This window comes from Arthrobacter sp. 2RAF6, from assembly GCF_052115205.1.
Lineage (GTDB): Bacteria > Actinomycetota > Actinomycetes > Actinomycetales > Micrococcaceae > Arthrobacter.
Genome location: NZ_JBFRGF010000021.1, coordinates 1 through 83,265 on the forward strand (window position 1 = coordinate 1; position 83,265 = coordinate 83,265).

General features: G+C 64.1%; 82 protein-coding genes and 3 tRNA genes. 29 read left to right on the forward strand and 56 right to left on the reverse strand.

The genetic code is table 11. The features are described from left to right. Positions 1-304 precede the first annotated feature (304 nt). The gene (locus tag AB4Z38_RS15215) at positions 305-598 is read right to left on the reverse strand and encodes a DUF503 domain-containing protein (RefSeq protein WP_441430473.1); all 294 of its coding nucleotides are present in this window, start codon (positions 596-598) and stop codon (positions 305-307) included. Positions 599-679: 81 nt separating this feature from the next. On the opposite strand from AB4Z38_RS15215, the gene AB4Z38_RS15220 reads away from it, so the two are divergent. After that, entirely contained in the window at positions 680-1,537 is an 858-nt protein-coding gene (locus AB4Z38_RS15220) for a DUF1206 domain-containing protein (protein ID WP_441430474.1), read from the forward strand. Positions 1,538-1,594: 57 nt separating this feature from the next. Here AB4Z38_RS15220 and AB4Z38_RS15225 read toward each other — a convergent pair whose 3' ends face one another. The 12 genes from AB4Z38_RS15225 to AB4Z38_RS15280 form a co-directional block, all read right to left on the reverse strand. Then, positions 1,595-2,488 carry a carbohydrate ABC transporter permease gene (locus tag AB4Z38_RS15225; protein ID WP_441430475.1) on the reverse strand — a complete coding sequence of 298 codons (894 nt, stop codon included), beginning with the start codon at positions 2,486-2,488 and terminating at the stop codon, positions 1,595-1,597. Then, positions 2,488-3,501: a carbohydrate ABC transporter permease gene (locus AB4Z38_RS15230; protein ID WP_441430476.1), complete on the reverse strand. Its 1,014-nt coding sequence runs from the start codon at positions 3,499-3,501 to the stop codon at positions 2,488-2,490. The genes AB4Z38_RS15225 and AB4Z38_RS15230 overlap by 1 nt, the downstream gene beginning before the upstream one ends. Before the next feature lie 5 nt (positions 3,502-3,506). Beyond that, a complete protein-coding gene (gene ngcE / locus AB4Z38_RS15235) occupies positions 3,507-4,916 on the reverse strand; it encodes an N-acetylglucosamine/diacetylchitobiose ABC transporter substrate-binding protein (RefSeq protein ID WP_441430477.1) in 1,410 nt (469 codons plus the stop codon). 210 nt (positions 4,917-5,126) lie between these two features. After that, positions 5,127-5,756, reverse strand: coding sequence for a hypothetical protein (locus AB4Z38_RS15240; protein WP_441430478.1), 630 nt, complete (start codon positions 5,754-5,756; stop codon positions 5,127-5,129). A gap of 81 nt (positions 5,757-5,837) precedes the next feature. Further along, complete coding sequence (locus tag AB4Z38_RS15245; RefSeq protein WP_441430479.1) at positions 5,838-6,239, reverse strand: MmcQ/YjbR family DNA-binding protein; 402 nt, start codon at positions 6,237-6,239, stop codon at positions 5,838-5,840. Between the two features lie 43 nt (positions 6,240-6,282). Further along, on the reverse strand, positions 6,283-7,125 hold the full coding sequence (locus AB4Z38_RS15250) for a polysaccharide deacetylase family protein (RefSeq protein ID WP_441430480.1): 843 nt from the start codon (positions 7,123-7,125) through the stop codon (positions 6,283-6,285). A gap of 70 nt (positions 7,126-7,195) precedes the next feature. Beyond that, positions 7,196-7,621, reverse strand: coding sequence for a CoA-binding protein (locus tag AB4Z38_RS15255; RefSeq protein WP_441430481.1), 426 nt, complete (start codon positions 7,619-7,621; stop codon positions 7,196-7,198). Between the two features lie 12 nt (positions 7,622-7,633). Continuing rightward, positions 7,634-8,431: a hypothetical protein gene (locus AB4Z38_RS15260; RefSeq protein ID WP_441430482.1), complete on the reverse strand. Its 798-nt coding sequence runs from the start codon at positions 8,429-8,431 to the stop codon at positions 7,634-7,636. Beyond that, positions 8,428-8,982, reverse strand: coding sequence for an RNA polymerase sigma factor (locus AB4Z38_RS15265; RefSeq protein ID WP_441430483.1), 555 nt, complete (start codon positions 8,980-8,982; stop codon positions 8,428-8,430). Before AB4Z38_RS15265 ends, AB4Z38_RS15260 begins: the two co-directional genes overlap by 4 nt. 459 nt (positions 8,983-9,441) lie before the next feature. Beyond that, a complete protein-coding gene (locus tag AB4Z38_RS15270) occupies positions 9,442-9,888 on the reverse strand; it encodes a hypothetical protein (protein ID WP_441430484.1) in 447 nt (148 codons plus the stop codon). Further along, positions 9,878-10,423 (reverse strand): hypothetical protein, encoded by a 546-nt coding sequence (locus AB4Z38_RS15275; protein WP_441430485.1) that lies wholly within the window; start codon positions 10,421-10,423, stop codon positions 9,878-9,880. The genes AB4Z38_RS15270 and AB4Z38_RS15275 overlap by 11 nt, the downstream gene beginning before the upstream one ends. A gap of 103 nt (positions 10,424-10,526) precedes the next feature. Next, entirely contained in the window at positions 10,527-11,816 is a 1,290-nt protein-coding gene (locus tag AB4Z38_RS15280) for an adenylosuccinate synthase (protein ID WP_441430486.1), read from the reverse strand. A gap of 368 nt (positions 11,817-12,184) precedes the next feature. Between AB4Z38_RS15280 and AB4Z38_RS15285 the strand changes: the two genes are divergently transcribed. Together AB4Z38_RS15285 and AB4Z38_RS15290 are read left to right on the forward strand one after the other, a co-directional pair. Beyond that, positions 12,185-13,876: a phospholipase C gene (locus AB4Z38_RS15285; protein ID WP_441430487.1), complete on the forward strand. Its 1,692-nt coding sequence runs from the start codon at positions 12,185-12,187 to the stop codon at positions 13,874-13,876. A 254-nt stretch (positions 13,877-14,130) separates the two neighbouring features. After that, on the forward strand, positions 14,131-14,763 hold the full coding sequence (locus tag AB4Z38_RS15290) for a uracil-DNA glycosylase (protein ID WP_441430488.1): 633 nt from the start codon (positions 14,131-14,133) through the stop codon (positions 14,761-14,763). Between the two features lie 202 nt (positions 14,764-14,965). Here the strand turns inward: AB4Z38_RS15290 and AB4Z38_RS15295 are convergent, their stop codons facing one another. The 4 genes from AB4Z38_RS15295 to AB4Z38_RS15310 form a co-directional block, all read right to left on the reverse strand. Next, positions 14,966-15,385, reverse strand: coding sequence for a DUF3151 domain-containing protein (locus tag AB4Z38_RS15295; protein WP_059388503.1), 420 nt, complete (start codon positions 15,383-15,385; stop codon positions 14,966-14,968). Continuing rightward, on the reverse strand, positions 15,385-16,476 hold the full coding sequence (gene fbaA / locus AB4Z38_RS15300; RefSeq protein ID WP_441430489.1) for a class II fructose-bisphosphate aldolase: 1,092 nt from the start codon (positions 16,474-16,476) through the stop codon (positions 15,385-15,387). Before fbaA ends, AB4Z38_RS15295 begins: the two co-directional genes overlap by 1 nt. Positions 16,477-16,589: 113 nt before the next feature. Further along, positions 16,590-17,099, reverse strand: a complete 510-nt coding sequence (locus tag AB4Z38_RS15305; protein ID WP_441430490.1) for a TspO/MBR family protein — start codon at positions 17,097-17,099, stop codon at positions 16,590-16,592. A 143-nt stretch (positions 17,100-17,242) separates the two neighbouring features. Continuing rightward, positions 17,243-17,932: a TrmH family RNA methyltransferase gene (locus tag AB4Z38_RS15310; RefSeq protein WP_441430491.1), complete on the reverse strand. Its 690-nt coding sequence runs from the start codon at positions 17,930-17,932 to the stop codon at positions 17,243-17,245. A 133-nt stretch (positions 17,933-18,065) separates the two neighbouring features. Here AB4Z38_RS15310 and AB4Z38_RS15315 point away from each other — a divergent pair, with 133 nt between their 5' ends. Continuing rightward, a complete protein-coding gene (locus AB4Z38_RS15315) occupies positions 18,066-18,896 on the forward strand; it encodes an HAD-IIA family hydrolase (RefSeq protein ID WP_441430492.1) in 831 nt (276 codons plus the stop codon). Positions 18,897-18,913: 17 nt separating this feature from the next. Then, positions 18,914-19,606 carry a tyrosine-protein phosphatase gene (locus tag AB4Z38_RS15320; RefSeq protein WP_441430493.1) on the forward strand — a complete coding sequence of 231 codons (693 nt, stop codon included), beginning with the start codon at positions 18,914-18,916 and terminating at the stop codon, positions 19,604-19,606. A gap of 18 nt (positions 19,607-19,624) precedes the next feature. Here the strand turns inward: AB4Z38_RS15320 and AB4Z38_RS15325 are convergent, their stop codons facing one another. Then, positions 19,625-20,677 (reverse strand): thioesterase domain-containing protein, encoded by a 1,053-nt coding sequence (locus AB4Z38_RS15325; RefSeq protein ID WP_441430494.1) that lies wholly within the window; start codon positions 20,675-20,677, stop codon positions 19,625-19,627. Positions 20,678-20,745: 68 nt separating this feature from the next. Next, positions 20,746-21,330 (reverse strand): orotate phosphoribosyltransferase, encoded by a 585-nt coding sequence (gene pyrE / locus AB4Z38_RS15330; protein ID WP_441430495.1) that lies wholly within the window; start codon positions 21,328-21,330, stop codon positions 20,746-20,748. A gap of 127 nt (positions 21,331-21,457) precedes the next feature. Here pyrE and AB4Z38_RS15335 point away from each other — a divergent pair, with 127 nt between their 5' ends. Then, positions 21,458-22,099, forward strand: a complete 642-nt coding sequence (locus AB4Z38_RS15335; protein WP_441430496.1) for an NADPH-dependent F420 reductase — start codon at positions 21,458-21,460, stop codon at positions 22,097-22,099. Positions 22,100-22,172: 73 nt separating this feature from the next. Here the strand turns inward: AB4Z38_RS15335 and AB4Z38_RS15340 are convergent, their stop codons facing one another. The 6 genes from AB4Z38_RS15340 to AB4Z38_RS15365 all read right to left on the reverse strand — a co-directional run bounded on the left by AB4Z38_RS15340 (position 22,173) and on the right by AB4Z38_RS15365 (position 28,438). Continuing rightward, positions 22,173-23,084 carry a sugar phosphate isomerase/epimerase family protein gene (locus tag AB4Z38_RS15340; protein ID WP_441430497.1) on the reverse strand — a complete coding sequence of 304 codons (912 nt, stop codon included), beginning with the start codon at positions 23,082-23,084 and terminating at the stop codon, positions 22,173-22,175. After that, positions 23,081-24,313 carry a Gfo/Idh/MocA family protein gene (locus AB4Z38_RS15345; RefSeq protein ID WP_441430498.1) on the reverse strand — a complete coding sequence of 411 codons (1,233 nt, stop codon included), beginning with the start codon at positions 24,311-24,313 and terminating at the stop codon, positions 23,081-23,083. Before AB4Z38_RS15345 ends, AB4Z38_RS15340 begins: the two co-directional genes overlap by 4 nt. Beyond that, positions 24,310-25,155: a sugar phosphate isomerase/epimerase family protein gene (locus tag AB4Z38_RS15350; protein ID WP_441430499.1), complete on the reverse strand. Its 846-nt coding sequence runs from the start codon at positions 25,153-25,155 to the stop codon at positions 24,310-24,312. Before AB4Z38_RS15350 ends, AB4Z38_RS15345 begins: the two co-directional genes overlap by 4 nt. Positions 25,156-25,157: 2 nt before the next feature. After that, entirely contained in the window at positions 25,158-25,979 is an 822-nt protein-coding gene (locus AB4Z38_RS15355) for a carbohydrate ABC transporter permease (RefSeq protein ID WP_441430548.1), read from the reverse strand. Between the two features lie 95 nt (positions 25,980-26,074). After that, positions 26,075-27,070 (reverse strand): carbohydrate ABC transporter permease, encoded by a 996-nt coding sequence (locus AB4Z38_RS15360; RefSeq protein ID WP_441430500.1) that lies wholly within the window; start codon positions 27,068-27,070, stop codon positions 26,075-26,077. Positions 27,071-27,082: 12 nt separating this feature from the next. After that, positions 27,083-28,438, reverse strand: coding sequence for an ABC transporter substrate-binding protein (locus AB4Z38_RS15365; RefSeq protein WP_441430501.1), 1,356 nt, complete (start codon positions 28,436-28,438; stop codon positions 27,083-27,085). 183 nt (positions 28,439-28,621) lie between these two features. Between AB4Z38_RS15365 and AB4Z38_RS15370 the strand changes: the two genes are divergently transcribed. From AB4Z38_RS15370 to AB4Z38_RS15400, 7 genes are all read left to right on the forward strand, one after another. Continuing rightward, the gene (locus tag AB4Z38_RS15370) at positions 28,622-29,644 is read left to right on the forward strand and encodes a LacI family DNA-binding transcriptional regulator (RefSeq protein ID WP_441430502.1); all 1,023 of its coding nucleotides are present in this window, start codon (positions 28,622-28,624) and stop codon (positions 29,642-29,644) included. A 217-nt stretch (positions 29,645-29,861) separates the two neighbouring features. Beyond that, entirely contained in the window at positions 29,862-30,683 is an 822-nt protein-coding gene (gene nadE, locus AB4Z38_RS15375; RefSeq protein WP_441430503.1) for an ammonia-dependent NAD(+) synthetase, read from the forward strand. 186 nt (positions 30,684-30,869) lie between these two features. Further along, a complete protein-coding gene (locus AB4Z38_RS15380) occupies positions 30,870-32,618 on the forward strand; it encodes an AMP-binding protein (protein ID WP_441430504.1) in 1,749 nt (582 codons plus the stop codon). Positions 32,619-32,644: 26 nt separating this feature from the next. Continuing rightward, on the forward strand, positions 32,645-33,154 hold the full coding sequence (locus tag AB4Z38_RS15385) for a MarR family winged helix-turn-helix transcriptional regulator (RefSeq protein ID WP_441430505.1): 510 nt from the start codon (positions 32,645-32,647) through the stop codon (positions 33,152-33,154). A gap of 257 nt (positions 33,155-33,411) precedes the next feature. Then, the gene (locus AB4Z38_RS15390) at positions 33,412-34,086 is read left to right on the forward strand and encodes a TenA family protein (protein ID WP_441430506.1); all 675 of its coding nucleotides are present in this window, start codon (positions 33,412-33,414) and stop codon (positions 34,084-34,086) included. A 152-nt stretch (positions 34,087-34,238) separates the two neighbouring features. Beyond that, the gene (locus AB4Z38_RS15395) at positions 34,239-34,385 is read left to right on the forward strand and encodes a hypothetical protein (RefSeq protein ID WP_441430507.1); all 147 of its coding nucleotides are present in this window, start codon (positions 34,239-34,241) and stop codon (positions 34,383-34,385) included. Positions 34,386-34,471: 86 nt separating this feature from the next. Continuing rightward, the gene (locus AB4Z38_RS15400; RefSeq protein WP_441430508.1) at positions 34,472-35,320 is read left to right on the forward strand and encodes a sulfurtransferase; all 849 of its coding nucleotides are present in this window, start codon (positions 34,472-34,474) and stop codon (positions 35,318-35,320) included. Between the two features lie 101 nt (positions 35,321-35,421). Here the strand turns inward: AB4Z38_RS15400 and AB4Z38_RS15405 are convergent, their stop codons facing one another. From AB4Z38_RS15405 to AB4Z38_RS15435, 7 genes are all read right to left on the reverse strand, one after another. Then, positions 35,422-36,201: an enoyl-CoA hydratase gene (locus AB4Z38_RS15405; protein ID WP_441430509.1), complete on the reverse strand. Its 780-nt coding sequence runs from the start codon at positions 36,199-36,201 to the stop codon at positions 35,422-35,424. Positions 36,202-36,251: 50 nt separating this feature from the next. Further along, the gene (mmsB, locus tag AB4Z38_RS15410) at positions 36,252-37,172 is read right to left on the reverse strand and encodes a 3-hydroxyisobutyrate dehydrogenase (RefSeq protein WP_284981895.1); all 921 of its coding nucleotides are present in this window, start codon (positions 37,170-37,172) and stop codon (positions 36,252-36,254) included. After that, positions 37,165-38,211, reverse strand: coding sequence for an enoyl-CoA hydratase/isomerase family protein (locus AB4Z38_RS15415; protein WP_441430510.1), 1,047 nt, complete (start codon positions 38,209-38,211; stop codon positions 37,165-37,167). The genes mmsB and AB4Z38_RS15415 overlap by 8 nt, the downstream gene beginning before the upstream one ends. Then, entirely contained in the window at positions 38,211-39,710 is a 1,500-nt protein-coding gene (locus AB4Z38_RS15420) for a CoA-acylating methylmalonate-semialdehyde dehydrogenase (protein WP_441430511.1), read from the reverse strand. The genes AB4Z38_RS15415 and AB4Z38_RS15420 overlap by 1 nt, the downstream gene beginning before the upstream one ends. A gap of 146 nt (positions 39,711-39,856) precedes the next feature. Further along, the gene (locus tag AB4Z38_RS15425) at positions 39,857-41,251 is read right to left on the reverse strand and encodes a cryptochrome/photolyase family protein (RefSeq protein WP_441430512.1); all 1,395 of its coding nucleotides are present in this window, start codon (positions 41,249-41,251) and stop codon (positions 39,857-39,859) included. Between the two features lie 82 nt (positions 41,252-41,333). Further along, positions 41,334-42,005 carry a fasciclin domain-containing protein gene (locus AB4Z38_RS15430; protein WP_441430513.1) on the reverse strand — a complete coding sequence of 224 codons (672 nt, stop codon included), beginning with the start codon at positions 42,003-42,005 and terminating at the stop codon, positions 41,334-41,336. 214 nt (positions 42,006-42,219) lie between these two features. Further along, positions 42,220-43,011 carry an IclR family transcriptional regulator gene (locus tag AB4Z38_RS15435; protein ID WP_441430514.1) on the reverse strand — a complete coding sequence of 264 codons (792 nt, stop codon included), beginning with the start codon at positions 43,009-43,011 and terminating at the stop codon, positions 42,220-42,222. A 209-nt stretch (positions 43,012-43,220) separates the two neighbouring features. Here AB4Z38_RS15435 and AB4Z38_RS15440 point away from each other — a divergent pair, with 209 nt between their 5' ends. Genes AB4Z38_RS15440 through AB4Z38_RS15450 form a run of 3 tightly spaced genes read left to right on the forward strand, consistent with a single transcriptional unit; the run spans position 43,221 to position 45,886 of the window. Next, positions 43,221-43,937 carry a CoA transferase subunit A gene (locus AB4Z38_RS15440; protein WP_441430515.1) on the forward strand — a complete coding sequence of 239 codons (717 nt, stop codon included), beginning with the start codon at positions 43,221-43,223 and terminating at the stop codon, positions 43,935-43,937. A gap of 27 nt (positions 43,938-43,964) precedes the next feature. Further along, positions 43,965-44,657 carry a CoA transferase subunit B gene (locus tag AB4Z38_RS15445; RefSeq protein WP_441430516.1) on the forward strand — a complete coding sequence of 231 codons (693 nt, stop codon included), beginning with the start codon at positions 43,965-43,967 and terminating at the stop codon, positions 44,655-44,657. Then, entirely contained in the window at positions 44,654-45,886 is a 1,233-nt protein-coding gene (locus AB4Z38_RS15450; protein ID WP_441430517.1) for an acetyl-CoA acetyltransferase, read from the forward strand. The genes AB4Z38_RS15445 and AB4Z38_RS15450 overlap by 4 nt, the downstream gene beginning before the upstream one ends. Positions 45,887-46,014: 128 nt before the next feature. Here the strand turns inward: AB4Z38_RS15450 and AB4Z38_RS15455 are convergent, their stop codons facing one another. Further along, entirely contained in the window at positions 46,015-46,716 is a 702-nt protein-coding gene (locus AB4Z38_RS15455; RefSeq protein ID WP_441412867.1) for a FadR/GntR family transcriptional regulator, read from the reverse strand. Positions 46,717-46,906: 190 nt separating this feature from the next. Between AB4Z38_RS15455 and AB4Z38_RS15460 the strand changes: the two genes are divergently transcribed. The 6 genes from AB4Z38_RS15460 (at position 46,907) to AB4Z38_RS15485 (ending at position 52,704) form a co-directional block, all read left to right on the forward strand. Then, positions 46,907-48,226 carry an MFS transporter gene (locus AB4Z38_RS15460; protein WP_441430518.1) on the forward strand — a complete coding sequence of 440 codons (1,320 nt, stop codon included), beginning with the start codon at positions 46,907-46,909 and terminating at the stop codon, positions 48,224-48,226. Further along, complete coding sequence (locus tag AB4Z38_RS15465; protein ID WP_441430519.1) at positions 48,223-49,518, forward strand: CaiB/BaiF CoA transferase family protein; 1,296 nt, start codon at positions 48,223-48,225, stop codon at positions 49,516-49,518. The genes AB4Z38_RS15460 and AB4Z38_RS15465 overlap by 4 nt, the downstream gene beginning before the upstream one ends. After that, positions 49,515-50,306: an enoyl-CoA hydratase/isomerase family protein gene (locus AB4Z38_RS15470; protein WP_441430520.1), complete on the forward strand. Its 792-nt coding sequence runs from the start codon at positions 49,515-49,517 to the stop codon at positions 50,304-50,306. The genes AB4Z38_RS15465 and AB4Z38_RS15470 overlap by 4 nt, the downstream gene beginning before the upstream one ends. Positions 50,307-50,363: 57 nt before the next feature. Continuing rightward, positions 50,364-50,930, forward strand: coding sequence for an HdeD family acid-resistance protein (locus AB4Z38_RS15475; protein WP_441430521.1), 567 nt, complete (start codon positions 50,364-50,366; stop codon positions 50,928-50,930). A 64-nt stretch (positions 50,931-50,994) separates the two neighbouring features. Beyond that, positions 50,995-51,801, forward strand: coding sequence for an exodeoxyribonuclease III (locus tag AB4Z38_RS15480; protein ID WP_441430522.1), 807 nt, complete (start codon positions 50,995-50,997; stop codon positions 51,799-51,801). A gap of 33 nt (positions 51,802-51,834) precedes the next feature. Continuing rightward, the gene (locus AB4Z38_RS15485) at positions 51,835-52,704 is read left to right on the forward strand and encodes a hypothetical protein (RefSeq protein ID WP_441430523.1); all 870 of its coding nucleotides are present in this window, start codon (positions 51,835-51,837) and stop codon (positions 52,702-52,704) included. A gap of 29 nt (positions 52,705-52,733) precedes the next feature. Here the strand turns inward: AB4Z38_RS15485 and AB4Z38_RS15490 are convergent, their stop codons facing one another. From AB4Z38_RS15490 to AB4Z38_RS15510, 5 genes are all read right to left on the reverse strand, one after another. Continuing rightward, positions 52,734-53,792 carry a LacI family DNA-binding transcriptional regulator gene (locus AB4Z38_RS15490; RefSeq protein WP_441430524.1) on the reverse strand — a complete coding sequence of 353 codons (1,059 nt, stop codon included), beginning with the start codon at positions 53,790-53,792 and terminating at the stop codon, positions 52,734-52,736. A 119-nt stretch (positions 53,793-53,911) separates the two neighbouring features. Then, positions 53,912-54,184, reverse strand: a complete 273-nt coding sequence (locus AB4Z38_RS15495) for a hypothetical protein (RefSeq protein WP_441430525.1) — start codon at positions 54,182-54,184, stop codon at positions 53,912-53,914. After that, positions 54,181-55,056: a carbohydrate ABC transporter permease gene (locus AB4Z38_RS15500; protein ID WP_441430526.1), complete on the reverse strand. Its 876-nt coding sequence runs from the start codon at positions 55,054-55,056 to the stop codon at positions 54,181-54,183. The genes AB4Z38_RS15495 and AB4Z38_RS15500 overlap by 4 nt, the downstream gene beginning before the upstream one ends. After that, positions 55,053-56,075, reverse strand: a complete 1,023-nt coding sequence (locus AB4Z38_RS15505; protein WP_234752745.1) for a carbohydrate ABC transporter permease — start codon at positions 56,073-56,075, stop codon at positions 55,053-55,055. Before AB4Z38_RS15505 ends, AB4Z38_RS15500 begins: the two co-directional genes overlap by 4 nt. 87 nt (positions 56,076-56,162) lie before the next feature. Beyond that, the gene (locus AB4Z38_RS15510; protein WP_441430527.1) at positions 56,163-57,443 is read right to left on the reverse strand and encodes an ABC transporter substrate-binding protein; all 1,281 of its coding nucleotides are present in this window, start codon (positions 57,441-57,443) and stop codon (positions 56,163-56,165) included. Between the two features lie 128 nt (positions 57,444-57,571). Here AB4Z38_RS15510 and AB4Z38_RS15515 point away from each other — a divergent pair, with 128 nt between their 5' ends. Further along, positions 57,572-59,455, forward strand: a complete 1,884-nt coding sequence (locus tag AB4Z38_RS15515) for an alpha-amylase family glycosyl hydrolase (RefSeq protein WP_441430528.1) — start codon at positions 57,572-57,574, stop codon at positions 59,453-59,455. Between the two features lie 117 nt (positions 59,456-59,572). On the opposite strand, the gene AB4Z38_RS15520 is transcribed toward AB4Z38_RS15515, so the two are convergent. The 9 genes from AB4Z38_RS15520 to AB4Z38_RS15560 form a co-directional block, all read right to left on the reverse strand. Then, a complete protein-coding gene (locus tag AB4Z38_RS15520) occupies positions 59,573-59,866 on the reverse strand; it encodes a hypothetical protein (RefSeq protein WP_441430529.1) in 294 nt (97 codons plus the stop codon). Between the two features lie 197 nt (positions 59,867-60,063). After that, a complete protein-coding gene (locus AB4Z38_RS15525; protein ID WP_441430530.1) occupies positions 60,064-60,675 on the reverse strand; it encodes a hypothetical protein in 612 nt (203 codons plus the stop codon). After that, positions 60,672-61,367 carry a DUF6286 domain-containing protein gene (locus AB4Z38_RS15530; protein WP_441430531.1) on the reverse strand — a complete coding sequence of 232 codons (696 nt, stop codon included), beginning with the start codon at positions 61,365-61,367 and terminating at the stop codon, positions 60,672-60,674. Before AB4Z38_RS15530 ends, AB4Z38_RS15525 begins: the two co-directional genes overlap by 4 nt. Beyond that, positions 61,364-61,747, reverse strand: coding sequence for a hypothetical protein (locus AB4Z38_RS15535; protein WP_441430532.1), 384 nt, complete (start codon positions 61,745-61,747; stop codon positions 61,364-61,366). Before AB4Z38_RS15535 ends, AB4Z38_RS15530 begins: the two co-directional genes overlap by 4 nt. Continuing rightward, on the reverse strand, positions 61,744-61,935 hold the full coding sequence (locus AB4Z38_RS15540; RefSeq protein ID WP_059388473.1) for a DUF2273 domain-containing protein: 192 nt from the start codon (positions 61,933-61,935) through the stop codon (positions 61,744-61,746). Before AB4Z38_RS15540 ends, AB4Z38_RS15535 begins: the two co-directional genes overlap by 4 nt. Then, the gene (locus AB4Z38_RS15545) at positions 61,932-62,405 is read right to left on the reverse strand and encodes an Asp23/Gls24 family envelope stress response protein (RefSeq protein WP_441430533.1); all 474 of its coding nucleotides are present in this window, start codon (positions 62,403-62,405) and stop codon (positions 61,932-61,934) included. Before AB4Z38_RS15545 ends, AB4Z38_RS15540 begins: the two co-directional genes overlap by 4 nt. Positions 62,406-62,707: 302 nt before the next feature. Next, positions 62,708-62,783: transfer RNA gene (locus tag AB4Z38_RS15550), tRNA-Phe, on the reverse strand. 50 nt (positions 62,784-62,833) lie between these two features. Continuing rightward, a tRNA-Asp gene (locus tag AB4Z38_RS15555) sits at positions 62,834-62,907 on the reverse strand. 100 nt (positions 62,908-63,007) lie between these two features. Further along, a tRNA-Glu gene (locus AB4Z38_RS15560) sits at positions 63,008-63,080 on the reverse strand. A gap of 263 nt (positions 63,081-63,343) precedes the next feature. On the opposite strand from AB4Z38_RS15560, the gene AB4Z38_RS15565 reads away from it, so the two are divergent. After that, positions 63,344-64,252, forward strand: coding sequence for a DMT family transporter (locus AB4Z38_RS15565; RefSeq protein WP_441430534.1), 909 nt, complete (start codon positions 63,344-63,346; stop codon positions 64,250-64,252). A gap of 27 nt (positions 64,253-64,279) precedes the next feature. On the opposite strand, the gene AB4Z38_RS15570 is transcribed toward AB4Z38_RS15565, so the two are convergent. After that, positions 64,280-65,200 (reverse strand): carbohydrate kinase family protein, encoded by a 921-nt coding sequence (locus tag AB4Z38_RS15570; RefSeq protein ID WP_441430535.1) that lies wholly within the window; start codon positions 65,198-65,200, stop codon positions 64,280-64,282. A gap of 32 nt (positions 65,201-65,232) precedes the next feature. After that, entirely contained in the window at positions 65,233-66,285 is a 1,053-nt protein-coding gene (locus tag AB4Z38_RS15575) for a LacI family DNA-binding transcriptional regulator (protein ID WP_441430536.1), read from the reverse strand. A 161-nt stretch (positions 66,286-66,446) separates the two neighbouring features. On the opposite strand from AB4Z38_RS15575, the gene AB4Z38_RS15580 reads away from it, so the two are divergent. Next, positions 66,447-66,929, forward strand: coding sequence for a metallopeptidase family protein (locus AB4Z38_RS15580; RefSeq protein WP_441430537.1), 483 nt, complete (start codon positions 66,447-66,449; stop codon positions 66,927-66,929). Between the two features lie 10 nt (positions 66,930-66,939). Continuing rightward, positions 66,940-67,860: a cation diffusion facilitator family transporter gene (locus tag AB4Z38_RS15585; RefSeq protein WP_441430538.1), complete on the forward strand. Its 921-nt coding sequence runs from the start codon at positions 66,940-66,942 to the stop codon at positions 67,858-67,860. 74 nt (positions 67,861-67,934) lie between these two features. Here the strand turns inward: AB4Z38_RS15585 and AB4Z38_RS15590 are convergent, their stop codons facing one another. Both AB4Z38_RS15590 and AB4Z38_RS15595 read right to left on the reverse strand, forming a co-directional pair. After that, positions 67,935-70,691, reverse strand: a complete 2,757-nt coding sequence (locus AB4Z38_RS15590; protein ID WP_441430539.1) for a PEP/pyruvate-binding domain-containing protein — start codon at positions 70,689-70,691, stop codon at positions 67,935-67,937. A 39-nt stretch (positions 70,692-70,730) separates the two neighbouring features. Then, positions 70,731-71,780, reverse strand: coding sequence for a universal stress protein (locus AB4Z38_RS15595; protein WP_441430540.1), 1,050 nt, complete (start codon positions 71,778-71,780; stop codon positions 70,731-70,733). A 398-nt stretch (positions 71,781-72,178) separates the two neighbouring features. Here AB4Z38_RS15595 and AB4Z38_RS15600 point away from each other — a divergent pair, with 398 nt between their 5' ends. Next, the gene (locus tag AB4Z38_RS15600) at positions 72,179-72,907 is read left to right on the forward strand and encodes an FAD-binding protein (RefSeq protein WP_441430549.1); all 729 of its coding nucleotides are present in this window, start codon (positions 72,179-72,181) and stop codon (positions 72,905-72,907) included. 16 nt (positions 72,908-72,923) lie between these two features. Here the strand turns inward: AB4Z38_RS15600 and AB4Z38_RS15605 are convergent, their stop codons facing one another. Next, positions 72,924-73,580 (reverse strand): copper resistance CopC family protein, encoded by a 657-nt coding sequence (locus tag AB4Z38_RS15605; protein WP_441430541.1) that lies wholly within the window; start codon positions 73,578-73,580, stop codon positions 72,924-72,926. A 114-nt stretch (positions 73,581-73,694) separates the two neighbouring features. Here AB4Z38_RS15605 and AB4Z38_RS15610 point away from each other — a divergent pair, with 114 nt between their 5' ends. Then, a complete protein-coding gene (locus AB4Z38_RS15610; protein WP_441430542.1) occupies positions 73,695-75,137 on the forward strand; it encodes an NCS2 family permease in 1,443 nt (480 codons plus the stop codon). 74 nt (positions 75,138-75,211) lie between these two features. After that, positions 75,212-76,189 carry a formimidoylglutamase gene (gene hutG, locus AB4Z38_RS15615; protein WP_441430543.1) on the forward strand — a complete coding sequence of 326 codons (978 nt, stop codon included), beginning with the start codon at positions 75,212-75,214 and terminating at the stop codon, positions 76,187-76,189. Positions 76,190-76,325: 136 nt separating this feature from the next. Here hutG and AB4Z38_RS15620 read toward each other — a convergent pair whose 3' ends face one another. From AB4Z38_RS15620 to AB4Z38_RS15635, 4 genes are all read right to left on the reverse strand, one after another. Further along, positions 76,326-78,098: a DUF5605 domain-containing protein gene (locus AB4Z38_RS15620; protein ID WP_441430544.1), complete on the reverse strand. Its 1,773-nt coding sequence runs from the start codon at positions 78,096-78,098 to the stop codon at positions 76,326-76,328. Continuing rightward, positions 78,095-81,013, reverse strand: coding sequence for a family 78 glycoside hydrolase catalytic domain (locus AB4Z38_RS15625; RefSeq protein ID WP_441430545.1), 2,919 nt, complete (start codon positions 81,011-81,013; stop codon positions 78,095-78,097). The genes AB4Z38_RS15620 and AB4Z38_RS15625 overlap by 4 nt, the downstream gene beginning before the upstream one ends. Before the next feature lie 45 nt (positions 81,014-81,058). Continuing rightward, complete coding sequence (locus AB4Z38_RS15630) at positions 81,059-82,588, reverse strand: family 43 glycosylhydrolase (protein ID WP_441430546.1); 1,530 nt, start codon at positions 82,586-82,588, stop codon at positions 81,059-81,061. Continuing rightward, the coding region (locus AB4Z38_RS15635) for a glycoside hydrolase family 3 C-terminal domain-containing protein (RefSeq protein WP_441430547.1) at positions 82,585-83,265 on the reverse strand (681 nt) is incomplete at its 5' end. The genes AB4Z38_RS15630 and AB4Z38_RS15635, both read right to left, overlap by 4 nt.

The window sequence follows — 83,265 nt, forward strand, 5'->3', positions numbered from 1 at the left end:
GGGCGCACGCGGACGCACAAGGGGAGCTCCGCCGTCGGGCTTTCCGAGCGAATCCCCCTGCCGAGTCTCTTCAGAGAGCCGTGCCGGAGACGCCCAGGACTGACGCCCTCCCGGGCCGCTTCGGAGATAGTGAACGGCCGGCTCTCCAGGCTCAACGGAAGGCGACGCGGAGTTTTCATGGCCCCATCAGAACAGAAAACAGCGCACCCTCGCAGAAGTTATCCACAGCCCCCATCCATTGCTCCAGAATTGTCGTTTTGGGCCTTCAAAACGACGTCTGCTCAGCAATCGATGCGAAAAGGGGTCAGTCTTCGCTGTGGAGGTCCCGGCGTCGGGCGCTCAGGAGCTCCAGTTCGGGGCGCGCGGCAACGAAGCGTTCGACGGCGTCGAGCACCTCCACGAGATGCGCACGGTCTGCTGCCACTGCGCCCGCGCCGATGAGGGCACGGCGATGCTGGACCAAGTGCCCGGTCTCGGCGGCAGAGACCTCGAAGCGCCGTTTCAATTCGGCGAGCAGCGGGCGCACGAGGGAGCGTTTCTCCTTCAGGCTGTGCACCTCGCCGAGGAGGATGTCGAATTCGATCCACGCGATCCACATGCGCCCATCGTATCCAGTAGTGGCACGCCCTCCCCCTTCGGAGCCCGCGGTGGCAAGATGAGGACAGACCGAAGGAGCTCCATGGGCGCGGACGATCATACAAACAAGGCCGGCAACGCAGTTTCCCGGGGCGCCGACTCGGTGGAAGACGCCGTAGACGACGCCAAGGATTCACGGACCGTCCGGGTGGTGGCGCGGGCCGGCTTCGTGGCCTTAGGGCTGATACACCTCCTGATCGGGATCATCGCCCTGGGGATTGCGCTGGGCGCATCCGGCCAAGCCGACCAAAGCGGTGCGGTCGGCCAGATGGCTGCCACGCCTGGCGGCGTCGTCCTTTTGTGGGCGGGGCTGATCGCCTGCGGTGTCCTCGCGCTCTACATGGCAAGCGACGCCGTGATGGGGTGGAGCGGGGGTGGGAGCTCGAAGCCTTGGATGAACCGGCTCAAGGCAGCCGGACAGGCGATTGTCTTCGCTGTGGCCGCGGTGACCTTCGGCAGTTTTGCGCTCAGCCGTCCAAGCAGCAGCAGCGAGAAATCCCGTACGACCAGTGCAGACCTCATGTCCAGCACTCCCGGCACCGTCCTCCTGGTGATCATCGGGGTGGCGCTGCTGGCAGCCGCAGGCACGTACATTTTCCTGGGGATCACTCGCAAGTACGAAAAGAACCTGAGGGGAAAACCGTCCGGACTCCTGGGAGATGCGTTCACGGTGCTGGGCGTGGTGGGCTATTGCGCAAAAGGAGTGGCGCTCGGCGCCGTCGGCTTGCTCATCCTGATTGCCACAGCGGCGCACGACCCTTCCCAACAAGGCGGCCTCGACTCGGCACTCAAGGCCTTCCTGAAACAACCCTTTGGCGGATGGGTGCTGGGGTTCGTCAGCCTCGGACTCATGGCCTACGGTATCTACTCCTTGTTCCGATCCCGCTACCAGCGGCTCTGACGGCGGCCCGCACCAAAGGTGAGAACCGCCGTCGGGCGCTTATTTAGCTGGGCCGTGCTACTTGGATGTGCCTTGCGACACGGATCCTTGAAGCTGGCGCTGGAAGATGATGTAGACGATCAGCACCGGAACCACGGTGACCGTGACGGCAGCGAAGAGAGCACCGAAGTCCACGGCATAGCCCATCTGACCAGCGAAGGCGGCGAGCCCCTGGGAGAGTACGCGGGGCCCTGCCGCGTTGATCGCCACCGGAATCAGGAACTGGTTCCACAGGCCCAGGAAGTTGAAGATGGCCACGGAGGCGAGTCCCGGCTTGGCCATCGGCAACATGACCTGGAAGAACGTCCGCCACTCGCCTGCTCCGTCCAAGGCAGCCGCCTCCGTGATTTCGTGGGGGAGCGACTTGAAGAAGGAGAAAAGGAAGAACACGGTGAACGGAAGCGCGAAGCCGACGTACACCAGGATGAGGCCCGGCAAGGTATTGAGTAAGCCGATGTTCCGCATGACGAAGAACAACGGCACCATGGCGAGGAAGATCGGGAAGGTGAGCCCGGCAAGCATGAGGTAGTAGATCGCTTTGCTGCCGAAGAAGACATAACGCCCCAGGACATAGGCACACATGGCGCCGAGCACCATGACAATCACCAAAGCGGATCCGACGACGATCACCGAGTTGAGGAAGTAGCTCCCGATTCCAGCCTCGGTCCACGCCCGGACGTAGTTGTCGAAACGCCACTGCGAGGGCAAGGCGAACGGCGAGGCGAAGATCTCGCTCGATGTCTTGAAGGAGGACATGAAAGTCCACAGCAGTGGCAGGATCACGATGAGAGACCAGATACTGAGGGCCGTATGCGAAACGGCGCCCACCAGTCTGTCTCCCTTGGTCATGGCCGGCTTGCGGGGGTTGAAGTGCAGGGACTTCATTTCCTGGCTGGCAATTTTTGTAGTCATCAGAGGGACACATCCTTGTCGCCACCACTGAGCCTGTTAACCAGGAACACGAGGCCGGAGAAGATCAGGGTGGCTACGGCGAGCACAACGCCCATGGCGCTGGCCAGGCCGAACTGGCCCTTGGTGAAAGCGGTGAAGAAGAGCTGCTGGGACATCACCAAAGTGGAGTTGTCCGGGCCACCGCCGGAGTTCAGGGCGGCCATGTAGACGAAGGCGTCCAGCGCCAGGATTCCCATATAGATGTAGGCAGTCTGGATGTTGTCCCGGATCAGCGGAATAGTGATGGACACGGCAGTGCGGAAACGCCCGGCCCCGTCAATCCTGGCCGCCTCAAACAGCTCGGCAGGGATCCCCTTGATGCCCGCGACGAACAGCACCATGTAGAAGCCGATGAAGCCCCACACGATCACGAACATCGTTGCGATCATGGCGGTGTTCTTGTCGCCGAGCCAGGCGTAGGACTTGAACTGGTCCATGCCCAAGGATGTGAGGATGCCGTTCAGCAGGCCTCCGGAAGGATCGTAGATCTGGCCCCACATGATGCCGATGGCAATTGCGGGAATCGTGTAGGGGAAGAAGGAGACAACCCGGTAGAAGCTGGAGTTGCGCAAGCCCTTGATCTGGCCTTTGCTGCTGCCCCCCACGGTTACCAAGGTGGCCAGTACAAGGCTGAGGACGATGGTAATGATGGGCAGGAAGATGACCAACAGGATGTTGTTCCCCATGGCCTTCATGAAGATGTCATCCGTAAAGAGCTTCTGGTAGTTCTGAAGGCCAATGAAGTTTTGCTTGGGTGAGAACCCCGACCAGTCGGTCAGGGAGTAGCCGAAGGCCTGGATGAATGGCCAGATCACAAACAGGAGGTAGATGGCCAGCGGTACGCCAAGGAAGACCACAAAGAAGCTGATCTTGTCGAACGTCAGGGGCTTGCGCCGCCGCTTGACCACCGGTGGAGCACTCTCCGGAACGACGGCAGTGAGGCCGCCGTCGTTCCGGCTCGTTCGGGTTTTCATTAGTGTCACTTCACTTCAATCTTCGTGACCGAGCTGTCGTTGCGGACCTTGTCGGTAATCTTCTGCAGGTCCGACGTCAGCGTAGCGACATCGGACTTTCCATCGAGGAACGTGTTCCACACAACCAGCTGGTCCTTGTTCATCCCGTAGAGGTCAACAAAGTTCCACGTGAAGATGTTCGATCCAGCATCGCTGAGCAGCTTGGTCTGGGAAACCAGGGCGGTGGAACCGAAGCCATCGGCGGGAACGGTGTCCTTGACGATGGTGGGGGCCAGCTTGGTCTTGGCGAAGTTGGTGGCAGCATCCTTGGACAGCATGACACGCAGCAATTCCTTGCCGCCAGCAACGTTTTTGCCCTGGGAGGGAACAACGAAGGGCTCGCCGGAAGCGCTGTGCATGGCCTCGTAAGGAAGTTTGGATCCCGAGGTCACGGTAGGAACAGGAACGCCGGTCATCTTGAATCCGGACTTGGTCTGGTCCTTCATCTCGTTTTCGATCCACGATCCGGACGGGTAGAACACGGCTTCCTGGGCGTTGCTCCACTGCGCCTGGGCTGCGGTGAACTGCGTACCCGAGCCACCTGGCTTGAAGTGGCCCGCCTTGACGATCTTGTCCAAGGCGGTGAAGACGCTCTGGATGGCCGGGTGGGACCACGCGTCCGCCTTCAGGTTTTCGAGGCCAAGGCGAACGTCGTTGCCGCCTTCCTTGATGGCGGAGGCGATAGCCATTTCCTGGTAGTAGGTGGCTGCTTCCTTGCCCCAGACGAACAGGTACTTGCCTTTGGCCTTGGCCTGCTCGCCAAGGGTGTACATGTCATCCCAGGTCTTCGGCACGGTCCAGCCGTTGTCCTTGAGGAATGAATCCGAGTACCACATGGCGTAAACAGTCAGCACGTAGTTCAGGGCCGCCAGCTTGCCATTGAAAGTACCCGGGGCGAGCACTCCAGCGTAGAGGGTGTCCTTGATGACCTTGCCTTCGAGGTTCTTGGCCTCGACCACACTGGTGAGGTCTTCGAGCTGGGCCAGGATCGTGCTGAAGCCGATTGCCTTGGCGCCAGAGTTGTCGATCAGGTCCGGCGGGTTGCCTCCGACGAATCGCGGCTGGAGTTCCTGCGCGATGTCCGTGGACGGTGAAATCTTGGCAGTGGAACCTGAATGTGCGCTTTCAAAGCCCTTCCCCGCGAAGTCAACGTAGTCGATTCCATACCCGCCCTTGAAAATCACGGCGTCAACGGTGGACTTGTCCGCCATACCGAACGGATTGGTATCTGAAACGGTCCCTGTAGGACCGGTGGTTCCTCCGCCGCCACCGGCTGCGCAGGAGGCCATCGAGCCGGCCAACGGCACAAGCACTGCCGCGGCAAGCGCGCCGCGGAGGAACCCGCGCCGTGCAAAGGACTGCTGCTGAACGTTCATCCTAAAACCCTCCAGAGACTCGTAGTACCGAACCCTGACGGCTCCTCGGCCGGCAGTCGATCGGTCCGGGCACCGCCGCTGCGACGCGCCCTTCGTGTGACATACTTCACCACGAGTGATTGAAAAGCAATATTTGGGGGCAGTTTCAATCAACTTTTGTCAAAATGTGATCTGACAATCCTTCCGTTCCAGAGTGGTCATTTGGGTGTTTTAGCCCCGTAAATTCAGGGATTTTGCGCACTGAGCGATGGCCTCGCGCGCCCATTGCTGCTGTTGCTCGGTTCCTACCCGCTCAGCCCACTGTTCGGCGAGCTGGAACTCGACCATCGCCTCGGTGCGCCGCCCGTCGTCGTACATCGCCCAACCGATGTTGTTGTGAAGTGAAACCATCCATCGTTTGGTGCGCGAATCCTCGACGGCGGAGGCGTATTCAAGCGCGCTCCGCGTCCATGATTCCTTGTGACCGGAGTCCGCGATGGCCAGCATATGAAGTGCGTCCACGGCAAGGAAATCTTCGCCCAGAAGGTCTCCCATCTCGGCGGCCTGCTCAAACAGCGGAACAGCCATGGCAGGGTGGCCGGCGGAGTTGAGCAGGCGGCCGCGCTCCAGGAGGATCCGCACCGCAACGGTCGGTTCCTCTTCGGCGTCGATCCCGTCCAGGAGCGCATCCGCTTCCTCGAAGCGGCCCTGCAGGCCGATGGCCCGGCCCAATTGGGTGGCGAGCTCGGCCCTCTCAAAGGGATCGTAGGCGGGATCGGTCATGGCTTCGCGGAAGCGGGCTTCCGACAACGCGGGGTCCTCAAAATTCCACAGCTCATCGAGGGTCTTTTGTTCCAGCATCTGTCTCCTCCTGATTGCTTCGAGGCTTGGAAGGTGCGGTCCACTCACAATCTAGCGGAAGCTGCAGACGGGGTCCGCGTGTCAGTCCTTGGCGAGCCGGGCCCAGCCCAGTTGCTCCTGCTGCTTGCGGGTCAACGAGGAAACCACCAGGTCATAGGAGTCCTCCACCATGTCCCGGACCATGGAGTCAGGGAGGGCGCCGTCCAGGCGCACGCCGTTCCAGTGCGTCTTGTTCATGTGCCAGGCGCCGGTGATTTCCGGATGGGCCGAGCGAAGTTGCACGGCCAAGGAGGGATCGCATTTGAGGCTTACTGCCAGGTTGTGGTCGTCCATGGCAGAGGCGGCGAACATCTTGGCTTCCTGCTTGGATCCACCGGACACGGCGGACCGGACTTTGAAAACCGAAGTTTCCGGGCCGAACGGGAAGTCTTCATAGGTCCCGGGGAAGCCAAGGCAGATTTGGCGGAGTGTGGCAGCGTCCATGTAGCGAGACTAGCGGAGTGCGACGATCAGCGGACCGACTGCCTCACGCAACGTCCAGGAAGTCCTCGAGGAGCACCACTTCCAGGCCGGCAGCCACTTGCGCCGAGCGGAATGCCTCGAAGTCCGCCGCGAATTCGGTGCGGAAGTGCATCAGGACGATGTCGCCCGGCCGGAGGGAATTGCCGTACTGGTAATCCATGCGCCCGGCATTGGCCTTGGCCTCCCACGTGATGATGGCTTTCAACCCGGCGGCGGCCACGGCTTGCCGCATTGCGGTCGAATAGGCACCTCCAGGTGGCCTGAAAAGGGTGGGCTTGCGGCCGTATTGCTGGACGGCGAAATCCTGCATGCCTGCGATGTCGTCGAGCTGCCGCTGGTAGCCCCATTGCGTGGTCATGTTGACATTGTGGCTGACCGTATGGTTCTCAACCAGACTCCCCTGCTCCATGAACGTCTTGAAGAATGCAGGGTTGTCGCGGACCGTGTTCCTCGTCAGGAACAGTGTGGCCGGGTAGCCGTTCTCCGCGAGGAGCCGCACGCTTTCCGGGGACTTGACCAGTCCATCGTCGATCGTGAGGAACACCACGGGATGTTTGGTGGGGATCTTGGTGATCACGGGAGCTAGTCCACCTTGGATGGGCGGCAGCGTGAAGTCCGGGACGAAGGGGTTCCGCAGCCGACCGGGTCCCGCAGGGCTTGGTGTGGGACTCACCGCGGTGCTTGCGGAGAACGACGGCGAGGGGCCCGCCGTGCGGGGAGCCGCCGTCGGGCTTTCCGCGGACGGGTTTCCCGGGAGCGCGCATGCCCCCAACCCGGCCACGAGGGAAGCCCCGAGGAAACCAAGCGCGGTACGTCGGCTGGCGGTGGAGGGGTGGTCGTCACACATGGGAATTCCCTGGTCTCGAAAAGGTGATTTCCCCCGAAACATACCAGCGGACGGTTAACAGAAAACGACGCTAGATGCCGCTCCGCCAGCCCACCTGTGCCGGACAAGCGTTCATCACGACGTCCAGGCCGGCTGCTTTGGCCCGCTCCGCTGCATCCTCGTCAATTACTCCAAGCTGGAGCCACACGGCTTTCGCTCCCACGGCAATCGCTTCGTCCACTACCCCGCCGACGCGCGAGGAGTTCACAAAGCAGTCGACGACGTCGATGGGCTGCTTCTCGAAGGGCACGTCGGCAAGGAACTTGTAGCCGGTTTCGCCGTGAACGTCTTCGCCCTTTTGATTGATCGGGATGATCTCCATGCCCATGGTGTCGCGAACGTAGAGAGCTACCTCGAACGCCGAGCGCCACTCATTCGTGCTGAGTCCCACGATTGCCCAGCGGCCCTTTGTTCGCATAAGCCGGTCGATGACCACCGGATCGTTGACGTGTGTCATAGCTCCAGCCTACTAGCGGGACAGCAGTCCAAGCAGCCAGCGCAGCGACGTCCCGGCCGGCTTCAGGGAAACGTCGTCCGGAGCGTTCTCGACTGCTTGCTGCACCTCGTTTTGGAGGTCCTTCGCAGTCGGAGTGGATGGGATATTGGACGGCGGGAGGATTCCCTGCGTGTCGGTCTTAGGCTCGGCGTGCACTGCCTTCGGCGCTTCGGGCAGTCCGTCGCTCGGCTGGCGTGCCGGGGCGGGAACGGCCGCTGGCGCCAAGGGCTCGTGCGCCGCCTCGCCGGTGCTGACCTGGGCGGGGTCCGTCGAAGGGCCTGCCGCTGGGGGTGCCGACGGCGGCAGATCGTCGGGAGCCGGGTGGGTCGTGACTTTCGGGGAGTCCTGGGCGGAGGCCGGAGGAACCAGCGACGGCGGAGCAGTGGTCCAAGCGGGCGCCCAGCCGGAGATCAGGAGCTGCATGAATTCCGGGGTTCCCTTGCTGAATCCGCCACTCGCGGCCGCGACGCCACCAACGCCCAGGCCCATGGCGGTGAGGACGGCGGCACCAATGACGACGGGGCGATGCTTGCTCAACTGACGCCGCTTGCCGAGTTCGTCGAGGGGAAGGTTGTCTGTCGAGTCACCCGCCGCCGAGCCGGCGAGCATCGCCGCGAGTGCGGGCCCCGGGACCGGCGCCGGCATGGACGCAAACGATTCCAATGCTTTCAACGAATCCGTGAGTTCGGGGTCGCCCGTGAGGCCAGCCTCAAGCATGAGCTCGAGGCTGATCGCGTCGCGGTCAATGTCCTTGCAATCCCAACGCATCATGGGGCCACATATTCCTTTACTACCGAGTGCTCGCGGAGTGCATTCAACGCCCGGCGCTGCAGTTGCTTGACCGCGCCTTGGCTTTTCCCCATGATTTCGGCTGCTTGGTCCACAGTCAGACCGGCAACGATACGCAGCGTCAGGACTTCCCGCTGATCTTCCCGAAGGAGATCCAGCAGCGCCATGACTTCGCCTGGCGCCACACGGTCCATAGCTTCGGCTTCCGCCGAACTCGATTGGCGCGTGTCACGCTCAGGTTCAAACTCGTGGTGCTCGGGCGCCCTGCTTTGCCGACGGTGGTCATCGACCATCCGGGCGTGGGCCACCGAGAATACGAAGGTCCGCAGACCGCTGACGCCGCCCGTGATCGTCTCAACGCGCGGCAGGACGGCCAGGAAAACGTCCTGCGTGACAGCTTCGGGATCCGAAACACCTTTTGCTGTCAGGTAGCCGAGCACCTGGCCGGCAAAGGCCTGATATACGGTGCTGAACAGTTCGGCATCCCGGCCGCGAAGGGCCAGCAATGCTGCATCGGTCAAGACGTCGGTCACTGAAGCGTGGCTTTCGTTGGGGAGCGAATGGCCGGATCCAAGCGAGATCCTCGGTGCCGCCCAAACGCCGCAGGGCCGGGCAACCTCACCTAGCTTAACCGCTGCTCCCGCTAAGCCCAAGGACCAGCCTTCGGTTCCGGAGGCTTGCCTTTCCCGGACTTTCTGCACATCCACGAAACCCCTTCAGACATGAAAAGGGCCGAGCTGAAACCTGATGGGGGACAAATTTCAGCTCGGCCTTTCAAAGAGGTAATCGTCGAGGCACCCCAAAGGGTTACGCGGATTCCAAAAGTTTTTTCGAAGGCGTTCGCGGTGCTTGGCGGCACGTAGGTGAAAGCAGAGACCGCGAACGCGCCCCGGTTCAAGATTGGGATTTGCTCCGAACCCAGGAGAGCGCGCGGTCCCTGCGAATGTCGTCGTTCGAGACAGTCAGGAGCCGTTCGGCAATGAGTTCGTAGCTCACCAAGTCATGCTCCAGCAATGCTCCGACAAACAGGCGGTCCTTCTCCCTGCCAGCGATGAGCTTGGCGACGCAAAGGTCATGGGGCTCCAGGCACAACCCGGTCCGGTCGCGAGAGTGTTGGCGTTGCTGACTTTGACCAGGCGGCTTGTCCATCCGGCTGGGAGCACCGCTGTGACCTGACCGACGCCTTGGACGTAGAAGCCGTGGGTCTCATGGAAGTACGACATCTCGCCGATGGCGGCATCCAACTCCGTAGCAAGCGATTGAGTGTCGTCGTCATTCATTGGTGCGATGTCTACTTCGTCAGACATCGTGGTCTCAACAGGAAGTTCTTCCTCCGTGAAAGAGGCGAGGATGGCCTGGCTGCCGATGATAATAACGGCATCCTGCCGGATGATCTCGGTGGCCGCGCGGATGGCGTGTTCGAGTTCGCTACGCCGCACGGGATGCCTTGTGGATAGCGATCAGTCGCTCCTCCTGGGTCAGTACGCCGGTAAATGGTGTCATCTGCCGGAGGTCGATGCCTCGTTCGTCCGGACGCAGCATGATGTCGACGAGTTGGTTGACGTCGCCGCCGTCGATCAGTTTCTTCCATTCAGCAACCAAGCCGTGTATATGCGAATCACGGGCGCGCAAAGCCATCGTTTGCAGGTTTGTTCGAGCCTTCATGAGTGCAGGCTCGGGATCCTTGATCAGCTTCTCGGCAACGACCCGGTGCAGTTCGTAGGACACCCGCTCCTCGCGGCGGGTCAGCCGTGGACGGCTTCCTTTGGCTTTCTCCAGCAGGCGCTGGCTCACTGAGGGACTCACGCCGGTGACCTCTGCGATCTTACGGACCGACATGCCCTCAGCCCAGAGCGCGAAGACCGCCTCAGCTCGCCGCGCAGAGGCCTCCAGCATCTCCAGACGAAAACTTTCAGCAGCCTCTGCAGCACTTCTTGCCGCGCGGATTAGCACATCTGTCAAGGTAGTTGACATGCGTGTATCCTACCTCCCTACACCATAAACGTGGAAGGCCCACGACGACGGCGGGCCACCCCTGAAAGGGCGACCCGCCGTCGTTGTAATTCGGCTTTGGTGACTAGTCCTCGATGAGGTCGTGCACCACGATCGTCTGGTCCCGGTCCGGGCCGACGCCGATCGCGGAGAAGCGCGTGCCGGAGAGCTTCTCGAGGGCCAGCACGTATCTGCGGGCGTTCTCGGGGAGGTCTTCGAGCGTCGTGGCGCCGGTGATGTCCTCGGTCCAGCCGTCGAAGTACTCAAAGATCGGCACTGCGTGGTGGAACTCGGTCTGGGTCATGGGCATTTCATCGTGGCGAACGCCGTCGACGTCGTAGGCCACGCAGACCGGGATCTGCTCGATGCCCGTCAGAACGTCCAGCTTGGTGACGAAGTAGTCCGTGAAGCCGTTGACGCGGGATGCGTGGCGGGCCAGGACGGCGTCGTACCAACCGCAGCGGCGGGGGCGGCCGGTGTTGACGCCGAACTCGCCGCCGGTCTTCTGTAGGTACATGCCCATCTCGTCGAAGAGCTCCGTGGGGAACGGACCTGCGCCGACACGGGTGGTGTAGGCCTTGATGATACCGATGGACCGCGAGATCCGGGTGGGTCCGATGCCCGAACCAACAGACGCGCCGCCCGCGGTCGGGTTGGAAGATGTCACGAACGGGTAGGTGCCGTGGTCGACGTCCAGGAACGTCGCCTGGCCGCCTTCCATGAGGACCACCTTGCCCTCGTCCAGTGCGTTGTTGAGGACCAGGGTGCTGTCAATGACCAGCGGCCGCAGGCGTTCGGCGTAGGACAGGAAATACTCCACGATCTCGTCCACCACCACATTGCGGCGGTTGTAGACCTTGACCAGGAGCTCGTTCTTCTGGCGCAACGAGCCTTCCACCTTCTGGCGGAGGATCGATTCGTCGAAGACATCCTGGACGCGGATACCCAGGCGGGCCACCTTGTCCATGTAGGCCGGGCCGATGCCCCGACCTGTGGTGCCAATGGCGCGGCTGCCGAGGAAGCGCTCCGTGACCTTGTCCAGCACCTGGTGGTACGGCGCTACGAGGTGGGCATTGGCCGAGACGCGCAAACGGGATGTGTCAGCGCCCCGTGCTTCCAGGCCGTCGATCTCCTGGAACAGCGCTTCAAGGTTCACCACGCAGCCGTTGCCGATGATCGGAATCGCGTTCGGGCTCAGAATGCCTGCAGGAAGGAGCTTGAGCTCATACTTCTCACCGCCCACCACAACGGTGTGCCCGGCGTTGTTTCCGCCGTTGGGCTTGACCACGTAGTCAACGCGGCCACCGAGCAGGTCGGTTGCTTTGCCTTTGCCTTCGTCGCCCCATTGGGCTCCGACGATCACGATAGCTGGCATGGGATCCTCCCCCATTCTTTCGGGCCGGTCCTGGCGGGATCACCAAGGCTCAGCGCCGTACATGAGAACGCCCCGAATCTTTCGGCCCTGCCCGCAGACTTTCGCAAAAGTTCACCGGCGGGATCTGCAAGAGTTCCGGGGCTCTTACCAGCCAAGTTTAGCCGATGCGGCTCTTGGACCTGTTGTCACACGGCCGGAGGGCGACATGAAAACAGGGATGGAGCACCCGAGGTTCCCTGTGAGCAGAATGTGAACTCTTCCCAAACAGTCCGCATTGAGCCGCCAAATCGACCGCCGGGCCCCAGTCGAGCGGCTACATTCTTTGTGAATCCTTACCCCCACCTGCCCGTGAATCTGAAGGGAAATCCATGAATTTTCGCAACAAGCGTCTCTTGTCAACGGCAGGAGTGAGCGCACTCGCGGCATCCACGATCGCTGCCGGCATGATCGGGTTCGGCATGACGCCGGCCTCGGCCAAGGGCCAGGACGACGGGACAAGCACGCCCATCAAGCACGTCGTCGTGATTTTCGGCGAGAACGTCTCCTTCGACCACTACTTCGCGACGTATCCGCAGGCAGCCAACACGGCCGGCGAAACCCAGCAAGGCAGCGGCGCAGCGGCTCCCGCGTTCACGGCGGCCAAGAACACCCCGAAGAACATCGGCACCCTCGCCAACGACAAGCTTTTGGCACCTAACAATCCCAACTCGGTCCAGCCCCAGCGGCTGACGCCCGGCCAGGCAATTACTTGCGACCAGGACCACGAATACACCGCGGAGCAGAAGGCCTACAACGGTGGCCTAATGAACAAGTTCGTCGAGAACACGAGCATGGACACCTGTTCGGGTGGCCAGTTTGGCCGTCCAGGTCTCACCATGGACTACTACGACGGCAATACCGTGACCGGGATCTGGAACTACGCCCAGAACTTCGCCATGAGCGACTCACACTTCAGCACCGTGTTCGGCCCGTCGAGCCCTGGCGCGCTCAACCTTGTCTCCGGCCAGACCCACGGCGTCACGGAGTTCACCGCCGCCGGACAGCCGGTCAAGCCAGCAAGCAGCGACTACACGGTCAAGTTCCCTGACGCCAACGGCGTCGGAACCATGACGGAAGACCCGGATCCGGTCTACGACGACTGCTCCAACAAGAGCCACGCGAGCAAGAACAACCTTGCCGGAATGCAGGGCAAGAACATCGGCGACCTGCTCAACGACAAGGGCGTCAGCTGGGGCTGGTTCCAGGGCGGCTTCGCCCCGACGACGCCGGCCACGGACACCACCCCGGCAGCCTGCATGACCACCCACACCAACATTGCGGGTGCCGCGGTGACGGACTACAACCCGCACCACCAGCCGTTCCAGTACTACAAGTCAACGTCCAACCCGCACCACCTTGCTCCCGCGAGCGTGGACGAGATCGGCCACAACGGCCAGGCCAACCACCAGTACGACACCACGGACTTCGCCAAAGTGGTCAACTCGGACAACATGCCCGCCGTGTCCTTCCTGAAGGCGGGAAACTACCAGGACGGCCACGCCGGCTACTCCGATCCCCTGGATGAGCAGAAGTTCATCACGCAGCAAGTGAACGCCATCCAGAACTCGAAGAACTGGGAGAGCACCGCCGTCGTCCTCGCCTACGACGACTCGGACGGCTGGTACGACCACGTCGCTGCCGGTGTGAAGAACTCCTCGAACACCACTGACGACGCCGCATGGTGCCTCAACGCCTACAACAAGGGTGTGCCGATGGCCGGAGGCTATGCCGACCGCTGCGGCCCCGGCCCCCGCCAGCCGCTCGTGGTGATCTCGCCCTTCGCGAAGAAGAACTTCGTGGACCACACCCAGACGGACCAGTCATCCATCCTTCGCTTCATCGAGGACAACTGGCACACCGGCCAGATCGGTGACTCCTCGGCAGACGCCAAGGCCGGCTCCATCAACGCGATGTTCAACTTTGACAACGGGCGGGACGTGAAGCTCATCCTCAACGAATCGAACGGCACCGTGGTTTCCCGGACCAAGGAAAGCGACGACCAGAACGAGAACAAGCAGTAGCAGGCGCTTCCGAAACGGCACCGTCCCGAATCCATCGGGACGGTGCCGTTTCCGTTAGCGCACGGCCGCTTCATGCCGGAATCCGGCTCCCGCCGTCGAGAGACCCAACACAGAAGTCCCGATTCACCCCACAGCTCACCGCCGTTCCGGTAGAGTTAACCAGCCCCCAACACTGCACCCAATCCGACCGGTCGCGGCAAACCGCTCCCGGCCGGATAAGTGCGCCTCGCTACACGTAGGAGACCCAAGCCCATATGCAAGACCTGGCGACTGAAACACTCGAAGTGCAGCTCTGGAACCGACGTTTCGAACCCCACATCGCCGAGGTCACGGGGCTTTGCGATTCCCTCAAAGAACAGAAGCCTGGTAGCGAAGTCCTCTACGTAGACCCCGCCCACAGCGTTGACGAGTGCCGCATCATCAGCCTTTTCTCCAACACCCGCGCCACTGAGGGCTCGGGCTTCATCGTCCCGGGCGACGCGGACGCCACAGCCCGCATGGTGGGCATGCAGTGGCAGTTGGGCCTGCGTCCGGAACTCATGATGCCGTGGAACGTTTACCCGTGGATCGAGCCCGACGGCGAGCCCGGCAAGCTGACTCCCGCCAACATCACCGAAGGCCTCAAGCCGCTCCTGCGCCTTCTGGCGATCGTGCCGCGCACCTCCGTGCTGGTAGCCCACGGCAATGAAGCCCATCGTTTGGCAGACCAGCTCATGAAGGCCGCGCCGCAGAGCATCCACCGCCGCGGCTTCAAGACGTTCAAGGTCCGCTCGCTGGGTGGACGCTCGTTCGCCGGCTCCCCCACGCGCCAGCAGGAGTACCTGGACCTCATCCATGGCGCCTACGCCGAGGCCATGGCCCGGACCGGCCTCACCCCCGTCTCCTAGGACCCGCCCGACCCAACTGACTCGCATTTGTTGTCGTTATGACGCCTCATAACGACATTAACTGCGAGTCAGTTGGGCGGGGAAAGCGCGACGGCGGCCGCCCACCTGAGTGGGCCCACGCGAGCCGGGTTCCCTGACCGAGCTTGCGAGGTCAGGGTGCTCGTGGGGAGGACGGCCGCCGTCGGCGTTTAACCCAGCAGTCCTAGCCTTCGATCGCTGCCTTCGCGGCGGGATCGGAGTCGTTCAGGAACTTCTCGATCCGTTCCGGTTCCTCAGCTTCGCCGATGGCGGCGGATGCCCGGCCGAGAGAGTACAGAGCGCGCAGGAATCCCCGGTTGGGCTCGTGCTCCCACGGGATGGGCCCGACACCGCGCCAACCATTGCGGCGCAGCGAATCCAGTCCTCGGTGGTAACCAACCCGGGAATACGCGTAGGAGTCGATGGTCCGGCCGTCAGCCCAGGCTTCCTCGGCCAGGATCGCCCACAGCAACGAAGACGTGGGGTACTTGGCTACGAGGTCCAGGGCTTCCTGTCCCAAGGCAAGGTGCTGGTACACCTCGGTCTCGGCAGGCAGGAGCGTGGGCTCCGGGCCCATGAGGTTCTTGCGGAATTCGTCGGACATTAGAAGGTCTTGCCTACCGAACCGAGCTGCTTTGCGGCTTCCACGATGCGGGCAGCCATGCCGGCCTCGGCGGAGGCGCCCCAGACTCGGGGGTCGTACGTCTTCTTGTTGCCCATTTCGCCGTCGACCTTCAGGACGCCGTCGTAGTTGGCGAACATGTGCCCGGCAACCGGGCGGGTGAACGCGTACTGGGTGTCGGTGTCGATGTTCATCTTGATGACGCCGTAGGAAACGGCATCCGCGATTTCCTGCTCGGTGGAGCCGGAGCCGCCGTGGAAGACGAGGTCGAACGGGTTGGTCTTGCCGATCTTGGCGCCGACCTCGGCCTGGATCTGCTTGAGCAGTTCGGGGCGGAGCTTGACGTTGCCCGGCTTGTACACGCCGTGGACGTTGCCGAAGGTCAGTGCGGTCAGGTAGCGGCCGTTCTCGCCGGCGCCGAGCGCCTCGATCGTGGCAAGGGCGTCTTCGGTGGTGGTGTACAGCTTCTCGTTGATCTCGTTCTCGACGCCGTCTTCCTCGCCGCCGACCGTGCCGATTTCAACCTCGAGGATGATCTTGGCCGCAGCTGCGCGTTCCAGGAGTTCCCGGCCGATCCGCAGGTTCTCGGACAGGGTCTCGTGCGAGCCGTCCCACATGTGCGAGTTGAAGATCGGGTCCTTGCCGGCCTTGACGGCTTCCTCGGAAGCAGCCAGCAGCGGGAGGACGAAATCAGCCAGCTTGTCCTGCGGGCAGTGGTCCGTGTGCAGGGCGATGTTCACGTTGTAGTTCTTGGCTACCTCGCGGGCGAAAGCCGCGAAGCCCAGGGAGCCGGCAACCATGTCCTTGACGGATGCCCCGGACCAATACGCCGCACCACCGGTGGAGACCTGGATGATGCCGTCCGACTCGGCCTCGGCAAAGCCGCGGATCGCCGCGTTCAGGGTCTGCGACGAGGTGACGTTCACTGCCGGGAACGCGTATCCACCGGCCTTCGCGCGGTCGATCATCTCGGAGTAAATCTCTGGGGTTGCGATGGGCATGCTGACTCCTATGCTGATTTTCGTCTGTGGGTTTTGTTGACCCTGGAGTAGACCTATACGGCTAAGCACCATCCTAGCGACTTCGAATCCGGCACCGTGTTTCCGGTCACGGAGACGGGTAACACTTGCGGACCTTTAGCTCAGAAGGGATTCGGCGCTACGTCTTTGGAACTTCAGGTGCCGGATCAGCCCATGTTTTTTTCGTGGTTGAGTTTTGCAATTGCGGTCGATAAGGCCGTGGCGAATCCGCACCAGAGTGCGTAAGGGGCAAGAGTCACACCGGCGCTGCGGTTCAGCTTGTACGTTCGCCGCACCAAGTCGGCGCTGCTCGCTGTCAGCACGGCACACTCCGCTGCAGCCAGCCAGGGCCGTCGGGCACGCCAGAAGAGCCAACTCCAGGAGGCATTGAGGACGAGGTTCACCGCAAAGGCCCCTCGGTAGGCGGTTAACTCCTGGCGCCGGGCTTTGCTGCCCGGGGCGCCGGGCAGGTCGCCGCTGGCCAACGCCACTGCTGAACTCACTGCGAGATCGGCGTAGAGCGCCGTCCACACCAAAGGAAAGGCGATGGCCGGGGGCTGCCAGGTTGGTTTGTGCAACTGCTGGTACCAGCTGCCTTCCGGATCGGCCGCCACCGAGCCGGCCGCGGCCGTGGCTACAGTCGATGCAGCCGTCAACGCCAGTGGGATGAGTTTCATCAAGGCTCCTTTGGCTCTGCTGAAGTCCCTGCCGTACGCGAGCAGTCACCCGTATGCCCGATTGTACGGCGAAGCGCTGCCAACGGCTCGGGCTACCGAGCGGCAGGCAGGACCCTGCCGATCCGAAAAGAAGGAACCCGGCGTCAGGAAACGCGCTGGCCGAAGTTGTGCCGGCGGATCCAGGCGTGCATCGCGATGGCCGCAGCCGAGGCCGCATTCATGGACCGGGTGGAACCGTACTGCTCGATCGACAAGGTGGCGACGGCGGCGTCGTGCACCTCGGGGGTCAAGCCAGGGCCCTCCTGCCCGAACACGAGCACGCAGTTGCGCGGAAGTTCGTACGTTTCGAGCGGCACGGAATCGGGGAAGATGTCGATACCGATGATGGCAAGCCCTTCCGCCTCCGCCCACTCGACGAAATCCTCCACAGTGGGGTGGTGGCGGACGTGCTGGTAGCGGTCGGTGACCATGGCCCCGCGACGGTTCCACCGACGTCGTCCGATGATGTGGACCTCCTTGGCGAGGAACGCATTGGCGGTTCGAACCACAGTGCCGATGTTCAGGTCGTGCTGCCAGTTCTCAATGGCAATGTGGAAATCGTGCCGGTGCGCGTCCAGGTCCGCGACGATCGCTTCGTGCTTCCAGTACCGGAACTTGTCCACGACGTTGCGGCGGTCGCCATCCGCCAGCAGGTCCGGGTCCCAATGCTCGCCTTCCGGCCAGTCGCCTTCCCAAGGCCCGACGCCGACCTCCGGTTTCGCTTCGGACTCCCCCTCGGTAGAGGAGACAGCAGTGGCATCGATAGGTGCAGGGTTCTGGGGCCGGTCAGTCACTCTTCAACACTAGCCCGGGCAGTACCGCCTGCGGCGCCGAAACCCATTGCCGTAACGCAGGACACCCGGGTGTCTCGGAGACCGAAAGATGAAAGACTTGGGACGAGAAACAGCCAATACGCGGAGGAAAAGCATGGAGAACGCAACCGAGGCCCCGAAGAGCTCAGCCCTTTACCGCAATGGACACGAAATCGAATGCTGGCTCACGGATATGGACGGTGTCCTGGTCCACGAAAACCAGGCGGTTCCCGGAGCGGCTGAACTGATCCAGCGCTGGGTGGACACCTCCAAGCGTTTCCTTGTCCTCACCAATAACTCCATCTTCACCCCTCGGGACTTGGCGGCCCGGCTGAGCTCTTCCGGCCTGGAAATTCCGGAGGAGAACATCTGGACATCAGCCCTGGCCACGGCACAATTCCTCAAGGACCAGGTGCAGGGCTCGGAGTCCGGGAACCGCGCCTACACCATCGGTGAGGCAGGGCTCACGACGGCGCTCCACGAGGCCGGCTTCATCCTCACCGACCAGAACCCGGACTTCGTGGTGCTCGGCGAAACCCGTACCTACTCCTTCGAGGCGATCACCATGGCAATCCGGCTGATCCTCGCCGGGGCGCGCTTCATCGCGACCAACCCGGATGCCACCGGCCCCTCGAAGGACGGCCCGATGCCCGCCACCGGCGCCATCGCCGCGCTCATCTCCAAGGCGACCGGCCGCGAGCCATACATCGTGGGCAAACCGAACCCCATGATGTTCCGTTCCGCGATGAACCAGATCGACGCCCACTCGGAGACCACGGCAATGATCGGTGACCGTATGGACACCGACATCATCGCGGGCATGGAAGCCGGGCTGCACACCGTCCTGGTGCTCAGCGGCATCACCCAGCGCGAGGACATCGCGGCCTTCCCGTTCCGGCCGAACCAGATCCTGAACTCGGTAGCGGACCTCAAGAATCAAATCTAAGAAGAAGGGGCTGGGCCATGGCTGTGCTGAACCTCCGGTCCCTGGCCGGTGGCCGCATCCTGAGGGGCAGCCAGCCGTTTGGCATGGACATCGCGGCGACGGCCGCCTTCCTGGAACTTCATGGCATCCAGGCGGTTGTGGATCTCCGAAGCGAGTACGAACGCGCCATTGTGCCCTGGCAACTGGCCAACGGCTCGATGTCCAAGGCTCCAGTGGAGCTCGTGGAGAACCCCCTCGATCCGCGTACCGCTTCCGAGGGGCTCCAATCGATCCACACGGCTGAAGACCTTGGCGAGCTCTACCTTGGCTGGGTGCGCGCCCGCCCGGATTGGGTGGCCGAATCGCTGCGTCCCGCGGCCCAAGGCAAGCGGACTCTCATCCATTGCTCGCTCGGAAAGGACCGCACCGGCGTCGTATCCGCTCTGGCGCTCCTCGCGACGGGCACTGACCACGCAGCCGTTGTGGCGGACTACGCCGCAAGCACCGCTGCCCTCCCCACGATGCTGGAAACCATGTCGGCGGCCTGGCGGCTGGCTGTCCCCGAGGTTCCGGAGGAGGCATTCAGTCCCTCGCTCATGCTGCTGCAATCCCCCGAAGCTGCGATGGAATACTTCCTCGACCGTTTCGGGCACGAGTTCGGCAGCGCGGCGGATTACCTGCGCCACGCCGGCCTCAGTGGTTCCGAGCTGGATGGACTGCGGCACGCCTAGGGGGGCGGCGGGGACCGGTCAGTAGAACACCACCCGCGAGCCGGCGCGGGGCAGCGGAAAGAGCTCGTTCTCCAGGTCCTCGATGATCGGATTGTAGATAAAGGGATTCCACTGGGGGCTCGCGTGGGCGGGACGGGCGCCGTCGGTCCTGCGGCCCGTGGACGCGATGTTGAGGGGAAATGTCTTGGCCCACGCTGCCCGGGCCGTTCCGTAGTTCACCGTGTCATCGTTGGGGTTTCCGATGAAGGCCATGCGGGTGTCCCCCAGCCTGTCGACAAACCGCGTGCCGTCGAAGTGGTAGATGTAGTCCGATTCGCTTTGGATCAACACGCTCGACGGCGCGATTGGCGACAGCTGCTCCAGCGTCTGGTCCCAGATCTGCCCCCACGTGCGTTCGTGCTTGTTCACCACGCGCTCGCCCAGCTCGTAACCGCCGCGGAGGACCGAGGGAACCTGGAAACCGCTCTCGTACAAGAAGACCACGCCGTCGAACCAGCTTTGGTCGAGGATGTCGTACTTACTGAACGGCGAAGAATCCAACAGGATCAGCTTGACGCTGACGCCGTTCCTTTCACGCAGGAGCGCGGCCACTTCGGTGGCCAACATCCCGCCGAAACTGTGGCCGTAGAAATAGAGGGTGTTCAGCTTCCGCTCGTTGATGTAGGCGAGCACGGCGTCCACCACCTCGGTGACTTCCATGCCCAAGTTGGAGTACCCGACGGCGGCCATCTGGCCCCGTTGCCGTAGCGAACCGCGTATCGAGTTGAGGATCCATTGGGCCTCTTCCCAGCTGGTCTTGTAACCGGGGAAGAGAATCCAACTCGAGTTGGGGTAGTAGGACTCTGCGAAATCGTCCCCCACGGGGAGGATCTTGGTGATGCGACGTTCCGCCTGGACCTGGCGGGTGAACAGCATGTCCGCTGCGAGGGCCGTGGAAGCACCCGCTCCAATCAGGAAGGAGCGACGGGAAAAACTCTTCAGATCTGCGGCTTGCCGGAGGACCCGGGCAAGGGAGCCCGGGTCCTGCCAGCGCTGCTGCTTCCGGGGAAATTTCCCCTCCCGATAGTTCACGCAGCCAGCTTAGGCTTTTCGGCCGCCGGGCACACGGCCCCCTTAAAACCCGCTCAGGCTTGGGAGAATTAGTCGAGTCCCAGCTCGTCCTTGCCGAAGGCGAAGAGATAGGGCACGCCGGTTTCGGCCTCGATCTTTTCCTTGGCGCCAGTGTTGCGGTCCACGATGACGGCCACGGCCACCACGTTGCCACCGGCCTTGCGGACGCCTTCGACGGCGGTCAGTGCCGAGCCGCCGGTGGTGGAGGTGTCCTCGAGAACCACGACGTTGCGGCCCTCCACCGAGGGACCTTCCACTTGCCGGCCCATGCCGTAGGACTTCTGGGCTTTGCGTACGACGAAGGCGTCCACGGCGCGGCCGGCATCGGCGGCGGCGTGCATCACGGCGGTACCGACCGGGTCCGCACCCATGGTCAGGCCGCCGGCGCACTCAACGGCGATTCCGGCGTCGTCGATCATGGAGAGCATGACTTGGCCGACCAGCTTCGAAGCCTCGTGGTGGAGGGTGATGCGCCGCAGGTCGATGTAGTAGTCCGCCTCGGCACCGCTGGAAAGGATCACCTTGCCGCGGACGACCGCCAGTTCTTTGATCAATTCAAGGAGGCGGGCACGGGTAGCGGCAGTGGCGGTGGCAGCATCAGAGGCGACAGTCATGGTGCCCATTCTACGTAACGCCGTTGGACGCAAGAGAATGGCGAGCGTCATGCAGTGTCCACGACGCCGGCACGTCACTCGCCGTAACCTGTGAAATATCTGCGAGGGAGACGGTGTTCCCGCACACATGACAACAATCGGAATCATCGGTGCAGGACACATTGGCAGCCAAGTCGCTCGCAAAGCAGTTGAGCTTGGCTATGACGTAGTGATCAGCAACTCGCGGGGACCGGAGACCCTGGCGGAACTGGTGGCGGAGCTTGGCACACGTGCCCGGGCAGCAACCCCGGCCGAGGCAGCGGCTGCGGGCGACTTCGCCGTCGTCACCGTTCCCCTCAGGAGCTACCAGGACATCCCTGTGGAACCGCTCGCGGGCAAGATTGTGATCGACACGAACAACTACTACTGGGAACGGGACGGCCGCATCCAGGAGCTGGACAAGGGCGAGGCCACCACGTCGGGCCTGCTGCAGAAGCACCTGCCCACGTCCAAGGTCGCCAAGGGCTTCAACCACATCATGGCGAAGGAGATCGGCACCGACGGCACCCCGGCGGGCTCCGAGAACCGCCGCGCACTGGCCACCGCCAGCGACTACCCCGAGGCCGCCGAACTCGTGGCGAAGCTCTACGACGAGTTCGGCTTCGATACTGTCAACATCGGGCCGCTCGATGAGAGCTGGCGCGTGGAGCGTGACCGCCCGGCCTACGTGATCCGGCAGAACGCCGCCGAACTCAAGGACAACCTGACGAAAGCACCGCGCACCATCTAGACCTCACAGCACAGCAGCCGCTTGCCTCAGAAAGGCAAGCGGCTGCTGTGTTTAAGCGGCGACGTCGAACCCGTCAGGATGCCGGGGCTGAAGCGGCGACGTCGAACCCCGCCAACGCGGCTGCCTTGCGGACGTACGCTAGGTTCGACGCGGTCCGTTCCTCCAGCGGAAGCTCGGTGGAAAAGTCCTCCAGCGTGACCCAGGAGTCGTAGCCAACCTCTGCGAGCGCCCGGAAGTAGGCCAGGACGCTTCCCTGTCCCTCGGCCAGGGGTGCCCATTCGTTGACCCACATGGCCGCACCCGATTCGTCCTTCGCCTCGGTGCGGACCCAGCGGGCGTTCTTCACGTGGACATGTGCCAAGTAGGGGCCGAGGAGCTGGAGTGCAGGCAACGGCGATTCCCAGCCCTCAATCAGCAGGTTGCCGAGGTCGTGGATAACGCCAACGTGCTTGGGATCCAGCCCTTCCAGCAATCGCCGGGCCGAAGAGGCCGACGCCGTCACGGTTCCATGGTGCAGTTCCACGAGGGCTTTGACGCCGTGGTGTGCCGCGCGGGAAGCGACCCACTCGTAGTGTTCCCGGGTGGCGGCAAAGAGTTCCGGGTAGGACAGGCCGGTTGGTTCCTGGCCGCCCATGTTCGAGTTGCCCAGCGGCAACACGTTCACTCGGACCTGCTGGGCACCCAAGGCTGCGGTCGCGGCGAGGACCCGATCGACGTCGTCGTGGTTGTCGCAGCGGGCGTAACCGCCGAGGCCGGAGAACTCCAGGCCTGCTTCAGCGGTGAGGCGCGCAATCTCCGGGATCAAGCCCTCCAAGCCCGTCATGGGCCAGGTGGCACGGTTACCTGCCCAGAAGCCTGGTTCTGCTGCCTCCGCCTGGTCCGTGACGCGCCATTCGATGCCGTCCCAGCCCTGGGCGGCAAGCTTGGTGGCGGCTTCCCGCGGCGACCATTCGGGCGTGGATGCGGTGAAGACGGAGAACTTCATGCCGATACCTCTTCGCGGGGCGAGCCAGTGGGGGCTCCCGGGTGGGAAGGGGCCCCGCCGGTGCGGACCTCCACGTTGTTGTACTTGCCGGCTATGACGTCTGCAATCAGCACGGGCTGGCCCAAGGTGGCCGAGACATACAGGGCACGCACTGTAGCCAGAGCGGTCACGGCATCCCGGACGGTAACACCCGCGGGGCGTCCTGCACGGATCGCCGCGATGATGTCGCGGTACTGCCGGACATGTCCAGCCGGATACACCGTGGGGTCCAGTGCTTCGACGGTGTCGTCCGGGTATCTGGCGAGCTCGACGGCGGCCTGGTTCCCGCCGCCGAGGATGCCCATGGCGCTGCTTTCCGAAGGATCTGCGGCGTCGGAGGCGTGGAAGTACGCGAGGTCGTCGTTGTCGATCACTGCGGAACCCTTGCTGCCCATCACCTGGAGGCGCACCGTCAAGCCTGGGTACGCCGCCGTCGTCGCGTGCAACACGGCAAGGGCGCCTGACTCGAAGGTGACAGTAGCTACGGCGGTGTCTTCCACCTCAACGCCTTGGTGGGCAAGGAGCGCGGTTTTGGCGCTGATCTCGAGGGGCCGGCCGAGGAACCACAAAAGCAGATCGACGGTGTGGACGCCCTGGTTCATGATGGCGCCACCGCCGTCCATGGCCCAGGTTCCGCGCCACGCGCCCGAATCGTAGTAGCCCTGGCTCCGCCACCAGCTGACCGAGGCGACGGCGGAGGTCAGCGTGCCGAAGCGTCCGGCTCGGCGTGCCTCGTCCACCACCCGGCTGGCCGGATCGAAGCGGTGCTGGCTGATCACTGTGGCCACCAGGCCCTTGGCCTCGGCAGCCTTGGCCGCAGCCAGGATTTCGTCCGCCTTGCCCAAGTCAACGTCAAGGGGCTTTTCAATCACGACGTGCTTGCCGGCGTCGAGCGCTTCCAGCGCTTGCTGGATATGCAGCCCGCTGGGCGTCGCGATGATGACCAGATCCACGGGTGCGGCGGCGAGCGCCTCAGCCAGCGTCGGGAAGACTGCCGGCTTCGGGTCGCCCTGGGCTTCGATCTTCGAAGCAAGCGCCTCGGAGGCCTCGGCAACCACGTCCACAAGCGCCGTGATGACCACTTCCGGGAATTCGCGGACCGCCGCCGAGTGGGTGCGGCCGATGACCCCGCACCCTACGATCGCGGCCCGGATCTCCGAAGCGCCCGGAGCATTTGAGACCTGGCTCACTTCGTCCCCACTCCTGCTTCATGGAGGACTTTCGCGAACGCCCTTGCTGCAATGCCGAACGCCGTCGGGCCGGAGAAACCGCCCAGTCCATGGGCACCGGCCAAGTGTGGCTCGAGGCTCGCGAAGCCGGTGTACCCGTCGGCCTTCAGGGCCTCAACCGTGCGGAGGACATCGCCGTCGCCCTCGCCCGCCGGGACGACGGCGGCGTTCGAGAACAAGGCGTCCTTCACCTGCAGGTATTCAAGGTGCGGGCGGAGCTTGGCGTAGCCGTCGTCGAAAGGCTTGACGCCCACCTGGACGAAATTGGCCGCGTCCCAAGCCACTTTGAGCGCGGGAGACGCCACCGTTTCGACAATGTCCAGGACCCGTTCGGGGATATCCCCGTAGATGTCCTTCTCGTTTTCGTGCAGAAGCACGACGCCGGTCTCTTCCGCCACGTCCGCGAGCGCACGCATGCGTTCGATGACCGCCTCCCGGATGCTCTCCACCGCGACATCCTCGCCGTAGTAGAAGGAGAAGATCCGGATGTAGCGGGATCCCAGGACCTGCGCGGCGTTGACTGCCCGGCGAAGCCGCTCGACCTCGTGCTCCACGGGAAGGGAAACGTCCACTTTCCCGATCGGCGAGGCGATCGCGGAAACCTTCATCTCCGCGGCATCCAGCAAGGACTTCAGTTCACGAAGCTGCGCATCATCCAGATCCACGATGTTGGTGCCCCAGGCGCTGCGGACCTCAATGTGGTTGGCTCCCAATGCCTGCATCACGGCAATCTGGATCTTGGGGTCGTCGTCGATCTCGTCGCCGAAGCCCGAGAGCTCCCATTCAACAGCTGGCGTGCTCATAGTTACTTGACTCCTCCGGCGGTCAGGCCGCCCACTAGGTAACGCTGGAAAATCAGGTACAGGATGACCACCGGGGCGGCACACACAAGTGAAGCCGCCATCATTTGGCCGTAGTAGGGAATCGCGCCGCCTTCTTGCGAGGCGCCGAAGACCTGGAGCGCGACGGCGGCCGTCTGGCTTTCGGGCCGCGTCATGACCGAGGCGAACAGGACATCGTTCCAGCCGAGCAGGAAGGCGAAGATACCGGAAACGACGACGCCGGGCCAGCTCAGCGGGAGGATGATCCGCACCAGCACGCCCAGGTTGCTGGCGCCGTCGATCCTTGCCGCCTCTTCGAGTTCCCTCGGCAGGCCGCGCAGGTAGGTGACCATCACCCAGGTGGAAAACGGCATCGCGAACGTCAGGTACGTCACGAACAAACCCCACTGCGTGCCGATGATCTGGATGCCCAAGTAGCTGGCGGACGAGGAGAACAGCACGAAGACCGGAAGCACCATGAGGGTACCGGGAACCGATTGCAGTCCGAGGAGCCCGCGAAGGATCGTCAAGCGGCCACGGAATTGGTAGCGGACCAGGACGTAGGCGGTGGCGATCGACATCAGTGCGGAGACCACGGCGGTGGAACCGGCCACGAGCACGCTGTTGGCCAGGCCCGTGGCTAGTCCAACACTCGACCAGATGGTGGAGTAGTTCTCAAAGGAGAAGCTGGACGGGAAGAACTCGCCCCGGGCCACGCCGATGTCCGAGTTCACGGACGCCAGGAAGATGTACGCCACCGGAATGAGCACCAGGGCACACAACACCGTCAGGATGATGGCGAGCATGGGCCCTGGCAAGAGTTTGGTGACTTCGTGCTGGCGTTTGGAGCCCGGGCGGAAGTCATCGCTCGATTTGCGTCCGACGGCGGTAGTTGCGGTGCTCACTTTTTGCCTCCGGGAGTTTCGGCGTCGTCGAGTTTGACGGCCCGCAGATAGACGAACAGGGGAATCGCGATCAGGATCAGCGAAATGAAGGCCATGGCCGCGCTGAGCCCGAACCTGAAGCTCTGGAAGCTCGTGACGTAGGTGAGGATCGGGAGCAGCTCCACGTCGGACGGAGCGGGTACCCCGAACAGGACGAACGGCAAGGTGAAGTTGTTGATGTGGTGCAGCATGCCGATCAGGAACGCCAAGGAGAGCGGACCCTTGAGATAAGGGAAGACCACGTAGCGGAGCTTGTTCCACCACAGCGCACCGTCAAGGGCCGAGGCCTCGTGGACCTCATGGTCCACGGACTGGAGCCCGGACAATGCCAGCAGGTAGACGAACGGCCACGATGCCCAGATCTGGACCAGGATCAGCGTCCAATAAGACTGGGGACCGTTGAGCCACAGGCCGGGGTCGATGCCTACCGAATGCAGCGCCGAATCGATCACGCTGCCCGGCTGGAACATCGTCCGCCACACCGTGGCCACCACGAAGGAGGGAAGGACGTAGGGGACCAGGAAGATGGAACGGATCACGGCCCGGCCCTTGAACGCGTTCTGGGTCGCGACGGCGCCGGCGATGCCGAGCGGGATAGTGACAACCATGGCGAGCAAGGAGTAGCTGACGCTGAGCCAGATGGCGTGGAGCAAAGGCGATGCGGTCAACGCTTCGACGAAGTTCTGGACTCCGATGAACGGAGCGCTGACCCACTGGCGCAGCGAATACTGGTCCAGGTCCAGCCCCGACATGAAGATGCCGAGGAGGAGCGGCACCACGATGATGATCACCATCAGCAGGCCGCCTGGAATCAGCATCCACAAGGGGCGGTTGCGTTCGCTCAGCCCCTTGCGGCGCCGGGGCGTGTTGTCCGGCGACTGCGGGTCCGGCTTTGCAGCGCGGGACGATTTGCGGCGCGTGGACTTTCCCGCAGTCAATGAATCGGTGGACATGTCAGTTCCTACTTACTTCGATGCCCGGTCAAGTGAGGCCTGGCCCTTGGATTGTGCGTCCTTGAGGCGCGCCTGGAGGCTGGAGTCGTCCACGGAACCCCTGGAGAGATCGGGGATCGACTGGACCACCACGTTGAGGAGAGCGAGCTGGATGTCGCCCCAAGCTCCCGTGAACGGCGTGGCCTTGGACTTCGCCGCGGTGTCGGCAACCGGTTGGAGGACAGGGTTGTTCAAAGCCTTCAGGGCTTCGGCGTTGGCCGGCAGGTCTCCGAAGATCTTCTGGTAGTTCAACTGCTCATCTTTGGACGTGATCAGGTTGATGTAAGCGAAGGCAAGGTCCTTCTGCTTCGAGTAGTCGGCAACAACCACGTTGTCACCGGACAGGATGCTGGCCGCATTCGCGCCATCGCCCTGCGGAGACGACTGGCCCGGGGCCGTCGTCGGCATGGCTGTGTAGGCGTACTTTCCCGCGACAGCCGACTTGTCGAGAGTCGGAAGGGAACTCGACGTCGTCATCATGAGGTATCCGGCCTTGCCCGAGGCAAAGGCGGCAACGGCATTGCTGTTGCTCCACCCGATGGAAGCCGGATCGACTACCTTGTCCTTGGTAAGCCATCCGAAGTAGGTTTCGTAGGCTTTCTTGACGGCCGGGTCATCAAGCTTGAGCGTTTTGCCGTCCACGAGCGGGTTTCCTGCCTGGACGGACATGGCCCAGATGAACTTCCAGGGGTCAAAGCTGTCCTTGTACCCGGTGGCCAGACCGAAGGTGCCCGTGGACGGATCAGTCATCTTCTTGGCCTGGGCTGCAAGCTCGTCCCAGCTGGTGGCGGGCTTGTCGATCCCGGCTGCTTTCAGGATGTCCTTGTTGTAGGCCATCACGAACGGCCGGCTGACAAAGGGAATGCCCGCTTGGTGCTGGGCGTCCGGGCCGGAAATTCCCAGGGCAGCCTGGTTGAACTTGTCTTTCCCGCCTACCTTCTTCCAGTCGTCGTCGGACAACGTGACGAAGGCCTTGGTTGCATACGCGGTGGGGGTGAAGGTGGTACCGAGGCTGTAGACGTCAGGTCCCTGTCCGGAGACGACGGACGTCTGGATGCGGGTCAGTTCATCGTTGGCCGAAGCGAAGGTTTCGAATTGGACGTCGGCACCGGTCTGCGCCTTGAACTTGGCCGCAATGTCGGTGAACCATTGCTTCTGCTGGGCGGGATAGGCGGCGCTGGAGTTGACCAGGACGCTCAGCTTCTTGCCCTTCCCATCGACGGGCCCGGCGCTCCCTCCGGAGCTGGTGCTGCCGCCTCCACAGGCGGTCAAAGCTAGGGCGGCTGTTACAGCAACAGCGGCAAATTTGGCGGACGATGCAAACTTCATTGTTTTCCTCCCTGGAGCCCGATGGCCTCATTGGCGTGGTGCTCGTCACATCGGGTGATTTCTCCGAGTCTAGGCATGCGCAACAAGGATGACAAGCGATTGCCAAAAATTGTCATCGGTGCTGCAATTGTGGGACAAGTCACTCATTGTTGAGCGGCTGCGGCAGATGAGGAAACCTAGACGATGGCAGAACTCCAGCTCCAGGCACCGGGCAAACAGCCCACGATCCGCGACGTCGCGGAGCTCGCGGGAGTGGCGACGTCAACAGTCTCGAGAGCCCTGAGCAATCCCGGGAGGGTGAACCATGTGACGCGCGAGCGGATCGAAGAAGCAGCCGCGCAATTGAATTACATTCCAAGCTCCCAGGCCCGAGGGCTCAGCTCCGGACGCACCCAGACCGTTGCCGTACTGGTTCCGGACATCACCAATCCGTTCTACTTCGACATCATCCGCGGGGCGCAGCACCAGTTGAAGGCCGCAGGCTACACGCAACTGCTCGTAGACACCGAGGAATCAGCCGAGATGGAGGCAGATGCCCTGCAGAAAATGCGCCGTTCGGCAGACGGATTCATCCTTGCCGCGTCCCGCCTGACGGATGCACAGCTGGCCGAAGCGGCGGCACAGCAGCCCCTGGTCACCATCAACCGGGCCCCGGCAATTGCACCCACCGTGGTGATCGATACGCCGTCGGCCATCATCCAGGCGCTGGAGCACCTGGTCTCGCTGGGGCACACACGGATTTGCTTCGTCGGAGGCCCGGCCACCTCCTGGTCCAACGCCAAGCGGTGGCAAGCCTTCCAGGAAGAAACCACGGAACGGAAGCTGACCACATTCAGCGTGGGACCGTTCGCACCCAAGACCACATCCGGAGCGGCTGCAGCGGACGCTGCGGTGCACACGGGGGCCACGGCGTGCATCGTCTTCAATGACCTGCTGGCCATCGGGATGCTGCAGCGGCTGCGCGAACGCGGTATCCGGGTGCCCGACGACATGAGCATCGTCGGTTGCGACGACATCTTCGGAGCCGATTTCTGCAACCCTCCCCTCACCACCATGGCGTCTCCCATTGAACAAGCCGGGCGCGTGGCAGTCTCCATGCTCCTGTCCCGGCTGAATCCCCAGTACGGCGGCACCAGCCGGCGCTTGGCAGTCATGCCCACCCACCTCACAGTCCGGGCATCGACGGGCGCCGCGCCGGTGCGCTGAATGGGCCGCGTGCGCCCAACTAATCCCCACCGCCACCCTCACCTCGCAAGCTCGGCCAGGGAACCCTGGCGGCGTGGGCCCACGCAGTAGGTGTCGTTTTGGAGCCTCTAAACGACACCTACTGCGAGCTAGTTGGGCCGGGTTCGCCCATCCTGCGGTACGACACCCTGGGTGACACAGTTGAGTGTTTCAAGTGCTGGTTACTAGTGTTGGGGACATGCGCACACTCCAGGCCACGATCATTGCGGAAATGGGCGTCCAGCCCCGGATCGACCCTGCCGAGGAGGTCCGTAAACGCGTCAAGTTCCTGAAGGAATATCTCAAGGCCACGCACACCAAGGGTTTTGTCCTGGGCATTTCCGGCGGACTGGATTCTTCCCTCGCCGGGCGGCTCGCCCAGCTGGCAGTCGAAGAGCTTGCAGCCGAGGACGTGGAGGCCAATTTCGTGGCGGTCCGGCTCCCCTACGGCGCCCAGCACGATGAGGACGACGCCCAGGCCGCACTGGACTTCATCCAGGCCAAGACCGAATGGACATTCAACATCTCCCGGGCAGTTGACGGCTTCGAGGACGAGTTCGAAAAGACCACGGGCGCACGCATCTCGGACTTCCACAAGGGCAACACGAAGGCACGGGCCCGCATGACCGCCCAGTACGCCCTCGCCGGCGAACACAATTACCTGGTGATCGGCACGGACCACGGAGCCGAATCCGTCACCGGGTTCTTCACCAAGTTCGGCGACGGTGGCGCGGACATCCTGCCGCTCTTCGGCCTCAACAAGCGGCAGAACCGCGCACTCCTCGCGGAACTCGGCGCCCCGTCCCGGGTCTGGGAGAAGATTCCGACGGCGGACCTGCTGGACGGCACGCCCGGACGCACCGACGAGGATGAACTCGGTGTCAGCTACGACCAGATCGACGACTACCTTGAGGGCCGCGAGATCCCCGAGGCCGCCGCGATGCTGATCGAGCAGAAGTACCTGCGTACACGGCACAAGCGCACTGTTCCGGTCACGATTTTTGACACGTGGTGGAAGTAGCCGTCGCCTGAACCGGCGCCGCCGTCGTCATCCCGCAAAAGTCTGCCCGGCGCGACAGGACGCATCCGCGCCACACTGCCCCTTCCAAACCCTTGGATGTCCTAGTATATTGCAGGTGAGGCGGATCACACGGCCAGCTCGCACCGGGTCCGCGCTTACCCATCCACGCAGGGCGAAAGGCAGACAATGACAGTCACCGACGACTTCCGTGCAGCCCGCGACCGGCTCCTTGAGCTGCGCACCGACTACTCCAAAGCACACAGCGAATTCCAGTGGCCCCGCTTCAGCGAGTTCAACTTCGCACTCGACTGGTTCGACCAGATCGCGGCAAACCCTGCCACAGCCAACAACCCTGCCTTGGTCATCGTCGAGCAGGACGGCAGCTCCACCCGCCGAAGCTTCGCCGAGCTCTCCGCACGGTCCTCGCAGCTCGCCAACTGGCTCCGCGGCAAGGGCGTCCGCCGCGGCGACCGCATGATCATCATGCTTGGCAACCAAGTGGAACTGTGGGAACTCATGCTCGCCGGGATCAAACTCGGCGTGGTCCTGATCCCCACCACCACACTCATGGGTCCGCGCGACATCACGGATCGCGTGGAGCGCGGCGGCGCCCGCTGGGCCGCCGTTGGGAGCGCCAACATTGCCAAGTTCGCCGAGGTGCCGGGCGACTACACCCTCATTGAAGTGGGCGACGGCGGCCCGGCCGTCCCCCAAAACCCGGCCGCCGGCCAGACCGCCACCGCCCTCCAATATGCCGAAGCGGATTCCGCGGAGACCGGGTTCGTCCCCGACGCCCCCACCGCCGCCGACGAAACCATGCTCCTCTACTTCACTTCGGGCACCACGTCGCGGGCGAAGCTGGTGGAGCACACCCACACGTCGTACCCCGTGGGGCACCTCTCAACCATGTACTGGATCGGCCTGGAACCCGGAGACGTCCACCTCAATGTGGCTTCCCCCGGTTGGGCCAAGCACGCGTGGTCCAACGTTTTCACGCCGTGGATCGCCGAGGCCTGCGTCTTCGTCTACAACTACGATCGCTTCGATGCCAAGGCCCTCATGGAACAGATGGGGCGCGAAGGCGTCACGAGCTTCTGCGCCCCGCCCACCGTTTGGCGCATGCTCATCCAGGCTGACCTCACCCTGCTCAAAACCCCGCCCACCAAGGTGGTTTCGGCGGGCGAACCGCTCAACGCCGAGGTGATCGGTCAAGTGGAGAGGGCCTGGGGCCAGACCATCCGCGACGGTTTTGGCCAGACGGAGTCAACAGTCCAGGTCGCCAACACCCCGGGCCAGCCGGTCAAGACCGGCTCGATGGGACGGCCGTTGCCGGGCTACGACGTCGTACTTGTTGACCCTGCCACGGGCGAAGAGGCCGACGACGGCGAGCTGTGCTTGCGCTTGGACCCCCGCCCCGTGGGGCTCATGAAGTCCTACTTCGGCGACCCGGAAAAGACGGCCGAGGCTTTCCGTGACGGTTATTACCACACGGGCGACATGGCCAGCCGGGACGAGAACGGCGTCATTACCTACGTGGGCCGCGGCGACGACGTCTTCAAGTCATCGGACTACCGACTGTCCCCTTTCGAACTCGAGAGCGTCCTGATCGAACACCCCGCAGTGGCGGAGGCCGCCGTCGTGCCCTCTCCGGATCCGGTCAAGCTTTCGGTGCCTAAAGCTTTCGTGGTGCTCGCCGCCGGCTACGAGCCCGGTCCGGTCGTGGCGGAGGACATCCTCAGGTACTGCCGGCAGCATCTGGCGCCGTTCAAGCGCATCCGTCGGCTCGAATTCGGCGAGTTGCCCAAGACGATTTCCGGCAAGATCCGGCGTGTCGAACTTCGAGGCACGGAGGTGGCCCGCCACGGCGACGGCCCGCTGCCCGCCGGCCTGGGCGTCGAGTACACAGAGGACGAGTTCCCGAGTCTGAAAGAATAGGCAGCCAAACAATGTCAGGAGGCACCGTGGGCAGCCCGCTCCCCCGCGACCCCATCGCCGACGCCCAGCGAAACTGGGAACGCCACGGCTGGGGCGAAGTCGCCGCGCCCATGGCGGCCATCACCGCGATCATGCGCACGCAGCAGATCCTGCTGGCGCGGATCGAGGGCGTGCTGAAGCCGTTCGGGCTGACCTTCGCCCGTTACGAACTCCTGGCCCTGCTGAGTTTCGCCCGCAGCGGCGCGCTGCCCATGAACAAAGCCAGTGCGCTGCTCCAGGTGCATCCGACGTCGGTGACGAACGCCGTCGACCGCCTCGAAAAGGCAGCCCTCGTGGTCCGCTCGCCGCACCCCACCGACGGGCGCACCACGCTGATCGAGCTCACCGCGGAGGGCCGCACCCTCGCGAAGCGCGCGACGACGGCACTCAACAACGAGGTATTCGGCCAGTCCGGTTTCGGGGACGAAGACGTCGAGCACCTGATTCGCGTGCTCGGAGACTTCCGCAAGGCCGCGGGCGACTTTACGGACGGCTAACGCGTTGTCTATGTCGCGTGACGCCTGTGTCGTCCGGCGGGGCAACACAGCCCATCGCTTCCCACGCAAGCACGGCGCCCGGCAGTTCAGCTGGACCCGCCTACCAATCCGGTCAGCGGATCGTCGATCATGTGAGTTTGGTGTTGGGCCGGAATAGGCAAGAGATTTCAAAGAGGATTGAGGTTGGCTGGCGATTGACGTTCTGCGTCATCGCGCCGGCTGCTAGGCTGCGGTTCTGAACTTCCAGGAGGAACACCGTGGGCTTTGCCGAACTACTAAGGAGCAACTGCGCCGCAGATTGGGACGCAGCCGTCAACCATCCGTTCGTGGATCAGCTCTTCGACGGGAGCCTTCCCGATGACGACCTGCGCCGCTACCTCGTGCAGGATTACCAGTTCTGCGATGCGTTCACAGCGCTCCTAGGCCAGGCAGTTGCCTCAGCACCGTCGCTTCCTTCGCGACTCGTGTTCGCGCGGGTGCTCGGGGCTTTCGCCTCGGACGAGAACACATACTTCCAGGATTGCTTTGAGGAGTTATCCGTACCTGAGGCCGACCGGATAGCGCCTTCACTGGGTCCTGCGACCCGCGACTTCGATGCGCTCATGCGGAGCGCTATCGCCACGCGCTCCTACCCGGACGTGTTGGCTGTAGTACTGGTGGCGGAATGGCTGTACGGCGACTGGGCGTCCCGGGCCGGCGACCCCGCTCTATGGCCGTCAGCAGCAAAGCATTCGGAGTGGATCCGCCTGCACAACAACCCCGAGTACAACACGTGGGTTGAGTGGTTGCGGGCGGAGTTCGACGCCGTCGAGCCCGTCTCCGCCGAAGACCGTGCCCGCGTGGGCGGGACGTTCGCCGAGGCGGTCCGGCTGGAACGCACGTTCTTCGACGCAGCGCTGGTCCCGGCGGACAGCAATGCTGAAGCCCGTTAGCCCCACTTGCACACGGTGTATTCGAGTTCGATCAACCCTTGGTCGTACGTCTTCGCTCCCGCCAAGCTCAGCAGCGTCGGGTCCTGGCCTCAGGAAAATCGCCTCAGAGAGCTTCCTTCAGTTGGCGTGAGAACACGTAGCGGCGGAGGCCGTTGAGCGCTGGTGCGATGATCTCTCCGGCCGATGCCGGCGTCAGCCGGAACCCGGCGAACATCCGGTACGTCGGCGGCGAAACCGTCCGCCGTTACGAACTCCTGGACAACCAGCTGGACTCTACGCCGGACCAAGGATGTCCATAAGCCCTCGGCTGTGTGACAAGCCCATCGCGTGACCATATTGTGAGATTCGTATATCAAATAATGAGACTCCCATATAGCATTGAGCCATGCAGAGTACAGCAGTGGAACCTTTTGTCGATCTCGAATGGTTATCTCAAAACCGTCGCCGCGTGGTTCTGGCCGATGTGCGCTGGTACCTCGACGGGCGCTCGGGCCGGGAGGCGTACGACGGCGGGCACATCCCCGGCGCCGTTTTTGTCGATCTCGATCGCTGGCTATCGGCCGAGGGATCGCCACTCGAAGGAAGGAACCCGCTGCCCGCGGCGAGTGATTTTGCCTTTGGGATGCGGGAATCGGGAATCAGCGACGACGACATCGTTGTGGCGTACGACGACGCCGGCGGGGTCATCGCTGCACGCTTGGTCTGGATGCTGCGCGCCACGGGCCACAGCTCGGCCATTTTGGATGGCGGGATGGCCAGCTATGAAGGGTCCTTGGAAACCGAACATCCTTCGAGGCCCGCAGGTAACTTCACCGCAGAACCGTGGCCCGGCGATCGTCTGACGGAGATCCACGAGCTCTCGATCGAAGCGAACCTCGTAGTCGACGCACGCAATCGCGACCGCTTCGAAGGCAGGCAGGACCCCATCGATCCAAGGCCCGGGCACGTACCCGGCGCGAGGAACGTCCCGTGCAGGGAGAACCTGGACCCCGACGGGAAACTGCGCGGCAAGGCCGAGTTGCTGCGCATCTTCGCCGCGGCAGGCATCTCGTCGGCCGAGAACGTGATCAGCTATTGCGGTTCCGGAATAACGGCTTGCCACAATCTTTTGGCCCTTGAGCACGCTGGCCTTGGACACGGCAGACTCTTCACGGGCGGTTGGTCCCAATACGGCCACGCGCTCGAATTCCCGGTCGAGCTCGGTCCCGCGACTGGGCCATCCACTGCTGAGTAAGTGCCGTTTTGGGCCCCCAAAACGACGCTGGGCCCACGCCGGCAGGGTTCCCTGGCCGAGCTTGCGAGGTTAGGGCGCCGGTGGGGAGCAATCGATGTGAATCAAAGGTGCTTGAACTCCGGCTGGCGCTTCTCGGTGAACGCCGCCATGCCTTCCTTCTGGTCCTCGGTGGCGAACAATGAGTGGAAGATCCGGCGCTCAAACAAAACACCCTGGGACAGGCCGGTTTCGAAGGCTGCGTTGACGGCTTCCTTGGCCACCATGGCTACCGGTTTGGACTTCGACGCGATCACTTCGGCGGCCTTCAAGGCCTCCTCCACCACGGAATCGGCCGGCACGACGCGGGAAACAAGTCCTGCCCGCTCGGCTTCCTCGGCGTCCATGAACCGCCCCGTGAGGATCATGTCCATCGCTTTGGCCTTGCCCACGGCACGGGTCAGCCGCTGCGAGCCACCCATGCCCGGAATGACACCGAGGTTGATTTCCGGTTGACCGAACTTGGCGTTGTCCCCGGCAATGATGAAATCGCACATCATGGCAAGTTCACAGCCCCCGCCGAGGGCAAAGCCGGACACCGCGGCAATCACGGGAATGCGCAGGCGCGTGAGGTTTTCCCAGGCGCGGAACCAGTCGGCGGCATACATTTCCATGTACCCCTTGGATGCCATCTCCTTGATGTCGGCGCCGGCCGCGAAGGCCTTCTCCGAGCCGGTGATCACCACGGCTCCCACCCCGGGATCCGAATCCATGTCCGACACGGCCGCCACGATCTCATTCATGGTGGCCTGGTTCAACGCATTGAGTGCCTTCGGCCGGTTCAGGGTCACCAAGCCCACCCGTCCACGGAGTTCCACCAGGATGTTTTCGTACTGCTGCGCCAAGCCGTGCCCCTTTTGTCTGTTGCTCAGGAAGAATAACGTACCCGCCAAGGCTACTTGGCGGACTTGTCCCGGATGTCGGTGATGATGCCGGAGAAATCGCGCCCGGCTCCGCCTTCGGCCGCGAAAGCATCGTAGATCTGCGACGCCAAGTGCCCCATTTGCCCGTCCACTCCGGTGCTCTCAAGCGCGTTGACCGCGAGCCGGAGGTCCTTCGCCATGAGCGCGCCGGCGAACCCGGGCTGGTAGTCGCGGTTGGCCGGGCTCGTGGGAACCGGTCCGGGAACCGGGCAATTGGTGGTCAGCGCCCAGCACTGCCCCGAGGCGTTGGAAGCGACATCGAACAACGCTTGGTGCGTCAGGCCCAGCTTCTCGCCCAGGACGAATGCCTCACTGACGGCAATCATGGAAACGCCCAGGATCATGTTGTTGCAGACCTTGGCGGCTTGCCCGGCTCCGTGGTCACCGCAGTGCACGATCCTCCGGCCCATGAGTTCCAGGATCGGCTTCACTGTTTCGAAGTCCTCGGGCAACGCCCCCACCATGAAGGTCAGGGTTCCTGCTTCGGCGCCCACCACACCTCCGGAAACAGGCGCGTCCACGGAGCGGTGGCCGGCCTCCAGGGCAATGGCGGCGGCCTCGCGGGCCTCGTCAACGTTGATGGTGGAGCAGTCCAGGAACAGTGTATTCGGCGCAGCTACCGAGAGCAGGCCCGGCGCTCCGTCCACTCCCCGGTAAGCGTCCAGGACGTGCTTGCCGCTGGGCAGCATGGTCAGGACAACGGAGGCGCCGGCAACGGCCTCCGGAGCGGAATCCACCGTCGCAATGCCGTGTTCACGGGCTGCTTCAAGCGCTGCCGGTACGGGATCGTACGCGACTACTTGATGCCCTGCCTTGACAAGGTTCACGGCCATGGGACCGCCCATGTGGCCAAGGCCAAGGAAAGCGATGGTGCCGGAAACTGCGTCAGACATGGTCGGACTCCTTTGAATGAAGTTTGAGTTCACGGTCGCCTAGCGAGGCGAAGAAGCCTTCGACGGCGGCCGGCGACACCTCCGCCAGGGAAGCTGGCTTCCATTGTGGGTTGCGGTCCTTGTCCACCACTTGGGCGCGGATGCCCTCCCGGAAATCCGGCCCGGCCAGGCACCGCACGCCAACACGGTATTCCTGCTCCAAGGCCTCCTCGAGCGAGAGTTCCCGGACGCGCCGCAACGATTCCAGGGTGACTTTCACGGCTGTAGGCGACTTCGCCTCGATCGTATCCGCGGCCGCAGCGGCGTCCCCGCCAGCGGCACGGAGCCTGGCGACGATTTCCTCGGCGTCGTCGGAAGCGTAGGCATCATCGATCCACTCGCGCTGGCCAGACAGTGCCGAGGCCGGCGGTTCCCGAACAAAGCTCCCGACGGCGGCCTCCGCCGTCGAGCTTTCCAACGCTTCCGCGAGCGCGGGCAGGCTTTCGGACGGGACGAAGTGGTCCGCGAGCCCCAGGAACAGGGCATCGGCCCCGCTCAAGTGGGCGCCCGTGAGGGCTGCGTGGGTACCAGACTCGCCCGGTGAGCGGGACAGCAGAAGGGTCCCGCCGACGTCGGGCACAAAACCAATCGTGGTTTCCGGCATGCCGGTACGGGTCCGCTCGGTGACCACACGGACCGAACCGTGGGCGGAGATCCCGACGCCGCCGCCGAGGACCAGCCCGTCCATGAAGGCCACATAGGGCTTCGGGTACCGGGCAATGAGCGAGTTCAAGCGGTACTCCGCGGCCCAGAAGTCCGCGGTCTGGTCTCCGCGGCGCAGGATATCGTCGTAGATCGCCACGATGTCTCCACCCGCGCACAGTCCCCGGTCCCCGGCGCCGTGCACCAAAACCGTCTTGACGGCGTCGTCGTCCGCCCAGGCGGTGAGCTGATCCAGCATGGCGTGCACCATCCCGGCGGTGAGGGCGTTGACGGCCTTGGGTCGGTTCAGCGTGATGACGCCGAGGTGGCCGCGCTTCTCGAACAGGACCTCGGCCATTAGCTGCCGGCCGGCATCACGAAGCTGGCGCCCTGGCGGATGCCGGAGGGCCAACGGGTGGTGACCGTCTTGGTCTTGGTGTAGAAGCGGAAGGCGTCCGCACCATGCTGGTTGAGGTCGCCAAAGCCCGAGGCCTTCCAGCCGCCGAAGGTGTAGTAGGCAATCGGGACTGGAATGGGAACGTTGATGCCCACCATGCCCACTTCGACGCGGCTCGCGAAGTCGCGGGCAGCGTCGCCGTCGCGGGTGAAGATCGCGACGCCGTTGCCGAACTCGTGCTCGGAACAGAGCCGCAGTGCTTCTTCGTAGTCGGCTGCGCGGAGGACGCTCAGGACCGGGCCGAAGATCTCCTCCTTGTAGATGGACATGTCCTTCGTGACGTTGTCGAAAAGGGTCGGGCCAACCCAGAAGCCTCCGGCGTAGCCGTCCACCTTCAGGTCGCGTCCATCGGTGACGAGCGTGGCGCCTTGGTCGACGCCCGCTTGGATGTACCCCTCGATACGATGTTTCGCCGAGGCGGCCACTACAGGACCGAAGTCCGAATCCGCGGCCAGGCTGGGTCCCACCTTCAAGCCCTTGATGCGGGCCTGCAGCTTGGAGACGAGCTGGTCCGCTGTCTTCTGGCCAACAGGGACAGCCACCGAAATCGCCATGCAACGCTCCCCGGCGGAGCCGAACCCGGCACCGATAAGGGCATCCGCGGCCATGTCGAGATCGGCGTCGGGCATGATCACCATGTGGTTCTTGGCGCCGCCAAAGCACTGGGCGCGCTTCCCATGGGCCGCGGCCGTGGCGTAAATGTACTGGGCAATCGGCGTGGACCCGACGAAGCCGATGGCCTTCACCCGTGGATCCTCAAGGAGGGTATCCACGGCTTCTTTGTCGCCGTTGATGACGTTGAAGACGCCGTCCGGCAATCCCGCCTCGGTGAAAAGTTCTGCCAGACGCAGCGGCACGGACGGGTCGCGCTCCGAAGGCTTGAGGATGAAGGCATTGCCGGCAGCCAGGGCGGGGCCGGACTTCCAGAGTGGAATCATGGCCGGGAAGTTGAAAGGCGTAATGCCCGCGACCACCCCAAGGGGCTGGCGCAGTGAGTGGACGTCGATGCCCGTGCCGGCGTTGTCCGAGAATTCACCCTTGAGCAGGTGCGGGGCACCGGCGGCGAACTCCACCACCTCGATGCCACGCTGGATGTCACCTTTGGCATCGGGGAAGGTTTTGCCGTGCTCGGAGGAAAGGAGCGTAGCGAGTTCGTCCATGTGTTCGTTGACCAGGTCCACGAACTTCAGCAGGATCCTGCCGCGGCGCTGCGGGTTCATGGCGCCCCATTCGAGCTGGCCTTTCTCCGCGCTCGCAATGGCGTTCCTGACCTCGTCGGCACTGGCCAGGGGAAGCCGTGCCTGAACCTCGCCCGTGCAGGGATTGTAGACGTCGCTGAATCGCGGGGAGGTCCCGTCGACTCTTTGGCCGTCGATGTAGTGGGAAAGTTCGCGCACCATGGAATGCTCCTTTGCATAGGGGGAATGCCCGCCATCGGCCTCGAAAGCACATGTCCAACTGCACTCCGGGACGTCTTTGATCCCGAATATACTCGGACTTCCTACTAATTTCTAGAGGACTTCAGTTGCTGCCCAGGTGGCCCGGCTCAACGCGGCAGCGAGGCGTAGGCCTCCAGCGCCTCCCGACGCGAGGCCTTAAGGTCCACCACCGGCTCCGGATAGTCGGCCGTGGTCAGTTCCGGGATCCATTGGCCAGCGTAGCTGCCGTGGGGATCGAATTTCGCTGCCTGGGTCTCCGGATTGAAGATCCTGAAGAAGGGCGAGGCGTCCGCGCCGGAACCGGCTACCCACTGCCAGTTCGCGGGATTGGACGCAGGATCTGCATCCACCAGGGTGTCCCAGAACCATTGCTCGCCCACTTGCCAATGGATGCCGAGGTTCTTGACGAGAAGGCTGGCGGAAACCATGCGGACCCGGTTGTGCATCCATCCTGTATGCCACAATTGCCGCTGGCCGGCGTCCACCAAGGGGAAGCCGGTGCGGCCCTCCTGCCATGCCCGAAGGAGGGTGGCGGCCTGCTGGGAGTCGGTTTCCTGGGCGGCGCTATCCTCACCACCCGGCCAAGCCCACGGATAGTGGTCGAACCTGGGCCGCAAATTGGCCGTTGCCAGGTCCGGGTGATGGAAGTATTGGTGCCAGCAGAATTCACGCCACCCGAGTTCCGAGGCGAAGACAGCCGCGCCGTCGCCCAGTTCCCGCGGCCGGCCCTGCTGGGCATGCCACACCTCGAACGGGCTAAGTTGCCCCCAGCGCAGGAAGGGCGACAACCGGCTACTGCCCGACAGGTCCGGACGATCCCGGTTCACCGAATAGTCCGCCAGCCCGTGCTCCACGAAGTCGTCAAGAAGCTCATGCGCCTGGGCCGAACCCGGCTCCCAGCTCTCGGACAATCCGGCAGACCAATCGGGGTCCCGCGGCAACAGTCCCCACGTGTCCAAACCCTCGGACCCGGGGAGCCGGCCGGAGAATCCCCGGCCCGGTTCCGGAGCTTCCAGCGGTTCACGGAAATCCAACCCGGACACGGTCCGCCAAAAAGGCGTGAAGACCTTGAAGGGTCCGCCTTGCTTCGTGGTGACGGCCCACGGTTCGTGCAGCAAGGAGGCCCGGAAACTCTCCGCGTGCATCCCGGACTCGCGCGCCCAGACCTTGATGCCGGCGTCGAGCGTTCGCTCTGCCTCGCCGTAACGGCGGTTCCAGTACAGCGATCCGGAACCCATCGCCGTCGCGGTTTCCCGGACAATCTCCGTCGCCGGTCCACGGCGCAGCACGAGCGGTACGCCCAAGGCGGCGAGGTCCTCGCGAAGGGTGAGCAGGGAATGATGCAGCCACCAGCGGGAAGCGCCGCCGAGCGGCCTGATTCCCGGCGATTCCTCGTCGAAGACATAAAGCGCGACGGCGGCCCCTTCGTCGGCCGCCGCCCGCAGCGCCGGGTTGTCCGTGGCCCGGAGGTCGTCCCGGAACCACACGATTGACGGCTTCACTCATCCCCCTCGGGTTTACTGCACAGGTCATGCCCCTAAGACGAATCCTAAGGGGCATGACCTGTGCCTAATCTCCTGAGATCTATTTCGGCATCAGGACGCTGTCAACCAGGTACACCGTCGCGTTGGCCGTGTGGACGCCACCGCAGATCACGGCGGAGCCTCCGTCAACTTTCAGTGCATCTTTGGTTCCCGTAACGGTCACCGAGTCGCCTTCAACCGTCTTGTGGGTGCCCACGATCTGGTCCGGGGTCAGCTGGCCGGGGATGACGTGGTAGGTGAGGATCTTGCTCAGGAGAGCGTCGTCGGTCTTGAGGCTGTCGATGGTGGCAGCGGGGATCTTTGCGAAGGCGCTGTCCACAGGAGCGAAGACGGTGAACTGGCTGCTGTTCAGCGTGTCCACCAGATTCACCTTGGGGTTCAGCTTGCCGGACACAGCGGCCGTGAGGGTCTTGAGCAACGGATTGTTGGAAGCGGCCACGGCTACGGGGTCGAGAGCCATGCCGGCAACAGAACCTGCACCGCTGGGAACCTGGGAGGCGTAACCTGCGCAGCCCGGGCCGACGAGGTCTTTAGTCGGGTCCATCGCGGCGCTTGCCGAGGCGGAGGGGGCCGCCGCCATCGTGGACGACGAGCCCGGAGCCGCCGACGACGGTGTAGCCGTTGAGGCGGAGCCGCCACAAGCCGTGAGGCCCAGCAGTGCGGAAGCGGCGAGGCCGGCGATCGCAAAAGACGTGCGCTTTGTAGAAAGCATGACATTTCTCCTTCAAACGGACTGACATTCGGTGCCAGTTGATTCCGGCGTGAAAGCACTTCACCCTTGCGGGCTGAGTCCTTATGCCAGCTATTCGGAGGTGCGGGCTGCAGGGATGGGTGAATTTCAAAACTTAATGTGGATACCCCTCAAGGACTGACCACTTTTGGGAGCCTCCGACGCCGGATGGCGGCATTCGTTCCGACGTTGCGGCTCAAAGGTGGTCGGTTCTTGCGGAGCTCATGCGGTGGGCTTCTTCCATGAGCAACTTGCCGAGGAATTCCTGGCGTTCAGGACGGAATCGCGGCTCGATGCCCGTGAGGGATAAAGCGCCGACTGGCCGGCCCAGTTGGTCGAAGACGGCAGCCGCCATCCCCCAGCTGCCTTCGAGGACCAGACCGGGATTCACCGAGTACCCGGTCATTCGGGTCTGCACAAGGTTCCGGCGCACCACGCTCTCCGTGTGGCCAGTTGCGAAGTCCCCCGCATGCCGTTCCCAGCCGGACAGGATCACTTCTTGTTCTTCATCCGGCAGGAACGCCATGATTGCCGTGCCGGCCGACGCCACTCCGAGCGGGAACCTGACGCCCTCGTGCAAGACGAAGGAGCGCACGGGGAAGCTGCCTTCTTCGCGGAGCACGCACACGGTTTCGTGGCCACGACGAATGGAATAGAAGGCACTTTCCCCGCTCTCCTCGGCCAGGCGGCGCAGGCTGGGCCGGGCCAGGTCCTCAAACGGGAACCGCGCCGCCGCCACCGACCCCAACAGGAAAATCTCGGGCCCCAGGATCCAGTTGCCGGTCCGCTGGTCGTGGTCCAGCAGGCCCTCGGCGGCGAGGGACGCGAGCAAGCGGTGCACCGTCGGGCGGGTCAGTCCGGACTCGCGGACCAGGCCGGCGATGGACATGCCCTCCGGTTTGCGTCCCACGAGCCGGAGGAGTGCGGCGACCCGAGCCACGACTTGGGCGCCTTGGACCGGCTTGATTTGCGGTTGCTGCGTCGGCAATCCGATCTCCTCTCAAAGATATCCTCCACAATGTGGACACTTCCAAGACTAGCGTCCACACTGTGCGAGTTCTGCGCTAGTGGTCATGCCACGCCATTGACCCTCCGCACCGGGCCACCTTAAGCTCCTTTTCAGACCGTTAGCTCAGTCCCGTGTCCACAAAGTGGATAGCCGCTGAGCGACCCTACTCAAAGACGAGGACAAAAGCCATGGCCAAAATCCAGCCCAGCGCAGCCGTCGCACTACAGGACGTCCTGCGCGACGGCCAGACCCTCGCCGTCGGAGGTTTCGGGCTCAGCGGCATCCCCGCCGACCTGATCGACGCCGTCCGCGATTCGGGCGTCAAGGACCTGACCGTGGTCTCCAACAACATGGGCATTGACGGCAAGGGCCTTGGCGTCCTCATCGAAACGGGCCAGGTCCGCAAGGTTATCGCTTCCTACGTCGGAGAAAATAGACTCTTCGCTGAGCAGTACCTCTCCGGCCGGCTCGAGGTCGAATTCGCTCCCCAGGGCACCCTGGCCGAGCGCCTCCGCGCCGGGGGTGCCGGCATCCCCGCCTTCTACACGCGGACCGGTGTCGGAACCCTGGTTGCCGCGGGCAAGCCGCTCGAAGAGTTCGACGGCGTCACGTACGTCCGCGAGCGCGGGATCGTCGCCGACGTCGCGCTGGTCCACGCGCACACCGCGGACACGGACGGCAACCTGATCTACCGCTATACGGCCCGGAACTTCAACCCCGTGGTGGCGACGGCGGGAATCGTGACCATCGCGGAGGCCGAAGTGATCGTGGAGCCCGGCGAATTGGACCCCAACCACATCGTGACACCCGGGGTCTACGTCCAACGGCTGGTCCAGGCAAGCGGCCGGACCAAGGACATTGAGCAGCGCACAGTCCGGCCCCGCGCTGAAGCCCTGACCGTCTAAGCACCCACCAGCGAAGGAGCACCACCCATGGCATGGACCCGCGACGAAATGGCCGCCATTGCGGCCCAGGAACTCAACGACGGCGATTACGTCAACCTCGGCATCGGCATTCCCACCCTTGTTGCCAACCACCTGCCCGACGGCGTACGGGTTGTCCTGCAGAGCGAGAACGGACTGCTCGGCATGGGGCCCTTCCCTCATGAAGGGGAGGAAGACGCCGACCTGATCAACGCCGGCAAGCAGACCGTCACGGTCCTGCCCGGCGGCAGCATCTTCGACTCCGCGACGTCTTTCGGCATGATCCGCGGCGGACACGTCAAGGTTGCCATCCTCGGCGCCATGCAGGTTTCCGGCAACGGCGACCTCGCCAACTGGACCATTCCGGGAAAGATGGTCAAGGGCATGGGCGGCGCCATGGACCTGGTCGCCGGCACCCCGCGCGTCGTGGTCCTCACTGAGCACAATGCCAAGGACGGGAGCGCCAAGATCGTCCGGGAATGCACACTGCCGCTGACAGGCCTCAGCTGCGTGGACCGCATTGTCAGCGACCTCGCGGTGTTCGATCTTGTGCGGAACGTACAAGAAACAGACGGCGGGCGGCAGCTCACGCTGACCCGCCTCGCCCCCGGGGTCACCGTGGAGGAGCTCCGCGAGAAGACCGAGGCAGCATTCGACGTCGCATTGGAAACCACCCCTGCATTGGAAGGAACACTGGCATGAGCCTGAAAGACCAGTTCGGCAAAGATGTCCTCCTCACCGGATGGGGACACAGCAAGTTCGGCAAACTCACGGACGAGACGCTGGAGTCCTTGATCGTCCAGGTGTCCACGGAGGCCGTCCGGAACTCGGGCCTCGAGCCACGGGACATCGACGAGATCTACCTCGGCCAGTTCAACTCAGGCATGCAGCCCCTGGGATTCACGTCCTCGCTGGCCCTCCAGCTGTCTGAGGATCTTGCCAATGTGCCCGCAACGAGAACCGAAAACGCCTGCGCTTCCGGTTCCGCAGCATTCCAACAGGGTGTGAAGGCCGTCTTGGCCGGCACTGCCCGCAACGTCCTGGTGATCGGGGCCGAAAAGATGACCGACGCGGGAGCCGACGTCGTAGGAGCGGCCCTGCTCGGGGCCTCCTACGAAATGGCGGGCAAGGCCTCCACTACCGGTTTCACGGGGCTGTTCGCCGAGGTGGCCAAGCACTACGAAAAGCGCTACGGAACTGGCATTCCTGGTTCTGGCATCGAAGGCTCTGGTTTAGCCGGCGGCCTGGGCGACATCCTCGGTTCCATCGCCGCCAAGAACCACCACAACGGCATGGACAACCCCTACGCGCAGATGCACAGGGACTTCGGCGAGGAGTTCTGCCGGACGGTTTCCGAGAAAAATCCCATGGTTGCCGAACCGCTGCGCCGCACCGACTGCTCCCCCGTGTCCGACGGCGCCGCCGCCGTCGTGCTCTCCCTCGGCCCGGCGTCGGGCGCTGCTACGGACCCGGTACGGTTTGCGGGATTCGGGCATGCGAACGACTTCCTCCCGGCAGAGCGCCGCGACCCCACGGAGTTCGCCGCCACGCGGGTCTCCTGGGAGCGCGCGCTGGGGATGGCCGGCGTCGGGATCGAGCGCCTGGACTTCGCTGAGGTGCACGATTGCTTCACGATCGCCGAACTGATCATGTACGAGGCCATGGGACTGACGCCGCGCGGCGAGGGATCCCGGGCGGTGCAGGAAGGCTGGGTCTACAAGGACGGGAAGCTGCCGATCAATGTGTCGGGCGGACTCAAGGCCAAGGGCCACCCCGTGGGCGCAACAGGCGTATCGCAGCACGTCATCGCGGCCATGCAGCTCACGGGCACCGCGGGAGCCATGCAACTGCCCAACGCCCGCCGCGGAGCCGTGCAGAACATGGGCGGAGTTGGCATCGCGAACTACGTGAGCGTGCTGGAGGCCATTTAGAGGCCCCGCCGTTCCTGACCTTCCTTGAATCGCAACAGGGGGCGACACGCCGAATGATAGGCGCGTCGCCCCCTGTTTTTGTGGCCAAAGAAGGTCGGGGAAGGTGGATGCCTGCTGTCAGCCGAATGTCACTTCAGTAGTTCGACGTCGGAGACAAGCTCGATGTGCGTCAGCATGGCTTCCGCTGCTGCTTCCGGGTCCTGGGCCCGGATCGCGTCTGCTATCTTGCGGTGGGACGCGAGCGATTGCTCGGGCCGTCCCGGCTGTCCCAGGGATTCCAGGCGTGTTTCGAGGATCATTTCCGCGATGAAGGTCATGAGCTGCGCCATGACTGATGAATGTGCCGCAGCCGTGACCGCCTGGTGGAAGAGTTCGTCGCCGTGCAGGCCTTTGCCTCCGTCGGCAATCTCATCGGCCATCACCTGCAGCGCAGAGTCGATCGCCTCCATTTCGGCCTCGGTGCGCCTGACCGCGGCGAGGCCGGCGAGTTTCACTTCGAGGGTGCTTCGGGCCTCGACGATCTCGGGAAGCCTGTTTCTGTGTTCCCTGAGGCTTTTGATCACCGTGGCAATGCTGGGCCGGTATACGAGGACGGCGCCGGTGCCATGTTGCACGTCGATGACGCCCAGAACCTCCAGTGCCACGAGTGCCTGGACCAGTGTGGCCCTGGATACTCCGAGCCGCTCTGCCAGATCGCGTTCGGCCGGCAACAGATCACCCGGCCCCAGCTGGGCGGACTCGATGTAACCAAGGAGTTGCGTCACGAGCTGTTCGTACAGGCGGGGCCTGGAAACACGCGCCAATGGGTCAGATGGTGCAGTCTCGCGCACGTATGCCTCCTCACATCGTTCTCTGGGTTATAAGAATACACGGAGGAGTATTGACAAGGTCACTCACTGTACTAGAGGCTAGTCCAGTGATCCTTTCATCGACATCACATCAGATTCTTAGGCGCCTGGCCGCAACCGCAAATACCCCGACCGGACACGACGTCCGGAACATCAGACCAATGGAGTGATGATGACTTTTCAACAAGTAACCCGGGAGCAGGCCGTACGGCGTGCCACCGTGGCCAGCGTGGTTGGAACAACAATCGAGTGGTACGACTTTTTCCTTTACGGAACTGCGGCTGCCCTGGTTTTTCCGCAGTTGTTCTTTCCGGGCCAGTCCGCCTTTGCGGGTATTCTGGCGGCCTTCGGCACCCAGTTTGTCGGCTTCGTGGCCCGTCCGGTCGGGGCTGCGATCTTCGGCCACTTCGGTGACCGTATCGGCCGTAAGACCACCCTGATGGCAACGCTGTTCCTGATGGCCTTCGGCACGGTACTGATCGGCATCCTTCCCACGTATCAGGGCATCGGTGTCGCCGCTCCCGTCCTGCTGGTTCTGCTGCGGATCATCCAGGGCATCGGCGTCGGCGGGGAATGGGGCGGATCCGTCCTGCTCAGCATGGAATGGGGAAGCCAGCAGAAACGGGGCCTGTCCGCGTCCTGGCCGCAGATCGGGGTGCCGCTCGGCCTTGTTCTGTCCACGGGAGTTGTGCGTCTCACCTCGGCAGTCACGGGCACAGAAGGATTTGCCGCTTTCGGTTGGCGGATTCCCTTCATTCTGAGCATTGTGCTGATCGGCGTCGGCCTCTTTGTCCGGCTGCGCGTTGTTGAGAGCCCGGAATTCGAGGCTGTCCGCCTGTCCAAGAAGGTTCTCAAGAACCCGGTATTGGAAGCCATCAGGCGTCAGCCGAAGCAGATCCTGCTCTCGGCCCTGCTGCGGACGTCCGAGCAGGCGCCGTTCTACCTGTTCATCACCTTCGTGCTCACCTACGCCACGAAGCAGTTGAAATTGAACAGCAACTCCATTTTGGACGACACCCTGATCGCGGCCGCACTGGGACTGATCAGCATTCCCGTGTTCGGGCGGCTCTCGGACCGCTTCGGCCGCCGCCGGGTGTACGGGACCGGCATTGTCCTGACCGCGCTGTTCGCTTTCCCGTACTTCGGGCTGCTCAACACCGGCAACGCGCTTCTGGTCGGGGTGGCCGTGATCGTGAGCCTGCTCCTGCACGATATCCAGTACGGGCCACAGGCAGCACTGATTGCGGAGAGTTTCGATCCAGACATCCGCTACACGGGTGCGGGCATGGGCTACCAGCTCGCCAGCGTCGTTGCCGGCGGCCCGGCACCCCTGATTGCCGCCGCCCTTCTGGAGCACTACGGGAACTCCACAGCCATCTCCATCTACATCATCATCTGCACCGTCATCAGCATGGCCGCCCTGATCCTGCTGCCCAAGGCCGCGCACGCCCTGGCCGCCACAACCCCGAAAGCCGTAGGAAAAACCGTATGAGCATCCAAAAAGAAAGCATGCAGGATACGACTGCCCGCAGTGCCGGTCCTCGGGAACCAGCCGCGGACCTGCTCCCCCTCACGGCACCCTCCGAGGAGGTGTCCGGCGGAGCCCTGCAGGATCTGTTGGTGCTGGACCTGACCCGGATACTCTCTGGACCCTTCGCCACCATGACCCTGGCGGACCTCGGCGCTGACGTGATCAAAATCGAACAGCCCGGCCAGGGCGATGACACCCGCCAGTGGGGCCCGCCCTTCCAAGGCGAAGAAGCGGCCTACTTCCTCTCCGTCAACCGCAACAAGCGCAGTCTTGCCGTTGACCTGAAATCAGCCGAAGGCCTGGCCGCCGTACGCCAACTGGCTCTGAAAGCGGATGTGCTGGTGGAGAATTTCCGCCCCGGCACGGCGGCCCGCCTGGGCCTGGGCTACGAAGAACTGTCCGCGCAGAACCCGGGGCTCGTTTACGCGTCCATCAGCGGCTACGGACAGACCGGCCCGGATGCCCTGCGTGCCGGTTACGACGCGATCGCCCAGGCCCGAAGCGGCATCATGAGCGTGACCGGCGAAGCAGACGGCCCGCCGGTCAGGGTCGGCGTCAGCAGCGCCGATCTCGTCGCCGGCATGTGGGCGACCATCGGCATCCTGGCCGCACTGCACGAGAAAAAGCGCACCGGGGCCGGCCAGTGGGTCGACATCAGCCTGCTCGACGGCTCCGTCTCCTGGCTGACGTATGTTTCCAGCGGATACTTCGCCAGCGGCGAGACACCCAAACGCTACGGTTCAGCGCACCCCACCATCGCCCCGTACCAGGCATTTGCCACCGCCGACGGGTTCGTGATGGTCGCCGTGGGAAACGACGGATTATGGAGACGCTTCACCACCGCCCTGAACCGCGAAGATCTGGCCGCCGACGAGCGGTTCGCGAGCAACCCGTCCAGGGTCGCGCACCGCACCACCCTCATCCCCCTCCTCGAGGAGATCATGCTCACCCGGACCACCGACGAATGGGTACAGGCCCTCGACCTGGCCGGCGTACCAGTCGGCCCCATCCAGACCGTCGATCAAGCCCTCAAAGACCCCCAGGTCATCGCACGAGGCATGGTGGCCGAACTGCAGCACCCCACCGTCGGGGCACTGAAAATGGTCGGCTGTCCGGTCCGGCTCACCCGCACCCCCGCCTCCATCAGGACCGCCCCACCCCTGCTGGGCCAGCACACGGATGACATCCTGTCCGGCCTTGGCTTCAACACAAACCGCATTGCCTCCCTGCGCGAGGCCGGTGCAGTCCAATGACCTCACCAAGCCCGGCAGAGCTGGATACCATGACCCTCGACGACTCCGGGTCCGTGGCGACCCTGACCATCGGAACAGGCCAACGCTTCAACGCCCTCGGACAGCAGGAATGGGAAACCCTGGAACGCGCCGCCACCTCACTGGCAGAACACGAAGCGCTCAAAGCCGTTGTCGTCAGGGGCCGGGGGGGCGTGTTCTGTTCCGGCTCGGACCTGCGGGAATGGGAAGGCACCTCCCCCCACACTGTCAGCGCCAGCTTCGCCGGCATGGAAGCAGCCCTGCAAGCCATCGAAGATCTTCCCGTCCCCACCGTCGCCGCAGTGGAAGGCTTCGCAACCGGGGCAGGATGCCAACTCGCACTGGCCTGCGACCTTCAACTCATGAACCACTCCGCCAAAATCGGCATGCCCATCGCCCGACTGGGCCTGCTGGTGCCGGCGACCTTCGCCAACCGAATGTCGCTGCGGATCGGCCCGTCGAGGACCAAAGACCTGCTCTACGGCGGACGGCTGCTCACCGCGCAGGAAGCCAACGAAATCGGCCTCATCACCACAGTTGTAGATGACGACGACGTCGACGCGGCACTAGGAGAACTCCTCACCCGCTGGGACGGTCTTTCGGCCGCATCACTACGGGCCTCCAAAGCCGCCGTGGATCTTGGGTTGAGCCCGGTGGCTCAACCCGCCCGGCATGCGCCACAAGGCCCCGCATCCGACCCGCAGGAATTCGCCTGGCGGGTGAGCTCCTTCCTGCACCGCCATCTGAAGGGGAAGCCCCGCCCGTCCTGAGCAAATCAATCACGCGTTCCTATGTCGCATTGAATGGCATTGGATTAAAGTGGCACTATGTCCGACACCGCAGGACGCAAGTTGTTTCAGCATTCAGGAACGGCGCTCATCTTCCGGGGAGCCTTGGCCCTTCTCTTGGCCTTCCTGGTCGCTTCCCTGCCGGTCGCCACGGTGTTTGCCCTCGTCTACGTGTTCGGCGTCTTCGCCATCACCGACGGACTTACCAATATGGCCCACTACTTCTACGATCCTGCGCGCCATTCCCGCTGGAGCATGATTGGCGGCTTCATCTCCGTCGCGACCGGCCTCGTGGCCGTTTCGTGGCCGGGCATCACCGCTGCGGCACTGGGCGTCCTGATAGGAGCATGGGCCCTGGTCCTCGGCATTTCGCAAATCATCCTTGCCATGGACACCAGGACGACGGTCAGGGCTTGGTGGATCTGGATGCTGACAGCGTTGGTCACTACTTTGTTTGGGCTTTTCGTGCTCGTCAATCCCGGAGCCGGATTCCTGGGCGTGGTGGCGCTGCTCGCGACATACGCCGCGGTCAGCGGTGTTCTGTTGATCGCCTCCGGCATCAAGCTCCGCAGGCGCGCCTCTTCTTCGGTGATGCTCGCCCACTAGTCCCCGCGGTAGCAATCCACCCCAGGGGGATGCGCCAGGGCCCAAGTTCGGTAAGTTAGTGGCTGTGAAGATAGCTACCTGGAATGTGAATTCGCTCCGCGCACGTGCCGACCGCGTCGAGGCTTGGCTGCAGCGCAGTGACTGCGACGTCCTGGCCATGCAGGAAACCAAGTGCAAGGACGACAACTTCCCGTGGGAGCTCTTCGAGCGCATGGGCTACGAGGTTGCCCACTTCGGCCTGAGCCAATGGAACGGCGTCGCGATCGCCTCGCGTGTAGGGCTCGACGACGTTGAGCGCACCTTTGTTGACCAGCCGGCCTTCGGAAAAGCCGGCAAGGATCCTGTCCAGGAAGCCCGCGCCATTGCCGCAACATGTGGCGGGGTCCGGGTGTGGAGCCTGTACGTTCCCAACGGCCGTTCCCTGGACGACGAACACATGCCGTACAAGCTCAAGTGGCTGGACACCCTGAAGGGCCACGCCGCCGGGTGGATCACGGAGAACCCCGAGACCCCAGTGGCTCTCATGGGCGACTGGAACATCGCGCCGCTGGACGAGGATGTCTGGGACATCGACTACTTCCGGTCAAACGCGCTCACCCACGTCAGCGAACCCGAACGCGAGGCCTTCCGGGCGTTCGAAGCGGCCGGCTTCACCGACGTCGCCCGCGCTTACACCCCGGGTCCCGGCGTCTACACCTATTGGGACTACACGCAACTGCGGTTCCCCAAGAAGGAGGGCATGCGCATCGACTTCGTCATGGCCTCCCCCGCGCTGGCCGCCCGCGTCACCGGGGCCTCAATCGACCGCGAGGAACGCAAGGGCAAGGGCGCCTCGGACCACGCTCCCGTGATCGTGGAGCTTACGGACTGAGCAGCAACAATTAACGGAGGAGGCGGGCCCGCAATGAGCGGAAAGCTATACGGGAGCCAGGCAGGGCTGCCCTTCTCTTCAGCGTTGCGCGTGTACGAACCGCTCGAGGCGTTCCCCGAGGACCAGCGGCTGCAGCTCGTGGCGAGCGGTACCCGCAGCGGTTCGCGGGCCGCCGTCGAAAACGCCGAGCTGCTCGCTTCCCTCGGACGGGTCACCCGCAAGGGCGGGGACCCTTTCCCCACCGGCAGCACCGATCTGGTCCGCATCACGCGGGTTCCTTCCGGAGACCGGAGCGACCCCGACGCCGGGCGGCTGCTTTACTGCCCCAGCCAACTGGTCATCCGGGCAGGATTGGCGGCCAACGCCCTCATGGAAGGTATCCACGGACCGCTCGCGGACCTGCTCATCCCCGTGGACCAACGCGACCGGCACCAGGCACGCATCGACCGCATCAACGCCAGCCACGACGCGAAACGCGTGCACACAAGGGCCTCCACCTGGGGCATCCCCTTCAGCTGGTTCTCTCTGTTCCAGGAATCGGACCGCAAGGATGTCGTGGAATCCGGCGGCCGCATCCTGACCGTCAGGGTCTGGGCCTCCCTGACGGATGCCTTGGACCGCGCACGTTTTGCCGTTGCCAACCTCGCCCTCGCCGCCCCGGACCTGGACATGCTGGACGACCTCACCCAGCTCACCGAGTGGCTCGAGTTGTTCCATGTGCAGTCAATGGTCGAGCTGGACTACGGCGCGGTGGCGGACAAGGTGTACCCGGACGAGTCGCCCATGGATGTCAGGCTCGGCATCGAGTGCCTGGCCGAGGGGGACATGACAGGAGCGGCTGCGGCTTATCGCAGGCTGGCTTCACGCTGGATCCCCATCAGGCAGTTGGCCCGGGCTTCCTAGCTTCTGGGCTTCCTAGTTCCTGGGCCGAACTAGTCCCTGGGGCGAGGCGGTGCGGTGGTTTCACGCACGATGAGCCGGTGCGGTGCTTTCATGGACCGCACGGAACCTGCGGCCCCGGCCAATTCGTCCAACAACATGCGCGTGCCCAGTTGGCCTTGTTCAACGGGGTCCTGGGCCACCGTTGTCAGGCCCATGGCCTCGGCGAATTCATGGTTGTCAATGCCGATGATGGACAAGTCTTCCGGTACGCGGACGCCGCGGCGCCTCGCCTGCAACATGGCGCCCATGGCCATTTCATCGGAAGCACAGAAGATCGCCGTCGGTTTGGGTCCGGGCTTGCTCCAGAGCTCGTCGAAGGCTTCCTGGCCGCTGCCCACGGTGAAGTTTCCGAAAATGTCCCATTCCGGAGGCATGGAGAAGCCAGCGCTCGTCATGGCATCCGTGAAGCCGTCAACCCGGAGTCGCGGCACGGTGAAGTTCAGGTCGGAATCGTCCTGGCCGTGGAGCAGCGCGATCTCGCGGTGGCCGAGGTTCAACAGATGCATGGTTGCTTCCACCGAGGCGGCGTAATCGTCGATCCCGATGCTGGGGCAATCCTCCACCGGACCGCCGACAATCACCAAGGGGATTTCGATCCTTTGGAGATCGGCGATTTCCTCGGGAGTCAGGGACATACAGAGGACCAGGAGTGCATCGATCTGCTTGTAGACCATCGTCTTGCTGAAGAGCCGTTCCCGCGCTCCGCGCTGCCCGCCCAAGTTGAACAGGGAGAGGTTGTAGCCGCGAGCATGGAGCTCGCGGTCTACGCCCTCGATCGCCTTGAAGAAGAACCAACGGTCCACGTAAGGGGCCAGGACACCGATCGTCCTGGTGCGGCCTGTGGCCAGTCCCGAAGCGGACGACGACGCCACATACCCGAGTTCTCCGGCAACCCGGAGGATCTTTTCCCGGGTGGCAGGAGACACCCGGGGAAGGCCGCGCACTGCGCGGGAAACGGTGGCGGTGGAAACGCCTGCGGCCTGTGCAACGTCTTCGATGCTGGCTCCTGCGTGGCCGCCACGCTGGGACCGTTCACTAGTTTTTGCCACTCAAGCCCCCTCAAAGAATCCGTGCGGAAGCCGGGGGTTCCTTCCCAGACGGCAGATAACCAGCGTATTCCGCCAGGTTGCCCTCCGCCGATTCCGCGCTACTTATTTCCGCTCGCTGCTCACGTGATGCGCCTGGATGTCCGCGCCGGGAGCCGCCGGCGAAGCCGAAGCATCCCCCACAGTGCCAGCAAGACTGCCAGGAGGCCCAGGGCCCAGCCCAGTGCGGGCTGGGCCGCGAGCTCGGCGGCGACGGTGATGACCAGCAGGACCAAGGCCCAAAAGCCGAGGAAACCTATCACGAGGTCGAAATCTTCCGCCGATTTCACTCGCGAGTGCTGCTCCTTGGCCGGGCCGCCGAGGGACGGCCCGGCCGAATCCGGAGTTTGCGTCATTTGACAGCGCCGGCTGTCAGGCCCGCCACGATCTTGCGCTGGAAGATCAGCACGAGGATCACCAGCGGAATCGTCACAACCGTGCCGGCTGCCATGACCGCGGTGTACGGCTCCTGGTGGGCCTGGGCACCGGCGAAGTAGGCGATAGCCACCGTGACGGTCTTGGTCTGGTCATTGGACAGCTGGCTCGCGATGAGGAACTCATTCCACGAAGCGATGAACGCCAGGATTGCAGTGGTGAAAACAGCTGGCGCAGCAAGCGGCATGATCACCTTGCGGAATGCCTGGCCCTGCGTGCAGCCATCAATTCGAGCTGATTCTTCCAGCTCCCACGGCATTTCCCGGAAGAAGGACGTCAAGGTGTAAACCGTCAGAGGGAGCACAAACGAGATGTTCGGAATGATCAGCGCCTGATATGTGCCGTACCAGCCGATGTTGGTGAACAGCTGGAACAACGGCGTCACCAAGGCTACGCCCGGGAACATGGATGCCCCGAGGACAAAGCCGAGGACCAGGAACTTGAAGCGGAATTCAAGCCTGGACAAGGCGTACGCCGCGAACACCCCGAAAAGCAGGGCAACTACGGTGGTTACCCCTGCGACGAAGAGCGAGTTCAAGAGGTTCCGGCCGAAGTGGTTGCCCAGGCTTTCAGAGAACACCGTGTTGAAGTTGTCCCAGGTGACGTGGGTGAAGAAAGGCGTCGAATCGAAGGTATATCCAACGTCGCGGAATGCGGTCACGATCATCCAGTAGAAGGGAATCAAGCACCAGATGAAGATGAGGGCTGCGCTGATGTAGGTGCGCCCGCTCGCCCAGCGTTCCCGCCGTCGGGCAGCTGTCTTGGGCGCGGAGTCAATGCTCACGGCGGTCATTTTTCCTGCCCCTTGGTGGTCTTGGGTGTGGCTGAGGCGACTGCGTTGGCTCCCAGGAAGCGAACGAAGATGAACGCAACGAGGAAGATGATCAAGAAGGTGATGGTGGACAAGGCCGCTGCTGAGTTGAATCCCTGACGGATCTGGTCAACCACCAGGATGGACAACGTTGTTGTGCCGTTCGAGCCCTGGGTCATGATGGCCGGGAGGTCATACATGCGCAGTGCGTCAAGGACACGGAACAGGACGGCCACCATGAGCGCCGGCTTCACCAGCGGCAAGGTGATCTGGGTGAAACGCTGCCATGCCGAGGCACCGTCGACCTTGGCGGCTTCGTACACTTCCGCCGGAATGATTTGCAGGCCAGCCAAGATCAGCAAGGCCATGAACGGCGTCGTCTTCCAAACGTCTGAAATGATGATCGCCCAACGGGCTGGCCACTCGCTGCCCGTCCACAGGATTGCCGTGCCAAAGAGCTTGTTGGCGATTCCGTCGAAAGCGAAGATGAAGAACCACAACTTCGCGGTCACGGCAGTTGGAATGGCCCACGGAACCAGGACAGCAGCACGAAGGGCGCTGCGGCCGCGGAAAGTCCGGGCCATGATGACGGCCATCCAGAACCCGAGAACAGTCTCCAACACAACGGTGACCGCCGTGAAGAAGAACGTCGTTCCAACGGCGCTCCAGAATTGGGCGCCAAGTGTGCCGGGTGCACAGGCAGCTGAGCCACACTGCTGGGCCAACCAGTGGACAAAGTTATCGAAGCCGGCGGGTCCGCCCTGGACGAAGACCTTGGTCACCGGATCCAGGCCCTGGTCCTTCTGGAACGCCATGATAATCGCGTTGACCACCGGATACACGATGACAACGGCAAGCAATACCAAGGCGGGGGAAATCAACCAGAACGCCCACCGGCCTTGAGACGTGGCCGCCCGGTCCTGTCCTACTTCTTTTTGAACTTTTTTGGTTTTGGGGCTTGGTGTCTCTGGCGCCCGTTTGGGCTGCGCAAGGGTGGACATTTCCCCTCCTTCCGGAAATTGATAGCGTGCCCCTCGGGCGACCGTACGCTTGAAGCGCCAGCCGCCCGAGGTTCACTGGAGGTGTCGCTATTGGCTGGCCGAGTTGATGGCCGTGTCCATATCCGTCATTGCCTGATCGACGGACTTGTCACCCTTGATGGCAGCGTAGGCGTTGTCCTGGATGGCCTTGGTGACTGCCGGGTAGAACGGTGTGACCGGGCGCGGCACGGCGTTCTGGATCGAGGTCTTCAGCACCGGAAGGTACGGCAGCTGCTGGACCAGGGTCGGATCGTCGTACAAGGAACCGAGCACCGGGGCGAGCGAGCCCTGCGTTGCGTAGAACTTTTCAGTCTCTTCACTGGTCATGAAGGTCAGGAAGTCCTTGGCCGTTGCCTTGTGCGCCGAGTAGACGCTGACTGCGAGGTTGTGTCCGCCGAGGGAAGAGGCACCGGGGCCGCTCTTACCCGGGAGCGGAGCCATGCCGAAGGTGTCCTTCACCTTGGATGAGCCGTCCGTCTTGGCCAGGTTGTAGACGTAGGGCCAGTTGCGCAGGAAGAGGAGCTTGCCGTCTTCGAAGGACTGCCGGCCCTGTTCTTCCTGGTAGGTCACGCCCTGCGTGGGGATGTTTCCGTTCTTGTAGGCGGTGACCAGGTTGTTGAGGCCAGCCTTGGCCGCCGCGGAGGTCACGGTGGACTTGCCGTCGTCTCCAACGATCGTGCCGCCTGCCGAGTTGATGGCTTCAGCAGCGTTCACGGTGAGGCCTTCATACTTGGCCATCTGGCCGGCGTAGCAGTCGATGCCGTTCGACTTCGCGATGGAGCACATGCTCATCATCTCGTCCCAGGTCTTGGGCGGGGTGGGCACCAAGTCCTTGCGGTAGTAGAGGATGCCGCCGTCCGAGGTCTGGGGTGCCGCGAAGAGCGTGTTGTTGTATGTTGCCGTCTTGACCGTCGCAGGCAGCATCTTGGAGGTATCGATGCTCATCTTGTCCGTGAGCGGCTGCAGCCAACCCTTCGCGGCAAACTCAGCGGTCCAGATGACGTCCACGTCAACGACGTCGTAATTGACGTTCTTGGCCTGGAAGTTCTGGACCAAATCGTCGTGTTGCTGGTCCGCCTGGTCGGACTGCTCCTTGAAAGTGACCTTCTGGTCCGGGTGCGCCGCATTCCACTTATCGACGAGCGGGCGGACAACGTTGCTGTTGTCCTTGCCCTGGACGTAGGTGATTGGACCGCGTCCGTCGAGGTTCGCTGCGGCATCTCCGCCGCTTGAGGCTGTGCTGCCGCCACCGCCGCCACCACAGGCGGACAGGGACATGGCTAGCACGCCGGCAACAGCGGCCGGCAAAAGGTACTTGCGTGTGTTCATGCTGGGAACTCCTCAGTGAGTGGACCAGGTATTTCCGCAGTGCGGTTGATGTGGTGAGCCTCACATTAGTAAGCTTCCGGGTAGTAATGCAAGCGTTTACACAAAAATAAGTCATCGAGAGGAATCCAGTGCCGCACTCCCCGATCCCAACCCCCGGTTCCAGCAATTCCGCGTGGTGGGCAAGCGCCGTCGTCTATCAGATTTATCCCCGCTCGTTCGCCGACGCCAACGGCGATGGGATGGGCGACCTTGCCGGGGTCACCGCGAAACTGCCCTATCTGCAAACGTTGGGCGTGGATGCCGTGTGGCTCTCCCCGTTCTACAAGTCGCCGCAGACTGATGCTGGATATGACGTAGCGGACTACCGGGCCGTGGATCCCCTCTTCGGCACCTTGGATGACTTCGACGCCATGCTGGAGAAGGCCCACAGCCTGGGTATCAAGGTGATCGTCGACCTCGTGCCCAACCACACCTCGGACGAGCATGCCTGGTTCCGCGAAGCCCTCGCCGCCGCCCCGGGCTCCCCTGAACGCGAGCGCTACATGTTCCACCCCGGCAAAGACTCCAAACCGGGCTCCGGGGCCGGGGACCTGGCCCCGAACAACTGGAAATCCATCTTCGGTGGCCCCGCGTGGACGCGCCTAACGAACGACGACGGCACTCCCGGCGAGTGGTACCTGCACCTTTTCGATACGAAGCAGCCCGATCTCAACTGGGAGAACCCCGAAGTCCACGAAGAGATGCATTCGGTACTGCGCTTCTGGCTGGACCGCGGAGTTGACGGCTTCCGGGTGGATGTTGCCCACGGCCTGGTCAAAGAAGCCGGCTTGCCGGACTGGGAGGGCGAGGCAGCCATGGTCGAAGGTGGTTCATCCGCGCCGGGCGCCCACAGCGAAGCCGTCGAACCGCACACGGCACACCCCCACGTCGCTGCCGTAGCCGGGCCCGCAGGGGCGGCCGCAGCGACCGCCGTCGAACACAAAGTCAAGCCGCCGCTGGACCCACCGTCGCCCTTCTTCGACCAGGACGGCGTCCACGAGATCTACCGCGAATGGCACAGAGTCCTCGCCGAGTACGACGGCGACCGCATGCTGGTTGCCGAGGCCTGGGTCGAGCCTGCAGAGCGGTTGGCCCGATACGTCCGCAAGGATGAAATGCAACAGGCCTTCAACTTCGATTTCCTCTTGGCAGGCTGGGACGCGGAGCGCATGGCGGAGGCAATCGAATCTTCGCTGGACGCGGCGGGATCCGTCGAGGCGCCCTCCACCTGGGTCCTGAGCAACCACGACACCGTCCGGCACCCCAGCCGCTTTGGGCTGGCAGATCCCACCACCTTCCCCAAGGGAATCTCGGCGGAAGACGAACAGCCCGACGCCGGTCTGGGCCTGTCGCGGGCACGGGCAGCTTCCATGGTGTCTTTCGCCCTGCCCGGCTCGGCCTACTTGTACCAGGGTGAGGAACTCGGCCTACCGGAGCACACGTCCCTGCCGGCCGAAGCGCGCCAAGACCCCTCATTCTTCCGGACCAAGGGTGTGGAGCGCGGCCGCGATGGGTGCCGCGTACCGTTGCCCTGGAAATCCGCCGAGCCCGGCTTCGGATTCTCGGAAGCCGCATCGTCTGGTACGGGCGGCGCCGGTGCTGCTGGCAAAGCGCCCGCGGCCACTGCGAGCGAAGCGCCTGCGGTACCGTGGCTGCCCCAGCCCGAAGCATTCGGCGAGCTGGCTGCGGACGTCCAGGCCGGCGTCGGGGGCTCCACCCTGGAGCTGTACCGCTCCGTCCTGGCATTCCGCCGGGCCCACCTCCTGGGCTCGGGCACGTTCCAGTGGGCTGAGGAGCACGATCCCGCCAACGGAGTCCTTGCCTTCCACAACCGGGACGTGCTGGTGGTGGTCAACATGGGCACCACAGCGCTCCCCGTGCCGGCCGGGTTCCGGGTGGAACTCTCCAGCGATGGCGGCTCAGGCGGGACTTCGATTGTCCCGAATAGCGGGGCGTACCTCATGGCGAAGTAGGGTCTTCGCTTCCCGACCTTCTCTGACACGCAAACGGGGCCGACACGCAGCAAGTTGTGCGTGTCGGCCCCGTTCTGTAGCCAAAAAGGGTCAGGAAAGCGCCGTAATGGCGTGAGCCTACTTGCCGCCCTTGAAGAAACCGGCGATCTTGGAGCCGAAGCCCTTGGCGTTCTCGGCCACGTCCCCCGCGATTTCCTTGGCGTTCCCGGCAACATCCTTGGCTTTCTCTGCCACGTCACCCGAGAGGAACTCCTTGACGTGCTCCGCGGCGTCTCCGGCGAATTCTTTCGCGTTACCGACAGCCTCGCCGGCAAATTCCTTGACGTGCTCCGCGGCGTCGACTGCGACGTGCTTGGCCTGTTCAGCTGCGGCTTCGGCGCTTTGCTTGATGTTGTTGGTTTCTTCGCTCATGGTTTTCTCCTTGTTCCTGGTCCAAGTTGTTTGGTCCATCGGCTTGACTCGGACCCAAGGTCCGGTGCCGGCCGGGCAAGCCCAACCAAAGGGAAGAGTTCCCCCTACCCTTCAAACTATGGCCCCACGGACAGCTCTGCAACGCAAAACGCCCGGGAGGTAACGTAGCCATCCGATTAATAGGGGTTGGCGTCCGTTCAACGAACGCGCTCGGCCTTGCTGAACCGGGTCCGCGCGCCGGCCCCGATATGAATCAAGACGGGAGTCCTGCGCCCCACCACCACGTCCAGCGCCTCCACCAGACGGGAGATGTCCGCGGCCAGCAGGTGGGGGGAAACGCCTTGACGGGGCTGGACCCTGACCCGGAGCCCAGGACGACCGTTGACTTCGTAGGTTGCCACCGTTACGCCCGCGAGATCCGTACGTTCCGCGAGGGCCGCCTTGAGCGCCTGCTCGGCAAGGTTCCCGCCGATGTCGACGTCGCCAGGGGTCCGCGCGTCGTCGTACTCCGACACGATGAGGTTGGCGCGGCCTTTGCCCTGCTGCGACACCCACGACACCATGAGCACGATCAGCACAACCAGCACCGCTGCTGCGGCAACCCAGAGCCAGCTTTCCTCCCGACCTGGAATGCGGGTCTGCTCAGAGAGGTACTTGGCGTGTTCCCAGAGCCCGGCAGACCACCCTTGCCACCAACTTCCCACGGCGGGAACGGTGGCGAGCAGGACCAGGAGAATGCCGATGGCCAGCAGCTTCAGGCCAAGGATGCCGATCAGGATGCGGTTGAGGACGTGCGGGGTACCGTTCATGCCCCGATCACCCCGGACGTAGCGACATGGACGCGGACTGAAGGCATGGGCGAAGGGGCCATCTTTTGAAGTTCGTCCTCGACGGCGGCAAGGATCCGTTCCTCGTGCAACGGCACGCCCGAGGTGGGCCGGACGTTGACCACAACCAGCCGTTGCGAGACCACCACCATGACTTGCTCCTGGGTGACGTTCGCTGCTGTCCGGGCGGCTCTGGCCAGTGCGGAAGCGATGACTTCGTCGTCCACGACTACTCCGGCCCGGGGGTCCTCAAGCAAGTGCCGGGACTTTCTGCCGGGCAGGACCGCGTTCAAGAAGAAAATCAGGCCCACCATGGCCACGACGCCGCCGAGGGAACCAAGCAGCAAGGGCGAAATACCTCCGGGCAGGGCCGTGAGCCGTTCGGCAGCTGTCTGCGGATCGATGAGCCACGGTGGTTGGCCAATGGCGCGCAAAGCGGATTCGAGGAGGGCGTAGACACAGGCCGCAATCACAAGGGCTGCGGCCAGCCCGGCCATTCCCGCGCGCGAGGAACGGGTCTCACGCTTGAGGATGCGCTGAAGTCCGACGTCGATCGGGTCGCCGACGTCTGAGGTTCCTGGTGTCTGGATGACCGGGGCCTCGCCGTCGGTCGACTGCAAGTGCGCAGTGTCCGGGTGGCTGCGCCGGGCGTGCGGGGTCTGGGCGTGGCTCATTGGACGCGAGCTCCTTCGCTGATCCGTGCACCGCTGATCCGGATATCCACGCGGCTCAAGGTGGAACCGCTGAGCTCGGTGACACGCTCAAGGATGGCCGTCTTGGCAGCTATGGCCCGGTCCCAAACCGTCCCGCCGTATCCCTCTACCCGCAGGGGGTCCCTGAGGACTTCCGTCAGCGAGGGCACGCGGATCGGGGCGGCAATCGAGAGTGCCAGGAGACCGTCGTCGTCCGACCATTCGGCGCGAACATCCTGCGCCGAGACACCGAGTGCTTCCGCAGCGGCCGCCTGGGCCAAAGTGGTGAGGGCCTGGGTGCTGATCCGGTTGTGGCCAGCCAGGGAGACGGCCGGCTGCACAGCCTCAGCCGTGGAACTCATGACGATGAACGGCGGCCGGTGAGGGCATCCAGCACGCTGCGCAGGTCAAGCTTTCCGTCCGCGGCGCGGCCCAGAAGTGCACCGATGCCCATGAAGAGAAGGGCGATGATGAAACCCCACAGCCCGAATTGGAAGGCCATGAACGCCACGAAGGCGCCGATCCCGATACCGACAACGGTCAAGTTCACTGGAGTGGCTCCCTTTCCGATAAGGCGCCTTTTGTTCCGGCTTTGACAGACGGAGCAACGTAGACGTCGTTGATCTCAACGTTGACCTCGATGACTTCCAGCCCCACCAACGATTCGACCGCCTGATAGACGGCCGCGCGGACCTGGTTGGCGACATCATGCAAAGGGTATCCATAGACAGCCACGAGATTGAGGTCCACGGCCACTTGGGTTTCTCCGACCTCGGCGCGGACACCCGCAGCATGGTCCTGGCTGCCGACGGCATCTCGGATGGCTCCGAGGGCGCGAGAGGGGGCCGATCCGAGGGAATAGACACCAGGAACAGCCCTGGCGGCAATGCCTGCGACCTTGGCGACAGCGGAATCCGAGATCACTGTGCGGCCACTTCCCGCCACCGTTTGCCGGTCCTCGGATACCGGAGCCCCAACGGCTTCCGGTTCAGGCGCTGTGTAGCTTTCCTGCTGGTCCATTTAGCCCTCCCCTTCTCTTGAGTACCACCCTAGCGCTTGGCCAAGACAAGGCGGAGACAAGCCGACCGACGTCGTCGGATTCTGCTGGATCATTCCGGGTCGCGTAGCTTGCCAGCCGTGTGATTCCAGGGGGCCGGGGTTTGTCCATTCGAATGATTGGGCAGAATCCGTCGTGCACGCACGAAAATGACGCGCGTGCGCGGAAATGTTCGCCTTTTAGGGACAAACCGAATAACCCCGGGCTTTTCCCCTGAAGGTTAAAAGAAGAAAAGCGCCAGTTCCGAAGAACTGGCGCTTCCCAGTGGTGGCTCCGACCGGCGTCGATCCGGTGACCTTTCGATTTTCAGTCGAACGCTCTACCAACTGAGCTACAGAGCCTTAGGTGACAATGTCACCATGATTGCCGGAATTTCTTCCGGCAATCAGAGCGACCCTGACGGGACTTGAACCCGCGACCTCCGCCGTGACAGGGCGGCGCGCTAACCAACTGCGCTACAGGGCCTTGCTTGCAGTATCTCTACTACGATCGCGGTATCTCTACCGCTTTTTTCAAGGCTTCCAGCCTACCAGACTTTTCAGTCCGACTTGACCAGTTCCCTGCGTACCCCCAACGGGATTCGAACCCGTGCCGCCGCCGTGAAAGGGCGGTGTCCTAGGCCGCTAGACGATGGGGGCCTGGAACAATCCGAATTCGCGACGGTCAACAACGCTATGCGTTTACCGCTTCTCGCTCGTCCGAACTGGACTCTAAAACTTTAGAGCATAGTCGGGGATATTCCCAAATCGCGCCCCGCGGACCGGAAACCGGCCTCAAACCAGGAACGGAAACCGGCCTCAAACCACCGTTCAAATCCGCCGCGTCAGAGTTGGCGGTTTCTTGTTGAAAGACGTCCGAATTCCGCCAGTCCGTCCAGCCCCTCGCGGGCTAGATTGGCATCATGGCCACAAGCACACCAACCTCTCCGGCGACCACCACCTCCCGGACCATCAGTAAGCTCGGCATCGCCGCCGTCATCGTCACCGTTGTCCTCTGGGCATCCGCCTTCGTGGGCATCCGGGCCGTGGGGCCCAGCTTCTCCCCCGGCTCCTTGACGCTCGGACGGCTGGTGGTTGCCGCCGTCGCGCTCGGCATTGTCGCCCTGCCCAGGCTCAAGCGCTGGCCCAAAGGACGCGAATGGCTGCCCATCCTGGCCTACGGTGTCATGTGGTTCGCAGGTTACAACCTGGCCCTGAACGCCGCCGAGCACATGCTCGATGCCGGAACCAGCGCCATGCTCATCAATGTTTCGCCGATCCTGATCGCCGTCCTCGCCGGCGTCATCCTGAAAGAAGGCTTTCCGCGCTGGCTGATTATCGGCAGCCTCGTGGCGTTCGGCGGCGTTGCGCTGATCGCGCTCGGTTCGGGACAGCGCTCGACGGCGGACGTCGCCGGAGTGCTGTTGTGCCTCCTTGCCGCTGTGCTCGCCGCGGTGAGCGTGATTGTCCAGAAGCCTGTGCTGCGCAAGTTCTCCGCGGCACAGGCCACCTGGTTTGGCATCATGGTAGGCGCCGTGTGCTGCCTGCCGTGGGCCGGCCGACTGGTCGCCGAAGTGCAGGCCGCACCCCTTCCGGCCACTCTCGGCTTGGTGTATCTCGGGATCTTCCCCACGGCCATCGCTTTCACCACGTGGGCCTACGCGCTCTCCCTCATCGAGGCCGGGAAACTCGCCGCAACGACGTACCTGGTCCCGGGCACCACGATTCTGATTTCCTGGGCGGTCCTCAACGAGATCCCCACCATCTGGGGACTCGTGGGCGGCGTCATCTGCCTCGTGGGCGTCGGGCTGACGCGGCGCCGCTCCCGCTAGGATCACGTCCCGCTAGCGAGGCCGTCGCTACCTTGCCATCCCGGCGAGAAGCTCGCGGTGCGTGGGCGGGTTCGCTCCCGGGCGCCCCACGGTAATGGACGCGGCCATGGAGGCGGTCTGCCCGATGCGTTCGAGAACCGTGGGGGCAAGCCCTTGGCTGCCGCGCAGCAGCAGCCCGAGGATCAGTGCCGACATGTAGGAATCGCCCGCGCCGATGGTGTCCGCCACCACCGAGGTCACTGCGGGAACCGTCAGCTGGGTGTGCGGCGTCGCCATGAAGGAGCCTTGGGCGCCTCGCGTGACGACGGCCAGGCCTGCACCGAGGCCGAGGATGTGCCTGGCCGTTTCTTCCAGGGACTTGCCCGGGTAGAGCCAGAACGCGTCGTCGTCGCTGAGCTTCACGACGCTGGTCAGCGGTATGAGCTCCTCGAAAATGCGGAGTGCCTCGGCGTGGCTACCCAGGAGATCGGTGCGGATGTTGGGGTCGTACGTGACGATGCACCCGCCCTGGGCCTGCTCCAGGAGGGTCCTGACGACGGCGGCGCCGGGTTCGAGGAACGTCGCGATCGAGCCCGTGTGGAGGACCTTCGGGGCGTAAGGGAGTGCGGCGGGACCCAGCTTCCACTCGATGTCGAAGGTGTACTCGGCCGAACCGTCCGCGGCGATCTCCGCCGTCGCCGTCGCCGTCTTCGCGAGCGATTGCGAGCCCGGCAGGACAACCACACCGGCGCTTGCCAGGTGCGCCGCGATGGACTCGCCCCGGGAGTCACGCCCGACGGCGGTCAGCAGCCCGGCCTTCACGTCGAGCCGTCCGAGGCCGTAGGCGACGTTCGCAGGCGAGCCGCCGGGGTATTCGGTCTGCCCTTCGGGCGAGTTGACGATGTCGATGAGCGCTTCGCCGACCACGACGACGTCGAGCGGCTCGGACGCAAGGGGCGAGTGGTTCATGCGTTTCCTGTTCGTTGGTTGGTTGGTGAATTTCAGTGGCTATTGGTGATTTTCAAGGGCGCCGCCACGGAATGGCGTTCGACGAGGGGACATTCAAAGTATTCGGTACTGCCGTCACGCTCCGCGCCGGCCAGCAGCAGTTCGACAGCGCGGCGGCCCATCCCAAGGAAGGGCAATTCCAGCGTGGTCAGCCCGGGCCGCAAGTACGGGGCGAGCGTTTCCTGGTTGTCGAAACCCACCAGCGACACATCGTGCGGGATGGACAATCCGATCTGGGCCAGCGCTTGGTAGGCACCCCAGGCGGTGCGGTCATTGGCGCAGAAGATGGCGGTGGGTGGCTGCGGACCGGACATGAGTGCGAGGGCATTGTCGAAACCGCCCGATTCATGCCCGTCGCCGATGCGGTGGAGCCCGGGGTCGGGGTGTACGCCAGCCTCCTTGAGTGCCCGGAGATAGCCCGTATGGCGTCCGACGGCGGCGGGAAGCTCACCGTCCACCGCGCCGATGTTGATCATCGCGATACGCCGGTGGCCGGCGTCCAGCAGCCGTTTGGTGGCGGTGTAGCCACCCAGCTCCTCTTGCGGGGCGATGCTAGGAAAGCGCCCGGACCGGTCGCGCGAATTGAGCACGACGGCGGGCACCTCCGCCAGGACGTCCGGCACGTCAAGTACCCGGTGGTACATGGCGGCGTAGACCACTCCGGCCACCTTGTAGGACAGCATGGTCTCCAGCGAAGCGGCCTCGAGAGCTTTGTCACCGCCCGTGTTGACAGTCAGGAGGAGCAGCCCGGCCTCCCAAGCCCGGGCTTGGGCGCCCTCGATGATCTTGCCCGCGAATGGCGCTGTGGCCACGAAGTCGCCGACGAAGCCGATCATCCCGGCAACGCCGTCGCGGAGCACTTTGGCGTGGGCGTTGGTCCGGTACCCCAGTTCGTGGGCGGCAGCATGGACCCTGCGCCGGGTTTCCTCCGAAAACCTGGTTCCCGCGGCGTCGTTGAGCACCAGTGAAACCGTGGCCTGGGAAACACCGGCAGCGGCAGCGACGTCGTTCATCGTCGTGCCGGAGCGGCTGCCGGGGCGGGTCATGGGCTGGCCTGTCTGTTGGGGGCGCTGGTGGTGCTTGTCACAGGTTCCGCACGACTGGCTGGGCTTGACCTGGGACTGGGTTATACGAATTACCAGCCCGGAAAACTGTAGCTGTCATCACATCCGGCGTCAACGACCGGGCCGCGGACTAGAGTCAGAACATGCCCGCGAATTTACCTCCCGGCCTGCCGATCGTTCCCGACGGTGATTCCCCTGGCGGCCAGCGCATTTCCTCTCCGCTCCCTGGTACTGGCGGTGGGGTTGGCAACACCGTTCCATTCGAGTTGTCGCCGGAAGACTTCGAGGCCGCCGTCAGCGATGCCTTGCTCCTGATCCCGGACAAAGCGGCCCGGGCCATGGACAACGTGGCCATCTTCATCGAGGACGACTACATCCCGCAGCCTGGCGACGAGCCGGACACGGTACTCCTGGGCCTGTACGAGGGCGTGCCGTTGACAGAACGGGACTCTTGGTGGGATGCCGGTTCCCTCCCTGACCGGATCACTATTTTCCGGCAGCCGATCCTGGATATCTGCGGATCCCGCCAGGAGGTAATCGACGAGGTGGCCATCACCGTGATCCATGAGATCGCCCACCACTTCGGCATCGGCGACGACCGCTTGCACGAGCTCGGCTGGGGATAGCCTTGTAGGCATGGGGCACGATCACGACCACTCGCACGGCGTCACCGCAACCGGCAAGCATCGGAAGCGGCTGGTCGCCGTCCTGGCCATCACTCTCGGGGTAGTCCTCGTCCAGGTGGCGGGCGCCGTCGTCTCCGGTTCCCTGGCGCTGCTGGCTGACGCGGGCCACATGCTCTCCGACGCCGCTGGGGTCTTCATCGCGTTGCTTGCCGCCTGGATAGCCACCCGGCCGGCGAGTGATCAACGCACCTATGGGTACCAGCGTGCCGAGGTCCTGGCCGCACTGGCCAACGCCCTCATCCTGATCGTGATCTCAGTGGTGATCTTCATCGAGGCAATCCGCCGTTTCGGGGAGGCACCGGAAATCCGCACCGACGTCATGCTCTTTGCGGCCATCCTGGGTGCCGTGGCCAACCTGGTCTCGCTCCTGATCCTGCGTGGGGCGCAGAAGGAGAGCCTGAACGTCCGCGGGGCCTACCTTGAAGTCCTCGGCGACCTTTTGGGTTCGTTCGCGGTGATCGTCGCGGCGGTTGTCATCATGGTCACCGATTTCCGCGCGGCTGACCCCATCGCCTCCATCCTGATTTCGCTCATGATCCTGCCCCGGGCCTGGCACCTGCTGCGCGACGTGGTCGATGTCCTGCTGGAGGCCACGCCCAAGGGTGTCGAAGTCAAAATAATCCGCGAGCACATCCTCTCCGTTGAGGGCGTGGTGGCCGTTCACGATATCCACATCTGGACCATCACCTCGGGCGTTCCGGTCTTCTCGGCCCACGTGGTGGTTGAGGACCGGATCCTGGACGCCACCGGCGCCGACCGACTCTTGGACCAACTCGGTTCCTGCCTTGGCTCGCATTTCGACACCGAGCACTGCACCTTCCAACTGGAACCTGCCGGCCACTCGGCGCACGAAACCCACCAGCACGCTTAAAGCGTCGGGATCGTGGGCGCGGGCCGCTGGCTGCGTTCCGGAACGCAGCTTCCGGACCACGCCCACGGTCTCACCTAGATAGCCACCGTCCCCGCGGCACCGTCCACCGTGATCGTATGGCCTGAACTGATGCGGGACGTGGCATCCGGGACGCCCACGATTGCGGGAATCCCATACTCACGGGCCACGACGGCACCATGTGAGTTGGGGCCGCCCATCTCCATCACGAGTCCCCCGGCAGTCAGGAAGAGGGGCGTCCAGCCGGGATCCGTGGAGGGCGCCACCAGGATTTCTCCGGGTTCGAGATGCGCGCCCACCGGGTCCATGATCACCCTGGCCACTGCCGTCACCGTTCCCGCCGAAGCCGGGGTTCCCTGCAGCATGCCGTCCGGCACCGCGCCGCCCCGCGCTGCAGCCCCTGTCCCGCTGTTCAGGAAACCGGCGGGCAGGGCTTCCGGCTCGGTGCCGTCGGAGAGCAGCACGCGTGGCACGTGCCGGCGCTTGAGTTCAAGCTCGTAGGCCTCGCGCCGCTGCGCCACCAGATCGTGGAGATCCTTGCCGTCCAAGCCGAGGCGGGCGTCGTTGAAATCCAGGAAGAAGACGTCGCCGGCGTCATCGATGACTCCCGCGTCCGCCAAGGCCTCCCCTACTTCCGAAAGCTGGGCGCGGACCGCGGCGAAGCCACGCACGAGGTGGTACTTCGGAAGCTCACGGAGTCCCGCAAACATGCGTGTCCGTTCAAGGGCCATTTTCACGATCAAGGCGTGCAACGGACTCTTGGACCTCGCACGGGCCACCAGCACGGCGACCTGCTCCTCGGCGTCGTGGGCAGCATTTTCGAACTGTTTGTCCGGCGCCAAGCGGGGATCATCGAGGCGAAGGTAATTGACCAGGACTCCGATGATGTGGGTGGGGTCGTCGGACCAGCGAGGCATGCCCAGGTCGATTTCCGCGATGGCCCGGTGCCCGTAGTCGCGCAGGAACGAGGCCAATCCCGACTGCGCGACGACCGGCAGCCCGCCGTGGCGGTAGCGCTCCGCGAGCGCAGCGGGCTCGCCGCCGGTAAAGGCCTCAGCGGAAGCGGGATCTTCGCGGATGCTGCTCGAAAGCCGCCACAGGTCAAGGTCCATTTCAGTGGTGACGTTGTTGGGCAGGCCGCGGATGATGGTTTGGAGTTCACCCCAGGAGGCCTGTTCGCCGAGTATCTTGCGGACAACCCCGATCATCGCAAACCCGAGCGCTACCGGTGGCAGGATATTGGGCAGTATGGGGAACAATTCCTCGCCGAGTATGCGTTCGGCGTTGTCCAGCTTTTCACGGGGAGTGGCATTGGCGGGGACTTCATGCGTGGCCTTCAGGTTCTCGCCCAGCCGTTCCACCTTGTCGAGGGCAACGTCCGGCCGAAAGAGGGCGCGCAGCAGGATCCCAGGAAGGCGGAAGCGGAGCACGATCGGGGCAACGTGCCTGAGCAGCTTGAAGGGCGTCTTGCCGGTGACGGCGAAGCGCGGGTCCTCGAACAGGGCGCGCATGATGGCCGCCGAACGTGATTCCATGACGTCGAAGATCCTGGGCACGATGGCCCTCCCGGCCTTGCTTCGGAACACCGAAGTGAGGTCAAAATAGATCCGCTGCCCTGCCTCGTAGTAAGGCGAAGGCCCGTCCCGCGGTTCGGGAACCCGGAATCCCGCCGCGCCGGCTACCGAGGACCCCATGAGCCTGATACCCGCGAGGCCCATGGGAGTCAGGGGACGGGTGAGTCCTTGGGCGAGGCTGAAGCAAAGGTACGCATGCGGACCGGGAACTGCGGGTTGGCGGGTCATTTGCGGGTAGAGCGTGGTGATGGGGCGGGCCTGGGTGAGCCACAGTTTGCCGTCGCCATCGATGGCCCATTCGGTGTCCTGCGGTGCTCCGTAATGCTCCTCGACGCGCTGGCCGAGGACAGCGAGCGCCCTGATCTGGGAGTCGGCAAGGCAGGCATCCCCGGCGGTTCCGTCTTCTGCCCGCGCCGTCGCGTCGAGCCTTTCGGTCCCGCCTCCGGGAATGGAGCGAATCACCAGCTTCCGGTCGCCGATCCTTCGTTCCGTGATCCTGCCGGTGAGGGAATCCACCACAAAGTGGTCCGGATTCACCGCGCCGGAAACCACGGCCTCACCGAGCCCGGGATTGGCGTCGATCACTGCTTCGCGGCGCCGCCCGGTGACCGGATTGGCGGTGAACAACACACCTGCGGTCTCAGCATCCACCATCCGTTGGACGACGACGGCGAGCGTCACCGCGGCGTGGTCGATCCCGTTGCTTGCCCGGTAGCTGACCGCCCGGTCCGTCCACAGGGACGCCCAGCACTTCCGGACGGCCTGCAGCACGGCGTCGGCCCCCACGACGTTCAGGTAGGTGTCCTGCTGGCCGGCGAAACTCGCAAAGGGCAGGTCCTCGGCCGTGGCAGAGGACCTGACGGCCACCGGGACTTCCGGGCCCAGCGCGGAGTAGGCCGAGCGGACGGCGTCTTCAACGTCGGCCGGGATCCCGGCGTCGAGCACAGCTTCCCTGGCGCGGGTCGCGAGGGAAGCGAGCCCCTCAAGGTCACCGGATTCCACGGCCTCAAGGCCACGGAGAATGTCCGCGAGCGCCGACCCGGAGCCGGCATCGGGCTGAAGCGCGCGCCGGTATGCCTCGGTGGTCAGGCAAAACCCGGGCGGGACCGGAAGTCCCGCCCAGATCAGCTCGCCGAGATTGGCCGCCTTGCCGCCGACCTCTGGAAGCATGGTTGCCCGGATCCGGCGCAGCTCGACGATCAAGCGCGATGCCTCTCCGGGCTGTGCGTGCTTCACCATTGCTGTCCGCTTGCGTCCACCGGTCCTTGGGTTTGCCTGTTATGCGGCGAGCATCGGACCGAATTTGACCCGGTCCGCCAGCCTGGGGTCCTCGCGGTCGGGAACAACCAGCACGGGCCCTTTGGCATGGTGCAGGACTCCATCCGACGTCGATCCGAGGAGCATTCCTGCGAAGCCTCCCCGCCCGCGCGTGCCCAGCACCACAAGTTCGACGCTGCGGCTCATTTCCACGAGAACTTCCACGGGCGAACCGTCAAGGAGTTGGGTTTCCGCTGGAAGCTTGGGGAAGTGGCTCTTGAGCCACGCCAGGCCTGCGTCGAGCTGAACCCTGATGTCCTTGAAGAGTGCCTCCCGGTCCAGGGGTGCTGGAACCCACGCCAGGGAGCCGCTGTACTCGGGTACGGCGCAGATGACTCGCAGCTTGGCGCCCATGCGTTGGGCCTGCTCTGCGGCTTCCAGGACGGCAACACGGGCTTGTTCCGAGCCGTCCACGCCGACTGCGACCACATTCTCGATCACACGGGAGCCGACCTTCGCGCGCTCGGCCTTGATGTGCTTGTCCTCGGTAGTTTCACCCAATCGGTCCGCGCAGAAGAGCGGGACTGTCACGGTGGGGCACTTGGAGTGCGCCGGCAGGGCGCTGCTCACGGAGCCCAGGAGCCTGCCCACGAATCCGCCGCGTCCCCGGGTGCCGAAGACCAGGAGCTCGGCCGTTTCGGACAGATCGAGCAGCACGCCGGAGGCATCGCCGTTCTCCACCGAGCCATCGACGTCGATGGCGTAGCCGGAGACCTTCTCAAGGGCCTGCTTGACGATTGCTTCGGCGCCGTCCCGGATAACGGAGTCATCCACTGTTGCGTAGCCGCCGTCCAGGCCGGAAGCCGCGAAGATGGGCACGGAGTAGGCCGTCACTACATGCAGGGGAAGTTGCCTGCGTTCGGCCTCCCGGGCGGCCCAAATGAGGGCGCATTGGCCGTGTTCGCTGCCGTCAACTCCCACCACAATTCCGCCGGGCGCAATGGATGCTTCCTCTGCATTGCCTTCGGTCTCTGGTCGATGGTTCTCAGAGTGTTTGCCGTGCTGGTCCATGGGGCCTGCCTCCTCGCACTGCTGGCTGATGTTGCGGCTATTCTGCCAGAGGCCGCGCCCACAACGTGTTTCTCGCTTGACTGCCGTGAGTTGCGGTCTCCAATGCTCACTATTCTCGTTTGCAAGGGCCGAATCAAGCCGGAAGAAGCGTAGGTGGAAAGCCGCGCGGGGGCGTGGGAATCTGCCGAATCGGGGCGCGAAAAACGCATCGGCGGACATGCCGATGCCGGGGCTATCCACCACGTGATTTCTTCTGTAATGTTCGAGGCACTGGTGACCGGGGATCGTGTTTTTCAACACATCAACGGCCATCATTCGCGACCGCTTGGGGACCCGGACGCCACCCCGGTGTTGCCTTTGGCAACGCACCTTCAAAGAGGAGCCAAGCTGTGTCCACCATGCCTGCTGCGAGTACGGAACGCACCACCACCGTGGTCATCGGTGCCGGCATGCCCGGCCTTGCCGTGGCCAGCGAACTCAGCCGCTACGGCGTAGACGCCATCGTGGTGGACGGAATGCATGTCCCCGGACCTCTACTGCCGCTCAACACCGGCATCCTCCAGCGCTGCGACGCCGCCGATGCCGCATGCCTCCAGGAGCGCAGCGAAATCCTGCGGCACCTGCGCAATTACGCAGCCAGTCACGGGCTCGATGTGCGGAGCACCACGCGAGCCGTCCGCCTGGATCGCCTTGATCGCGTGGACGAAGCTGCCGTCGGGACCGTGATTTCCGGATCGGTAGCTTCCGGCTCCGGGCTTTCCAGCCCCGCCGGACCGGATCTGGCAGCACCAGGCGTGGCTTCCTCGGGCGTAGCCTCGTACCAGTGGGTCGTCCACACCGCCAACGGAGTTCTCTTGGCCGACCACGTCGTTGTCACCCGCTGTGGACAGAGCCAATTGCGGCGGATTCTTGCCGAGCTCGGCATCGCCATCGGCCAGAACCTTGTCGCAGCCATGCGGGCGATTGGAATGTATCTGGTTGGCGTCGGCGAACTTGCCACACCCACACCAAAGGAAGTCCTCCGCCAAGCCAAGGTGGTGGGCCAGGCGATTTCCGCCAAGGTCTACCCGGACAGCGTCCACGGGGCCCTCACGGGTACTTTTGCAGCAATTCCTGCCTCGGCCTAGGGTTTGAGCGGACCTCCTACGAGTCCTCGTCGTTCCCGGAACTATCAGGGTCGCTGGAATCATCAGCATCCCCGGAATCCCCGCCTGCCAGCCGACGTCGTGCGGTGATGCCCAGGAAGACCAGCAGGCCCGCGGCCACCACCGCGAAGACCACAATGCTCCACGGGAACGGCTGGGAGGCATCGGGCACCTTTTCCGGCGTAGCGGTCGAACCAGGCGCGGCAGTGCCGGCGGTGGGCACCTCCGCAGATGGTGCGGTGCTCGCGGAGCCGCTTCCCGCCGTCGTACTTCCTGCTTTGGCAGTGAACGTAAAGGTGCCTTCGATGGGGTGCGAATCCGAACTGACAACTCGCCAGATGACGGTGAATGCGCCGGCAGGCGCGCCAGGCCTCAGCTTCTGCGACACCACGGCGTCCACAATCTCGACGGAACCATCTGCCCAGTTCTGGCCTGAGGCGTCGTTCACCCGGATCTGTGAGCCGAGCAGGAGCGGCCGGTTGTTGAACGTGATGGACACGGAGTCCGGGACGCTGGCAACCGTTGAGCCGTTGGCCGGTGACGTTGACTCGGCGACGTCGTGCGCGAAGGCTGGGGCCGCTGAGAACAGGGCGGCAGAGATCAGAACCGCTGTGAAAGCGACGACGACGGCCAGCAGCTGGCGGATAGGGCGCATGAGCGAGTGACTCCCTTGGTGTTGGATTCCTTACAGACTAGGCGAATTCGCGGGAGGGCCGAAGCTGCGGGCATAGGATTTGAGAGCACACTTCCCCGATCCCCGGAGACTTCCATGCTCAAGCAGGGCTCAGCCATCGACCGCTACTTCAAGATTTCGGAACGCGGATCCAACTACTCGCGAGAAATCCGAGGCGGCTTCGCGACGTTCTTTGCCATGAGCTACATCGTGGTCCTCAATCCTTTGATCCTTTCCGGGGCGGACTCGAGTGGAACTTCCCTTGGCTTTGCCGCCGTCGCCGCCACTACGGCCTTCGTAGCCGGCATCCTGACGATCCTCATGGGAGCCTGGGCCAAGCACCCCTTCGCCGTTGCTACCGGGCTGGGCGTCAACGCCTTCGTGGCAGTCACGATTGCGTCGCACCCCGGCCTGACGTGGCCGGACATGATGGGCCTGGTGATGATTTCGGGCCTGACCATGCTGATCCTGGTGCTCACCGGTTTCCGGACCGCGGTCTTCAAAGCCGTACCTGAGGCCCTGAAGACCGCGATCGTGGTGGGCATCGGCCTCTTCATCGCCCTGATCGGCCTGGTCAATGCCGGCTTCGTACGCCGTATCCCGGACGCCGCGGGCACCACGGTCCCGCTGGGCCTGGGCGTCGACGGGAAGCTGCTTGGCTGGCCCACCCTGGTGTTCGTCGTGGGCCTCATCCTGACCATCGCCCTGGTGGTCCGCAAGGTGCGTGGCGCCATCCTGATCGGCATCATCGTCTCCACGGCCCTCGCGGCCGTCCTGGAGTTCACCCTGCACATCGGTCCGAGTTTCGACGGCAAGACCTACAACCCGCGTGGATGGTCCCTGGTTGCGCCCAAGCTCTCAGAGTGGGCCGCTCCGGACTTGTCCCTCATCGGCAAGGCGAACCCGCTCGGCGCGTTCCAGCACCTTGGCATCATCGCCGCCACGCTGTTGGCATTCGTGATCCTGCTCAGCATCTTCTTCGACGCCATGGGCACCATGGTGGGCCTGGCCAGGGAAGCAGGAAACATCGACAAGCATGGAAACATCCCCAACGTGGACCGTGTCCTGCAAGTGGACGCGCTCGGGGCGATCATCGGAGGCGGCTCGTCCGTGTCCTCCAACCAGATCTTCGTGGAATCCGGCGCCGGCATCGGCGAAGGTGCCCGCACCGGCCTCGCGTCGATTGTGACCGGCCTGCTGTTCCTGGTGGCCATGTTCTTCACCCCGCTCATCAACCTGGTCCCGTTCGAGGCCGTCGCCCCCGCCCTGGTGGTGGTGGGTTTCATGATGGTGTCCCAGGTGGGCAAGATCCACTGGCAGGACTGGGGTGTCGGCATTCCTGCGTTCCTGACCATGGCCCTCATGCCGTTCACCTACTCGATCGCCAACGGCCTGGGAGCCGGGTTCATTTCCTTCGCACTGATCCGCACGTTCCAGGGCCGGGCCCGCGAAGTCCATCCGCTCATGTGGGCCGTGGCCGCGGCATTCCTGCTGTTCTTCGGGATCGGTCCCGTCGAGGAAATCCTGGGCGTCAAGTAGGCCTTTCCGGAATACCGGACACCCTCCGCCTGCGAGCGGTGTTTTTGGGTGCCGTCATGCGCTGAGCTTGAATCATGGAGATTTCCCCCGCTGTTGCCGATGTCCGCCCGACGCCGTGGACTGGTCGCTTCGACGGCGACGGCGATGGGCACCGCCGCTGGTGGCAGGCCGTGGTGCCCCACACTCCCGATGTAGCCGCCCCAGGCGGGACGGAAGCGGGCTCCCGGCCCGCCGTCGTCGTGGGCTTCCGCAGCGACGAAGGCGTACGGCGCAACAAGGGCCGTATTGGCGCGGCCGCCGCGCCGGAGGCAATCCGCCAAGCTTTGGGCCCGATGGCTTTCCATCTGGACAGGGACGTGTTCGACGCGGGCGACGTCGTGGTGGAGGACGGCTCGCTGGAGGCGGGCCAGGAGCGCGCGGGCCGCGTGATTTCGGAATTGCTCGACGCCGGCAATCTCACCGTTCTGCTCGGCGGCGGGCACGAAACTGCTTTCGCCAGCTACCTGGGCGTGGCCGGCTCTGAGGCTGTGGCAAGCGGCAAGCGCCTCGGAGTCCTGAACCTGGACGCGCACTTCGACCTGCGGGACGAGCCTGTGCCGAGCTCGGGCACGCCGTTCCTGCAGATGGCTCGAGCGGAAGCCGCCGCGGGCCGCGAACTGAACTACGCCGTCGTCGGCATCTCCGAGCCCAACAACACACGCACCCTCTTCGACACGGCGGACCGGCTGGGCGTGAAGTACCTACTGGATGAGGACTGCTCCCCGGAGGCCGTGCAGGAATTCGTGGCTTCGTTTTTGGACGGGGTGGATGTGGCGTACCTGACGATCGACCTGGACGTGCTCCCGGCGTCGGTGGCTCCCGGAGTGAGCGCCCCCGCAGCGTATGGCGTGCCGCTGCCCGTCATCAGCGCGGTGTGCAAGCATCTTGGCGCGAGCGGGAAACTCCTGCACCTGGACGTTGCCGAGCTCAACCCGGAGTTCGATATCGACTCGCGGACCGCCAAGGTGGCCGCGCGCTTGGTGAACACGCTGCTGGGCAGAGCCCTCCCGTAGAGCCCTCCCTGACAGCGTCGCGGGCACCCAACTAACTCGCAGTAGTTGTCGTTTTGAGGCTTGAAAACGACATTAAGTGCGAGCTAGTTGGGCCGGGGCGGGGCCTTGGGTCCTGGCCTGGCGCTGGGGCGGGCGGCTATGCGACGGCCCGGAGCCTGACTGCCATGAACTGACGGCCGGGGAGCTCCAGCCGGAACCGTCCTTCCACGGTATCGGGCAAGGTTTCAATGGTCATGTTCCAGGTGTCGATGATGTCCACCTCGTGTACGCGGCCGGCCGGCATTACGAAGTTCCGGTACGTGGGCTGGTTGAAACCGAAATAGCTGAGCTCGTACTCGTGCCGGATGCCGGCGGTCGGGACGTCCCAGGCGCTGGGTAGCGGCTCGAGGAATCCGCCTGGGGTCTGCTCAAGAATGCGGCGCAGGAAGGCGATCCGATCCGGGCTGCTGCCATGGAATTCGCCGCCCTTGGCCCACCACAGCACGTCCGCCGGGTGCATGTACGTTTCACCGTGGCCCACGTAGCCGCCCCGCACGGCCCCTTCCCAGAACCGCCGGGTCATTTCCTCTCCGGTGATGTTGCCCCAGCCCTGGTCGATATTGCCCTCGTAGGCGCACTCGTCGATGACCACCGGTTTCTGCCAGCGGTGCCGCCATTCCCCGGTGAATTCGGCCGTCTTGTGCACGTCCTGGCGTTGGATGCTGCTGTGCGTGATCCACGGCCGGGAGTAGTCGTAGAACGCATGGCAATTGTGGATGGACAGCAGGTGACCGTTGGGATCATTGGCCTGGACGATGCCGGCGAAACGCTCCCAGTCCTCGGTGGTCTTGCGGAACAACAGATCGTACTCGTTGGCCAGGGACCACCAGATGTTCCGGTGCGAAGCCAGCCGGGCTACGACGTACTTCAGGTAGCGGTCATCCTGGCCCGGGCTCAGCGTGGAGAAACCCCAACGGTCATAGGCATGGAACAGGATCAGATCCGCTTCGATACCGAGCTCTTCCAGCTGCCCGATCCTGTGTTCCAAATGCCGGTAGAACTCCGGGTTGGGCCGCTCATAGTCGAAGCCGGTAGCGAGCGATCCTTCGAATGGGTAGAACTCCGGTTCGTTCTCGTTGAACAGGTAGGACTTCGGAAAAACGCACATGCGCATCTTGTTGAACGGACCAGCCGCCAAAGTATCCAGGGTCTGCTTCTCCAGCGCGTTGCCCTGATGCGTCCACGCGTAGGACGTAGTGCCGATGGGCAGGTACGGGGTGCCGTCTTCGTAGGCGAAGTGGAAGGTCGTGGCCACCCGGACCACGCCCTTCGCCCCCGCAGCCGCCTCGCCGGCCGTGAACCCGCCGGCGACCCCGTCCAGCGAGCGTGCGTTGCTGGTGGTGGTGAACGACCACTCCCCCGCCTCCGGCACCAACAACCGCACCCTGTATACGCCGTCGCCGTCGTAGAAACCCGGCACACTGAGCGTGTCGCCGGATGGAGAAGTGAACACGGCCCGGAGTTCAACGTCGGTGAACGGGTTGCCGTGAGAGGGACCGGCGAGGGTGAGCTCGAAGCGCTCCCGGGCGGCCGCCGCCGCCGGGTATGCGGCTACCGCACTTCCGCGCACCACCGAGCCAGGCTCATAGTCTCCCGCCGGGGCGGGAAGATCAGCCGCCGCCTCAGCGGCGCGCTGGGCTACAAGATCCTCGGGTTCCAACTCGCCGAGGAGGCGCAGGATCTCCTCCACCTCCTCTGTCTTCCCCTGCAGGGCGTCTTCGGTGCCCAGGATGGTGCCTACCTCGTGGAAGTAGAGCGTGTGCAGCGCCGGGCTGCTAACAAGCGTAGGGACCCGTTCGCTCAGGATGCGGTTGCCTTCGGCGTGCCGCATCACGAAGTACAGGGGGCTTTCAGCGGTGAACGTGGTCATCTTTGCCTTCTCGTTTCAGGGTTTCGGGACGGGACGGCAGCGCGTGTGCCGCTCAGTGCCGACAATGCGGAGCCGATGTCTTCCTTGATAGGCGCTGGAGTGAAGATCAGCCCCTGATTCAGTGATGTCTGGCGGTACCAGACGGTGTCCTTGCGGAATTGGGCGGCCGCGACGGGATCGTGCGCGTCGATGGCCCGCCAGACCGCCGTGTAGGCCTCGGGATCGTCCATGATGGCGGACAGCGGCGAGTCCAGGGACACGGCACCGGGCACCGCGGCAGGCCCGGCGTCGGGAACAGTCCAGGCGTACCGACCGGATCCCACCTCGAACTCTTCGGATCCGTCCGGCAAAGAAACGACGGCGGTGGTCCCGGGAGGCACGACGGCTTCCACCAGGATTCGCTCGCCGGAACGCTTCCAAGCCACGCTGGCCAGCCCGTAAGGCGTCTCGTGTGAGGTGCCGGCATGCTGCAGGCTGTGGAGCGGACGCGGGGCGATGTGCTGTTTCCGGTAGCCGGGCTCCGCGGGAGCCAGGCCCGCAACGGTCCGGTGCATCCAGTCGGCAATGGCGCCGAGCGCGTAGTGGTTGAAGGAGGTCATTTCGCCGGGGTTGACGCTGCCGTCCTCCAGGATGGAGTCCCAGCGTTCCCAGATGGTGGTGGCGCCCTGGGTGACCGGGTAAAGCCAGGAGGGGCATTCGGTCTGGGTGAGCAAGCGCTCCGCAGCCTCCAGATGCCCGGTGACGGTCAGTGCGTCAGCGACGAGGGGCGTGCCGACAAAGCCGGTGGCGATCCTGTAGCCGCCCAGCCGGGCGAGTTCTGCGAGCCGGTCGCCAAGTGCCTGGCGCTGGACGGGATCCGTGCTGATCCCGAACATGAGTGCCAGCGAGTAGGCCGTCTGCGCATCGGAAACCATGCGGCCGGAGGGCGTGACGTATTCGGTCAGGAACGCTTTGCGCACGTCTTCGGCGAGGGTCGAGTATTTGCCGTGGTCATCGTCGGCGCCCAGCACGGCCGCGGCCTTGGCCGTGAGGTCGAGGGAACGGAAAAGGTAGGCACTGGCCACGATGTCGCCATGCGTGCGGGCGGCGCCGGGCTTGTCCGGCGGTGCTGCCGGGTCCAGCCAGTCACCCAGCTGCATTTGGCCCTGCCACAACCCCGAACTGTCCCGGACGCGGAGCAACGCATCGGCCCAATCGCACATGCTTGGGTACTGCCGGCCCAGCAATCCCCGGTCACCGAAGCGTTCATAGAGCACCCACGGAACCACGGTGGCGGCGTCACCCCAGGCGGCCACCGGCGATTCCAGCATGCCGAGCACCGCCGGAACGACAATAGGCACCACGCCGTTGCGGTGGCTTTGCTCGATGGCGAGATCCTGCAGCCAGGAACTGAGGAACCCCAAGGAGTCGTAGAGGTAGCTGGCCGTGGGGCTGAACACCTGGATGTCTCCGGTCCAGCCAAGCCGCTCGTCCCGCTGAGGGCAGTCGGTGGGCAGCGCCAGGAAGTTGCCGCGCATTCCCCACAGGGCGTTCTCGTGCAGCCGGTTCAGCATTGCGTCCGAGCATTCGAACCAGCCGGTGCGTCGCATGTCGTTGTGGATGACGACGGCGGTGATCGCCACCGGGTCCAGCTCGCCTGGCCAGTTGTCTACTTGGGCGTAACGGAACCCGTGGAACGTGAAGCGGGGCTCCCATTCTTCTTCAGCGGCGCCATTTTGCCCGGCGCCGCCGCCGGCCAGCGTATAGCTGTCGGTAGCGGAGGCCAGGCGAAGCGGACGAAGGGACAGTTCACCACCCTCCAGGACCTCAGCATGGCGGAGTGTGATTCGATGTCCTGCATCGCCGCTTACCCGGATCCGCAGGCGTCCCACCAGGTTCTGGCCGAAGTCCAGGACGGTGGCGCCCGAAGGCGTGGTCAGGACTTCCCTGACAGGCAGTTCTTCGATCCGACGGACCGGAGGCGCCACGGCGGGAGTTGCTTCCGCCCATGACGTGGAGTCCACGGAAGCGGGAAGCCAGTGCGAATCGTCGAAGCCCGGCGATGACCAGCCGGCCTCCATGCGCCGCGCATCGAAGGCTTCCCCCGCGTAGATGCCGCTGGAAACGAGTGGGCCCTCCGTGGTGCCCCGCCAGTCCGGACCGCTGGCCACGGTTTGCCGTGTACCGTCAGCGTATTCAAGACGCAGTTCCACTTTGACGGCTGGCTGCTCGCCGTAGAACGGTCTGGCGAAGCCGTGGAAACCATACTTTTCCGCGTACCAGCCCCCCGCGAGCCACACACCGATGGCGTTGGCCCCCGCTTGGAGGAGCGCGGTGACGTCGGTGGTTTCGTGGTTGAGCCGGTCAGCGTAGGCTGTCCAACCCGGTTTGAGCACGTGGTCATCCACTTCTGTGCCGTTGATTTCGGCCTGGTAGACGCCGTGCGCGGTGGCGAACAGGGTGGCTTTGGCCAAGCCCTGGCCTACCGTGAATTCGTACCGCAACTGGCCAGGCTGTCCAAGCGGGATTTCCGTTCCAGTGGGGGCGGGCAGACCGATGGCCTCGGCCTGCCACGGCCCTTCAAGGTAACCGCCCACCAAGGTCAAGGGTGCGTTCCAAGCGGTGGTGCCGCCGTCGTTCCCCGAGACGCGCACCTCGACTGCCACCTGCTCCCCAGCGGCGATGGCCGCAAAAGGCCACTCCACCAGCACCGAATCAGGGCCTTCGCGCACTGCCGACTCGACAGTCCCCTCACGGGTCAGCCGGAGTTCAGCACGAATCTGCTGCCAATCCGTGCTCTCCGTGGCGACGACCCAACTGAGCCGGGGCCGCGGATTGGCCACGAAGGCGGTATCAGTCCGGTACTCAGCGCTGAACCGGCTGACAGAAGTCTGGCGGAGACCCGCTGGCTGCGGTGCCACGGAAGTTGATGTCACGGAAGGGCCTTTCGGAAGAACGTGGGTGGGCGGGCGCTGGAGTTCCTAGTGTGGTTCGCGGCCTTCACTACGGAACCAGTCGAACGTGACCGTACCGCGGCTCGCGAAGACGCCGGCAACCCGTCCCGTAAAGGAGGCCGCGGTTTCCGCCGAGAGGTACCGGCCGTCCAGTTCGGCCAAGGTGACCAGTTCGCCGTCGACGACCGCCTGGAGGGCGATGGTGTCCGAGCTCAGATGCCCGAAGCCCACACCCGAATCCGGCTGGAGGGTTTCGATGCGAAGTTCCAGCGGCCCCGGAGGAACCTGCCGCGTCCAGCTCTGTTCGATCGAGGAAATCCTGGCCCTTGCCGTGAGGGTAGTCCCGTTCAGTTCGATCGAATAGTGGTGCGCCTCGTCATAACGGACGGCGAGTCCACCGGCGTTCCCCTTCCCGGCAAGAGGGTCAAGTTCCTCGGGAGATCCCGTGTCCACCAGCGCAGAGATAGTCTCCACCTGGTAGCGCTGGCGGCGCCCCAGGAAGGAAGGCCGGGAATCGTCCAGGCTGGTGCCGTCGCTGACAAGGGTGAGGCGCCCGGGGTTCTTCTCCACGGAGGCGAACGTGCCGGGGAATCGCCGCACGGCGATCCAGCCGCCGTCGAGCTCGGCGTCCGCAAAGTTGTCCTCGAACTCGCCGCCGCCGGGGCGCGGATTGAGGATCACCGCTTCGACGACGGGCCAGCCGTCCTCCCACGTGACCGGGGTGATGAAGGTTTCCCTGCCCAAGGCGGAGAAGGCCCGGGTCATGCCCTTGGGCCGCATTCCCAACAGCACCATGGCCCAGCCGCCGTCGGGTGTTTGCACGACGTCGCCGTGGCCGGTGTTCTGGATGGGCCGCTCGGTGCTGCGGGCGCTCAAGATGGGGTTGGCCGGGTTGCCCTCGAAAGGACCGGCCGGCGACGTTCCACGGGAAATGCTGACGCTGTGTCCGCGCTCGGTGCCGCCTTCGGCGATCATGAGGTACCAGTAGTCGCCATTCCGGTACAGGTGAGGTGCTTCGGGGAACATGAGGCCGGTGCCGGACCACACGCTCCGGGGTTCCTCAAGTGCCTTGCCCGCTTCCAAATCCACGCGAAGCTGGAGGATGCCGCCGTGCTCGCCGATGTTCCCGGTGACTGTGTCGAGTCCCGAATACGTCATGTAGGCGGTGCCGTCCTCGTCCCAGGCAAGATCCTGGTCGATCCCGATGGCGCCCGCAATGACGAGTCCGTCGCTCCACGGACCGACAGGATCCTTGGCAGTGAACACCAGGGTCCCCCGTGCCATGGCATCGGTGACGGCGACGTAGAACAGGCCGTCGTGGAAACGGATGGTGGGCGCCCAAGCGCCGCCAAGGGTGGGCACGTCCCTTGAGTCGAGCTGCCCTTCCCGGTCCACCACATGGCCGATCCGGTCCCAGTTGACCAGGTCGGTGCTGTGGTAGATCGGAATGCCGGGGAGGTATTCGAACGTGGAGGTGGCCAGATAGTAGTCCTCGCCGACCTTGACGATGCTGGGATCGGGGTTGAAGCCCGGAATCAGCGGGTTAGGGAAGTTCATGCAGCGCCGTCCTGGTTTGAGTCGGTCTGGGTTTCTTCGGTCAGGGTGAGGGCGGTTTCGAGCGGTAGCTCGTTGACTGAGGTGCCGATCCGCAGGCGGTAGTCCCCGGGTTCGTAGCTCCAGCCGTTGTCCCAGTAGGCCAGCAGCCGGGTAGGCACATTCAGGGTTGCGGTGACGGTTTCGCCGGGTCCGGCCCACACGGGCGCGGAGGCGACGAGCCAGCGCACGGGACGGTCCACGACGGAGCCGGGCCGTTCGGCGTAGACCTGCACCACTTGCTTGCCGGGCCGGTCGCCGGTGTTGGACAGGGTCACGGTGAGGGGAACGACGGCGCCGGGTACCGCGGTGCCGGGGGCCTCGGCTGAGTCGAGGGTCCAGTGGGTGTAGCCGAGCCCGTGCCCGAACTCATACGCCGGCGTGACACCGGCTTTGAGCCAGGCGCGGTAGCCGATGTGGATGCCTTCGGTGTATTCCAGTTTTCCGTCGGCGTCCGGGGTGGTGTTGATGACCGGAACGTCCTCCTGGGTCGCGGGCCAGGTGGTCGGAAGCCGGCCGCCGGGCTCGGCCTCGCCAACCAGGATGTCGGCGAGGGCGGTGCCGAATTCCTGCCCGCCGAAGTACCCGATCAGGATGCCCGCTACTTCGTGGCGCCAGGGCAGCAGCACCGGGGACCCGGA

Coding starts and splice junctions, on each gene's coding strand:
- AB4Z38_RS15215 (WP_441430473.1), bottom strand. CDS start 598: ATGTGGATCGCGTGGATCGAATTCGACATCCTCCTCGGCGAGGTGCAC.
- AB4Z38_RS15220 (WP_441430474.1), top strand. CDS start 680: ATGGGCGCGGACGATCATACAAACAAGGCCGGCAACGCAGTTTCCCGG.
- AB4Z38_RS15225 (WP_441430475.1), bottom strand. CDS start 2,488: ATGACTACAAAAATTGCCAGCCAGGAAATGAAGTCCCTGCACTTCAAC.
- AB4Z38_RS15230 (WP_441430476.1), bottom strand. CDS start 3,501: ATGAAAACCCGAACGAGCCGGAACGACGGCGGCCTCACTGCCGTCGTT.
- ngcE (WP_441430477.1), bottom strand. CDS start 4,916: ATGAACGTTCAGCAGCAGTCCTTTGCACGGCGCGGGTTCCTCCGCGGC.
- AB4Z38_RS15240 (WP_441430478.1), bottom strand. CDS start 5,756: ATGCTGGAACAAAAGACCCTCGATGAGCTGTGGAATTTTGAGGACCCC.
- AB4Z38_RS15245 (WP_441430479.1), bottom strand. CDS start 6,239: ATGGACGCTGCCACACTCCGCCAAATCTGCCTTGGCTTCCCCGGGACC.
- AB4Z38_RS15250 (WP_441430480.1), bottom strand. CDS start 7,125: ATGTGTGACGACCACCCCTCCACCGCCAGCCGACGTACCGCGCTTGGT.
- AB4Z38_RS15255 (WP_441430481.1), bottom strand. CDS start 7,621: ATGACACACGTCAACGATCCGGTGGTCATCGACCGGCTTATGCGAACA.
- AB4Z38_RS15260 (WP_441430482.1), bottom strand. CDS start 8,431: ATGATGCGTTGGGATTGCAAGGACATTGACCGCGACGCGATCAGCCTC.
- AB4Z38_RS15275 (WP_441430485.1), bottom strand. CDS start 10,423: ATGTCAACTACCTTGACAGATGTGCTAATCCGCGCGGCAAGAAGTGCT.
- AB4Z38_RS15280 (WP_441430486.1), bottom strand. CDS start 11,816: ATGCCAGCTATCGTGATCGTCGGAGCCCAATGGGGCGACGAAGGCAAA.
- AB4Z38_RS15285 (WP_441430487.1), top strand. CDS start 12,185: ATGAATTTTCGCAACAAGCGTCTCTTGTCAACGGCAGGAGTGAGCGCA.
- AB4Z38_RS15290 (WP_441430488.1), top strand. CDS start 14,131: ATGCAAGACCTGGCGACTGAAACACTCGAAGTGCAGCTCTGGAACCGA.
- AB4Z38_RS15295 (WP_059388503.1), bottom strand. CDS start 15,385: ATGTCCGACGAATTCCGCAAGAACCTCATGGGCCCGGAGCCCACGCTC.
- fbaA (WP_441430489.1), bottom strand. CDS start 16,476: ATGGTGCTTAGCCGTATAGGTCTACTCCAGGGTCAACAAAACCCACAG.
- AB4Z38_RS15305 (WP_441430490.1), bottom strand. CDS start 17,099: ATGAAACTCATCCCACTGGCGTTGACGGCTGCATCGACTGTAGCCACG.
- AB4Z38_RS15315 (WP_441430492.1), top strand. CDS start 18,066: ATGGAGAACGCAACCGAGGCCCCGAAGAGCTCAGCCCTTTACCGCAAT.
- AB4Z38_RS15320 (WP_441430493.1), top strand. CDS start 18,914: ATGGCTGTGCTGAACCTCCGGTCCCTGGCCGGTGGCCGCATCCTGAGG.
- pyrE (WP_441430495.1), bottom strand. CDS start 21,330: ATGACTGTCGCCTCTGATGCTGCCACCGCCACTGCCGCTACCCGTGCC.
- AB4Z38_RS15335 (WP_441430496.1), top strand. CDS start 21,458: ATGACAACAATCGGAATCATCGGTGCAGGACACATTGGCAGCCAAGTC.
- AB4Z38_RS15340 (WP_441430497.1), bottom strand. CDS start 23,084: ATGAAGTTCTCCGTCTTCACCGCATCCACGCCCGAATGGTCGCCGCGG.
- AB4Z38_RS15350 (WP_441430499.1), bottom strand. CDS start 25,155: ATGAGCACGCCAGCTGTTGAATGGGAGCTCTCGGGCTTCGGCGACGAG.
- AB4Z38_RS15355 (WP_441430548.1), bottom strand. CDS start 25,979: ATGCTCGCCATCATCCTGACGGTGTTGTGTGCCCTGGTGCTCATTCCG.
- AB4Z38_RS15360 (WP_441430500.1), bottom strand. CDS start 27,070: ATGTCCACCGATTCATTGACTGCGGGAAAGTCCACGCGCCGCAAATCG.
- AB4Z38_RS15365 (WP_441430501.1), bottom strand. CDS start 28,438: ATGAAGTTTGCATCGTCCGCCAAATTTGCCGCTGTTGCTGTAACAGCC.
- AB4Z38_RS15370 (WP_441430502.1), top strand. CDS start 28,622: ATGGCAGAACTCCAGCTCCAGGCACCGGGCAAACAGCCCACGATCCGC.
- nadE (WP_441430503.1), top strand. CDS start 29,862: ATGCGCACACTCCAGGCCACGATCATTGCGGAAATGGGCGTCCAGCCC.
- AB4Z38_RS15380 (WP_441430504.1), top strand. CDS start 30,870: ATGACAGTCACCGACGACTTCCGTGCAGCCCGCGACCGGCTCCTTGAG.
- AB4Z38_RS15400 (WP_441430508.1), top strand. CDS start 34,472: ATGCAGAGTACAGCAGTGGAACCTTTTGTCGATCTCGAATGGTTATCT.
- mmsB (WP_284981895.1), bottom strand. CDS start 37,172: ATGTCTGACGCAGTTTCCGGCACCATCGCTTTCCTTGGCCTTGGCCAC.
- AB4Z38_RS15415 (WP_441430510.1), bottom strand. CDS start 38,211: ATGGCCGAGGTCCTGTTCGAGAAGCGCGGCCACCTCGGCGTCATCACG.
- AB4Z38_RS15420 (WP_441430511.1), bottom strand. CDS start 39,710: ATGGTGCGCGAACTTTCCCACTACATCGACGGCCAAAGAGTCGACGGG.
- AB4Z38_RS15430 (WP_441430513.1), bottom strand. CDS start 42,005: ATGCTTTCTACAAAGCGCACGTCTTTTGCGATCGCCGGCCTCGCCGCT.
- AB4Z38_RS15440 (WP_441430515.1), top strand. CDS start 43,221: ATGGCCAAAATCCAGCCCAGCGCAGCCGTCGCACTACAGGACGTCCTG.
- AB4Z38_RS15445 (WP_441430516.1), top strand. CDS start 43,965: ATGGCATGGACCCGCGACGAAATGGCCGCCATTGCGGCCCAGGAACTC.
- AB4Z38_RS15450 (WP_441430517.1), top strand. CDS start 44,654: ATGAGCCTGAAAGACCAGTTCGGCAAAGATGTCCTCCTCACCGGATGG.
- AB4Z38_RS15460 (WP_441430518.1), top strand. CDS start 46,907: ATGACTTTTCAACAAGTAACCCGGGAGCAGGCCGTACGGCGTGCCACC.
- AB4Z38_RS15465 (WP_441430519.1), top strand. CDS start 48,223: ATGAGCATCCAAAAAGAAAGCATGCAGGATACGACTGCCCGCAGTGCC.
- AB4Z38_RS15470 (WP_441430520.1), top strand. CDS start 49,515: ATGACCTCACCAAGCCCGGCAGAGCTGGATACCATGACCCTCGACGAC.
- AB4Z38_RS15475 (WP_441430521.1), top strand. CDS start 50,364: ATGTCCGACACCGCAGGACGCAAGTTGTTTCAGCATTCAGGAACGGCG.
- AB4Z38_RS15485 (WP_441430523.1), top strand. CDS start 51,835: ATGAGCGGAAAGCTATACGGGAGCCAGGCAGGGCTGCCCTTCTCTTCA.
- AB4Z38_RS15495 (WP_441430525.1), bottom strand. CDS start 54,184: ATGACGCAAACTCCGGATTCGGCCGGGCCGTCCCTCGGCGGCCCGGCC.
- AB4Z38_RS15500 (WP_441430526.1), bottom strand. CDS start 55,056: ATGACCGCCGTGAGCATTGACTCCGCGCCCAAGACAGCTGCCCGACGG.
- AB4Z38_RS15505 (WP_234752745.1), bottom strand. CDS start 56,075: ATGTCCACCCTTGCGCAGCCCAAACGGGCGCCAGAGACACCAAGCCCC.
- AB4Z38_RS15510 (WP_441430527.1), bottom strand. CDS start 57,443: ATGAACACACGCAAGTACCTTTTGCCGGCCGCTGTTGCCGGCGTGCTA.
- AB4Z38_RS15520 (WP_441430529.1), bottom strand. CDS start 59,866: ATGAGCGAAGAAACCAACAACATCAAGCAAAGCGCCGAAGCCGCAGCT.
- AB4Z38_RS15525 (WP_441430530.1), bottom strand. CDS start 60,675: ATGAACGGTACCCCGCACGTCCTCAACCGCATCCTGATCGGCATCCTT.
- AB4Z38_RS15530 (WP_441430531.1), bottom strand. CDS start 61,367: ATGAGCCACGCCCAGACCCCGCACGCCCGGCGCAGCCACCCGGACACT.
- AB4Z38_RS15535 (WP_441430532.1), bottom strand. CDS start 61,747: ATGAGTTCCACGGCTGAGGCTGTGCAGCCGGCCGTCTCCCTGGCTGGC.
- AB4Z38_RS15545 (WP_441430533.1), bottom strand. CDS start 62,405: ATGGACCAGCAGGAAAGCTACACAGCGCCTGAACCGGAAGCCGTTGGG.
- AB4Z38_RS15565 (WP_441430534.1), top strand. CDS start 63,344: ATGGCCACAAGCACACCAACCTCTCCGGCGACCACCACCTCCCGGACC.
- AB4Z38_RS15570 (WP_441430535.1), bottom strand. CDS start 65,200: ATGAACCACTCGCCCCTTGCGTCCGAGCCGCTCGACGTCGTCGTGGTC.
- AB4Z38_RS15575 (WP_441430536.1), bottom strand. CDS start 66,285: ATGACCCGCCCCGGCAGCCGCTCCGGCACGACGATGAACGACGTCGCT.
- AB4Z38_RS15580 (WP_441430537.1), top strand. CDS start 66,447: ATGCCCGCGAATTTACCTCCCGGCCTGCCGATCGTTCCCGACGGTGAT.
- AB4Z38_RS15585 (WP_441430538.1), top strand. CDS start 66,940: ATGGGGCACGATCACGACCACTCGCACGGCGTCACCGCAACCGGCAAG.
- AB4Z38_RS15590 (WP_441430539.1), bottom strand. CDS start 70,691: ATGGTGAAGCACGCACAGCCCGGAGAGGCATCGCGCTTGATCGTCGAG.
- AB4Z38_RS15595 (WP_441430540.1), bottom strand. CDS start 71,780: ATGGACCAGCACGGCAAACACTCTGAGAACCATCGACCAGAGACCGAA.
- AB4Z38_RS15600 (WP_441430549.1), top strand. CDS start 72,179: ATGCCTGCTGCGAGTACGGAACGCACCACCACCGTGGTCATCGGTGCC.
- AB4Z38_RS15605 (WP_441430541.1), bottom strand. CDS start 73,580: ATGCGCCCTATCCGCCAGCTGCTGGCCGTCGTCGTCGCTTTCACAGCG.
- AB4Z38_RS15610 (WP_441430542.1), top strand. CDS start 73,695: ATGCTCAAGCAGGGCTCAGCCATCGACCGCTACTTCAAGATTTCGGAA.
- hutG (WP_441430543.1), top strand. CDS start 75,212: ATGGAGATTTCCCCCGCTGTTGCCGATGTCCGCCCGACGCCGTGGACT.
- AB4Z38_RS15620 (WP_441430544.1), bottom strand. CDS start 78,098: ATGACCACGTTCACCGCTGAAAGCCCCCTGTACTTCGTGATGCGGCAC.
- AB4Z38_RS15630 (WP_441430546.1), bottom strand. CDS start 82,588: ATGAACTTCCCTAACCCGCTGATTCCGGGCTTCAACCCCGATCCCAGC.